Origin of the sequence: Paenibacillus etheri (assembly GCF_001012825.1) — a bacterium.
Classification (GTDB): domain Bacteria; phylum Bacillota; class Bacilli; order Paenibacillales; family Paenibacillaceae; genus Paenibacillus_AQ; species Paenibacillus_AQ etheri.
Genome location: NZ_LCZJ02000065.1, coordinates 1 through 100,363 on the forward strand (window position 1 = coordinate 1; position 100,363 = coordinate 100,363).

Here is a 100,363-nt window from a genome sequence, read left to right on the forward strand (position 1 = left end):
ATTTGAAGAGGCCTATGAATCGCTTGACCAGTACATGGATTTCTACAATAACCGAAAAATGCACGGTAGTTTAAAATCGAAACCTCCTGCCGTATTTTCAGTGTGGGTTAAAACACTAGAGGATTCTTCCGCATTTCATAGAGCGATGTAATTGCTCGAAAGAACGAGCAATTCTACGTCTGCAGTATTTTTGGTGGACAGGACTCCGGATTAAGGGGGCCTAGCCGCTATTGCAGGTTTTCACTATTCCAGCGAGAGGTATACAGAGAAAAGCATGCAGGGAAAAGTATGGATGAATAAGAGGGCTAACTAGACATTAATACTACATCGTATAAGGATTTTGGCAAATCATCTGAATAAGGTTTGACGCAGAGGCGGATAACGGTTCATTTTTTCGCGTACAGATCGCAATGCTGTTCTTCAGATGTATGCCTTCCACATAAACACGACATAATTCTCCACGTTCTACATATTCACGTACAACGAGTGAAGAGACGAAGTTGGCGCCATATCCGGCGATAACGGCTTGAATCGCTTCATGAAGTCCGTTGAATTGCAAGGAGATCGTGGGAGCAGGCGTATTGTATGTGCGGCATAATGATAATAATCTCTCTCTCGTCGAGCTGCCTTCCTCACGCATGACAAAAGGCTCCTTCATCATTTCGGATAAAGAAATCTGCTGGTTCGCATAGGGGTGATGGGGTGCGACCACAAACCATAACTCATCCTGAAATAACTCTTCTGTCCGGATCGTATCTGGATAGGCCTCGGCAATCCCTCCGTAAATCGCCATATCCACGTCTACATTTAACAGCTGCTTCAGGGCATCGCTTGAATTGGTGGTGGTAATCACCATTTCAACTTGCTCATATTGTTGCTTGAACTTTGCGATCCAGGTAGGGATAAGGAAGTGAGCAGGCAAATATGTCGCGGCTAGACGAATACTTCCATTCGTACCGTTAACGTAATCCTGGGCGAATTGTTCGATCTGCTGTTCGACGGCGAACAGTCTTTTGGCGAGTAAGGCAAGCTCTTCACCCGCATCTGTTAAAGCAATTCCTCTACCTTGAGGCTTAAATAGGGCGAAGGATAGTTCCTTTTCGAATTTCTTGATCTGAGCCGTAATCGCAGGCTGACTGATATTTAAAGTTTCTGAGGCACGTGTCACACTTCCTGTTGATGCGATTACATGGAATAAGCGCAAGGCGTGAAGATTCATGGTTAAACCCCTTTTATTCAATTGATACATTAAATATATAGTTTAGATTTAAAGATATATTATATTTATGATTATAACTGATTTACAATACAGGTATAAAGTAAAAGTAAAAGTAAAAGTTGAAGTTGAACTTGAAGTTGAAGTTGAAGTTGAAGTTGAACTTGTATTTTGGACTTAAATCTTTAGTTAGGGAAAGGGAGTAACGAAGAGGAGGTTTGGAACTGTAGGAGCGTAAGCGACCGCCTTTGTCCCCGGATTTCAACCGCGAATAGTGGTTTAATTAAAGAAATCTGGGGACAACAGCGGCCGGAAGTCCAAACACTCCTCGTAGTTACGACCGATCCCTAATTACTGGGGTTTAATATTTAAAACCAAAGGAGAAGTGATAAATATGAATCAAACGACTACATGGGATAAAGTTGATCAGTACATTACAGAGCGTCTAATTCCGCAGGACTCCGTGCTGGAGGAAGTGTTGTTCGCCAATCAACAGGCAGGGCTGCCGCCTTTTGATGTTTCACCTAGTCAGGGTAAGTTCCTTAGCCTATTGGTTCAAATGAAAGGTGCACGCCGAATTCTGGAGATTGGTACATTGGGTGGGTACAGTACGATTTGGATGGCAAGAGCGCTCCCGTCTGACGGACATATCGTTACCTTGGAGCTGGATCCATCGCATGCTCAGGTGGCTGGGGCTAATTTCTCGCTTGCTCAAGTAGATGATCTGATAGAACTTCGTATAGGCGATGCTTTGGGGCAGTTGTCTCAGATGGAACAAGAGGGTGTGGAACCCTTTGACTTTATATTCATTGACGCGGATAAACCGAATAACCCTAACTATTTACAATGGGCACTTAAATTCTCCCGGGCTGGTACAGTGATTATAGGCGATAATGTGATTCGTGAAGGTGAGGTTATTAACAAGAATAGCAAAGATCCTCGTGTAGTAGGCGTACGGGAATTTTATGATCTGTTGGCTGAAGAGCCTAGGATTTCGGCTACGGCCATTCAGACGGTGGGAAGTAAAGGGTATGATGGATTCGTATTGGGGATTGTGAATAGCTGATTTATGTATTGCAATATCCAACAATTGTAATATAATCTATTGAAAATCCAATAGTGAGAGGTACTTTCAATGCAACCTACATTTGAAACCCAAAGGCTAATTCTAAGACCGTTTCAATCCACAGATGCAAGTAACGTTCAAGCGCTTGCTGGGGATATAGAAGTAGCTAGAACAACGCTGTCTATACCTCATCCCTATCCTGATGGAGCGGCTGAATCTTGGATTGGTGCTTGTAGGAAGAGGGCAGACGATGGTGAAGGATTCCCTTTTGCTTTAATTAGTAAAGAGAGCAATACCTTAATAGGTTGTATGAGTCTAAATATAGACAAATCGCATGTAAGAGGTGAACTTGCTTATTGGGTAGGCAGGCCTTTTTGGGGAAATGGTTATGCGACGGAAGCGGCAAAGCAATTGATCGATTTCGGATTCGAAGACCTGCTATTAAATAAAATATGGGCAGCGGCAATGACTAGAAATCCTGCTTCCTCCAATGTTATGAAAAAAGCTGGAATGAGATTTGAAGGGGAATTTAAACGGCATATTTTAAAATGGGATAAGTTCGAGGATCTAGTCTTTTACGGATTAACTAGAATTGAATATGAAGATAGGTGCTCCTAAGCCATAATGGCTTTTGGAACACCCTCTTTGTTTTAGAGCGACTCTTTAATTACCTTTTTATAATAGAAGACGGACAGCACTGCAAAGACAGAATACAAAGCCGTGTATAAGAGCATTACCAGAATCATTGGTGTCATAAGCTCTGTACCGAAGAAGAACCAGCCCGATTTAACGGCAAAGTAGCTATGAAGCAGACCTATGACTAATGGAATCCCGAAATTGAACAATTGCTTCATCTGAATCCCTCTTAGCAGATCACCTTGCGTGAAACCAAGCTTTCTTAGGATCGTGTAGCTGGGTTTTTCGTTCTCGCTCTCATCCATTTGTTTAAAGTAAAGAATACATCCAGAAGTAATCAGGAACGTTAACCCCAGAAAGGCAACGATAAACATGATGAGGCCCATATTTTGCTTTTGATTATTTTTCGTTTCCAGTTGAGAGTCGGTTATGCTGCCCTTTTTAAAGTTCATATTCTGAAAAAGATCATTAGCCTGTTCAACGCTTGCCCGTTCCTTCATATCGATTCCGATATTAAGAGAGGATTTTTTTTGAAGGGCTGGATCTAGATTGTTCTGTAAGCGTTCGAAGACCGTTTCGTCTACGATAGCTACGGGTAAGCCGCCACCAGTGAAATACCCTAAAATAGGTGCGTCCTTATTTATAGTTGTATATGTCTGCGGAATAACCTCATGCGTTCCCTTAAACTCAATGGGGCCTTCGTCTTTCAACGAAATCAGATTATCGAGTGCACTGCTTGTCTTTGTAAAATAGGTCTCATCCGGTGATACATCGATGCCTTCAAGTTCATTTTCGCTAATGACTGGAAGGGGCATAATCTTAGAGACTATACCGGAGCTCTTTGGAGTCTCACCGAGGACCTTCTCCATATTTACATCTACCAGAATGACTTCTGTCTTTTTTTCTGTAAACACTAAATTGTCCGCAACTAACGCCTCTTTAAATCGTTCGGCATCATCGATATCCGTAAGAACAAAATCTGATGGAACATAGAGCTTCGCATTTTTCTCAGCAGAGTAGAATGAGATGTAGCTCAAGGATAATAGACCTAGCGCGAGTGCCGATACCGTTGTAATGACGGTCAGTAATATGGCGTTTGATTTCATTCGGAACATAATGGAGGAGAGAGACAACACCTCTTTAATATTCAGATACCCGTTTTTCTTTTTACGAATGAGATGAAAGATAAAGCTTACCGAACCTTTATAAAAAAGATAAGTCCCAATGATAACTGAAGCCAGAATAGTGATCATGGCTATAGATAGTTGAGTCATTGATGTTAAGTCTCCGCTAAATAATCGAGATGAAATCGAATAGCCGAGCAGAATCAATCCAATCCCAGCGATCCCTATAATCATTTCAAAGATGGACAGCTTTTTCACGTTGCCTTCTGTGGTCGAGGTCACCCGGAATAAGGATAGAATGCTTTGTCTTTTAATAAAGCCATAATTCATCAGCATGATTAAGAGATAGATTACAAAGAATACGATCAGCGTTTGAACTAGGGCTGGGGTAGAAAAACGAAGGGATGCTATCGCATCGATCCCCATTATTTTAAAAAGAATCATTAGAATTAATCTTGAAACAGAAAAGCCTACGGCTATCCCAAGAATTAAAGAACCGAAATATAGGATAAAGTTCTCCGCCGAAAGAATCCGAAATATTTTATTTTTGGTCATCCCAATTAACTGGAACAAGCCAATTTCTTTCCCCCGACGTTTGATGAAGATGGTGTTAGCATATAACAGGAAAATGGATACAATCGCGACCAGTAAGACCGAGGCAGCCTTGATTGCTGCGCCACCTTTGATCGAGCCTTCTACCGCATCCATCGAGGGATCGTATTGCAATGTAACAAAGGCGAAATATAAGGCCACGCTAAAGACGAGAGCAAACACATACAGGTAGTAATTTCTGATGTTTTTTCGCAGATTTCGAAGCATCAGTACATTAATGCTCATTCTGCACACCACCTAATACACCTTGTGTTTTTATGATGTCGTTGAAGAAGACTTGTCTGGATTCTTCCCCTTTATTCAATTGCGTATAGATCGTACCATCCTTTATAAAAATAACTCTACTGCAATAGCTAGCTGCCACTGGATCATGTGTGACCATAACGATCGTTGCTGTTCGTCTTTGATTTAGTTCACTTAGCTTGTTTAACAAATCAGAAGCAGATTTAGAATCCAAGGCTCCAGTAGGCTCGTCAGCAAAAATAATGCTTGGATCATGAATGAAGGCCCGAGCTGCAGAGGTACGTTGTTTTTGGCCCCCAGAGATTTCATTCGGGTACTTATTCTTTAACTCTAAAATCCCCAGTTCCCTCGCGACGTGTTCAAATTTCTCATTGGCGATTTTCTTTGGGGTGTTGGTAATGGACAGTGGTAACAGGATGTTCTCCTTCACCGTCAGCGTGTCCAAGAGATTGTATTCTTGAAAAATAAATCCTAAATGATTCTTCCGAAATTCAGCTAGTTGCTTTTCTTTCATATTAGAAATTTCAGTACCCTCGATGGTAATTGATCCGTTGCTGATCTGGTCAATGGACGAGAGAACGTTAAGCAGTGTGGTCTTTCCTGAACCGGAAGAGCCCATGATCCCAACAAATTCGCCTTCTTCTATAGAAATATCCAATCCACTCAACACGGATTGTTTGTTTAATTTATTTCCGTAGCTTTTATGAATTTTAGTGGCTTCAAGAATTGCCATAATGATTCACTCCCTTTTTATACTCGTTCTTTTTGTATAGCTTTATTATAAAAGGCTTTGCCGTTCTTATCCTTCGATTGCCCGAACAAAATAAAAAAGCATGTGACATTGTTGTCACACGCTTGAGAGCTTCACGAATTCATTTTTGAGTGGAAAGGTTAAAGTGAACGTTGTCCCTGACCCGAGTCTCGACTCAACTCCGATGACGATTAACAAGGATTGCGCCGCTTTTTTAGCTAAATATAATCCCATGCCTGTGGCGGTATTGTCGCGATGTACCGTTGTGGAAGTAAATCCTCTTTCAAATATGCGAGTAAGATCCTTGGGATCTATTCCGCGTCCACCATCCTTCACCTCAAGAACGATATACTCAGCTTGCTGATAGCTATTCACTGTAATATCTGAAGCTTCACTATATTTTACGGCGTTGGTTAGGAGTTGTCGGAGGATAAAAGCCAGCCATTTGGCATCACTAAGCACTTCAGCTACTTCCAAGTTCAGTTCAAAGCCAATTCCCTTCTGAATACACCAGGATTGCAACGTCTTAATCTCCCCGAAAATAAGCGTCTCTAAATCGATTTGTTCTATATACAAATCATTCTCGATAAAGGGAATTCGCCTCTGATGGAGCTGTTGATCCAGTAGAAGATGAATTCGCAGCCATTCATAGGTCAGATTTTTCTTCATTACATCATCTTCTATACGCTCAATCATTAGATGCATCGCTGTCAAAGGGGTCTTCACCTCATGAATCCATGATAATAGCTCATCCTTCTCCTGTTCTAACGTCATTAGATTGTGCGAGGCAGCCTGTTTTAAACATTTAGCTTGATTGATAATGCTCTCTTCAATAATTTGCTCAAACGGGCTTTCGGGGGTGGCGATACTCGTTACATCCAGATCATCATCTCGCTCAGCCAAGCTTTTATAGAACCTGGTTTCTCTGGGATAGCGAAGGATTAAGAACATCACGGAAAAAAGCATCGACAAGGAGACCAGATAGAGAACTGAAGAGAATGGGATTGATGAATCCATGTAGGTGACAAAGAGTATAAATAGATTGGTAAAGAGAACTAGGCTGATCCAGCTACTTCTTTCCAAAAGATACTTTTTAATCATAGTGCTTCCTCTTCGGTGGCCATATACCCTTGTCCCACTTTCGTTTCTATGAAAACCCCTAATTCAAGCTCATCCAGCTTCTTTCGAAGCCGATTTACGTTGACGGTAAGGGTGTTGTCACTTATAAATCGTTTATCATCCCACAAGCTATTGATTAATTCCTCGCGGGTTACGATTTTATTTTTTTTCTCAATAAGCAATTTCAATATAAAAATCTCGTTTTTCGTAAGTTCAATCGACCCCATGTCATTGGTCAATAGATTTCTCTCATAATCCACGGTTGCTCCACACCATGTCTTGAGCTCGATGTTATCCGTGTTGTAATTGTAGACGCGTCGAAGAATCGCTTGTACTTTGGCAATGAGTACATCGAAATGGAAGGGCTTTTGGATATAATCATCGGCTCCAAGCTGCATCGACATCACCATATCCGTAGGATGATCACGGGACGATAAGAAGATGATCGGAAGGTTGGAGTGGGAGCGAATCATTCGGCACCAATGAAATCCATCGAATTTAGGTAATTGGATGTCGATGATGACTAAATCCGGTTTGATTTCTATAAATTCCTGCGTGACATTGCTGAAATTTTGAATGCCATACACATCATAAGACCACTGCGTTAGTCGCTCTTTGATCTCGTTAAACAGCGTCGTGTCATCTTCGATTAATAATAGCTTGAACAAATGCTTCACCACACTTTTAGTTAGTTAGTGTTTATAGCATTTTAGATAATACATCCTGATAATGCTTAAACTCTTTGGCTTCATTTAGATTAGGGCATGTCTTTAAGGATAGCAGAGCGCTTTCGATTAAGAAATGTCTCGGTTCCTTGTTGTTCATGATTTCTTCCTGGATAAAGTACAACAGCTTTAGATAGTTGGTGAGGTTCGCATCACCTGGTGCAAAGGATCTCTCTATAACTTTCTTCAAGCTTATGGTCGCAAAGGATAAATCATTATTGAAAAAATCAGTGTATTCCGATGCGGGCAATAACTTGTCCACGTGATCTGGTGAGATGAGTTGAATGCCCATTTCACTTACTTCTTCAACAATGGTTTGGATAAGAGTAGTGCAATAATCAATGATTTGCTTAGAGGTGATGACTTCATTCATCGCACTGTTGATTTGTAGCATATTTTGCAGAATCCCGTTAAAAATGATGGCTCCATCCAGTAAATAGGGTTTCTTATCCGCAGGGAAAATATGAAGGAAACGTTCATATACCCAGGTTAGCAGGCTGAACTTCGTTTTTTTGATAAATGTAATTAAGTCTGGATCATTCGAGACCAGTGCATCTTCAACGAGCTGTAACAATTTATTTTTCTTATTAATTTTCATGACCAGCTGAATCTGTTCAGCAAATATCTTAATGTCAGAGGGATCTTGACCAATGAGCAGCGAATTTCGTCCTTCTTCAAGTCGATCGTGAATAGACGTAAATACAGCCTTAAAGAGATCCCCTTTAGAAGGGAAATAGTTATAAAAAGATCCTTTGGAGATCCGACTATGATTCAGAATATCCTGAATGGATGTGGCATGGTAGCCTTTTTCAATAAATAATTCATGTGCTTTATGAACCACTTGCTCTTTTCGTTTATTTATCATCTGAGGTGCCCCTTTAAGCTGGACTCTTTGTTCCAATATAGACTAGCTTATATATCCACTTATTACAATTTCAATTTTAAATAAATTTTGTCTTGCCAAGCGGGAAATAAGGGAGTATTATATTTTACACTGGATTGTAACCAGAGTTCAATTTTGAACCGTTAGTATGATTATAGAATGGAGGATTCCAAAAATGAAAGCAAAAGAAAGTAAAGCGTCCTACGGGATATTGGCAATCCTCATGATTGGTGCATTTGTTGCTTTACTGAGTAATACCCTACTCAATATAGCTTTACCATCGATTATGAAGGATTTTGATGTCAGTGCCTCAACGGTACAGTGGCTATCAACGGGTTATATGCTGGTGAACGGGATCATGATTCCTTCAACAGCTTTTTTGATTCAAAAGTATACCGCGAGACGGTTGTTCTTAATCGCCATTGGATTATTTGCGATAGGAACCTTTATCGGCGGATTCGCACCAAGCTTCTCTGTGTTGTTGATCGCCAGAATGGTTCAGGCTTCAGGGGCTGCGATCATGATGCCATTATTAATGAACGTATTGTTCACTACCTTTCCACCTGAGAAACGTGGTTCAGCTATGGGGATGTTCGGGTTGGTTATGATTTTTGCACCGGCTATCGGACCTACATTATCTGGCTGGATTATTCAGCACTATGAATGGCCTGTTCTATTCTTTATGATTGCCCCAATCGCCGTATTGGTGTTCATTCTGGCCTTCTTCAAATTGCATGATCCTAAAAAAGATGTGGCTATTAAGATCGATTTCTTATCTGTAGTTCTATCAGCAATTGGTTTCGGGGGTCTGCTATACGGCTTCAGTTCCGCTGGGAATAAAGGATGGGATGATCCAATGGTCTACTCCGCTCTTATTATCGGGGCGATTGGATTAGTAATATTCATTATGCGCCAAATGAAAATGAAGGAGCCTATGCTTAACTTCAGAGTGTACAAATATCCGATGTTCGCTTTATCCTCAGCGATTTCGATTACACTGAATATGGCAATGTTCTCAGCGATGATGCTTATGCCGATTTACCTGCAAAACATTAGAGGGATCTCACCACTGGATTCTGGACTTCTAATGCTGCCTGGTGCGTTAATTATGGGCGTTATGTCACCAATCACAGGTAAATTGTTCGATAAATTCGGCGGTAAAGTATTAGCACTAATCGGTCTAGCGATCGTAGTGATTAGTACGTATTTCTTTAGTGATTTGACTGAAACGACTAAATATTCGACACTTATGATCCTATATTCTGTGAGAATGTTCGGGATCTCTATGGTGATGATGCCAGTTATGACCAATGGTTTGAACTCGATTCCAGCCAAATATACGCCGCACGGTACAGCCATGAACAGTACGATTCAGCAGGTTTCAGGGGCGATTGGTGGGGCATTGCTCGTAACCATTATGTCCAACAGTACTACTTCGCACGTGAAGGATATGGTCGCTGATGCTGTAAGTAAATTAACGACTAAGCCCTCGGCAGACCAATTGCTTGGAATACAAAATCAAGTCATTGCGAAAGCTACCATTGAAGGGATTAACGATGCATTCTTAGTATCCGTAGGTGTAGCGATTATTGCATTTATTCTAGCCTTCTTTATTAAAAGAGGCGTACAGCCTAAGGAAACGGCAGAAGAGAAAGTGACTGCAAAGAAACTAGCAGCTAAGCAAGTTACAACGCATTAGTTCTACGAGATTTGTTATATAGGAAGGCGCCCACCTAATGGTGGGCGTCATTTTTAAATATAAGATCTGATACATCCTGAATGACTGTGATGGAATCATTTCCTCCAACATAAACTCTATTGGTGACTGGGTTTAGCACAGTACTGCCTGACACTAAGGGGAATCTTACGAGCCTTTTAAACGTGGTGGCGTTATAAACGGACATGTGGTTCTTATCGAAATTACCAACAAACAAATGATTTGTATTCGGATTAATGGTTATGTTGGAGGAGGTAGGCAGAACCTTTGTAGTGATGATTTTGTTGTTACTTCCATTGATGACGAATAGCTTTCCTTTACCTTCAACTTGTGCACTTGAGACATAGATACGGTTTGTCAGCGGATTGATAACGACCTCACTTTGCAGACGCCCTAGCTGTACATTTTGCAGCAATTTATTGTTGCGGCCGTTGATTACCGAGAGAAACCGACTTAAGTTATTAGCGACATAAATGCGGCCTGTGATTACATTAAGTGCGGGTGGTATCACAGGGTTATTACCGACTTTTATGGTGGCAATGATAGCCTGTGTATTTCCATTAATGACGGAGACGGAATTTTTTATTGTATTGGTCACATATATACGATTTGTAAGCTCATTAATAACGATTCTGGAAGGGCGACCGCCGACTTCAATCTTCGTTTTGATCTGGTTTGTTTTCCCATCGATGACGAATATAATTCCTGCTATGCTAGTTACATAAATCAAATTTTTTCGAACATTTACTCCGATATTATCAGGCATGCGGCCCACTTTCACAGTCTTTATCACCTGGTTTGTCCGCCCGTTAATAACAGAAACCGTATCGTCACGAAAATTTGTTACATAGATTCGGTTAGTTTGGGGGTTAATTCCAAGCTGTGTTGGCAGTCTTCCAACATTGATGCGTGCGATAATTCGATTCGTTATGCCATCGAGTACCCCGATAGTTCCAGCCTCAGTGTCTGGGTTAACAAAGTATACCCTATTTGTGCTGACATTTACTTCGATATTTCCGATCGGTCCGGCAGAGCGGACTGTAGCAATCACTTTTGGCTGCGCCATGCTTATACCCCTTTTCAAGTAAATAGATACTTCATTATATTTAGGCTTAGGCAAAAGGGTACTACATATATCGTTGCAAGATGTATCTTCGGAGTGTAGAATGATATTCCCAAATCCACATTTTGGATTAAATGTAAGCGCTATGTTTTTAAGGGAATTGAGATCGATTGGAGGCTGGAGGATAAGATGATGAAATCAGTGTTGTCGGATATTTTACTAACACCGGATAAGTTGCTACTTCATCGCGAATTACTAGAGGAGATTGGAAAGTACATTACGCAAGAGATCCTAAATCATCCGTTATTGCAAGAAGATAGTCAGAGGATAAGCATTATCCTTGATGGATCGACCGCACTCGGGGTGGTAGATGGGCAGTCGGATGTGGATGTAATCATTATTTGTGAGGATGAATCTTATAACAGTATTAATCATCGGTTCGAGGAAGCGGGGCTGATTCCGGAGCACAGTAGTTTCTTTATGGATTTAAGGCTTCCGAGTGGGAAAACAGGGCATTATACACTCCAAAAAAGTTCTGAAATCAAAGAAGCTTTAATGAGCGGGGATATGGAGTGGCTGTGGAATGCATCAGTGTCCTATATTTACTACGATCAGCTGGATCTGAAGTCACTTTTTCATGCCTATGTTCCACTCCAACCTGAAGTGCTAATGAAATTTCGTAAGCATTCATACATACAGCTAAGAAGCTATGCGAGAAGTCTAGATAATCCTGTAGTTCGTGGCGACGCCTTTCCTATCTTGTTCTTAGCGGTTTCCCTTTATAAAGAAGCTTTACGCTGTGCAATCACTATTGAAGGTTATCCGTATCCCTATGACAAATGGCTTGTTCCCGTAGCGCAGCAAACGGTCGTAGGTCGAAAGATTTTGGAGTGTGCAGGCAATTTTTGGAGTTATCTTAGAGATGATGAGTCCTTTGCTCCCATGTACCAGGAGGACAATAATTTTGTCAAAATGGAAAAACAATTTCGAAAGATACTTTTGGAGGAATTCCGCCTGCGGGGGATCGATGAACCTTGGTTAATAGAGTGGTGGAAGTTTATGGAGGAGTGAACGGGGTAATGATGCGACTATCCTTATGGATTAAGGTAAGGTATACTGGAGTGAACTTTTTAGTAAGAGGTGATTAAATGGCTGGGACAGTCTCAATATTAGGCGTTCCTTTTTCAAAACTAACACTTGATGAGACGACGCTTCATCTAACAGAACATATTCAATCTGGGGAATCCAAGCTATTTCATTTGATTACGGCCAACCCGGAAATTACGATAACAAGTCAATCGGACGAGCTGCTTCGAACCATACTCCATGAAGCCGATTTGATCACTCCGGACGGGATTGGCATTGTAATGGCATCGAGAAGAAAAGGCGACCCTATAGCTGAACGAGTAACGGGGTATGAACTACTTCTTGAGCTGCTCGCGCAAGGAAATAAGCTGGGCTGGAGTTTTTATTTCTTGGGCACGGATGAGCATACCAGCTGTAAAGCGGTCGAAAAGATTACAGAGCTATATCCGAAGGTGAAAATTGCCGGAAGACATAATGGTTTTCTTACTAAAGAAGAGGAACCGGCCATTGTGGCAGAGATTCAACACGCACAGCCAGATTTCCTGATCGTTGCGATGGGGGCTCCGTACTCTGATAAATGGGTTTATAAGCATAAACAGGCGCTTTCTCAGGTTAAGGTTGTTTTTGGCGTGGGGGGTAGCTTGGATGTTATAGCGGGAAAAGTGACTCCAGCCCCTGCGATATGGAAGAAACTCAATTTGGAGTGGCTGCATCGACTCATATTCGCACCTGTGGCCAAAGGACAAAAGTCGCGCTGGCGCAGACAAGCAGTTCTTCCTAAATTCGTGTATCGAGCTATGATTAGGAAATAAGGTACACCAGTAAATATAGTCTTTTGCTATTTCTGCAATGTGTAGAAATAGTGAAAGACTTTTTTGTGTGATTGCTTACTCTTACAGATCATCTGTCTAAGTATGTAAGTGAGAATAGTGGCTGGAACAATTCCAATATATTACTGATTGCTTTTTTAAGAATGTTGTAATAAAATCTTATCAAGATAATAAATTATTATCATAAAATTCAAACGTAAGACGAAAGGAGTGAAATGCTCACATGATAGAAGATCGCAGCTGCCTAGAGTCCTATTTTCCAATCGCTTCTTTTATTGCTTCAATTATAGGTTCAAAATGTGAGGTTGTTATTCATGATATAAGCAATCCAGAGCGTTCAATTATATTTATTGAGAACGGATACATTAGTGGGCGTAAAGTGGGCGATAGCTCAACAGATCTCGTGCTTAAGCTGTTGAAAGATGAGTCCTACCGTGAGCAACCGTTTATTGCTAACTATAAAGCGCGTGGTTCGCAAGGTCAGGTATTTCGCTCCGCTACTTATTATATTAAAAACAGCAGCAGTGAATTGGTCGGTATGATGTGTATTAACATTGATGTCACTCATATGGAGGTTGCAGCTGAGTGGATACAAAACGTTTTGCAAGGAGGATCAACACTTCCACCAGTACCGTTAATGCCACAACAAGAGGTTGTAGAGAAGCAGACGGAAGAGTATTTACAAGGAAACGTAGATGACCTGCTCCAGCATATGATTGATTCGGTACTCGGTAAAATTAATGTTCCGGCAGAGCGTTTGTCCTCGCAAGAGAAAATTGAGCTTGTGAAAGTACTTAACGAGCAAGGTGTGTTTCTACTTAAAGGTGGAGTTTCTCAAGTAGCGAAGTCCTTGATGATATCTGAGCCAACAGTTTATCGTTATTTGCAAAAAATTAAGTAAGAATAAACAGAACTCTCAAGAGAGGAAGTGGGCTAGATGACAATAGACTTTGATAAGGTTGTTAGCCGATATGGGACCAATTGCGCGAAATGGGATGGTATGGCGCAAGTTTTGGGCAGAGAAATGATAGCGCTTTCCGTTGCGGATATGGATCTTCAAGCCCCTCCACAGGTGATAGATCGAGTAACGGAGATGGCGAAGCATGGCATATATGGATATACAGATCCTTTTCCACCTTATTATGAGGCAGTTCAGGGATGGATTAAAAAAGCTTACGCTTGGGAGGTTCCGCAAGAATGGATCGTGTTTTGCCCTCGTATTGTGCAAGCGGTTTCTCTAATCATTCAGAACTTCACTCAACCAGGTGATCAAGTGTTAATCCATACTCCAGCCTATCAGCCGGTTGCCAAATCGGTAGAGCTAAATAACCGCGTATTAGTGGAAAGTCCACTTTGTGAAGTGAACGGGCATTATGAGATTGATTTTGCTGATATGGAGCTGCGTATGCAAGCCGGGGTTAAAATTGTACTGCTCATCTCACCGCATAATCCGGTTGGACGGGTATGGACACGAGCTGAACTGGAACGAATCGTTAGCTTGTGTACCAAGTATGATGCTTATATTGTATCGGATGATATTCATGCCGATTTTATCCATGAAGGCCATGAGCATACGATAATCGGGAAGATATCGACCGAGGCTGAGCAGCGATCTTTTATCTGCACCTCCCCAGGGAAGACCTTTAATCTTGCAAGCCTTGAAATTGCTAACATCGTAATTCCGAATGATAAGCTCCGGGAGAAATTCAGACATTGCTTGCAGCAAGCAGGCTGTCATAACCCAACCTTTTTTGCAGTACCTGCATTAGAAGTGGCTTATACGGAATGCGATGAATGGCTGGAAGAATTACGAGAGTATATCACAGCCAATATCGCTTGGGTGATAGCTTATATAGCTGAATATATGCCTGAGCTACGCATAATCGAGTCAGAAGGAACCTATCTATTATGGGTGGATTGTAGGGCAATTAGCACCAACGAAGCAGAGTTAAAGCAGTGGATTGAGTCGGATGCGAAGGTTAGCGTGAGCTTTGGAACAGGTTTTGGGGCATCAGGAGAAGGCTTTATTCGCTTAAATATTGCAACGCCACTGCCCATGTTACAAGAAGCCTTTCACCGGCTGTACCGTACCTATCCATTAAAAAATTTATAATAAAAAACTCTTTATCAATGACCTTGAAAGACCTCGTTAGTAGCCTTTCTCAGATCCGTATCAAGGGGGAAAATAATCATGTCCAAATCAGAAACACCAAGAGTCAAGAAACAGCCGACGATGTTCTTAGCGCTATTGCCGATTATTACGATGATTGTGCTACTTAGTTTAGGGTATGTGTTGTTTGAATTACCACCAGAACCACTTATTATTACCTCAGCGGTTGTTGCTGGTATTATCGCGATTATTCTTGGTTATAGCTATAACGACATATTAGAATCTATCGCTGGTAAGATCGCGAAAACGATGCCTGCCATTCTTATTCTGATCATGGTTGGTTTTATGATTGGGGCATGGATGGTTGGTGGAACGATCCCGATGATGATTTACTATGGATTGAAAATTATTAGTCCACAATTTCTGCTTATTACCGCATTTATTGCGACAGCTGTCGTTTCGCTTTGTACGGGCACATCTTGGGGGTCAGCGGGAACGATCGGGGTTGCTTTTATGGGCGTTGGTGCGGGTATGGATGCAAACCTAGCAGCAGTGGCTGGTGCTGTAGTTGCAGGTGCTTATTTTGGTGATAAATTGTCACCGCTTTCAGACACAACCAATATTGCGGCGTTAGCAACAGGTGTCAATCTATATGAGCATATTGGACATTTATTGTATACCACGATTCCTTCCTTTATTGTCGCAAGCGTTGTTTTTATTATCACAGGTCTAAACACAGATGCTGCAGGTGCTATTGTTCCGGAGAAGGTTGGAACAATCATGGGATCGTTGAATACAATTTATGACTTTAATCTGTTGCTTATCGTACCTGTATTAATCATCTTGTATGGTTCAATTACGAAGAAGCCGACAATACCGGTCATGCTTATCTCTTCTATGTTCGCTATGGCCAACGCACTTGTATTCCAGGGATTTACTTTGAATGATGTCGTATCTTCTGTTGTTAATGGATTTAATATTTCTATGGTTCAAGTAGCTGGGTTTGATTCTGCCAACGTTATTGAAGATGTACCTCGTCTCCTAAATCGTGGCGGAATGAACTCCATGATGGGTACACTTCTCATTTGCTTCTGTGCAATCACATTCGCTGGAACCATATCTCTGACGAAGTCCTTGGAATTGATTGTTAATAAGCTTTTGAAGTTCGTCCATTCCACAGGTTCAATGATCGTAGCAACCATTGTTACAGGTCTTACGATGATCGGAGTTACAAGTAATGGTCAGGTATCCATCTTAATGCCAGGTGAAATGCTGCGTGAAGCATACATCCGTCGGGGCTTGCATCCGAAGAACTTGGGACGTACCATCGAGGATTCAGCGGCGATTACCGAGCCTATTCTGCCTTGGACAGCAGCAGGTGCTTACATGGCGGGTACGCTGGGTGTTGCAACGTTAGATTATTTACCTTGGGCTGTTCTCTGTTGGACAGGAATAATCTTTGCGACGATATGGGGCTTCACGGGATTCGGTATCGCGAAGTTAACGCCAGAGCAACAGGCAGAAATGCTAAAGGAATATGACGGTAACACTAATGAACAAGCTGGATAAAGGAGTCTTTTAAAATGACAAATATGCATAAAGAAACTGTAATAACAACGGATGCACCAGGTGCAATTGGACCTTATTCTCAAGCTGTAAAGCTTGGAGACGTCCTATATACTTCAGGACAACTCGGACTAGACCCGGTTAATGGAACTTTTCCTGCTACGGTTGAGGGACAGACGGAACGGTCGTTGCTGAATGTCAAAGCCATACTGGAAGCGGCGGGTACAAGTATGGACCAGGTAATAAAGACGACCGTTTTCCTAAAGGATATGAATGATTTTCTTAAGGTGAATGAGATTTATGGAAGGTTTTTTGCTCAGCCATTCCCTGCTCGCAGCGCTGTTGAAGTAGCACGTCTGCCTAAGGATGGGCTCGTAGAAATTGAAGTTATAGCTTATATACCATAAGTAAGGCGCAGACAGTCCGTACTACCCAAATTGGTGTTTCAAACGTTGATTAGAAAATAAGGTAGGAGGCCGCCCTGGATAGGGCGGTTTTATTTGAGTAGTAAGCTGAGGAGCCATTGAAATTGAAAGTTTTAATGAAAATATTCATGAAAATGTAACAGTAATCATAACTAATTACAGGAAACACTTCACAAAATACCAACTTTGCGTTATTATAAATGTGAAAACATTCACAAGGGGGCGTTATAAAGATGAAGAAGACAACAAGTACTGCTCTCATTCTCATTCTCTCTGTCATGCTCGTGATCGCAGGATGCGGTAACAGTAATAGCAACAGCAACAGCGCAGGTAATGGTAATGGCAACAAGAGCAAGGTAAATGAGACGGCTAAAAATGATAAAACTGAAGCCGTATCAGGCGCATCAGAGGTTAGCTACACACCACTGGATCAATTAAAAGATAGTTACGATATCATCATTGTTGGTGCGGGTGGTGCGGGAATGTCCGCTGCATTGGAAGCCAAGGCTAAAGGCTTGAACCCAGTTATTTTTGAAAAAATGCCAGTTGCAGGCGGGAATACAAGTAAATCCTCGTCAGGGATGAACGCTTCCCAAACTAAATTTCAAAAAGAACAAAGCATTGAAGATAGCAATGATAAGTTTTATGAAGAGACACTAAAGGGCGGCCATGACACGAACGATAAAGAGATGCTCCGTTTCTTCGTCGACAATTCCGCAAGTGCTATCGATTGGTTGGATTCGATTGGAATCAAACTGAACAATATTACGATTACAGGCGGCATGAGCGAAAAACGTACTCATCGTCCAGAAGACGGCTCTGCGGTAGGCCAATACCTTGTCAAAGGATTGGTTAGAAATTTACAAGAAAAAGAAATTCCATTGTTTGTGAATGCAGATGTGAAGGAAATTACCCAAAAAGACGGTAAGGTTGACGGAGTGAAGGTACTCTTAAACCAAGCCGATGAAAAAACCATCACAGCGAAGGCAGTTATTGTAACAACTGGTGGTTTTGGATCCAACATGGATATGATATCTAAAGTTAGACCTGATTTGGAAGGCTACGTTACAACTAACCAGATCGGCAGTACTGGCGATGGCATCAAGATGATTGAGGCACTTGGCGGAACAACCGTTGATATGGATCAAATTCAGGTTCACCCAACAGTTCAACAAGAAAAATCTTATCTGATTGGGGAAGCTGTTCGCGGCGAAGGATCTATACTCGTGAACAGTGAAGGCACACGGTTCGTAAACGAATTGACTACACGTGATAAAGTTACCGAAGCGATCAATGCACTTCCTGAAAAAGCGGCAACGCTTGTCTTTGATTCCGGCGTCAAATCACGCGTTAAAGCGATTGAACAATATGACAAAATGGGCTTCGTGATCCAGGCGGATACTATTGAGGCATTGGCGAAAGAAATCGGCGTTCCAGCAGATAAGCTGAAAGCGACACTCGATACTTGGAACAGCGCAGTAAAGAACAAGAACGATGCTGAATTTGGCAGAACGACAGGGATGGACAACGACTTGTCCACCGGTCCGTATTACGCTATTAAGATCGCCCCAGGGATTCATTACACCATGGGCGGCGTGAAGATTAATACGAACACAGAAGTATTAAATAAAGACGGTGCTGCTATTACTGGACTGTTTGCAGCAGGTGAAGTTACAGGCGGATTGCACGGGCAAAACCGGATCGGCGGTAACTCTGTAGCGGAAATCATTATTTTCGGACGTCAAGCAGGGATTAAATCTGCAGAGTTCGTACAAGCACAATAAGATATAAACAGCATACTTTGGTTACAACAAAAGAACCGCTTGGGCTAATAGAAGCCCGAGCGGTTCTTTGTTTGATCTCTATTTAGAAGGCTGTTTTCCGTTCTTAGCTTGTTCCTCCCGCATCCATTGTGACAGCTGGCGTTTGAGTTTAAGAAATTCCGGGGAATCTGTAATCTCATCACGGCGCGGTCGTGGAAACGGCACATCTACAGTATGCAGGATGGAGCCGGGTCGGCCCGAGAACACATAAATACGATTCGAGAGCAGCAACGCTTCTTCGATGTTGTGGGTGATGAACAGCACGGAGCGGCGATTCTCCTCCCACAGTTCGAGCAGCCAGCGCTGCATTTCACTGCGAGTTAGAGCATCCAGTGCGCTGAAAGGTTCATCGAGCAGCATCAACTCCTGCGGAGCAAGCAATGCTCTGAGAAAAGCAGCACGCTGCTGCATCCCACCAGACAGCATATGCGGATAAGCATGCTCGAATCCACTCAAGCCAACCTTGGCGAGCCAATGTCTCGCTTCCTCCCGAGCGCCATCCCGTAATGTGCCTTTGATTTCACCCGCGAGCAGTACATTGTCTTCAATCGTCCGCCAAGGAAAAAGGGCAGGCTGCTGAGGCATATAACTGATCTCACCGCGTTGTCCCGTAACGATCTTGCCATTCATGAGGATCGTTCCCGCATCTGGCTTCACAAGGCCGCCGATCATATGGAATAAGGTGCTTTTTCCACAGCCGGAAGGACCAACGATGGATACGAACTCTTGCTGCTCTACCTTAAGTGAGACGTTGTTCAGCACGTTCGTTTCACGGCGACGATGGGTGAAGGACTTGGAAATGCCGCTTACTTCAAGAGCAGGTGGTGCAGTGTGAGCTTCAGGAGAGCTTATGACTTCTGTTGTTCTTTGCTCTATTTGCGTCGCTTGAGACATACAGGCATCTTCCTTTCTATGAGTTACGGCGCGGTTTCCAGCGGACTAACCATTTTTCCAACAATGCGATAATAGCAAAAAGCACAAGACTTAAAAGTACAATGATAACAATAGCGACAAACATCCGATCCGTACGGTAAGCAGATTTCTGAAGGAGCATATAATAGCCAATCCCTTTATCCGCGCCAATCCATTCTGCAACCACGGCTCCCATAACCGCATAAGTAGCAGATATTTTCACACCGGAGAATAGTGCAGGGATAGAAGAGGGCAGCTCCAGCTTGGTGAAGATTTGCCACTTGCTTGCGCCCGCCATTTTCATATAATTCATCATGACCTGATCACTTTGGGCTAGACCGCCCATTGCAGCGACAGCTACCGGGAAGAAGCACACCAGCGTAATCAGCACGATTTTAGGTAAAAGACCGAAGCCGAACCAGATAATAAGCAGCGGTCCGAGCGCGATGGAGGGAACATTTTGACTCAGAATTATGAGTGGATAAAAAGCCCGTTTAGCCCAAGGTAAAAGATGCAAAAGTAAAGCAACAATTAGACCTACACCTGTACCAATGGGAAAACCGATTAACGTGAGTCGAAGCGTAGCCATCGTATGAGCCCAGAGACCTGAGGCATTACTGGTGGATTCGCGAGCAATGTCAGCAGGACTCGGTAGAATCCAGGATTCGATATGGAATAGGGAAACGGATAGCTGCCATACGGTTAAAAAGAAGACGACCGCCACAAGGGGCGGCCATATTAGCTTCCAGGTCGATCTCACGGCCGATATTTCTCCGTCAGTTTGTCCATGCTGATTCCGTTAGGGTTATGAGCGATTTTGATCTGGGAGATCACGCTTGGACTGCCTGCTTCGATCAGCGCCTCCTGCATTTGACGCACAACCTCCAGCAGCTCGCTAAGCTCACCTTCCATAGTGGTTTCCAGCGGATTCACCTGATGTTTAACGCCGGATTTTTGAATAACCTCAATCGCTTTATCTACGTATGGGATGGAATCCTCATTGTTTGGAGTCTTTGGAATTACTTGAATGCTGAGCAGTGTGTTTGCCACAATAATCAATCCTCTCATTTTATAAGGTAAGTTCAAATAGCCGACTTTGATAACGAAGGGTTTCAGGAAGTAGACTCGGCATCGAATCTTGAACGAACTTGGGAAGTGCGGTACTCACGTAGCACATCACTACGCTCCGTTCCTCCTTCCTCAAGTAGCGTTCAACCTTCTCGGTTCTGAAAGCTGACTTTTTGAACTCTCATTGTAATAGGTAAGTTCAAAAAGCCAACTTTGATAACGAAGGGTTTTCAGGAAGCAGACTCGGCATCGAATCTTGAACGAACTTGGGAAGTGCGGTACTCACGTAGCACATCACTACGCTCCGTTCCTCCTTCCTCAAGTAGCGTTCAACCTTCTCGGTTCTGAAAGCTGACTTTTTGAACTCTCATTGTAATAGGTAAGTTCAAAAAGCCAACTTTGATAACGAAGTGTTTCATGAAAGTAGACTCGGCATCGAATCTTGAACGGACTTGGGAAGTGCGGTCTACTCCGCCGGTAAAAAGTCATTCGTGAATGCACTAGCTGCATCCAGCGGTTTGTCCAGCAACTTCAGACCATGCATCCAGTCGCCGTAATTCTGCCAGACCTCGGTTTTTTGCTCGCCCCAGCGGGGGGCGTCGTCCTTGTATTTCGGGCTAAGCCATTTCTGGCTAGCTAGGACAAGCTCGGCGTCTAGGTCAGGCACAGCCTTGGATAATGTAGCAGCAGCCTCTTCCGGATGATCAATCGCATACTGATAACCTTTCGATGTAGCTTTCAGGAAAGCCTTCACCAAATCCGGATGATCCGTAATTTGCTTCTCACTAGTTGTCAGCACAGGCGTGTAATAATCAAGCTGGGGCGCATAATCCTTCAAGTAGAGCATATTTAGAGGCTCACCACGCAGCTCGGCTTCAATACCAGTCCATGCGTAGAAGATCCAAGCGAAATCAATGTCGCGTTTTACGGCTGTGAAATAATCTGCTTCCCCAATGCTGACGAACTTAACCTTCTTCACATCGCCACCTTCTGGGTCCATGATCGCTTTCATGGCTGCTTCTTCAGCGGGAGAGCCCCAACCGCCGTAGGTTTTTCCCTCAAAATCTTTTGGCGATTTAATATTGCGGTCCACTGGAGCGGCGAATCCCGAGGTATTATGCTGAATAATGGCTGCAATCGAGACAAGGGGGACGCCTTGTAGACGAGCTAGAGTCAATCCTTCCTGAGCACTGATCCCAAAGGCAGCTTCGCCAGAGGTAACCATGGTGTCAGAACCGGCGGCGCCTGGTTGGACGATTTCTACATCTAGGCCTTCCTCAGCGTAATAACCAAGATCTTTGGCTACGTATAGACCGGTATGATTCGTATTCGGTGTCCAGTCGAGTGCAACCTTAACTTTGGTAAGCTCTTTCGGAGCATCCGTTCCAGCCGCTGTATTGGATTCCGCAGCAGTCCCTTTGTTTCCGGCTGTATTCCCATTGTTGCCGCCGCATCCGGCAATCGCAAGAATGAGCATACAGGTGAAGCTCAGCATAAGTGCTTTTTTGACTTGCATGTCTTCTTCTCTCCTTTAAGGTTGCCAGATCCCGTCATCCAACATGAACCATAAAGTGTAGTATGTACATTTCTTCTACATCTTTTGTGATCTACACAAAAAAAAGCGCCCCGAGTGATCGGGACGCTGGCTTGGCGCAAGGTTAGTAAAGGTCACAGGGACCAAAACCAATTGGCGATTCCTACGCTGGCATTATCCAGATCAGGTATAAGGGTCAGTATCTTGTGGGATACAATCTCAGCCGGCCAATTCCAGCACCCCTGGTTCTATGAAGTTAACGGGTATTTCCACGTTCAATATAAGTAAGTATAAGTGTTGTACCTATACTTTATATCTTATATTTCTCGCATATGGTGTATTATAGACGGCTGTTCTCGGAATGTCTAGTAGTATGCTCCTGAATTTTTCAAATCTATCTATCCGATTTTATTAATCCAGATCTTTATGTTTCTTGCGATGACGTCGCTTAAGCTCAGTAACCAGAGCACCTAACGTAAGGACAACACTAATCGTTATCCCGCTCATAATCACGAAGAGAGCAAGAAACTCAAAGGGGGAATAGCTGACCATTTTACTCCATTGAATCTTTCCATCCAGATCGTCAATGACTTGATTCATGCCATAAATCCCACTTACCACCGTAAATACAGTAAGGATCATCAGCAGATTATCCCGGCGCTTCGACTGGAACTTATCTTGATACTGAAACAGGTCAGTCAAGGTTTCCTTCACTTCCTCGAACAGAGCGTCATTCCCGTATACTTTACGCAGCTGAAGAAAAATCTCCCGTCCTTGCGACTGTGAAATCAGCTCCAAGAAATAGAATTTTGCCGAGAATTTATTAATCGAGTAGATTAAATTATCGATCTCATCATAATCGTGGTTTATGCGTAGTCGGGAATGCATATTTGCCAGCTTTAGGAGAACGATTTTGTGGAAAATATTGAGGAGAAATCCGTAATAATATTGTCCGTACATCTGGTTGGCCAGGCTAACGGCGATTTTCGGTTCATCTCTAGTCAGGCAGCAAAAGGTCTGCTCATTCATCATATAATACGTGTTTGGACCCCATCGATTATAGGAATGCTCATGACAATAGTTCGCAATATACGCTGGATCGCTGGCACTGGCATAGGGCTTCCCGTTCAGATCAATTCCATCAAGCTGAGAGGCGCGATAGCGTATATTTACACTAATCTCGTCAGAATCTTCTTCATTCTGAAAGCCGTAAAAGGCTTGCACCTGCATTCTTTCATCTACGAAAAAGGGGAGGGTCTCGAAATAAGCCCCATTGATATCCGAGTGATCCAGAAAAGGCTCCAATCCATCCACCAGATTTCGGAAGACAAAATCCTCTACCATTTCATAGGTCTGTTCCCCGCAATGGATATAGGTGTAGTCATCCTGTACGAAGGTGTTCTCAAGTGTTCGGAAGCGGTCCGCGAATTCCAGTGCAATACTAAAGGGGATCGCGTCCCCCTCAAGCTGGACACGTATCGTCACAAATCCAAGCTGAAAAGGACATATGAATATATCCGTTGAGAGAATTTTAAAAAAGATAGACTGCTGCGGAATCTCCAGAATACAGTCCAGATTATTTACTCTGGAAAAGCGTCGGAAAGAGTCTATATCCTTCTTGCGTGGAAAAAGGATGTGAGCAGCAAACGGTAAATAGGTGCGCTCCATCCGTTCATGAGAAACACAGAAGCCTTCTCCGTAATAGGCATCTTCCAGCTCTTTATTATCCAGGAAAAAACGTGTGAAGCCATCATCCTGCAATTGTTGGATAAGCTTCTTAGAATCGCCCTTTTTTATTGAAAAGGGAAAAATAAACTGCATAAGCGCAGTATGTAATAATGGCTCAGTCGAAAGCTTATTCATTCATCTTCCATCCTTGTGCTCAGAATATGCTTACAGATCACATTACCCTAAAAGGATTAGGTTGATACCCTTCTAACATTCTAAATACTGGAACTCTTTCCTTGCACCGCTTGCCTGGATTGAAATCTCCATGCGGCAATGCTGAGCAGGAATAAGAAGGCGGCAAAGGCGGCGAGTAACCCGGCAGTCTGTGCCACTTTTAAATGGTCCATAGACCAGCCCATAAATAGGGGCAGTAAGGCACCGCCAACCCCACCGGAAGCGATCATTATGCTAGGTGTGGATTCTTCCGTTCCAGGCAGCATCTTGCTGGAGAAGACTAAAGCAATGGAGAAAATACCAGACATAAATAGTCCAAGCAGCAGAATTACGATGAATGCTGCCATTCTATTCTCAGTGAAAGGAAAGAGCGTCAACAGTAGTAAAGTCAGTAAACAGCTGCTGAGAATGTACACACGATAAGAGATTTTTTCCGCAATTACTCCCGCAAACAATCTCCCCGTAGACATCGCCAGCCAAAAGAAAGTGACTGTCAATGCCGCAGCAGACTCTGTCATCCCTAGCTTGGCAATAAAGATAGCTGGCATAAAGTTGACCAAACTCATCTCAGTGCCTACATAAAGAAAGAAAAAAATGATAAAGATACAGAGTAGAATCCATTGCTTCCCCTTATATGGCAATCGTGTGTTAGAGAGCAAGGTCTGTGAAGATTCTAAGACTTTTCGAGGGGTTCGCTCGTCCAGTATGCGTTGCAGATTTCCAAAATGACCTCTTCCCCAGAGAATGAGGGATATTAATGAGAAGACAGCGACAATTAGAAATGCCAATCTCCACGCTCCGGTAGCGATGAGCGGACTAGCGATAAGAGGCATCACGAGGGCACCTATTCCAAAAAGAACCTCAAGTCGGCTCATGGCTATAGCAGTTCCTTTGGTTACGGCTCCGATAATGATGGTACCTATGACGGCTTCGATCATACCAAAACCAAAGCCTGCCGCAACAGCGATAACATACATCCAGCCCCAAGGGGGGAGAAATGAATAAGCAATTTCTGCAGTAAATAGTAGTCCTGTTGCGATGAGGATGCCTCCTCGTTTACCGAAACGGCGATTTAGCAGTGGAGAGACAAGCACACCAGCCAGGAACCCGGCGAATTGGCTAAAGATTAGTTCACCACCTGCACTATAATTTTGGTCATAATGCTTTAGCAGAACGGGCAGAATAGATCCCAGCACTACATGTGCCAGTCCAATGACAAAGTAGGAAAGACAACCGAACCCAATCAGTTTTTTCATGGAGTAAGCTCCTTATCTAAGAAGTATCTATGGAAAGCGTTCGGATTCAATCTGAACCGGAAGGGTACATTATAATAAGCACCATTGCTATGATAAATCCAAACGGTGAGCTTGGATATATAAACTTTTGTTTACATGCTTGAAGGGAGAGATTTGCGTAATGGATAACAAACAACTAGAGCAATTGATTATTAAGGCTTTGGACGATAACAAGTTCGGTTCCTTTGGAACGATCGAAGAAGGTAACAAGCCGAAAGTTCGTTATATGGCGATATTTCATGAGGGATTGAAGATCTATTTAGCTACGAATCGCAAGACGCATAAGGTGGAAGAGTTATCTGATAATCCGAATGCATTTTTGTTACTTGGATATGAGTCAGGCGGAAGCAAAGATGTGCTGGAGATTGAAGCCACCGTTGCCGTTTCTAAGGATGAAGGGCTGCGCAAAAAGGTATGGAATAAAGAGCTGGAGCCATGGTTTACAGGACCTGATGACCCTAATTATGTGATTCTTGAGCTTAGTCCAACGCGTATTGAGTATGTTGGCAGCAATAAAGAGCATGGAGTTTGGAATCCATAAGTTTAAGCAAGATCAGCTAACCAAATAAAGTCAGGTCATAATATTTAATGAGTCTGACAGCCATCCTATCTCTCGCGAGCGTAGGATGGCTTTTTGTCGTCCATAAGTTCCTGAGTGAACTTCAGAAAACATGTTATAATGACTTCAACTTTTTACGTAATTTCTCAGGGGAGGACTTGAAATACATGACCGTTACTCTGTTATATATTGAAGATGATCATGAAATCGGCAGCGTTGTGTCTGCGGATTTAAGTGAGCGTGGTTATAGTGTACGCTGGCTGCGGAGCGGGGAGGGAGCGACGGAAGAAGCTGCGCCTTGTCAATTGGCTATTCTGGATGTAATGCTTCCGGGGCTGGATGGCTTTACTGTTGGACAACGATTGAAGCGGGCGTACCCTAAGCTTCCGATCTTGATGCTCTCCGCGCGAACCTCCATTGATGATAAGCTGCAGGGACTTGAGTTTGCGGATGATTATTTGACAAAGCCTTTTCATCCAGATGAATTGGCAGCTCGAATTGAAGTGCTGCTCAGGCGGAATGGGGCATCTGTTCAAGATTCGCTCGCGCTTAAGCACCTAGTTGTATATGAAGGGGATAACCGAGTAATAAATGCTCAGACTCAGGAAGAAGTCATGCTTACGGGGAAGCAATTTCAGATTTTTTCTTATTTGCTGCGTCATCTCGGCCAGATTATGACGAAAGAGCAGATTTATGAAGCCGTCTGGGGAGAAACTTATCTCGAAGGGGATAAAACTTTGATGGTACATATACGATATTTGCGCGAAAAGTTAGAACTTGATCCGGGCCATCCGGAAATTATAGAAACTGTCCGGGGGATCGGATATCGGGTAAGAGCATGAGGATGTTAGGACGCATTCGCAAGCAGCGTAGCTCCTCTTTGCTATCGGGATATTTGCTTATTATCGTTTCGGCATTGCTTTTTATCCCTGTGATTCTTCCGTTATCTTTTGTTCTCTACAATATGGTTAATGAAGTGACTAAAGGGGCTCCACCTGTAGACACCTCTCTGTATTCGGGCGTTGCAGCGCTGGAGACCATGTGGCATAAAGAGGCGCTTCAATTGGAAGATGGTTCTTCGGAAGCCATAAATGAGCGGCTATATGAACTGAGCCGGAAATACACTGAGGCTACTATGTTTTGGGTAGATGGGCAGGGAAAGACCCAGTTGATTCTTACACCTGATGATGGCAATCCGAATCATGGCAGCGAAGTTCCGGAGCAGTGGACTGCGGCTGAGGCTATTTCGTTTATGAAAGAAAGTACGAAGCTTGATCCTTTAGCCATCGTCGCCTTCATGGGAGACAAAGTGGAAGCAAACAAAGGGTTTATGGTGATGCAAATTCCAAATAAGCTGCTAAACAAAGGGGCTTATGGGGGAGTGGGAGCTTGGGCTTTATATTACTTTGTGCTCTTTGCTCTTTTTGGAGGATTCGCTCTGGTTTCTTTGCTATTTTTCAGAAAAATACGCAAACGGCTACTACAGCTACAAACTGCGATGACGATTACGGGACCGGATCGAATGCCTAAATCTATTATGACGGGCAAGCTGGATGAGATCGGCCGTCTGGAGGAAGCCTTCAATACGATGGTTGCCAAGCTGGATGAAAGCCGACGTAGGGAAATAGAAGAGGAGGAACTGCGCAAACGCCTAGTATCGAACCTATCTCATGATTTGCGTACACCGCTAACAGTTATCCGGAGTCACATTCATGTAATGACTAAGGAGAGCTTAACCCCACAAGGACAACAGTCCTTACAACTAATGGATAAGCGTATAGCGGATCTTAGCGTCTTGATCGAAAATCTTTTATCCTACAATCTTCTCAACAGCGGAAGAATCACCCTGAAGCGGGAGCGTAAAGATGTCTTGCGCTTGTTGCGGGAAAGCGCCGCAGCTTGGTACCCCGTATGGGAAAAAGAGAACTTCGAGATCGATATTGATTTGGAGGCTGAGCCTTTATTCTGGATGTTGGACGAGGTGTGGTTCCGCCGTATTCTTGATAATCTATTTCAGAATATTGTACGTCATGCCAGCAGTGGTCTTTATGTAGGTATTTCTACCGAGTTCCATAATGGGCAACGTGTCATTAGGATTACGGATCACGGTAGAGGCATCCAGAGTCCATCCGATTACAAAGGGGCAGGATTAGGGCTGTCCATCGTGGATCTGTTGATGAAGCATATGGAGCTAGAGTGGGATATGGAGAGTACAGGAGATGGCACCTCCATTATAATCTTCAATCCACAGGATGAAATTTAAACAAAACTTAAACTTCATACCGCCTTGTTCTTAACCTTGGGACGTTATGCTAATTACCGAGGTGAGGAACATGAAAGAAACAGTGATTGAAACGAAGGATTTATTAAAAAAATACCGTGAACGGGCTGCGGTGGAAAATTTAAATTTGAACATCCGCAAGGGAGAAATCTATGGCTTTCTAGGTCCAAACGGGGCAGGGAAAACAACAACAATTCGTATGCTGCTTGGACTGATCACTCCCACATCAGGAAGGATTGAAGTATTCGGCCAGGATCTTCGCAAGCATAAGCTGCAAATTTTACGGAAGGTAGGGTCGCTTGTCGAATCCCCGTCCTATTACGGGCACTTAAGCGCTGTGGATAATCTTGAAGCCATCCGGCGTATCCTGGGTGCTCCGAAGTCACGAATTGCTGAGGTGCTTGATATTGTTTCCTTAACTGGGGAAGAGAAACGTCCGGTTAAAGGATTCTCCCTCGGGATGAAGCAGAGACTAGGTATTGCTGCTGCTTTGCTTGGGGAACCGGAGCTGCTTATTTTGGATGAGCCGACGAACGGGCTTGACCCGTCAGGGATCCAAGAAATTCGCGGGCTGATTAAACGATTGCCGCAGGAGCAAGGGATTACTGTCGTAGTATCCAGTCACCTGCTTAGTGAAATTGAGCAAATGGCGGATACTGTAGGCATCATTCGCCAAGGGCGAATGGTGTACCAAGACAGCATAACGAATCTGCAGCGTCAGGCCGGTGGAGAAATGCGCCTAGCAGTCTCGGACCCGGAGGCCGCGCTGCGTCTTGCTGAAGAACGGGGATACGCAGGGGTACTTCAAGACCAAAAGCTGGTCTTTTCCCGAATGATTGATGCAAGAGTAGCCTTGCTAGTCAAAGCCTTGGTAGAGAATGGGCATGCCATCTATCGTGTAGAGGAGCGAAGACAATCACTTGAGGACTTCTTCCTGCAGGTTGTAGGAGGAGAGGAATCATGATGTGGCGGGCACTGTCGGCGGATTGGCTCAAAATCCGTGGCAAGGGACTCTGGTTTCTAGTTTTTCTTGGGCCGATTGGACTTGTAGCCATGCAGGGCCTGAACTTCGGCCTTCGATATGATTATCTTCGCGAGCAGTATAGTGCGGATTTATGGGGCGGACTTCTGGACAATGTGGCCTCATTTGTGCCTATTGCTCTTTTTCTCGGAGGGACCTTAGTATGCTCGTTGATAGCGAATGTTGAACATCAGATGAGCTCCTGGAAGCAGCTCTTGGCATTGCCTATCTCTCGTACTTCAGTGTTTATGGCTAAGCTGGTGCTCTGTCTGCTGCTTGTCGCGGTTTCTTGCTTGCTACTCTCGGTAGGTACAGTTACTTTAGGGCTTGTTTTGGGCTTCAAGGTCGAACTGATTCCGTATTTGGATGTGTTACGAATTGGTTTTATGTCTTATATTGCGGCGTTGCCGGTCATCGCTTTGCAGCTATGGCTTTCCTTGGCTAATCGTAATCAAACATTGCCGGTCGCTCTGGGGATTACCTTATCTCTGGTATCTATCTTCTCCATGGTACTTTCAGAATGGGTTCCTTTAACATGGCCATATATGGCTTGGGAATCTTCGCATCGTCTCTTATTTAGCGGCGCAGGGTTGCTGCTGGGGCTGCTGATTCTTTTGCCGGGTGCACTGCACTTCGCACGAAAGGATGTGGATTAAGATGAATTCATTTTGGAGAGTGCTATCCGCAGAACGATTAAAAATGTCTAAATCATATGTCTGGCTTTTAGTTATAGGCAGTCCGATTTTAGCATTACTTCCCGGGGCATTGGCAGATAATCAAGGGGAGAAAATGACTTGGGAACTGCTGTTGAATGTGATGTCGATGATGCATGCCCTGCTGTTTCTTCCTGTGCTCTCGGGTATTTTTGCCGCACTGATCTGTCGCTATGAGCATCATGACGGGGGCTGGAAGATGTTGCTGTCTTTGCCCGTGACCCGGTTATCGGTGTATCTCTCAAAATATGTGATGATTATCGGATTGCTGGCTGCGGTTCAAGTAACGTTCCTGGTGATGGTACTAGGGATGGGCTTATTCCGAGATGTTCCAGGATCAATTCCTTGGTCGCTGCTACTAAGTTCGGTATTTGGCGGCTTTGTTGCCTGTTTGCCACTCGCTGCATTGCAGTTAGCGATCTCTCAAGGCTGGAGCAGTTTTGGTGCCCCACTGGCGCTTAATGTGAGTCTGACGATTCCCAATATGCTGATCGCCAATTCTTCAACCTACGGTCCCTATTATCCTTGGGTACAACCGATGTTGGCCATGATGCCGTATGGTGATGACACATTTGGAGCTTTTAATTTACCGTTTGAAACGCTGATGATAGTTGTGGGTGGTAGCTTTATTGTGTTTTTTACGGCAGGACTATTCTCCTTTTATCGTAAAGCGGTCTGATATGCAGTGAAGCTTATAAACGCCTTCTCAATGGACATCCAGAGCTGGGTTTCATATAATTGAAGAAAACAATCAGCGAAGCTGACTAGCTGGTGGAGGAGGCGATAGCATGGAGCCAACGGCATTAGAGGATTGCGATAACACATGCAAGGGTTCGGAGCTTGAACCGGAATCCATTGCATTGATTCTGCCTGACCGAGAAATAACGGATAAAATGGCAGAGATGTTCAAAGCGTTGGGTGATCCAACACGAGTGCGGCTCATTTACGCTTTGTCCCAGAAAGAATTATGTGTACACGATTTGTCTGTGATCCTTGATATGGGCCAATCTGCGATATCCCATCAGCTCCGTTATTTACGGAATTTACGAATTGTGAAGCGTCGTAAAGAAGGGAAGACGGTATTCTATTCGCTCAACGATGCGCATGTAGAGCAGATCTTTCTGCAGACACATGAGCATGTCCGTCACGAATAGCTGGGTATTAAGTGGTTTTTTTACGTAAAAAAGAGGGAATTCCAACAGCCGTTTCAGGCGTTTGGGATTCCCTTTTCTTATTAACTTATTAACTTATTAACTAGATTGATTTAGGTTGCCCGATAGGGTTGGTTTTCTAAAAGATAAAGCCAGCCAGACACATTGAACAGCGAGCACCAGGAGAATGAGTAGATCAATTCCTACATATTCGCTTGTATTATCGTTACCAACAAACTGAATCAGATTATGTACAAAATGAAACAATATCAGCGGAACAATATTATTATTTTTCAGCATCAATAAGGCTAACACAAAACCGATCAGAAGAGCATATACGAGCTGTAGAAGGATTTGTGTTATGTCAGTACCAGATAAGGCATTAAGTAGGTGGGTAATAGAGAAGAGAATGCTTGAAGTAATTACAGCTGTTTTAGCACCCTTAGTGAGCAAGACCTTGAAAATCAATCCGCGGTAGATACTTTCTTCCACAAAGGCAACAAGCAGGGTGAAGAAGATAAAGAACATTACCTCAGACGCACTGATCTCACGAAAACCCTTAAAGGAAATGGTGATCAGGATGACCACTAGAGGTGCATAATAGATCCAATTCCCGGAGGATATGGTGTTCAGAGGACGGAAGCCAAGATCACTCCATTTGCTCTTAAGCGTAAAGTAGATGATCAGTACAAGCGCGATTGGAATAAAGGAGAGCAGTACAGGTGCGGTATACGAAAGCTCTTTAATCGTAGCGTATGTCCCGGCGGCAGATACAGCTAAAAGTAACAACACCTCAATAATAACAACGGTCCAAACAGGGTGTTTCTGTGAAAAAGAAGACGTCTTGGCTAGCTTTGACATGGTCTATATTCACCCTTCCCTTTTTTGTAATTCAATTGCCAATCCATCTCGCGGACGATCATACATGATTTACCATATTTTCACGAAAAGGTCAATTGATTTAACTTTTAAGGGATCGGAGAAAAATGGTGTACATCGCGTATTGACCTTCAAAAATAAAGGGAATATAATAGCAATAAGAAAACATATGAACAAGTGCTCATATATGGTTTTTATTTGAGGAGATGTGCCGTATGGATACGATGCAAGGGAAAGTAAAACGTCAATGGGAATTAGAAGGTTTGGATTGCGCCAATTGCGCCAGGAAAATTGAAGATAAAGTGCAGAAGATCGAGGGCGTATCGTCTTGCTCCGTTAATTTTGTTACGAAGACAATGACGATGGAAACCGCCGCTGGTTATGAAGAATCGGCGATTGTAGAAGCAAAGAAAACGGTGAAGGCACTTGAACCCCATGTAAATGTGAAGGAAAAAACTCAGGGCAGTCGCAAGCTGTACAATAACAGTGGTCACGAGCATGAGCACAAACATGGCGATGAACACGATCATCAGGCTGCAGACGGACATAAGCATGATGATGCTGATGGTCACAGCCATGGTCACAGTCACGAGCATGGGGAGGGAGATACCCGTAAGATTCTACTGCGGCTAGGTGGCGGTGGGATACTTGCGCTTGCCGGAATATTTTTACCGGTAGAGGGAGTAGTAGAGCTGTTGATTTTCTTAGCTGCTTATCTCATCGTGGGAAGTGAGGTCGTCTGGCAGGCGGTTAAGAACATTATCCGGGGCCAGGTGTTCGATGAGAATTTCTTGATGGCTCTTGCAACCATCGGCGCTTTTGCGATTGGTGAGTATCCAGAGGGTGTAGCGGTTATGCTTTTTTACCAAATTGGAGAGTTGTTCCAAGGTCTGGCAGTAAACCGCTCACGCCGATCTATCACGGCACTTATGGATATCCGTCCCGAATTTGCTTATCTTAAGCTTGGAAATGATCTGAAACGAGTCTCCCCTGAGGAAGTAGCTATCGGTGATTTGATTGTTGTGAAACCGGGTGAGAAGGTACCTTTGGACGGAACGATCCTCGAGGGTAGCGCCATGATGGATACATCAGCACTTACCGGGGAATCTGTACCGCGTTCGGCTGGACCGGGAAGCACCGTATTAAGTGGGTTTATTAATCGGAACGGTGTTATTACGATGCAAGTCACTCAGACCTTTGGAGAATCAGCTGTATCCAAAATTCTGGAACTAGTGCAGAATGCTTCGAGCAACAAGGCAAAAACGGAGAACTTTATTACTAAATTTGCACGGGCTTACACACCTATAGTAGTGATCACAGCAGTACTGCTGGCAGTCGTTCCTCCGCTAGTGATTAGCGGGGCAACCTTTTCAGATTGGATTTACCGGGCGCTTGTCTTTCTAGTTATCTCCTGCCCATGTGCGCTTGTAGTCTCGATTCCACTCGGTTTCTTCGGAGGGATTGGTGCAGCTTCACGCAGTGGGATTCTAATTAAAGGAAGTAACTATCTTGAAGCATTAAATGATGTGAAAGTAGTTGTATTTGATAAGACCGGAACGTTGACCAAGGGGCAATTTAAGGTTACTGGAATTTATCCGTCGGGTGGCAAGTCTAAGGATGAGTTGCTGAGGATAGCCGCTTATGCGGAGAGCCATTCGAATCATCCGATTGCCGAATCGATTCGAACGGCTTATGGAGAGCAGATTTCTAAGGAAGCGATCTCCAATTACAACGAAATCTCTGGTCATGGGATTGAGGTTTCGATTGAAGGTAAGACCGTACTTGCAGGTAACGCGCGTCTGATGGAGCGAGAGGGTATAGCTTATGAGGTACCAGAGCAGAGCGGTACAGTAGTTCACATCGCTGTGGATCATCAGTATGGAGGTCATCTGGTGATTGCTGATGAAGTGAAGGAGGACTCACTGCAGGCCATTCAGACGCTCAAAAAACTTGGCATCCGCAAGACGGTGATGCTCACTGGCGATGCTTCTTCCGTAGCTGAAGCTGTTGGGAAGCAGTTAGGTGTTGATGAGGTTCACGCTGAGCTTTTGCCACAGCATAAGGTGGAGGCCATCGAGAAGCTGGATCGTGAAAAGTCTCATCGCGAGAAAATTATTTTTGTCGGAGACGGAATTAATGATACCCCAGTGCTAGCTAGAGCAGATGTTGGAATCGCAATGGGTGGACTGGGCTCGGATGCTGCAATTGAAGCGGCAGATATCGTAATTATGACCGATGAACCCTCGAAGATTGCTGTAGCGATTGGCATTTCGAAGCGTACACGAATGATTGTATGGCAAAATATTATCTTTGCTCTAGGCGTTAAAGCTATATTTCTTATCCTCGGCGCATTTGGGATTGCCACGATGTGGGAAGCTGTATTCTCAGACGTTGGGGTAACCGTGTTGGCTGTGCTGAACAGTATTCGAGCATTAAAGGTTAAAGATCAAGGATAAAAAAAATCGCTCTTTGGGGTATTGGTGTTACTTACCGATCCCAAAGGGCGATTTGTTTCGTTTGCAGGAGATTAAATGTTGTCTTCCAAGTGTAGGCTCTCAATGCCTAAGCGTACAATGCTGCAGGAGGCGTTGAATTTCTCCGCTTCTTCGGTGTTTAAATTAAGCTCCAGCAGTTCTTGAATGCCAGTGTTGCCAATAATGGCGGGCACGCCAGTACATACAGCACTCTGCCCGTACTCTCCGTCCAGAATTGCGGATACAGCAATGATCTTGTGCTCATCATTCAGGATGGATCGAGTAATGTAGGCCAGAGCACTACCAATACCGAAATGTGTAGAGCCTTTTTTGGTGAATATCTCCCAGCCTGCATCTTTGGTCTTGCGGGAAATATCCTCCAGATCCAGATGTTGGAACCGCTCGCGATGCTGCTCCATAATTTGCAGGATAGGCTTGCCGCCAATGGTCACATGCGACCAAGCTACAAATTGGGATTCACCATGCTCTCCGAGCGCGTAGCCGTTAACACTGCGTGGATCTATGGAGAAAACATCGGACAGCAGTGTCTTTAAACGTGAGGAGTCAATGGAGGTTCCCGTACCAATAATTCTGTGGCGGGGCAGCCCTGATATTTTCCATACCATATAAGTGACAATATCGACCGGATTAGCGGCGACTACGAATATTCCATCGAATCCGCCAGCCATAATGTTGGTGATAATTTCTCTAGTAATGACCGCAGAGGCTTCCAGGACGTCAAGTCTTGTCTGCCCTGCCGTTGGATTAGCGCCTGCTGTCAAGATAACTACATCCATTCCTGCGCAGTCGCTATGGGTTCCGGCATACACCTTGGTGCGTGTGCTTGTGAAATCCATGCAGTGCGAGAGATCAAGTGCTTGTGCCAAAGCTCTGTCATAGGTGCGGTCGATCATCATGATCTCGTCGCAAATTGCTTGATTGACCATGGAGTAGGCGCAGCTGGAACCGACCATCCCGGCACCGACGATGGCGACTTTTCTCGATTTACTTTTCAATTGCCTTGACCTCACTCTCTATCGTTAGGTATGCATATATTTTAACGTATCCCTCCGCAAGTTACCTAACATCGGACACAGAAAAATGATTTTTTTACTTCAAGGTATCTAATAAGTAAGAAGCCATCTCAATCGTATGGATTGAGATGGCTTCTTAGCAAACAATGTATACTTATGACTGTATGAATTGTGCCTCCGAGGAAGTCATTGCCTTATAACGTTTGTACATAAAGAATCTCCAATGAAGAATCATACCAAAGGCCAAGATGAAGAATAGACCACCGGACTGTGGGATTGTAACATAGCTATTAATAAATTCATGGAGTAAGGTTCGAACAAGGAGAAGCCCCAGCAGAATGAAAGCAAAGCTCTTAGAGCGCTGAGCATAGATTTGTCCATCTCGTTGTTCGAAGTTGGTACTACGTATTAGAGGATACGCGAAGATGAACCAGCCGACTAGAAAGGCGAGGGCCGCCCACCATAAAGGGAACCTAACATCAGGTACAACGAACATGGCAAAGCCGGTCGACATCCCGAGAGGTGGAATCCATATTTTTCGAATGGTAACTGGACGTGCACTAGCTTTTAGACGAATAAAAATAACCATCAGCGCCATGAACAAAGCCCCTAAAGTGGAGCCAATATGTAGAAGTGAGGGGTTTATGCTACCCATGATTCACGACCTCTCTATGATTAAAGTCTCTGGAGTCTTCATTATAACAGAAAAATGATGGCAGAACATTGAAGTATAGGCGCTGTATTGAGGCAGTACCCTCTGTGAAAATCAGTACACACTAGTTTAAGTAGAAAGGACCCAAAAACACCAAATAGCAGGTCAAGGCTAAGCCGCCTTGACCTGCTATTTCTTACTTATTAATAAGTAGCCCAATGATTAGTAGTTCAACTTTAGCTTATGAACGGCTGCGTCCGCTTGTTGAGCGAAGAATAAGGCTGACGATAAAGATCAGAACAACGGCCCCGATCAAAGAAGGGAAGAAATAGAAATCACTTACTTTAGGTCCCCAACTTCCCAGAAGCACGCCACCGAGCCATGAACCGATAATACCTGCGATAATGTTACCAATAACCCCGCCTGGAATATCTCTGCCCATAATCAGACCTGCTAACCAACCAATGATCCCACCAACAATTAACATCCATAAAAAACTCATGTTACTTCAACTCCTTCGTTTTGTTGTTTTCGATGTCTACTATTAACCTTGCCAATCATGTTTAAACCACTTGTAAAAACTTACATCTACAAGGTAAGTTCAAAAAGCCAACTTTGATAACGAAGTAGTTGAGGAAGCGGACTCGGCATCGAATCTTGAACGAACTTGGGAAGTCCGGTACTCACGTAGCACAACACTACGCTCCGTTCCTCCTTCCTCAAGTAACGTCCAACCTTCTTGGTTCTGAAAGCCGACTTTTTGAACTCTTATTGTAATTCGGATAGTTAGGAAATGACCTTGAAATTGAACTGGATAATGTATTACAACTATAAACATGCTATAGTGAAAAAATATTATGAAATACTGAGTAGGTTGCTATCAGTAAAGGGTAATTAAGAAGTAAATACAATTTATACAAACAAAGGAGTCGCTACTATGGAACGGCCTAATGAGGTATTGTTTTATGTGGGAACGTATAACCCTGAGGGTGAGGAAGCTATTCTATTATGCTCGCTTAGTCCTTCATCAGGGGAAATGAAGATTCTTGAGGGTACTAAGGGAATTGAGAATCCATCGTTTTTAGCAGTAAACAGCACAGGCAGCGTACTCTATGCGGTTAGTGAGAAGGATGAGGGCGAGGTCTATGCTTTTGCGATTAATCCTGTTACTAAAGCGCTGAGTCCACTTGGAAGTCGTTCTACGGAAGGCGGCGCTCCTTGTTATGTTTCGATCAGTCCTAAGCAAGATTACATATTCGTCTCTAATTATTCCGGCGGCAATGCCAATGTATTTCCTGTAAATGAGGATGGTTCGCTTCAAGTCATGTCTGACCAAGTGAAGCATGTAGGTTCAGGGGTTCGTGAAGATCGTCAGGAAGCTCCGCATCCGCACTCCGTCATTCCGGACGGTAGCGGCAAGCATATACTGGTTTGTGATTTGGGACTGGATCATGTTCTGATCTATCGCCATGAAGAAGGTAAGCTGTCTAAGCATCGGGAGATTAATCTTCCACCTGGTTCAGGCCCCCGCCATCTGGCGGTACACCCTTCAGGACAATGGATTTACCTGGCGAATGAACTAAACTGTACAGTAACGGTATTTGCTAATGATGAGCAGAATGGAAACCTCAGCATTTTACAGCATGTTAGCACGCTTCCAGAGCAATATAATGCGGGTAGTGACGATACAGCTTCTGATATTCATGTATCACCTTGTGGTAAATTCTTGTATGTCTCGAACCGGGGACAAGACAGTATCGCCTTGTTCCATATTGAGGGTTCAACAGGTCATCTTGAAGCGGTAGATTGGCAGGTTACAGGCGGACGTACTCCACGTAATTTCGCCATTATTGGTGGCAAGCTGCTCGCTGCGAATCAAAATAGCGACATTATTACTTCGTTCTCCATCGACAGTGACAGTGGCAGATTAATTCCTACAGGAAATGAGCTGAAGATAAAGACACCAGTCTGTATTCAAGCCTTGTAGGCTGGAATAGGTTATTGTATGTTTCAATATTAGGGGCTATTCCCCGTAATCCAACCCAATAAAAGGCCTTCCAATCAGCTGTACATTGCTGAGGGGAAGGCCTTAAATGTTATAATGGCAAGTTACCTTAAAACGTATTTCGGATTCCTAGATCGTAGAAGCCGATGTCATCTAGCATGATTTTATCTTCCTCGGCTTCAAGGTAGAAGGTGATTTCCGTCAGGTTCTCAGGCTCTAGCTCGGGTTCTTCCTCTTGAAACTGTTCGAAAGGCATCTCATAGGTTTGAAAAACAGCCTCGGATAGATCACCGTACTTCCCATCATTAATCCGTTCCTCAAGCCACGGAAATAACGTGAACTGAGTTTGCGGTAGTGGAAGAATATCCATTACCTCACTTAGCGGTAAGCGTGCTGAGGTATCATTTTTGTCAGTTAACTCAACCTCTACATTGGGAGGTAGCGGAATACTTAGTTCATCTTTGATGTCGCCATTGAGGTTTGCTAAGGAGAACGTTAGACCATCTGCGTCTGAAAGGGCCATTTCAGTAACAACACTGTCTTTAAGCTTAATGTTGTAATAGGCTTTCTCGTCCTTTTTGGCTGTGCGTTCAAGAACGACACCATAAGTGGCTTTGCTCTTCGATTCACGATCCTTCGCAAGCTCTTCCGACCAGGATAATCCGGATGCTTCTGCTGTTCCGAGATTAACGGTATTCTTGTTGCGGTCCTCGTCAAATGTGGCTACTGGCCGATATCCACCATCCTGGAATCGATTGTAGTAAGTGGTCTCCGGTAGCCATTTCAGTCCGCTGCGGTAATCACGGAACAAGCTCTGGTATTCGTCTTTCCCATGTAAAGTGGTCTCCAGAAAAGCTGACACATACACTTTAGCAATTTGCCGCTGCTTATCTGCTTCCATAATTTGCGCTCGATTTAAAAAGAGGCCAGCAGGTAAAGTCTGATCATACGCACCCCAATCGCTGTTGAATTGACTGTGATTGGCATCCGCAATATAAAGCGAGCTTTTGAAAGCAGAGGAGCCCTGGGAATAGGATGTACGTATATACTGCCGATCACCATAGAAATCATGTACGTCTCCATCGCGAGCCCCTTGCAGAGTTAAATAGTTAACATCCTTAAGACGGGCTTGCTGATCGTCTATCGTTTTGTCCGTAGGGGCAAGGGCTACCACAGAGGCAATATTAAAACGATCTACTGCCTTCATAACGGAATCATTTTTGAACCAACGATCGGCATCCGCAGCCATAGCAACAGCTTGTCCTCCGCGGCTATGGCCGAGCAGGGCGGTATTTGTGAAATCTATTTTTTGATAAAAAGGATTGCCCGGTTCATCCGAGAAATCTGCAAGCTGTTCCAGATGTTTCAGTATGATCCAGGTTCGTACTTTGAAATCATTGTCCGGAATACCGGACCAAGCAGAATAGTTGAGGAAATTCTCATCCAAGGAAACCGCGATAAACCCTCGGCTAGCCAAGAGTTCACCGAGATAAGAATACCCTCCGTCAGAGTAATCTTCCATCATATGATTTCCGTGCACCATCAGCACTACCGGATAGGGACCATCGCCCTCCGGCACCCATACTCGGCCGTTAAGTGGAAGTGCACTATAATCGAATCCCCAGAATAAAGTGCGCAGTTTTGACCAATTCTTAATATAACCAGTAGCATCTACTGTAGAAGAGATCACATTTGTATCCTTACCGTATTCCGTACGATGCAGATCCTTACCGCTGGCATAGGTGAAGGTCTGGTAAGCTTGATTGCCAGGTTGTGCTGGATTTGCGGCAGCCAGTGCAATCACATCTGAATCACTGATATCAATGGGTTCCAAAGTAGGTAGTTCCTGCACTCCGTTAGCTAGAGCAAGTTGTGAAAAGGTTACCGTAAGGGTAAGCAGAAGTCCCAGTGTTACTCTTTTGCTGCGCAGCAGACCTATGGCTAATCCACCTAAAGCACCTAGTAGTGACAGAAGGACAGCAATGAGAGCCGCAGCTTCAATCTCAAAATCTGCGTAATATAAGATTAGTAGAATAGCTCCGAAATCGCTCAATACACAGCCTGCGAATAGTCGTGGGATGCGTAATCCGGTCAATGCAATTAGTACGGCGATGATATTGCTGACAATGGCCAGCAGAATGGTACTCGTGCCGGCAGCAAGTGCAATATCTGTTGGCACCCCTAATCCAGTGGGTATACCTAATACGGCAGTGGTGAAAGCCAAAAAGCAAACGATCCAAAGACCAGCAATCGCTGTCCTCCAGACCGTCGTATCATAATGGTAAGTTCCCCTAATCCTTCGCCTAATTTCTTGAGTCATTCTCCTATGAAGCCGTGGTCTTACCGGCGCAGGAACGTACTCTAAGTCCATACCCATGATTCTCACTCCCGACATTAAGCGGTAATTTCTCTAGACCATAAGCTGTAGCAATAATATTACTTTATAGCATCAATAACAAGTGGATCTTCCAGGAACCCACACCATTGCCTGTATAGCGTGGGACTTGAAAGATTCCTTTGTCATTGGTTGGAAAAAAAGGTTTGACACGGTTAAAGGGTTTCAGTATTATATCCATATAAACCAACTAAGTAGATAGGAATAATTGAATAAAGTTCTTACCGTACAGACGGAGGAACGCCTGCATTAGGCTCGCAGACACGTGTCATAGGACCGGTTTGACCTGCCATACGTGGGCTTTCCTCCGTCTTTTTGTTACCGCCAGGCTTAAACGCCTCGGCGTCCTAATAAGGACGGTAAGACTTTCTTATATTTTAAGAAAGACAATGATGGCAAGAAAAAACATGGGGGAGTGGAAATGATGAAGAGAACAATGAATAAAGGACTTCTTGTAGGATTTACCTTGTTACTGACAGCAGGACTTACTGCTGCTTGCGGCGGCAATAACAATAGCGGCAATAGTGCTAGTTCGGCAACGGACACACCAGCAACAACCAACACAGCGGAGGCCACGGATGCTGCTGAAGCTACAAAAGCGCCATCTAAAGATCCGGTAGAACTACTCAATGTGTCCTACGATCCTACTCGTGAGCTATATGAGAATTATAATAAGGCTTTTGCAGCTTACTGGGAGAAAGAAACGGGACAAAAGGTCACGATTAAGCAATCTCACGGTGGATCAGGTAAACAAAGCCGTGCTGTGCTTGATGGTCTGGAAGCGGATGTAGTTACGCTGGCCCTTGGTTATGATATTGATGCCTTGCAGGAAAAGGGTCTTATTAATGAAGGCTGGCAAAGTAAATTTGATCATAACAGTTCACCTTATACCTCGACAATCGTGTTCTTAGTACGCAAAGGGAATCCAAAAGGAATTAAAGATTGGCCGGATCTGCTCAAAGAGGGCGTAGAAGTGATTACACCGAATCCGAAAACATCAGGTGGCGCACGTTGGAACTACTTGGCGGCGTGGGGTTACGCGCTAGACCACAATAATAACGACGAAGTTAAGGCTGAAGAATTTGTAAAAGAGCTGTTTAAACATGTTCCGGTGCTGGATACGGGTGCACGCGGTTCAACGACCACTTTTGTAGAGCGTGGAATTGGTGATGTGCTGATTGCTTGGGAGAATGAAGCTTATCTTTCTGTAGAAGAGCTCGGTCCGGACAAATTCGATATCGTAAATCCATCCGAGAGCATTCTGGCTGAACCGCCGGTAGCGATAGTAGATAAGGTTGTGGATAAAAGAAATACGCGTGAGGTATCCGAGGCTTACTTGAAGTATCTCTATACGGAGGAAGGACAAAAAATCGCGGCTGAGAACTACTACCGTCCAACGCTCGATAGCGTGAAAGAACAATATAAAGATAAGTTCCCGGATATTAAATTATTTACATTGGCTGACAAATTCGGAAGCTGGAAAGAAACGCAAGAGAAGCATTTCAACGATGGTGGGATCTTCGACAAGATCTATGTGCCGGGTGCTAAATAACAGATTAATAAAACTGGATTTATACTTTGCTTTAAGAGATTTGTCCCTAGTAAGGGGCTGACCGGCTAACCTGCCGAAGGCGAGAAAGGATGAATAGGGGATGAATGTCACCGCAACTACTACAGCTGCATCGGCGACAACACGGCGAAAGATACTACCCGGTTTTGGGATAACGATGGGGTATAGCGTATTATACCTGAGTCTCGTGGTACTCTTGCCACTTTCAGCGCTATTGTTCAATTCAACGGGGCTGAGCTGGGCGAAATTCTGGGATGTAGCTACCGATCCGCGTGTATTGGCTTCGTATCGTGTCAGTCTATCTACGGCAGCGGCTGCTGCTTTTGTGGATGCTATTCTAGGTCTCTTGCTGGCGTGGGTACTAGTGCGTTACGAATTTCCGGGCAAAAGAATATTTGATGCGCTGATCGATCTTCCCTTTGCCTTACCGACAGCTGTAGCTGGTGTTTCCTTGACGGCTCTTTATGCCACAAATGGCTGGGTCGGGTCGTGGCTTGAGCCGCTTGGATTAAAGGTGGCATTTACTCCGCTTGGCATTACCCTTGCCTTAATGTTCATTGGTATCCCGTTCGTCGTTCGAACGATACAACCGGTGCTGGAGGATTTGGACCGAGATATGGAGGAAGCCTCGGCAACCCTCGGCGCAGGCCGCTGGAGAACCTTTCGTTCAGTAGTACTGCCTGAGCTGTTCCCTTCGCTGTTAACAGGCTTTGCTTTGGCATTTGCCCGTGGTATTGGCGAATTCGGCTCCGTCGTGTTCATCTCTGGTAATATGCCGATGAGAACGGAGATTGCTCCTTTACTTATAATGTCCAAATTGGAACAGTATGATTACGCTGGTGCTACTGCCGTCGCGTTACTTCTGCTCCTGATTTCTTTCTTAATGCTGTTAGTCATTAATACGCTTCAGCGTTGGGTGCGTAAGACTTCTCGGTAGGTCTTTAGGTTTTGACTCTCTGTATTGCAAGTATTTAATTTGGAAGTTTTGTTTTACTGAGCGATTCTTAGCGATGCTATACCCTAACAGGTAAATGACGACTTTATTTTACGAAGCATACTTGCTTCCGTAAAATGCGGAATCCTCAGGGAAATTGAGGAGTCGCAGAGTAAATTTGCTTTGCAGATAGAGGAGCGATAGCGATCTTAGATTTTGAAACCAGATGGCTGGTAAGAAAGGAGCGGAGAGGAATTTTGGAACTGTAGAAGCGCTAGCGTTCGCCTTTATCCTCGGATTTCTACCGCGAGGAGCGGTTCAAATCAGGAAATCTGAGGATAACAGCGATCGGAAGTCCAATATTCCTTGGAGTGACTCATTACCAGTAATCGTGTTTAAGAATTCAAGAGATAGCAGAAGCTTGGAAAACTGCGGAATTCAATCGAAGACACATCATATCTACGGAATTTCTGTATTTGAAAAAAGCTAATCATGTCTTCGTAAAGCCCTTTAAAGGAGGAATAACTTTTGGCAGGCACAGTCCCACTCCAAGCCCCCCGGCTACAGAAGAATACGTCCTCGCCAGCAACAACGGAAACCAAGGTTGTAAAATGGGCGTTGATTGCAGCAGCTGGACTAGTCCTTTTTTGGCTAATTGCTCTGCCTTTGATTGTCGTGCTGACAGAGGCGCTGAAAAAAGGCTGGGACGTATATATAGCTGCTCTGACCGATCCGGATGCCCGTTCCGCACTGCGGCTGACACTGCTTGTAGCAGCGATCACTGTGCCGCTGAACACCTTCTTTGGTGTAGCGGCTGCGTGGGCAGTAACGAAGTTTCGTTTCCGCGGCAAAGGGTTTCTCATTACCTTGATTGATCTACCCTTTGCAGTTTCGCCTGTTATCGGAGGTCTGATCTTTGTGCTCGTCTTCGGCGCCAATGGCTGGTTTGGTCCTTGGCTGAGCGCCCATGATATCAAGATCGTATTTGCGCTTCCAGGCATCGTACTTGCGACACTGTTTGTTACGTTTCCCTTTGTGGCGCGTGAGTTGATTCCACTGATGGAGGATCAAGGGACACAGGAGGAAGAGGCGGCGATTACCCTCGGAGCACACGGGTGGCAAATTTTTTTCAGAGTCACGCTTCCTAATATTAAATGGGGTTTATTATACGGTATTATCTTGTGTAATGCGCGGGCTATGGGCGAGTTCGGTGCAGTCTCAGTGGTGTCCGGGCATGTACGTGGGGAGACAAATACACTGCCGCTGCACGTTGAGATTTTGTACAATGAATATCAATTTTCAGCGTCTTTTGCAGTAGCTTCACTTCTCCTGTTGTTGGCTTTGGTGACGATGATTATTAAAAGCTGGTTATCACGAAAAAATGCCCATTGACAGTACTTTTGGTTCCGTGCTAAGTTAATTCATAGTATACTGGTTGGTAATTACGGAATTATGGAAATAAGGCGGATATAATCCTTTGGATGGGGAAAGGGAGGCTAGAGAATGGCTAAACCGCTGAAAGTGGATGATTTATGGCTTACGCGGATTGCAGGACTTCTGGATGATATAGAATTTGGCTCCTTGCACATTGTAGTGCATGAAGGTCAGATCGTTCAGATGGAGCGTACGGAACGCAAACGTTTTGAGAATAGCAGTGGCAACGTAAGTGGGCGTTACATTGGTGAAGGCGGAAACCGGCGAGCCGATTCCCAATCGGCAGGACGTTGATACAATCTCGGGCAATCATAAAGGTATATATCATATTTGAGGATAACGCTAATACCCCACTCCTGGACAGGGGTGGGGTATTTTTTCTGACGTTTCACTTGCTCCTATTAATAACGAGGTGCCTGACGAGAAGAGGAAATTCCTTCAAACAGCAGTACGAGCGCGGTGACGCCATGCATGACCCAACCTACGATAGGGATAAACGCTAAAATCGAGGTGATAATGCCTAGAACGTTTCCAACAATGGGTTTCCGCTCTCTTTGCAGGATTACAATAGCTACAGCGTGGAGCAAAAAGGCAATGGCAAGAGGGACCCAGCCATTCGCTATAATAAAGAGACCGCCAATGACAGGCAGAGCCAGAAAAGCTTCATAAGCGAACGTTCCCCATTTAAACAGCTTTGCTACAGGAGACATTTTGTTTCACCAACCTTTTTAGAATATGGTTATAAATACTATTCCACACAGTGAGTAATAGAATTCAAGAATATAATACTTTCCACTACGGTGGATGTGTGTGCTTTAAACCATATGAATAGCATAGTGAATATTGGTAATAGACGGCTTTTTCATATTCATATATAGTGTGAGTTAGATAATTCCAAAAGAGTGTAAGAATATACGATCACCCAATGAGGATAAAAAAACGTTCCTATTAGGTGATTTTTAGTTCATAAGGAATCGCCAAGGGGAGATCACAATGCTTAGGAAGTCCTTTTTCACAAAACTGCTTATCGCTTATCTCATTATTGTATTCGCTTACACGATGATTGCGGTCTGCCTTTCTTTTTTTAAAGACGGTCAAAGAGTGCGATCGGAATTGAGTCAAAACCAGCAGAATTTTCTCATGCAATCGCGCGACAAAATTGATACGAAACTCGGCGTTTCTTTCAATTTAATTGCGCAATTGAGACGTAATGATCATGTTGTTAAATTCGCGGAAAAAAAACGTGATTACTATGAGATCACACAAACCTCTTATGCACTGCAAAATTATATAGACGCATTCTCTGAATTCGGATATAGCATCGATTTAATGAAGACTAACGACGATCTGGTCATTACGCCGCAAATTTCGTCGGATAGAAGACGCTATATGGAAGATATGGGAATGACTGGTGAAGATTTAGCGCAATTAGGCACAGACAGCACGAGTCCAACCATAACGTTATCGAGCAGTCGGAATATAACTTCGACGAATGGTGAAAGCGCATCCATAATAATCGTTAATCCGGAACGGGTAGGAATAGGGAATTCATTATTTTTTGTGGTCTCCTTCTTTGAACAATTGCTGCTACCGCCCCTATCACCTGAGTCGCAAGAAGCTTTTGCCATTATCGAGAATGGTCGATACGTTACGCTCAAATCAAGCTTTGACGATAAACGGGGCAAGCAGTTACTTGCCTATCCACTGGCACAACTTGATGAACAGGCAACCGGGGATTATGCGAAGCTATCCAATGATGAATTTGATTTCCATTTGATCCGCTCGAAAACAATGCCGCAATGGTCGTATCTGTATGTTACACAGAACTACTCGTGGGTAGACTCCTTTTCACCTAATTTAAAAGGGGCTGTACTTTTATTAGTCATTCTTATCTTTGTGGGACTTGCGTTCTCTTATACAGTTTCCAGGCGTATGTACCGGCCTGTTGGTCATCTCGTCGGATTGTTCAAAAGCTACGGTGAGCCTGCGGGAGCAGACGAGTTCGCTTTCTTGAACGAGACAGCGACAAGTATAAGTAAAGCTAATGAACAGATGAAATCCGCGCTCAATGAACACAGGCTTTCGATGAGAGACAAGTTTCTGCGGGATTTGCTACATGGACTTGTTCCACCTGACAAGGTGGATAACCTGCTAAATACACATCAACTGCAAAGCCTCTCTACCAACTTAAGCGTTTGCGTGATTTCATTCTCGAACGCTAAGGAATTGGAGGAGCAATATTCTAAAGATGTGATTCTTACGATAAAATCAAAGACTTCCTTGATTATTCATGAACAGTTGAAAGTCCATTTCCCTTGCGAGCTGCTTGATCACGATTTCACCAAATTCGTCTTCATAATCTGTGAATCCGATACGGAATCGATTCAGAAAAAGCTCATGAAAGCGATGGCTCAAATCGAGGACGCACATGCATACGGATTGACTGCAGCTGTAGGCCGGCCCGTAGCCTCTGCTGGCGAAATTGACCGTTCCTTTATTCAGGCGCTTGATATCCTAAAGCGGAGATCGGCAGTGGATAAGACTTCAGTCATTACTTATAAACAACTCAGTCAAGTTCAGATGGTTAGCTATTATTATCCTATCGATACGGAACGAGAGCTTATAAGTTATGTGATCCGCGGCAAGAGGGAAAATGCATTAAATACGCTAAACCGTCTTCTATCGGAAAATCTGGAGCAAAGGCAGTTAACACGGCAGCAGCTCGACCAGTTCAGCTTGCTTGTTTTGGCTACACTGAGTCGAATTATCCAGCAGTTGAATATGTCTTTCGAAGAGTTCGTTCAGGCTCACAAGGAATCTCTGGACATCGTGCAGCATGGCGAATCGAAGGAGCTGATGGTTTCGGCCATCACGACCTTGTTTAGCGTCATGATCGATACGATAGATCAGCAGAATGAAATGATGGATAATAGCACGGTCAAACGTATGATCGAATATATTCATGACAACTACAACAGGGATTTATCGCTTAGCATGATAGCGGAGGAGTTTAACTTCTCTCCCGGTTATGTCAGCATCGCGTTCAAAAATCATTCCGGAGAAAACTTTAAAGATTACTTGAATTTTTATCGTGTGCAGCAAGCTAAAGAAATTATGCGCCAGCAGAAAGACATCAAGATTGGCGATTTGGCGCTGATGGTCGGCTGCAACAATGCGAATACGTTTATTCGCATGTTCCGCAAGTATGAAGGATTAGCTCCTGGCCAGTATGCGAAGAAGCTTAACGAGAAGCAATAGGGCTTCAAGGCTTCATATAATGAAAATTGTTGATTCAACAATAGCCGCCTAGCCTAAGTGCTAGGCGGCTATTGTATGTTCGATGGCCGTTTCTCTATAACGAGAAATTGTTGATACATGAAAAAATGCACATTATAGACCATGACATAAAGAGTTGATGCTAGATGAAATAATGGCGATAGACAGCGCTTACATTCGTTCCTATAGTTTAAATTGCAACGCTGACCTTTCAAATGGGAGCGCTCCTGAAGGGCTCAGCTAAACATCGTTGCGAGAGGAGAAGAGGGTGCTGCTTAACTTTAAAGAAATAAAAACCAACCTGGTCAGGGACCGTTATCTTTATCTGCTCCTGATACCGTTTCTGGCTTGGTATATCATCTTTGCGTATAAGCCGATGTATGGTCTGCAAATCGCCTTTAAGGATTTCAGTGTATATAAAGGAATTGAAGCGAGTCCCTGGGTGGGGTTTGAACACTTCGAGAGCTTTTTTAAAAGTCCATATTTCTGGCGGCTATTAAAAAACACTGTATTGCTCAGTTTGTATCAATTGCTGTTCGCGTTTCCTGTGCCGATTATCCTCGCTTTGTTATTTAACGAATTGAAGAACGGGGTTTTCAAATCAACGGTGCAGACCTTTACGTATTTGCCCCATTTTATTTCAGTCGTTGTCGTAGCTGGGATTGTTACCAACTTTTTGGCTCCTAGTAACGGTATTATCAATATCCTGATTGAGATGATGGGTGGCGAAAAGCAGTACTTTCTGACCAATCCCGATTATTTCCGAACGATTTTTATCGGGTCCATGGATATTTGGAAGGAAGCGGGGTTTGGTACCATCATCTATATAGCCGCTTTGTCCGGCGTCAATCCGGCCTTGTACGAAGCGGCGGTTATCGATGGAGCTAACAAATGGAAGCAAATGTGGCATATTACACTTCCCGCCATCATTCCAACGATCGCAATTATGCTTGTCATGAAGGTGGGTTCCATGCTGGAAGTTGGCTATGAGGCAATCATCCTTCTGTATCAGCCAGCCACCTATGAGGCAGCCGACGTTATTAACACCTACGTGTACCGGTCCGGTCTGCAGGATGCACGTTACGACCTGGCGACAGCGGTGGGGCTGTTCAATGCCGTCGTTGGATTTATTCTCGTCGTATTTGCCAATAAGATGAGCAAGAAGTTAACGGATACTGGATTATGGTAGGTGATGGAAGATGAAAAAAACCAGAGGCGAAAAGCTGTTTTATATCTTTAACTGTGTATTTCTTGGAAGTATTGCTTTGCTTGCATTGTACCCTTTTGTGTATGTCTTATCCGCATCCATCAGCTCCTCCGACGCGGTCGTTACTGGCAAAGTGATCTTGTTGCCGAAAGATATTAACTTTGACTCCTATGCAAAGGTATTATCGGAAAAGGGGATTTGGATTGCCTACTTAAACACGTTCTATTACACCATATTCGGCGTAATGGCCAACTTGATTCTCACCATTTGCGGTGCGTATGCCTTGTCTAAGAAACGGATTGTGGGGCGAACGGCCATCAGCTTCTTTATCGCGCTGACGATGTGGTTCCAACCGGGTATGATTCCGATGTATCTTAATTTCCGAGATTTGAACATGCTCGATAGCAGGTTCACAATTGTTATCGGATTCGCGATTACGACCTTCTATGTGTTCCTCATGAGAACGTTCTTCCAGGGCATTCCGGAGGAACTCGAGGAAGCGGCGAAGGTTGACGGAGCAAATGATCTGACGATCTTATGGAAGGTGTATCTGCCGCTGTCCAAAGCCGCCCTTGTGACGATCGGATTATTCTATGCGGTGCACCGCTGGAATGGATACTTCTGGACGATGATCCTACTGAGCGACGAGAGCAAGGTGCCGCTACAAGTCCTGCTAAAGAAGCTGATCGTTGAGATGAATGTGAATGATGAGATGGGCAATATGGCGTTATATTCAAAGGAAACGATCATCTATGCGACTATCATCATTTCCATTATTCCGATTGTTGCAGCCTATCCCTTCATTCAGAAATATTTCGTCAAAGGGACCATGATCGGCTCCGTCAAAGGCTAGTGGCTGTTTCCAACTTTTTATTATGAAAGCAAGAAACCAATATTGGGAGGTCATGAATGTGGGTAACAAAAAATGGATGAAATCATCTGCAATAATCATGATGACAGTCGGTATGCTGCTGGCAGGCTGTAGTAATAATAACGCTCCGCAAAATAGTGGAAGCCCGGCTAATGATTCAAAAGGGTCGGATACACAACCGCTATCCGGGCACCAGATCGTTAAAGATCCGCTTGAACTGAAGATCCACATGCACTACACAGATACGTTTATATACGATGATAACTGGCCTATCTTCAAAGAGGCGGAAGCGATGACCAATATTAAGCTGAAGGGAACCGCATCTAAGGCCTCGACGAATAGTAAAGAACTGTTCAATACAATGATGGCTTCAGGGAAAATTCCGGATCTGGTTCATCATCAAATTAAAGAGCAGTACGACAGCCTTGGGATTGAAGGGGCCTTTCTCGAGCTAGATGGATTGATCGAAGAACATGCACCGAACATTAAAAAGTTCTTGTCCGAACATCCAGATGCAGCCAAATTTATGAAAGCTTATAACGGCAAGACGTATTTCCTAAACTTTACGCCAGATGGACCGGCTGCCAAGGGCTGGTTTGTACGCCAGGATTGGCTGGATAAGTTGGGACTTGAGCAGCCGAAAACGGTAGATGAGCTGCATGCACTATTAAAAGCATTCAAAGAAAAAGATCCGAACGGTAACGGAGTAAACGATGAAATTCCATACTTTAGCCGAACGAAGCTGGATGGAATTTACGATTTGTTGATCCAGTGGGGCGTGCGGGGCGGGGCCGATGCGGCTAAACGCGGATTTTACGCGGACAACGGTGTCGTCAAGTACGGCATGTATGAGCCGGGCTATAAGACGGCAATCGAGAATATTGCGAAGTGGTACAAGGAAGGCCTAATCGATAAAGAAATCTTCACCCGCGGAGCGAAAGCGCGTGACATTTTGCTCGGAGACAATATAGGTGGCATAACGCACGACTGGTTCGCCAGCACGGCTAACTTCAATGACATTCTTGCGACTAAGATTCCTGGCTTCTCCTTTGGTCCGATGACGCCTCCAGCGAATACTGAGGGCAAAGTCGTCGAAGAGAGCTCCCGTAAGCAGACGCATGCGAGCGGGTGGGGAATCTCGGCGGCAACTAAGCATCCCGTCGAAGCGATCAAATATATGGATTTCTGGTTCTCAGAGGAGGGCCGGAGACTGATGAACTTTGGCATCGAAGGAAAACACTACGATCTCGTGGACGGCAAGCCGAAGTTTAAAAAATCCATATTGGAAAATAAAGAAAAGACAGTGATTCAACAGCTTCAGGAAGAGGGAGGACAAATTGAGCTCGCCTTCCATCAAGACTATGCTTACGAAGAACAATGGACAAACGCGACTGCATTGAAAGGCATCAAGGAATACATTGACAATGGCTTTATTATGGAGGCTTATCCGCCGATTTCGTATACGGATGAGGAACGGACCAAATTTGAAGAGTTAAATGCTGGCGTACTGACTTATGTTGAGGAAAAGCTGCAGAGATGGGTGCTAGGTGTGGAACCGGTCAACGATGAGACATTCAGTAAGTATATCAAGGAATTGGAAGATTTAGGTATTAAGGATTTGCTTGCGTTAGAGCAAGTCGCATACGACCGTTACATGAAATAGTTGGAATCGCTCCTTCCGGAGTCTAGATGATTTCGGAGGGAGCATTCATAATCGAAAATAACCTAACGGAGATGGATAAATGAATCTGCAATCATTGCTGAAAGAGCAGATGACTACGACGGAGCTATTAGCTAACTTGCGTTCGCGGCTTGAGCCGATGGATGAGAAGGCCGCCTATATCGCAGCCCATATGCCTGATCATGTGCGCGAGACGATCGCGAATGCTGAATTCGCTTATCAAGGAATGATCATGCTTCCTGGTACAGGGGGAGTCAGGGAGTTTGTCGGGAATCCGCCCAGCTGGATGGAACGCAGACATAATGACAATGAATATTTATGGCAGCTGAATCGCATGAATCATTGGCAGGATTTGCTGGAAGCCTACTCGCTCACCAAGGACGCGAAGTACGGGCTCAAGGTCATCGACGAAATGCTGGACTGGATCGAGACGGTCACTATTCCTGAGGATTTGCTCGATAAGCCGATTGACTATTTTACGGAATGCCATCCACTGAGGGTCTTGGAGATTGGTATCCGGGGCTACAAAATTTGGCCGCTTGTATTGGAGCATCTAGGCCGCTCGGAGCTGTTTACGGAGGCAGTATTAGAGCAGTATTTAACGGTCATTTACAAGCAAGTAAAAGCTTTGCGCAACGTGTCGCCTCAGCTGTGGCCTAAAGCGGATCATAACCATTATTTAATGGAATGTCTGGGCCTTTTGACGACCGCCCTTTACTTTCCCGAGCTGAAAGAAGCTGAGGAATGGAAGGCTTTTGCGATCAATGGCATCGAAAAGTGTAGCATGGTGCAACTGACGGAGGATGGCGGTCAAATCGAGGGCTGCCCATCGTATCATAATGGCTGCATGTTCTGGTTCGGGCTGGCTGTGGTTCTGGCTAACCGGTTCCATTTTCAGTTCTCTCCAGCGTACATGGAACGGCTCAGAAAAAATTTGGATTACTCGATCTATTCGTTAAGACCAACCGGGAAATGTGTACCTGTCGGTGATTCCTATGCGAATCCGCTTGCGGTAATGTCCGGTGTCTATGGGTATTTTGCGTTGGATGATGTTTCCTGGCTAGGGCTTGCGACGAATTTGATCGATGTGTCTGAGGTGGTACGGGAAGCAAGCAAGCATGTATGGAGGGCACTCGATGTCCGCCAATTCGTGGAAGAGCTGCATTCTCTGCAGGACAGACAGTTTGTATTGGATAAGCCGTTGACATTCTGGAATCGTACCTTGCATCAAGCGATTATCCGCAGCGGGTGGGATTCAAAGGCTCTTAGTTTCTTGTTTACATGTAAAAGTCCGATTCAGAATGCCCATGCTCATATCGATTTAATGAGCTTTGATTTTACGGCGCTCGGAAAAGACATGATTTGCGATCCTGGTTTTTTTTGTTACCGGGATGATGAAGACCGTAGGCAGTTTAAGAGCTCAAATTATCACTCTACGCTGCTGATCGATGAGCGAAACCATTTCGAGTATATAAACGCCTTTAAATTCGGGCCGCAAAAGCCAGGTGGAATCTACAATGTGGAGGATAGGGGCTTCTATCGGCTCGCCAGCGCCTGCCATACCAACTACGATCCGGTTGTCCATCACCGGCATATTTCGCTAGTTGATAACCGGTTCGTGCTTATTGCAGATCGGGTAGAAGGGTTGAATGACCATAGCGTTCAGCGCTATTTCCATCTGGATTTTGTCGAGGTGAAGGAGAACCCGGGTGGTGTGATAGCCTCTAGCGATATTGCGAATTTGGCGATAGCGACAAGCCATCCGGGGGAATTGGATCTCCTGCAAGGAAGGCTGTCCGATGAGACAGATCTCTCAAGACCTTCAACAAGGGTACGCTTTCAGGGTAGGTACAGCGGCACTATTACTTTCTTGACGGTGCTAATTCCTTTCCAAGGGGGGCAGCAGCCTGCCGTTGAGATTATTGAAGATGAGGAAGGTGTATTTGGTCTCGAGCTTGGAGAGCAGTACTTGGTTTCGATAAGTGAAAGAGATATGCACATAAGCAAACGGGCTTGAAAAGGGGGGGACCCTTAGAAAGTTGAAAATAGGAGTGAACAGATTGTTGAACCTGCAGAATGACGATCGAATTTGGGTAGATGATGTCATTGCCAAACTAACGGCCAAAATGGGCGTAGTATGTGAAAGATCAAGAAACAAAATTCCATATACGACAAGAAATGGAACGCACGACAATCAGATCGAAAAAGATATCAACTGGTGGACGAATGGATTCTGGGGCGGTATGATGTGGCTCATGTACCATGAAACCGGTGCTCAGAAGTACAAGGAAATCGCCAATTATACGGAAGATGCTTTAGATGCCTGTCTCCATCAATTCTACGGTCTGCATCATGATGTCGGATTTATGTGGTTGCCTACGAGCGTGGCTAATTATAAAGTTACCGGAAATCCGGAATCACGTAAGAGGGCGATGCATGCTGCCAACTTGCTTGCCGGACGATTCAATCTGGCAGGCGGATTTATCCGCGCTTGGAACGATGATACGACCAGCGAAGATACGAGAGGGTGGGCGATCGTGGACTGCATGATGAATCTCCCGCTTCTCTATTGGGCAAGCGAAGAGACCAAAGATCCGCGATATGCGCAAATCGCAATGAAGCATGCGGACACCGCACTTGATGCTTTTATCAGGCCGGATGGTTCTGTGAACCATATCGTGGAGTTCGATCCGTTCCATGGAGACGTGGTCCGAACTTACGGCGGCCAAGGCTACGAGGATGGCTCGTCCTGGACACGTGGGCAGACCTGGGCTTTGTACGGCTTTATGATCAGTTATACACATACGGGGAAGCCGGAGTATTTGCAAGCTGCCAAACGGGTAGCACATTATTTTATGGCTAATATTCCGGATAACGGGATTATCCCGATCGATTTCCGGCAGCCGAAGGAGCCCGCTTACGAAGACTCTACGGCAGCGGCGATCGCGGCTTGCGGACTGATCGAGATCGCCCAAGCTGTTGGTGAGTACGAAAAGGATGTCTACCTGAACGCCGCGCTGAAGCTACTGAAAACGGTAGACGCTTCTCGTTGCGACTGGACGACCGGTTCCGATCATCTGTTGATGGGCGGTTCAGCAGCGTATCATCATCAAGACATTCATGTTTCAATCATTTATGGCGACTATTATTTCATGGAAGCTGTTTTTAAGTTAAAAGGGAACGACTTGTTCTTGTGGTAATTGAGAAGGAATAAGACTTCATAATCATGAGAATCGTTGATTATCAAAATCCGCCTAGCCTATGTGCTAGGCGGATTTTTTAATATCGACAGACGTTCCTCTATTCCGAGAAACTGTTGTATGTTCACAATAGAAAGAGTGGTATGCATTTCCTGAACTACGGTGAGTCTTGCCTGTGCACCATAGAGTCGTATATAGTTGGAACAGCAATGTTGAACGGTGCTAAGCTTAGTTTATGGTAAGAAGCTAGGAGGAGAGCAGTATGGGGACGACAGGGAAGCTGGATATACGTCAGGAATGTCCTTCAGTGGAACAGTATTTAGCATTGAGAAAAGAAGCTGGACTGAGTGAAATGAGCGTGGAAGGGGCTGAGATAGGGCTACCCCGTTCTGTTTTCGCGGTAACCTTGTATGAGGAGAATACCTTAATCGGGATGGGAAGGGTGATTGGCGATGGGGGATGCTTTTTTCAGGTCACGGATATCGCGGTTAGGCCTTCACATCAAGGACGCGGTTTAGGAAAATTGATCATGCGTGAAATCAGGGAGTTCCTTCATACTGTACCGGACAAGGCTTATGTAAGTCTGATTGCAGATGGGGAAGCCTCGAAATTATATGCACAATATGGCTTTGAATTGGTCATGCCACGTTCTCAGGGAATGTTTTTGCGCCCTTAATGCGAGTACATGCTACTTAGTAGAGAGTGCCCCTTGTATTGGTTAAGGGGTTTTTCGTTTGGAAGTTAACTTATGGGGAACTGATTTCAAATGGACCTCATGGGATAAATAATGTTTAAAGGTTGTAAGGGAAAAGCTATTGAGACGAGTATTAAAAATATAAATAAGCAGGAAGGTCGTACGCTGGCCTTGCCTGGACAAAGTGAGGAGAATACAGATGGATGTTGTAGTATTGGGTGCTTCAGGAACGATTGGAAAGGCGATTGTACAGGAGGCTTTAAAAAGAAAACATGAGGTAACAGCTGCGGTGCGTAACCCAGAAACGTTCACCCTTGAACATGAACGACTGCACATTACGACAGTAGATGTTCTAAATTCTGCGTCAGTTGCAGCTGCGGTCCGAGGACATGAAGAGGTAATCAGTGCATACGGTCCTGCACTCGGTCAAGCGAAGGATTTGGTAACCGCAGCTAAGGCGATTGTTGAGGGGATGCAAGAAGCTGGGCTCAATCGACTGCTGGTTGTTGGTGGTGCAGGCAGTTTGAAGACTGAAACTGGAGAGCTGTTGATGGATACGGGAAATTTCCCTGCTGAGATTAAGCCACTGGCAGAGGCCCATGCGCAGGCTTATGAAATCTACAAAAACACAGAACTGGACTATACGTATGCCAGTCCTGCTGCAGTAGTTCAATCAGGTAGACGTACAGGTCAATTCCGCATTGGACTCGATCGTCTCATTTTTGATGAGGATGGCGAAAGCATGATTAGTGTGGAGGATTTGGCTGTAGCTATGGTGGATGAGCTGGAAGAAGGGAATTTTAGCCGGACCAGATTTACTGTCGCTTATTGATATTTGGCTAGTTGTGGATGGTGAACATAGCGGAAGGGGGCTGAATCATGTATCTTGTAACTGCTGAGCAAATGCGGTGGCTGGACGGAGAAACGATCCAGCGGCTGGGGATTCCAGCTATTGCGCTGATGGAGAATGCGGGAAGAGTGATCGCAGAGGAGATCGTTGCGCTGTGCCGGCGGAGAGGTGAAGAGGGCGGCAGGAATGCAGCCGATGGGGAAGACGCCGGGCTGAAGGATGCCGCGCTGGCTGGCGCGGCATTTCAGGTCAGCGCAGATCATGCGCTGACCCTCGACAATGCCGCCGCCGAGCGATGGCTCATCCTCGTCGGCAAAGGCAACAACGGCGGCGATGGCCTCGCCGCCGCACGGTATCTTCGCGAGACTGGCATCGCCGTCACGCTCGTCTATGCGGTGCCGCCGGAGTCGCTCTCCGGCGAGGCCGCCCTGCAGCGCGATGCGGCTGCAGCTATGGGCCTTCCTGCCGTGGTATACGGCAGGGACCGGCTGGACCTTGCCGAGTGCAGCGGCATCTTGGATGCGCTGCTCGGCACCGGCGCCGCGGGAGCCCCGCGCGGCGCCTATGCGGAGCTGATTGCCGCAGCGAATAGCAGCGGCAAAGTGATTGTGTCCGCGGACATCCCGAGTGGTCTGAACGCGGACACGGGGGAGACGCATGAGCCTTGCATTCATGCGTCGGTGACGGTTTGCCTCGCGTTTCTCAAGCGGGGCCTTCTGCAATACCCCGGCTCAAGTGCTGCGGGGCATGTGAAGGTCCGAGCCATTGGCATTCCGACTTCGCTGGCTCCTGAAAGCGGTGTGCAGGTATACCTGCTGACACCGGAAGTGCTGCATGCCCATCTGGGCGTAGATCTGGCCCGCCGGCGTTCGCCTGAAGGGCATAAGGGTACTTATGGGCATGTCCTTCTTGCCGCCGGCACCTTAAGAATGAGCGGTGCCGGACTGCTCTCTGCCCGTGCTGCGCTCCGGGCAGGCTGCGGATTAGTGACATGGGCGCTTCCTCAGAAGCTGCTGCCCGCTATCATCGGTTCTGCCCCTGAACTAATGCTGGCCGATGTTGGCGGCAATGAAGATGGAACCTGGCACGCAGGGAGCGTTTCAGAGCTACTGAAGCTAAGTAAAGAACGGGATGTTCTTGCCGTTGGTCCGGGTCTGGGTCGATTCGAGTCCGATACAGAATGGCTTCGCCATCTCTGGGAAGGAGTGGATTGTCCTCTGGTAATCGATGCGGATGCTTTGAACATATTAGCTGAGACTGATTACAAAGACTGGGCAAGTAGACGCCATCCTGTGATTCTTACGCCTCATCCAGGTGAGATGGCTCGGCTTGCCGGTGTAACAACAGCTGAGGTTAAACGGGACCGCATCGGTCTGGCTATGGGCTATGCGAAAGACCATGGGATCACAATCGTATTAAAAGGAGCACATACGGTTATAGCAACGCCTGAAGGGCAAGCTTATGTAAACACCACAGGCCATCCCGGCATGGGCACTGGTGGAGCCGGTGATGTGCTAACGGGCATGATTTCCAGCCTGCTGGCTCAGGGAATGAATGAGACGCAGGCAGCAGCTTTTGGTGTTTATCTACACGGATTAGCAGGGGAGAGAGCCGCCCGTCAGCGGAATAATCCAGCGGCTATCATTGCCGGTGATATCATAGAAGCACTCTGAGTGCAGCTTATAACAGTAGTAAGCAGAGCAGCGGTAGAAATAGTGCAAACACAGGCAGTAACAGAGGGGAACGCTCCACACCCAGTTGCGTTATTCGTAGCAGTAACAGTCCCAAAATTCCTGCCAGACCCCATAGCAGTAGCTCTGCACCTTGTTCTGCTGCTAGCCATAGACCTGCACCGAAACCTGCGGCTACGTATACAACAAGGGAAACGATGTGGGATGTGGAACGCAGGAGGCGCAGCAGAACATCGGCTACTAGTGCGGCTGGCAGTCCATAAGCGTAAATCGCATAAGGGATCGAAAGAGGCCAACCCTCAGGTACGCCGTTATGTTGTGGAAACCCAAGCATAAGTAAGGAAATAAGGACGTACGTTAGCCCTGCGCAGGCTAATTTTGTTAAGGCATACAAGCCACTTGTTAAACGGACAGAAGGAATATCATAATCAGGCATCTTATTCATAGGTATACATTCCTCTCATGGTGTATTGTGTATCAGCTGGTGACCATATCTCCACCGTTGACATGAATACATGTCCCGGTAACATATGAAGAATCAGGGCCCGCTAAAAAGAGATATGCTCCTGCTAGCTCATAAGGCTGTGCGGCTCGTTTAAAGGGCGTATCTGTACCAAAGATACTAACTTCCTCTGCAGAGTAGCTTGAGGGAATCAGTGGAGTCCACACTGGACCGGGAGCTACACTGTTGACGCGGACGCCAGCGTCTACGAGCGCTAAGGATAAAGAGCGGGTAAAGGAGACCACCGCCCCTTTGGTGGAGGAATAATCTATGAGCTCTTTATTTCCTTGATAGGCAGTAATGGAAGCGGTATTAATGATAGATGCACCTTTTTTAAGATGTGGGAGTGCGGCCTGAGTGAGATAAAAGAATGGGAAGATATTCGTCTGGAACGTCTGGTACAATTGCTCTTCTGTGATATCCAAAATACTTTTTTGTGGATATTGGACTCCGTGATTGTTGACCAGAATGTCAAGCTTACCGAAGGTGCGGATCGTATGCTCCACAGCCTTGAAGCAGTTCTCCTTATAGCGTAAATCAACTTCAATCCTTAAACAGCGTTGCCCTAATTCTTCGATCCGCTTTTGAGTGACTTCCGCATCTGAAGCTTCGTATAAATAAGCTATAGCAATATCTGCACCTTCTTTTGCAAAAGCAATGGCTGCCGCTTTACCAATTCCGCTGTCGCCTCCGGTGATGAGGGCAACCTTTCCCTTCAGCTTTCCACTGCCGGTAATTTCCGGATTTTCACTGATCGGACGAGGATTCATCAGACTCTCCAGACCTGGCTGGCGATCTTGATGCTGTGGTGGAAAAGCAATAGGCTGCTCTTTACATACTGTTTGTTTCCCGTAATCAGGGTAGATGGGATTCATTTTTTTGAAATTAACCTCCTTGCTTTCTATCTTCCGTATATTTCTATGCATGCGCCCAGAAAAGCGTGCGCTGTCTTCGAGACATACCTATACGCAAAACCACTCAGAGGGAGGATCTGAAAATGAATGATTGGCGAAATGTCGATTATTTGCGTCATGGAGCCGTGGTTCAGAAAGAGGTCTATAACCTTCTTACAGAGCTGGATATTATGAATTTGCTAACGGACTATAATCCTTTGTTGGTTGGGACAATACCGCTTGGAATTCAAGTTGAGGGCAGTGATTTGGATATCATTTGTGAGGTTCATGATCCTGTAAAGTTTAAGGCGCTAGTTGTTCGATATTTTGGAGCCATGGAGGGGTTTGTTAGCGAATCGCGGGTGATTCAAGGCATCCCTCGAACGAAAGTTAACTTTATGGCAAAGGGCTGGCTTATAGAACTGTTTGGACAGCCGAGGCAAACGGAGCTCCAGAATGGTTATTTGCATATGATCGTTGAAGCTGAAATTTTAGCTCAAATGGATGATGGTTTTCGCGAACGGATCATTCTTTTAAAAATAAATGGATGGAAGACAGAGCCTGCCTTTGCAAAAGCTCTGGGATTAGAGGGTGATCCTTACGAAGCGATGCTGGAGCTGGAAAAGCTTCCTTGGAGCGCTCTTCATGCTTTATGCCATTCTGTACAAGCGAGGGAACAAGTATGATCTATAAGGGCATGGTTGTGGATGGTTCTGGGAAGGGATGGGTTGGCAGTATAGAGGTGGAATTATGCTGTACTCCCAGGATATCTTGTGATATTCAGGACATGAAATAGAAATACTAGCCTTTGAATACGCAATGTTAGACATTTGTATATCACAGCAAATGTCACGGTGAACTCCGACTGCTAGTGCAGTATACTATATAGGAGTATGATAATTGCCTATTCTTGCAGGCAGGAGGTCTTTTATGCGGTTTAAGGATGTATTTTCAATTATTGGTCCGGCAATGGTCGGTCCATCAAGCTCACATACCGCTGGGGCGGCCCGGATCGGGAGGGCCGCAAGGCAGGTGTTAGGCGAAGTACCACGTGTAGCCGAGGTAACGTTTTTCGGTTCTTTTGCAGCAACTTATCAGGGACATGGTACAGATCGAGCGATTGTTGGAGGGTTACTCGATTTCACTACCGACGATCATCGGCTTCCAGATTCCCTGGAACTGGCGGTTGAAGCTGGGATGGAGGTTTCTTTTAAGCAGGGAACAGGCCTGTTTCCGCATCCGAACACAGTTAAACTGCACCTTATCGGACAAGAAACAGGAAGCGAACTGACACTAACAGGTACATCTATTGGAGGCGGGAATATCGAGATTGTCGATATCGACGGTTTTGGGGTGAAGCTTACTGGGATCTATCCGACGGTTCTGATTAACCATATGGATTATTTGGGTGTTCTGGCGAGTGTTACGGATGTGATGCGTAATGGACAGTTTAATATAGGACATATGTCTTTGGATCGTAAAAATCGCAGTGGTGCGGCCTTAACGGTGCTGGAGCTGGATGAAGCCGCTACGCCGGAGCTTATTAGAGCGCTTAAAGTGCTCACTGCTGTGAAATCCGTGAAGTTGGTTAATTTAAACGAAGGTAAGCAAGATGAGAAGGGGAAGGAAAGCTTAACATGAATTTTCAAACACTTAGCGAGCTGGCTGTATTGTGTGAGGAACGTGGTCTCACGATTGGAGCACTTATGCTCGAAGAGCAAAGCGCGGAATCTGGACGTTCCAGTGATCATGAATTTTCGACGATGCGTGAATATTATGGCGTGATGAAAGAGGCTGTTCATCGCGGGATGAATGAAGATACAACTTCGCGCAGCGGCCTTACAGGCATGGATGCCCAGCGTGTAGGAGCATATAACGCGGCTGATGAGCCGTGCCTAGGTGGACCCGCAGGTCAAGCTATGGCTTACGCGCTGGCCGTATCCGAAGTGAATGCTTCTATGGGGCGGATCATCGCAACCCCTACTGCTGGTTCATGCGGGATTATTCCGGGTGTATTTCTCAGCTGTCAGGAAAGGTTTGGCTGGGATGATGACTACATGGTATCCGGATTGTTTGCGGCCGGGGCCATCGGTTATGTCATCGCCAATAATTCGTTTGTATCTGGCGCGGAAGGTGGCTGCCAAGCAGAGGTAGGTTCTGCTATTGGGATGGCAGCAGGCGCTTTAACCGAGCTACGCGGCGGGACGCCTGCACAAGCAGTGCATGCTGTCGGGTTAGCACTTAAGAACACCTTAGGTCTGATTTGTGATCCGGTTGGAGGACTTGTAGAGATTCCTTGTATTGTTAGAAACGGATTCGGTGCAGTTACAGCACTTGCCGCCGCAGATATGGCATTGGCTGGTGTTCGTAGTGTGATTCCTTCTGATGAAGTCATCAAGGTCATGCTTGAGGTGGGCTCAGCTATGCCAGAGAAACACCGTGAGACTGCAGGAGGCGGATTAGCACAGACACCTACCGGTCGTAAAATCATGCAGGATTTACGCAAAAAGAAGTAATCTATACGCCTTGAATCACAATTTGAATATTAGAGCATTTTGAAACGTTCCAGCTGATCCCATTGACCTTCTTGCCTAAGGATTTCTGCCTGCCTAGGTCCAATGAGGTCGAAGTGGGGAAACGATGAACGATTATGAATATATTGGGCAGGCAATCCATTCTTCTCGCACCAATGTTTCAGAGTGGTAAGATCACTACAGCCCACCTTGGTGACGGTAGTGATGCTAGGAAAACGAGGATCCAGCCAATAATGAGTCAAGAAGGCGATCTCTCCTGCGGAGACCGCTTTTTTCCAACGGGTTAATTCTTCTCTGTTGATGCCGAAGGCCATAACGTCTCATCCTTATCTATTGTTGTTGACAACATTATAACCCATGAAAGGGGATTACATGATGAATGGACAAGTAAGAGCGGATATTCGCCCTGGGCTTGAAGTAGATATTGTGCTTAAGCAGGATCAGCCTACAGGTAAGCTAACACACGGTACGGTGAAAGATATTCTCACGAATTCGCCTAGGCATCCGCATGGTATTAAGGTTCGTTTGACTAGCGGACAGGTAGGTCGAGTTAAGAATATTACAGGGAACTAAATAGACTTTAATTCTCCATATTAAAAAGCGACCCTAATCTCAAGGCAGCTGTTCACGGGAACAGTACAACCTGACGAGATTAGGGTGTTTTGGTTTGGGTGCTACATTCGGCCCATAAAATCCTCAACAGATCGATCGGCTTTGGTCTGATTACATAACGTGCAAGCGCAGACGCAATTATCTGGAGTGGTATGGCCACCTTTTGCACGAGGTAGTAAATGATCAATAGTGTCCCCAAAAGCGCCGCAGAAGTAACAGATATAGTTGTCTCTGGCTAGTATATAAGCGCGAAAATCCTTATTGCTATACAATCGCTTTATGGTTCGGCGGTTCACAACGATAGCCGCGTGTTCCCTGACTAGGGTAATCGCAAGTGGTAGATCGATCTCCTGATGCCAACGATGTCCCTTATCGCTATGGCCGCGCATTAGAATCATCCCTTTGGCGGAAGGATTCAGTTGGGTTGGATCTTCAGGATTTAGCTTTGTTCCTTGGGAGTGTGGATGTTTTTTTCGCTGCTCCAAACCTCGTACGCGGCGATTCGGATTGGATTGTTCTTTCGCTGTGGGCTTTATATTTAGTGTTTCTCGTTGTTTTCGACATTCACGGCAGGCACCACGGCGTGACTGCCCCTTGGAACGTTTGCCTGTACGTTTGCGAAATTCAGAGAGCGGCTTCTGCTTGTGGCAATAAGCACACTGTTTGGTAGATGGCAGGTCGGTATCGTTCATAGGTATGTTAGGTGCAGCGCTTGTGTACGCATGTCCTGTCTCCTTGTTTTTTAAATATAAGAAACTAGAAGTTTCACACCTAGTATAACGTAAAGTGCAGTCGTTCACATCGTACCTGAAAAAAGTGAAAATACAGGTATGTTTGTGATATGCATCTCGGTGATTAATCGGAAAAACTTGTAAAATGTTAAATAAATAGGGTTGCTCTAATTCTTATATGGAAATGGGGTAGTGGAATGGAATTAAAGAAGGGAAGGCCGGGTACAGTAATATGGCTTTATATTCTTCATATTTTTTTGGGGGTTGGAGCGTTAGCAGGAGGCGGGGCAATGGTCATAGATCCTAGTGGTGACCTGATACACATACCAACATCTATGCTGGAAAGATCGCCATTCTCAGATTTTTTAATTCCGGGTATTTTGCTGCTGATCGTATTCGGTATCCTGCCCCTGATTGTTGTTTATGGTCTGATCAAGAGACCTCAGTGGCACTTGGTAGAACTATTAAATCCTTTTAAGAAATTACATAGCTTCTGGGCTTTGTCTCTTTATATTGGGTTTGGGCAAATCATTTGGATAACGGTGCAGACGTACATGCTAAATAGTGTTGCAACTATACATCTGATCTATATGAGCCTAGGATTGTTGATTCAGGCCGTTACACTGCTCCCCTCTGTACAAAGTTACTTTTCGCTGGACGGCGGTACGGAAAGACGTTAAAATTGCAGTGAACAAAAGGCATTTCATTTGTCAGGGCAAGGAGCGAGCCGAATTGACAACGATATACGATATTGCCAAAAGAACCGGTTACTCTCCAACAACGGTATCTAAGGCGTTTAATAATTATTCCGATGTGCGGGAGAAGACTCGCCAGGAAATATTCCGGGTTGCCCAAGAAATGGGATATTTGCCGAATTCACATGCACGTACACTGACCACTAAGAAATCGTGGACCATTGGTGTGTTGTTCGTAGAGAATACGGGATTTGGTATTCGCCATCCTTTTTTTAGCGCTGTGATCGAGAGCTTTAAGAAGGTTGCTGTGGAAAAGGGTTATGCCCTCATGTTTATCTCTAAAGATGTCGGTGGTAAGCAAAGTGGATATTTAGAGAATTGCAGGATTCGTGGCGTAGACGGCGTTGTTGTCTTCTTGTCCGATTATGAGGATCCGTATTTCCGTGAACTGCTCGAGAGTGATATTCCTACGGTTATTGTGGATTTTGAGACTTCTGAGACACATACGGTATGCTCGGATAATACAGCTGGAGCACAGCTGGCGGTGGAGTATCTAGCCTCTTTGGGGCATCGCAAGATTGCCCATATATCCGGAGGAATGAACACATTTCCAGGTAAAATGCGTGAGCTGGGTTACAAGACCGCTATGAAGCAGCGAGGGTTTAAAGTGCCCAAATCCTATGTTGTAAACGGAGCCTTTTATTCTCGAGAAAGCGGTTATAAGGCGATGCTGGAGCTTCTTAAGCTCCCTGAACGTCCAACCGCTGTCTTTGCTTCGGGTGACTTACTAGCCTTAGGAGCTATTATGGCTGTTAAAGATAGTGGACTTTCCGTACCAATGGATATTTCAGTTATGGGCTACGATGACATCGATCTAGCTGAGTATGTTTCACCTGCATTGACAACGGTACGTCAGGATACGGAACTTCTTGGAAGCCGGGCTGCGGACATTCTTTTAGCGTCAATTGAAGGTAAAGCGTTAGATAAGGAAGCAATTTTAGTTCCCGTGGAAGTGGTTGAACGGGAGTCCTGTGCATCTCCGGTTAGTGCAAATTAGTCGGTAGTAAGATTAGGATAAATCTTGACGAACTAAAAAGAGTCCTGCTAAAGTAAAAGACAATATAGCTTTTAATTGTTCCTAATGAGATAGTGGTAGTTGACACATCTTGTTTAGATGGAGCTATAATGGACTGATTGTTAAAAATGTTCTTTCAATTGATTTCGAAAGATCATTTTTTTTCGAAACAATCGAAACCGGTTTCGATTGTTTCTGTGGCTCATTGCTCCGAGTCTACAACATCGGAAGATGATCCAGTAAAGACTAGTACTTTGGTAAGAAAACAATTCAGAGGAGATGGATGAAATGGCAAAAGTTCAAACTGTGGTAACTGCAAAAGATACAGGGGAACGCTTAACTCCGAAAGATGCAATTGTTTTTAGCGCAAGAGTAGGATCTGGATCTGCCGATGTGGAGCTTAAGCCAGAACAGGAGTATCAAAAGATGATTGGATTTGGCGGCGCTTTCACCGAAGCTGCTGCTTATACGTTATCACGTCTGAGCTCCGAGAAACGGGCAGAGGTTATTCATCGCTATTTCCATCCTGTAGAGGGATTAGGCTATAGCATGGGGCGTGTGCATATTCACAGCTGTGATTTTGCCCTTGGAAATTATACGTATGTTGCTGATCATGATACAGAGTTAGCTACTTTTGATATCTCACATGATCATAAGTGGGTACTTCCGCTGATAAAAGACGCCATGGAAGTAAGAGGCAGTGCATTCACGATGCTGGCTTCTCCTTGGAGCCCTCCGGCATGGATGAAAACAAATGGAGAAATGAATAACGGTGGATCACTGAAGCCGGAATATGCAGAAGTTTGGGCACGCTACTATACGAAATTCATTGAAGCTTATGGGAAAGAGGGAGTGCCGATTTGGGCGGTTTCCGTGCAGAATGAGCCGGCTGCCGTTCAGGTCTGGGATTCATGTATTTATAGTGCGGAAGAGGAACGGGATTTTGTTAAAAACCATCTTGGGCCGGTGATGCATCAGACCGGCCATTCAGATGTGAACATTGTAATCTGGGATCATAACCGCGATATTATGGTCGAGCGTGCTTCGGCAGTATTATCTGATCCTGACGCAGCAAAGTATGTGTGGGGTACGGGTATTCACTGGTACGGAGGCGAGGAGTTCGAGAAGGTAGAAAAGGTACATGATTTATTTCCAGACAAGCATCTTTTATTTACAGAGGGCTGCCAAGAGGGTGGCGTTAAGCTGGGGGAATGGTTTACTGGTGAAAGGTATGGCAGAAATATGATTGGAGATCTCAATGCGTGGACTGAAGGATACCTGGACTGGAACCTGGTACTGGATGAGACAGGAGGCCCCAACCATGTAGGCAATCTCTGCGATGCGCCGATTATTGCAGATACGACAACGGATGAAGTGCACTATAACAGCTCCTATTATTACATTGGGCATTTCAGTAAATACATTGCACCAGGTGCGGTACGGATCGGATTTACATCTGAAGCGGAAGGTATCCTAACCACAGCATTCCGTAATCCTGATGGCAGCATTGCTGTTGTGCTGATGAATGAAAGTGAAGAAGTGCACAGTGTAACGCTAGGTCTAGGAGAAGAGATTGCGAGCTGCGAGCTAGCGCCTCATTCCATCGTGACGCATTTGATTTCATAAATAATCTACAACTTAGGAGGACAAAAGTATGAGCAATTATTATTTCGAATCAGATACATTTGTAATGGAGCAATTTGATGAAGGAAAGACTTTTTCCAGTTTCTTACCAGGTCTTGCCGGACTAAAGGGAATTCCGATGTGGACTTTTTATGTGAATCGGGGTCAGGCCATTTGCAGCTTCGGGGTACGCGATAAGAACTCGCCGATCATGGAATTCTCTCCGGCAAATATCTCTTATAAGAACGTAGGGACGACCGGTTTCAGAACCTTTATCAAAATTAAAGGCGAGCAAGAGATTTATGAACCGTTTCAATCTGCACGTCCAGATGCTGCTGCTAAGCGGATCATGACCATTTTGCCTAATGGGCTTACCATTGAAGAAAGCCATGCCGGGCATGGTCTGAAGACGACCGTACACTATTTTAATTTGCCTAATGACGATTATGCAGCATTGGTACGTCGGGTAGAGATTGAGAATATCGGCGGTAAAGAGATCGAGCTGGAGCTGATGGATGGTCTGCCTGAAATCTTGCCTTACGGCGTAGAAAACAGCGGCTACAAGGAAATAGGTAACCTGCTGCGCAGCTGGATGGATGTATACAACTTGGAGAATGGTATTCCATTTTATAAACTGCGTTCCAGTACCAATGATAGTGCGCAGGTTAGTGAAATTACGAATGGACATTTCTATCTGTCGTTCACTGGAGATGGAGAAAAAGTCTCGCCAATTGTCGATTTCGAGCTAGTCTTTGGTGGTAATACCTCTCTTACTTATCCAGACCGCTTTGCGGGATTAACCCTTGCAGAACTGGGTGAGCTTCCGCAATATCCGGTCAATAAGGTTCCGTGCGGTTTTAGCGGAGTGGCAAAACGTTTGGCGCCAGGTAGCCGTCTGATTCTGAACACTCTGGTTGGACATGTAAATGACATCGACAAAATCAATAAGAAGGCTGAACATTTGTGCAGCGATGAATATATCCTGTCTAAATCCCAAGAGGCCGCAGGTCTGACTGAAGAGTTGACAGAAGGCATTGCTACTCACACTTCATCGGCTGTGTTTGATGCGTATTGCCGTCAATCCTATCTCGATAACTTTCTGCGTGGAGGCTATCCTTTTGTCTTTGACAATGGCGGTGATGGCTTTGTAGTTCACTTATACTCGCGTAAGCATGGTGACTTGGAGCGTGACTACAATTTCTTCTCACTCGCCCCAGAATATTATTCACAGGGGAACGGAAACTTTCGCGATATGAATCAGAATCGTCGGAACGATGTATTTTTTAATCCGAAGGTGGGTAGCTTCAACATCAAAATGTTCTATAGCTTGATTCAGGCGGATGGTTACAACCCATTGAGCGTACAAGGAACAACCTTTGAAGTGAAAGCGGACAGTAAGGCGCAAGCTGCGGAATGGATCGGAGAAGCTGTGGCAGATCATCAAGCTGAGCTTGTAAGGCTGTGTAGCACTCGGTTCACACCAGGTAGCTTAGTAAACTATATTGCGGATCATAACGTTACCTTGAAGGTAAGCGAGCAAGAATTTCTGTCAGGCCTACTAGCCTTGTCACAACAAAACATTGAGGCTTCTTTTGGCGAAGGCTTCTGGTCAGATCACTGGACGTATAATATGGATCTGGTAGTAGGTTATTTGGATATCTTCCCTGACAAAAAGCAGGAGCTTTTATTTGGGGATAACACTTACGCGTTCTATGACAGCCCAGCATATGTGTTGCCACGAAGTGAGAAATATGTAATCAGTGAGGGAAAGGCTCGGCAATATGGTGCTCTCCTTGAAGATGAGGAGAAGCTGCATAAGCTGAAATGGAAAGCTGGAGATACCCATTGGCTGCGTACCGAAGGCGGCCACGGTGCCATTTACCACACTAATCTATTCGTGAAGATGTTGTCTCTTGCCTTGAATAAATTTGCTACACTTGACCCTTACGGTATGGGTGTAGAGATGGAAGGCAATAAGCCGGGCTGGAACGATGCTATGAATGGACTGCCAGGATTGTTCGGCTCTGGAATGAGTGAGACTTTTGAGCTGAAACGTACCGTAGTCTTTTTGTTAGATGCTCTGAACGGCAAAGAGAACATTCAAGGCGCTGTAGATCTGCCAGAAGAAATTGCACAGCTGCTTGAAAAGGTATATCACGCGGTAACGGCTGTTCTTTCGGGAGATTTGGAACAATTCAATTATTGGGACATTGTAGCTTCGGCGCGTGAGGCGTATAGAGCACGTATCCGTTTCGGTATTACTGGGGCTGAGTCTGAAGTAACCTTGGAATACATTCGTGAGGCCCTCTCCAAGTTCTTGGTCAAAATCGATGAGGGGATCAACAAGGCGGTAGAACTCGGTAACGGACTTACCCCAACCTACTTCCGCTTTGAGGCGAAGAAATTCCAGCAGGTAACCGATGCTGAAGGTCAACCGGTACTTAGCGGATACGGCCTGCCAAAAGCTGTGGTAGAGGAGTTTGAGGTATATGCATTGCCATACTTCCTTGAGGGACCTACTCGCTGGTTGAAGACGCTGAAAGATCCGGTGCAAGCCAAGGAAATCTACAATTTGATTAAGCAAACAGAGCTATATGATCCGACTACGTCTATGTATCAAACCTCGGTTAGTCTAGAGGGAGAGTCGCATGAGATCGGACGAATGAGAGCCTTTACGCCAGGCTGGCTAGAGCGTGAGTCCAACTTCCTGCATATGTCCTACAAATATCTGCTAGAGCTGTTGAAAGGCGGACTTCATGAGGAGTTCTACGGAGAACTGAAGACCTCGCTAGTTCCGTTCCTGGATCCGGCTGTCTATGGACGCAGTACGCTTGAGAATTCATCCTTTATCGCTACTGGAGGCAATCCTGATCCGGGCAATCACGGTAGAGGGTTCGTTGCAAGACTAAGTGGGTCGACAGCTGAATTCCTCAGTATGTGGAGAACGATGATGGCCGGAAGTCATATTTTCAGAGTAGAAGATGGACAGCTTACGTTATCTTTAAATCCGGTTCTACCAGGCTGGTTATTTGATGAACAAGGCAATCTTTCTTTCACATTCTTAGGTGGCACGGAAGTAACTTATTCGAACCCCCAACGCGAGAATACGTTTGGTGAGAAGAAGGCTGTTATTCAGAGCATGACGCTCGTCTATCGCGATGGAACGGTTACCGAAATTTCTGGAGCGCTCGTTCGAGGTAAAGAGGCAGAGGCTCTACGGCGTGGAGAGATCAAGCAAATTCGAGCAATAATGGCATAGAAAATAAGGGAGGGCCTAGGCCCTCCCTTATTTTTTTCTCCAAATATAAGAAAGCCCTTAAACGACGCCGAAGGCATTTTAGCTTGAACCCGAAAAATGGAACCTATAACCCGAAATTCAAAGCCTTACGGAGACAGGCAAAAGCAAATACAATGAATACATAGATATTGTAAGCGCTTCAGAAAAAGAAAAAGATATATAGCCTGGAGGTCCAAAGGATGGAGAACAAAAAAAGCGTGGAAGTAAGTCCAGCGATGAATCCGTTAATTCCTGGAAATTTCGAAACCGGTAAAGTAAATCGTACTCCGCTTTGGAAGAGGTTCGTTACCCAGCGACATTTGCAGACTATGGCACTGCTTGGTGTCATCTGGATGATTATTTTTAACTACATTCCGATGTATAGCATTATTATCGCCTTCAAGGAGTACAACATCGTCAAGCCAATCTCGGAAGCTCCTTGGGTCGGTCTCGCGAATTTCAAAGAGTTCCTGGCGGACGATAATTTTGTGTATGTTATGAAGAATACGTTAGGCATCAGCTTAATTAAACTGTTGATCTTTCCGCTGCCGATCATATTCGCCCTCTTTCTGAACGAAGTCCGATCCGTTCGCTTTAAGAAGAGTATTCAGACGATATCGTATTTGCCCCACTTCCTGTCTTGGGTCGTTCTTGGCGGGATTCTCGCCACTTGGCTGGCAGATGTGGGCATCATCAACAATATTTTGATGGCGCTGCATGTGATCGACCAGCCGATTTCGTTCCTGGCTGAACCGAAATATTTCTGGACCATTATTATTACCTCGGATTTATGGAAGGAGCTGGGTTGGTCAGCGATCATCTATCTGGCTGCCATTACCAGCATATCTCCCGAAATGTATGAAGCGGCCACCATCGACGGTGCCGGAAGATTCCAGAAAATGTGGTATGTAACCGTACCGACTATCAAAGGAACGATCAGCATCTTGTTTATTCTGGCGGTGAGCGGTGTACTGAACTCCAATTTTGACCAGATCATGGTACTTCGCAATTCGCTAAATGACAGCGCGAGTAATGTGATTGACTACTATGTTTACTATACCGGTCTGCTCTCGGCCCGCTTCTCGTATTCAGCCGCTATCGGAGTGTTCAAATCGGTTATCTCGCTCATTCTGCTGCTGATTGCCAACCAAGTATCTAAAAAACTCAACGACACCTCGTTGTTTTAGGCCAAGGGGGACCTGTACATGATTACACTGAATCGCAGAACAAAGGGAGAAGTCGTCTTTGATATAGTAAACAATATTGGAATGCTTTGTATTTGCTTCGTTACGCTGTATCCGATCTGGTACGTGCTAATTAATGCTTTTAATGACGGAAAAGATGCTATGCTAGGCGGGATTTACTGGATTCCGCGCAAGTTTTCATTGGAGAACTTTAGTGCCGTGTTCGATAGCCCGGGTATTATGAGGGCGATGTGGATTACGGTAGCCAAAACAATTCTCGGCGTAGGTCTACATGTATTCTTTACGGCGATGGTTGCTTATGCGGTTTCCCGGAGAGAACTGATTGGGGGCAGATTCTACATTCTGTTAGGTACGATAACCATGATCTTCGGAGCCGGACTTATTCCGACGTACCTACTCATCAAAGATCTTCATCTGCTGGAAAATTTCCTAGTCTATATTATTCCGGTCATGTTCAGCTTCTTCGATCTAATCATCTTCATGACGTTCTTCCGGGATATTCCTGATGGCCTGGAGGAAGCGGCGCGTATTGACGGAGCCAACGACTGGTCCATCTTCCTGCGGATTGTCCTGCCGGTCTCTTTACCCGTACTGGCTACTATTGCGCTGTTCCATGGCGTTTACCAATGGAATGATTATTTTACCGGAATGATTTATATGAACAATGAAAGCATGCAACCGATTCAAACATTCCTGTACCGGGTTGTCGCCCAATCCAGCTCCAATCTAATGATGACTGCCGTACAGGGAAGCGCCGTGACCAGGACGGTGACCTCGCAGTCCATCAAGCTGGCTACGATGGTTGTTACAACACTTCCGATCGTCTTTGCCTACCCGTTCCTGCAACGTTATTTCGTCAAAGGGATGATGATTGGTTCCATCAAGGGCTAAGTGCTGGTCGCACTTCACCCGAAATAATGGTGTCTCCTCCGGACCGCACCCGCAGTCTTGGAGTTATAAATTATAATTATTAATCAATCTCAGAAAAGGGGTAAACAAGCATGGACATGAAAAGAAAGCCAAAGAAAATGATGATGCTGCTTATGGCAACAATCATGGTTCTGTCCGTAGCGGGCTGTTCCGGTAACAATGGTAACGCCGCAAACAAAGGTAATGCTGCAAACAAGACTGAAGGTAACACAGCAGAGGCAACATCTACAACAGCGCCAGAAGCTACAGCACTATCCGCTGATGAGCCGGGTTGGAAATCCGACACATCACCAATTACATTTGACTGGTACCTGAACTTCGCCTGGTTCCCTAATAAATGGGGTGTGGATCCAACTTCCCAATATATCACTAAGAAAACCGGTGTGGACATTAACTTTATCGTTCCAGCCGGTAATGAAAATGAAAAGATGAACACGCTGATTGCTTCCGGTAAACTGCCGGACTTTATCACGCTGGGCTGGTATGAAGATGCTGTTAAGAAAATGATTGAAGGCAATCTCGTGCTTCCTCTGAACAAACTCGCCGAAGAATATGATCCTTACTTCTTCAAAGTATCCGACCCTGACAAACTGGGATGGTACACACAAGCTGACGGCAATGTATACGGTTACCCGAATGCTTCTTCCTCCCCTAAAGATTACGAGAAATATGGCGACACTTATGTATCCAACCAAACCTTCGTAGTCCGCAAAGATATTTATGAAGCGATTGGCAGTCCTGATATGCGCACACCGGAAGGATTCGTGGCAGCGCTGAAGGCCGCTAAAGAGAAATTCCCTGAAATCGATGGTCAACCGATGATTCCGCTCGGTCTACACGAATTTATCGCAACGGGTAACGATTCTTTGGAACAATACATTCAGAACTTCTTAGCTATTCCAAGAGAAAAAGACGGCAAGTTGTATAATCGTGAGACTGACCCTGAATATATCCGCTGGATGAAAACTTTGCGTCAAGCGAACCAAGACGGCTTGCTTTCTAAAGATATCTTTATTGACAAACGTCCTCAAATGGAAGAAAAAATCGCTCAAGGCCGTTACTTCGCGATGCTGTACCAACGTACTGACTTTGGAGCCCAACTGGGAACTCTGTACCAGAAAGACCCGAACAAAATTTATATCGCAGTTGACGGTCCGGCTAATACCAACCTGGATGCGCCTACTCTGAACGGCCCTGCTATTTCTGGCTGGACAGTAACGCTGATCTCCAAAGATGTTAAAGACAAAGCACGCGCCATTAAATTCCTAAGTTACCTGAACAGTGAAGAAGGCAATAAAGACCTCTATCTTGGCGAAAAAGGCGTCAGCTATGATACCATTGACGGCAAAGACCAATTTAAACCAGAAGTCTTTGATCTGATGAATAAAGACCGTGCGGCATTCGACAAGCAATATGGTTCTTCCTTTACGTTCTGGATGCTGATGAATACCAATATTACAACTCAATGGACACCTAAAGCTGTAGAGCCTTTCAAACAGCTGGAAGACTGGACTCGCGGAAAAACAATAAGTATCTCCGAGTTTGATCAAATCGATCCGTTGGCAAGCTCCCCTGAGGGCGTCATCTTATCTAAAATCAAAGATTTGCGCAGCAAAACGCTTCCGAAGCTTTTGATGGCTCCATCCGATGCTGAATTTGATTCCATCTGGACAGGTTACATCAAGAAGCAAGAGGATCTGGGTCTGGCTAAAGTGCAAGCCTTCCAGCAAACAAAATATGAAGAGAATAAGCTGAAACTCGCAAAAAAATAAAATAAACATGACCCAATCGCCCGCAAATGTGGGCGATTGGGTTATTTTCAATCTATAATATGGTTTAGATATTAAATAGGTTAAGCATTCACTATTCAGCGAGGTGGACAGAACAGAAGTGTATAGAGTGAACAGGCGTGAGCGAGCTAGAGCGTTATGGCATTCTTTTAGTTATTGGTGGGGAAGAAGATCTCTCCAGAGTCGTTTAATTGCAGCCTATGTTTTTATAATCTTAGGCCCGTGCTTGCTGGTATCGGTCTACTTCTATGAGTCTATTAATAATACCTATCTCAGAGATGCCGTCGAGAAAAACGATTATTTGCTGCAAATGGAAAAATTACATATCTATAATCAAATTGAGGCGATGGAACGTGCGGCACAGATGGCTTATTCTGATACCGATGTAGAAGAATTCCTTGCGAATGAATCTGAACCACAGCTAGTAGATTTGATTAATTTCAATACAAATGCCTATGTGAATATGACTCGTATTCAATTTAACAATCCGAATATTGCGCATTTACGGTTGTATTCGAGAAGCAATAAAGTGCATGAAATTTGGCCGATTATTTTTCGTGAAGAGCGAGTTTCTTCCAAGCCATGGTTTCAGAAAGCGCTTCAAATGAAGGGGCAGGAATACTGGTCTTTTCAGAAAAGTGATCCCGATCTGATGCAGAGATACTTGGGATCGCCGGAGGAGAGTCTGCCCAAGGTTTCGTTGTTGCGTGAGAAAAGTCGTCCAGCAGACAATTATATCGGCATGGTGCAGGTGGATATGATGCTGAGTCGTTTTACACCCAAGACGTATACAGATGTCCGGGATAATCAGACCCAAATGTTCCTTGTGGATAGTGAGCTGCAGCTTTTCACCAGACCGGACCATTCTTTTTTGCAGAATAATCTGAAGATGGCTGATATGATTGCAGAACGGTATAAGCATTTTAGGGAAACTGGGGAATGGGATAGTGAGTACTCGGAGAATGGTAAATCGTTTTTGTTGATTAACACTCCGTTAGAACGTATTGATGCTTATTTGTTAAATGTAGTGTCCATGGATGGAGTCATGAAGGATATCTCCCGAACACGCAACTTAATCATTGGCGCCAATATCGGGTTTATTACCTTGCTGACGCTGATTGCTTATGTGACAAATGCCTTTATTCTAAAAAATCTACGTAGATTGACCGAAACAATGAAAAGAGTGCGTAGAGGTGAAGCGTACACTGGAATTATGATTCGGGGTGGAGGGGAAGTTGGTGAGCTTGCCCATCATTTCTCCAAATTGATGAATACGATCAATACATTGGTGGCTCAAGCAGTGAGCAAGCAGGCATTGTCAAAAGAGGCTGAGCTACGTACGCTGCATAACCAGATTGACGCACATTTTTTGTATAATACGCTGGAAAATATTAAAATGCTGGCTGAAATTGAAAACCAACGAACGATCTCAGATGCATTAACCTCACTAGGGGGGATGATGCGTTATAATTTCAAATGGTCCGGAGAGTATGTGAAGCTGCGAGACGAAATTCGCCATATTGAGAATTACATTGAAGTGATGAATATTCGTTTTGAGTATCCGGTTAAGTTGGTGCTTCATATTGAACCCCGATATTTGGAGCTGGAGGTGCTTAAAATGTCACTGCAGCCTATTGTGGAGAATAGTGTTAAGCATGCTTGGTGTGATGAGAAGGAGAATCTACAGGACCCGAGCGTTCATATTCATATTTCAGAAGCTGAAGGTGATATTTTCATAGAGCTTCGTGATAATGGCATGGGGCTAACACCAGAGCGACTACATGCTTTAAACGAGGCTATTTATGCGAAAGATGAACGCTGTGAGAGCACTGCTGAACAGAAGGGGACTGACCGCCGAACAGGTGGCATTGGTCTGAGAAATGTACATCAGCGTTTGCAAATCTTTTATGGCGATGAATATGGGCTTGTAGTACAGAGCGAAGCAGGAAGTTGGACGATGGTACGTTTAACCTTGCCGAAAGTTCTTTTGACGGGAGAAAAACAACTATGAAGAAGCTACTGATCATTGATGATGAGAAGAATATTCGTTACGGCCTCAAGACAATGATAGAAAGAGAATTTCCGTCCATTTATACCATCACGATGGCGAGTAATGGCGCAGAGGGGTTTGATATCTATGAGACCGACGGTGCAGATATTATTATTACAGATATACGTATGCCAGTAATGGATGGAATTACGCTGTTGGAGCGGTTGTCTTCGGCGACAAGGGGCGAGAAAAGCCCGGCAGTGCTAATTTTAAGCGGGTATGACGATTTCGAATATGCCAAAAGCGCAATCCGTTATCGCGTGAAGGATTACTTACTTAAACCGATTCGTAGAGATGAATTATTCGAAATCTTAAAGTGTATAGATAAGGAGCAGGAGGAGCAGAATCTCAGTGCAAGACAGCAGGAGCAGGAAGCAGAACATTTTCGCCGAGAGCTGCGTTCTAGCCGTTTACGTGGGCTGCTTATGCAGCAGGAAGTTCAGTTGGAGCGAGAGCAGCAGGAGAGCCTAGATGACTTGGGAGTTCCTTTTACAGTAGGTGTTTTGAATTACTATTGTAATGACGGAACAAGAATGAAGCCGGGGGATGTTCAGGGGCTGGTAGAACGATTGATGGGACCACTTGAAAAATGTTTTTCGGAAATCACAACGGACTGGGACGGTAAATTAGTATTGCTCGGAACCAGAAAACAGGACTTTATAGAACTGTCCAGACAAGCTGAAGCCAAAGAAATAATGGGATTGTCGATTGGAATAAGTAGCGAAGGAACAAGTCTTGCAGACCTTCGTTCCTGTTATAAGGAAGCGTGCCGGGCATTACAGTATACTTTTGTATATCCGCAAGTGAACTTGTTGAATTACGCGGATGTGAGTCAAGAACGGTCTAATTCCCCCTTGCCGAAGGAGGAAATTCGCAAGCTGCTCAATATGCTTGGAACAGAACGCGAGAAGGAGATGAAGCATCTTCTGGCTGAGATTTTTCAGACCGAGCATTTGAAGGCGCTTGACCTGTCATATTTGGAGTCGGTGGGACAGAATATCAATGAATTGGTGCTGGATGAAGTATTTCGGGTGCATGGCGAAGCCTCGGTAGAGGTGCTGAAGCTATATCGCACAGTGGGCAATATGTACAATTATCGTCATTTCCATGATTATTATCGTGCGCTTGAGAATTTGCTCCTGAGTGTGAGTGATTATATTGTAGGGGTGCGCTCTGCTCATACGGAGCATGCTGACATGGAGGAAGCGCTGAATTATATTGAAACGAACTATGCTCGTCCACTAAATATGGCTATGGTTAGTAACCATGTTTCTTTGAATTATTCTTATTTTAGCGAAGCTTTCAAGGCATATACTGGTGAGAATTTTGTCATTTATTTAAAAAAGGTACGCATCCGCCATGCTAAAGAACTGCTAGCACAAGGCTGCAGCAAGCTTGCCGGAGTTTCGGAAAAAGTAGGTTTTGAGAACAGTAAGCAATTTGCCCGTGTATTCAAAGAGTTGGAAGGGATCTCTCCGGGGGATTATAGAGCCAAAATAGTGTCCAGAGATTTGTCGTAAACAGCAGGGTAAGTAGCTGCGGTATGAGTATCATTGCTGTACATGTAGCCTTGATGACCCTTAAGGGTGTTGTTAGAAGTGATCCTCCTATATAATGGCAGTAAGAAGCTTTGCTAGGATTAGCAGTAAGAGAGTATGGAGGAATGAAGGGTGGAAGAAATTCAAGGGGATTTGATTACGGTTCAGACGTTGGCAGAGGACTTTCGGCGACTGGGTGTACATGCGGGGATGACGATTCTACTGCATTCATCCTTCAAATCACTGGGCCAATGGGTGGCAGGCGGGCCGGTTGCCGTTATTTTGGCGCTTGAGGAGGTCCTTGGAGAAACAGGCACGCTTGTGATGCCGACTCATTCCAGTGATCTGACGGACCCTGCTGGCTGGAGTAACCCACCGGTGCCCGAATCTTGGTGGCAGAGTATCCGTGAGCAGATGCCGGCTTATGATCCAGACTTGACTCCACTGAGAGGGATGGGGATTATTCCAGATTGCTTCCGTAGACAAAAAGGGGTAAAGCGCAGCGATCACCCCATTCATTCATTTGCGGCTTGGGGCAAGCATAGGGATGAGATTATATATGGACACTCCCTCGAATACGGTTTGGGGGATGACTCTCCATTAGCTCGTATTTATGACCTGGGGGGGAGTATGCTGCTGCTAGGCGTAGGAAATCTAAATAATACTTCATTACATCTTGCTGAATGCCGGGCCTTCTATGAAGGAAAACAGGAGGTCATTGGCGGGGCACCTATGATGGTGGATGGTCATAGACAGTGGGTGGAATTCAAGGAGCTAGATTGGAACTCTGACGATTTTGTTGAACTTGCTGAGCAATTTGGGCAAGAGACAGGGCTCATTACGTATGCTCAGATCGCCTCAGCTACAGCCCAATTGATTCCACAGCGTGAAATCGTTGACTATGCGGTGAACTGGATGGAGCGAAACAGGAAGTAGGTATCTCTGGATTTGGGATTAGGAGGAGAAGCAACGGATGAGTACCACAACGATATATTTAACGCGTCATGGGCAGACAGAATGGAATGTGCAGAATCGTATGCAAGGTCATATGGATTCTGCGCTGACGACGCTTGGCGTGCAACAGGCGGAATGGTTGAGCCAGGGAATGAAGGCTATAAATCTTGATGTCATTTATGCAAGCTCCAGCCTAAGGGCGCTGCGTACAGCTGAGATTATACGCGGAGAGCGGGATGTTCCGCTGAAAGTTTCCGATGCATTCAAAGAAATTGGCATGGGCGTATGGGAAGGTAGAGATTCTGATGAGCTGGCAGCTCAGTATTCGGACCAGCATCGTTATTTCTGGAAGGACCCCGACCAGTTTAAAGTGGAGGGCAGCGAGACCTTCGAAGAGGTACAGACAAGAGCGCTAGAGAAGCTTCAGGAGATTCTCACTGCCCATCAGGGTGAGACAATTCTTATCGTAACGCATACGGTAGTGATCAAGCTCTTGATGGCTTCTTTCGAGAGCAGAGAGTTGCCTAAGCTATGGGATCTGCCTTACATTTATCCAACCTGCTTATCCAGAATTGATTTTACGGATGGCGTGCCGGAGATCCTGTTGCACGGGGATACAAGTCATTATGAAGAAAGTGAAGCTGGGATGGAATCGTAGAGTGTAATATAAAAAAGAGGCGGTTCCTCGAGTGCATTATGCACTTCTAGGAACCGCCTTTTTGTTTTCAGAGCTGGGGGCAGCCTGTATTAGTTGATGAACTGGAGGAATTTCAATGTCTTCTCCAGCATCGTAACGGCTTCAGCACGAGTTGCCAGCTTTTGTGGAGCAAAGGAACCGTCTGTCGCTCCCTGGATGATGCCCGCAGCAGCGATTTCTGCTACTGCTGCTTGGGACCAAGCAGGGATGCTTGCTGCATCAATGAATTTAGCTAGTGCTGTAGGATCGGCATTTAAGGTTTTGCCGGTGTACTTGATGGCTTTAGCTAATACAGAAGCCATTTCCTGACGAGTGATTGGGCTACCTGGCTTAAAGCTGCCATCGGTATAACCAGAAATCAATTCGGCTTCTGCGGCGGTACGAATAGCATCAGCATACCATGCATTTGGATTTACATCCTTAAATGTTGTCTCACCACTTACAGTCGCAAGTCCCAGAGAACGCGTAATTAATGCAGCGAACTCAGCCCGTGTGATCGACTGTGAAGGAGAGAACGTATTGTTGTTTGTTCCACTGACGATCAGTTTGGAAGCTAACAGATTAATGGACGACTTAGCCCAGTGTCCGTTAATATCTCCGAACGTTTTGGAATATTTAACAACGGTGTAATAGCTGTTGCTGTTCCGTTTAATCGTAACATCCGTTGTTCCATCAGCCTTAGGAGCAAATAGCGCAGGGACGAAGGAAATCTTCCCTGTAGCAGGATCGAAGACCACTGCCGTTGCGTTATTTGAATTTAAGGAAGCAGGTACATTGATCGTCCGGTTAACGTAAGTACTGCCAAAGTTGTTCAGCGGTACACGCTTAGTTCCGGCTTGCGCCGAAACACTGAATTCGATTACTGGAGCAGCTAAAGTAGCATTATTAAGTTGTGAAGCGATAGCTTTGTTTGTGCTACTTACTGTTCCCGAATCCGCTAGTAGAATGGATACCGTAATTGTAAAGTCGTTGGTACCTAATTGAGCAGCAAGTGCTGCACTGTTTATAATGCTGAGCGGTAAGGAATAAGAAGCAGCAGCAGTTGTAAAGGTAAGGATAGTATTAGGCTGTGCTGCTGCTTGTTTTACAAGCACACTGCCTGGAAGCACTACTTGAGCGCCGCCTGTAGTAGCTTTAACCGGAATGACCAGCTCGTGGCTACCAATTGCTAGCTCACTGAGTTGCTTGGTCAGATCAGCAGCATTAATCGTTGTTACTTGCGGTTTGGCAATTGGTGCAACAGTTGGTGCTGGTGTTGCAGTTGGAACTGTTGGTGATGTTGGTGATGTTGGTACTGGCGTCGGAGTTGTCTCCGGCAGTGGTTCGCCTTTCAGATCCACAATACGGCCCTCAACAGCGGAAGTTTTCGCAGTGACGGTTTTAACCTCATTAAGATACTTCGTAAATACATCAAAGTCCGGCAGATACAGCAGATTCACGCGACCTTCTTTATAGGCCTTCTCAAGGGAAGTATAGAAATCTCCACCTTTAGCTGTGAAAGCATTAGTAGCTACTACATAGGATGCATTCATATCTAGAGGAATGTATTTGTCCCCGTTCTTCACTTCAATGCGCAATACGCGTTCGTTCACAGGCTTCTTAGAGTCATAATAGAATTTCAACCCTGCAACATGTGGGAAACGTCCGTCTGCTGTTGGAGTTTTGGAAACCCCATTCTCCATCGCATCCTTAATTTCTTGTCCGGTTAAAGTGATCGTAACCAGATCGTTGTTGAATGGAAGTACTCCGAGTACTTCGCCTTGTGTAATTGGTCCTTCATTGATAGATTCGCGAATACCGCCACCGTTTTGCAGGGCGATTACCGCATTAGTGCCAGCTTTCTTGGCTGCATAAAGCATACCGTCGGCAATCAGGTTACCAAGGTTGGTTTCCTTTGTACGAACATCGTTGCGAACGCCATTCAGGATAACCTCTGAGTTACCCACTACCTCATTGGACAGCTCTTTGATGCCTGGCTTAAACTTGGTATCCAGAAGCTTTTTGGCTTCAGTATCCTCTGCGATAGCGTAGTTAGCGCCGTTCTTTGCATCGATGGAGACTAATTGATCTTTCCAATCTGTCAGTACACCATCTTTGTTAAATTTAACTTCAAGTTGACCAAGGAAGAGTCCTTTTTCACCGGTTTGTACAATTAGCTTCGGTGCATTTGGATCGCTCTTATCTACAACGGCTTGATCCAGTTGCGTGTGGCTGTGCCCACCGACAATAATATCAATGCCGTTAACAGCTTTGGCTAGTTTAAGATCTTCTTCATAGCCAAGGTGTGAGAGAACGATAATCTTGTTAACCTTCTCATTTTGCAGCATAGCGACCGTAGCTTCTGCCTTAGCAAAGGCATTCTCAAAAGTCACTTTACCTGGTGAAGCAATGTTGGCAGTATCTTCTGTCGTCAGACCGATGATACCAATCTGTTCGCCGTCTACTTCTTTGATCAGTGCAGGGTAGATGGTTGCTGCATTACCCGACCGACCAATTTCGTTGGTAAACATTTTGCTTAAGATGTCATCCGCAGAGAAATTGACATTGGATGAGACAAATGGAAACTCAGCTTTGCCGATGAATTTGGAAAGAGTTTCAGAATCTTTATCAAATTCATGGTTCCCGAAAGTCATAGCATCATATTTGACCATATTCATAAAGGCCATATCTGCTAGACCCAGATACTTGTTGAAGTAAAGCGTTCCAGAGAACACATCACCCGCATCGAGAAGAATAGGGTTTTCTGTAGTCGCCTTAGCTTCTTTGATTGCCGTTACACGGCGCAAGATGTTATTTGGCGAGCTTACAGTATCTAGTCCTGCATGTGTATCGTTGGTGTGTAGAACGGTTAATGGGAATTCTTCAACAGCATTAAAATCAAGCTGTGCCAAAACCGCATCATGATCGGATACCCGACCTTTCGATGGTGAGAAGTCGGCATTTAGGTGGACGACATCTACTTTGGAGGAAGCCCTTAGATTTTTACTGACAAGAATATGATCCAGTACTTGAGAGTTTCCGTCATAGGTGTACGTATACCGCTCATTTAAAGGCAGCTTATCGATCAAATTGGCTAGCTCTGTGCCTTTTAAGAGGGTTGCAGTTTTAGTGAACTGGAAATCATTCAAATCGCCAAGAGCTACGACGTTGGCTTCAGGATTTGCAGTCAGAACCTCTTTGACAAATCCGTTTACGATTGCCGCGATTTCATGACGTTTTGTTTCACTGGACAATACAGGTGGCTGAATGTTCCCGAAAGGACCATTATCGCCACTTTTTGAATTGAAATGGTTTGCGATTACAATTACGGTTTCTCCACCAAATACAAACTGTGCAGCAAGGGACTTCCGTGAACTTGAAAAAGCAAGATTTGTTGGATCAATTCGTCCAGGGTTATAGGTTAATTGTTTTGCCTCTGCATCGTAGCCGACAGATTGTGTAGCAGTACCCTTTTGCTTATTTACACTGTCTGCAAGCTGTACCCTTGCAGGGTTGTACAGGAATCCTACGCGAATGTTTCCGCCTGGTGCTCCGCCATCCTTATTATTCTCTGGAGCGATGTCTGTGTATTTGTATACAGGACCGCCAGCGGTTTCAATCGCTTTAATTAGTTCGTTTGCACTTGCTTCAGTGATTCCGTTATCGGTTTCACCATTGCTGTCCTGCATTTCGACAACGCCTATAATGTCAGGCTTTTTCATATTGTTGGCGATGGAGTCGGCTAGTTTCTGGATTTTTGTTGCTCCGACACCTGGATAGAAATTCTCAATGTTATACGATGCGATCAACAGCTTGCTCTCATTGACTTCAAGAGTAGTTGTTTCTTGCTTAAAGGTACTTGGAGTAATGGCCGGTAGCTTACCGTTCTCCGGAATGACTTTGAAGTTACCATTGTTGTATCCAATGACCCCTGTAACATCTCCAGCGAACTTATCTCCGGTGATGACTTCTTGACCCGGATTTCCATAAGCAATGATGAGACGCTGAGGATTAAATTGGCTGTACTCTTTGAGAACTAGTCCACCAGCTGGAGTGATGACATCAGCTGTATCGTTCTCTACTCTTGTAGGGATGTTATAGAGCATGGAACTTCCGCTACCACTTGTCCAATAAGGGCTAATAATCGTAGGGGTAGGAAGCTTAACAAGCATACCTTCTAACGATTCATAAAAATCAATGGCATCTTCATTTGGCTCAAAATTAGCCATGTCGTCATTGTCAATTATGGAAGACGGAATGACTCTCCCGCCTTTACCAAGCACGACAGGTGCCGGCACAGTATAACTAGATGAGGAGTCTGCTTTTAGTGAAGTCATAGTAATTTGAGTGGAGGTTAGATTGCTCGCATTTCCTTCGTTATACTCGGAAACGCCTCCACTAACATGCACTAAATTTCCAACTTCAGGTTTAAGGGATGCATCTGTGCTGTAAACGAAAATACCTTCCGATGTGTTCACATTATTGTCCGGCTGAGGGTCCTGCATGAAGAAACCTCTATAAGCGCCAGTTGCGAAAGTGTATCCATATTGGGTAACGATACCTTCTACATTAGTAACTTTCTGACCTGCATACTCAGAAGAATGAGATTCTCCTTGAATATCATGAATACGAGGGAGATCAGAAGCTTTATATGCAAAGGTATATACCTTACTTGTCTTGCCATCTGCTACGACAATTGCTTTGATGGTAAGATCTTTACTAACTGTAATTGGATCTGAATAAAGCTTGCTTGCTGCTGCTGTTGGTTCAGTTCCATCGGTCGTGTAGTAAATCTGTGCTCCAAGGGTAGGACTGGATAGAGTCACAGAGCTTCCTTTAATAATACGACCTGCACCAGGACTGGCCATAACGGAAAAGGTTTCTTCCACCAAAGCGTTTTCGTTAAGTGGAATGAATTGATAAGTCGTATTAAATTGCTCGATAACCCCAGTGATGCTGTCAAAGGTTTTGTCTTTTACCAATTTAGGAAGGGTAGAGAAGATGGTGAATTGCTTGTCACCTTGACTTGCTGTCACCGTGTTTCCATTTAGGCTGACTATGGTGACCTTGTTTAAAGTTACCAGCTGGGCTTCGTAGCTTTCGCCGTTCGCTGCAGACAAGTCGGTTGCTGTAATCAATTTTGGTGCAGGTACTCCAGTATCTGGAGCAACTACAGCGTATTGAAGTTCGTTTTGGAATTTTATTTCTTGCAGGTTGCTGTGGATATCCATCGTGCCACTAACTTCAACGCGATCTCCAACGTTTGCGAACTCTGGGAATCCGTAAAGTACGATCCCACCGGATTGATCCTGAATATACATTTTTGCTGCATTAATGTGCGTTACGATACCTTCTGTTGAAACATTCTGGCCTTTACTAGCAAGGCGTGCTGTTGCGACATCTGTTTTGGCCAGAATCTTGTAATCAAAAGTCGTTACAGGGCTGTCTGGCATATTATGTTCTGAAGCGTACGCTTTAATCGTAGTATTCTCAGTTAAGGTAATTGGCCCTGTGTAAGTCTGGAAATTAGTTGAACCCCCTGATCCATAAACAGCTGCATAGACGGATGCTCCAACCGTTGGAGAACTCAAAGATATCTTTGTGCCCACTGGCCAGGCGTTAACGGCTGGTGAAGCAACTACGGAGCTAGCTGTCTCCGGTGCTTTACCATAGCTGCTGTTGCGTGGACTTGGAGGCCCGGCAACGAAGTCTACGGAATTGTTGTCCGTATCTTGTCCGCGGCTGTCTACGGGAGCCCCGGGTGCAGCCTTGCGGATGGCGGAGGTTGTGCTTGACAAAGCTGGGGCTGCCTTTGTCTCGGCACCGGGGGCCGATCCATAGGCCACGGTATCTATTACTTGACTCGAATTGTCAAGCAGATCAACTTTACCTTCCTTACCTCCCAATCCCAAAGTGCCTATGCTATCTGGAGAAGGCAAGTCTTTGGTTCCGCCAGTACCTGCGGCCTGCTGAATCAGATAATAACCTTTTGCCCGGATGGTCCCATCGATGTAAGCGCTTGCGGAACTGTATTGCACCTTCCAGCCTGTCAGGTCCACATCTGCTTCTGTCGGATTGTACAGCTCAACGAAGTCATTCTTATACTCCGCTCCGTTGTTGCCTCCGCCGCCGTAAACCTGTGAGATCACGATCTTGCTGTTGTCCGGTGCTGCTACAGTAGTGTGAGCCGCCGGTATTACGCTACCGGAAACTACCAACAGTGCAAGCCCTGCCGTCAACCATTTTCGTATCCTGCGAGAGTTAACCATTTCTCTAAATCTACCCCTCTCAAAACAAATGTACAACCTCTTTTGATAGTATCATATGTAATGTTAGATGAAAGGTTGTCTTCCGCAAATATACACTATATTTGTGTAAAATTAAATCAACCTTAGGTAAATTATTTTTAATCTCACATAATAAATGGCGCAATTTTACTTAGATTCATATAATTAAGCAAATAAGATACTGTTTAAGGTAAAATGTCCGTATTATTGTAATTTGTATGTTAATTATATGTTAAGTCTAGTTGTCATATATGTGTCAGTTTTTTTTCTGAAAATTACAATGAAACTATCATTTTGAGACTGTTTATTTTCAAAGCGATAATTTGTGCAAAAAAAAGACAGCGGACTTCGCTGTCTTTAGTCAAAAAGAATGTACACTTTCATCCAATCTATACTTATAATTCTGGTAGAAACGGACGCCGTCCACCTACGGACGGCGCAGCCGGTTCTTGTTATAACTGTTGCTTCGGCAGCTCCAGTCTTTCCCAGCCATCCATATATTTGCGTAGCGCCTGAGGGATGTAGATAGAACCATCCTCTTGCTGGTGATTCTCCAGCAGCGGGATCAGAATTCTTGGCGTCGCCACTGCGGTGTTATTTAAGGTATGGCAGTATTGTAAGCGACCATCCGCATCTCGATAACGGATACCCGAACGACGAGCTTGGAAATCGAGTAGATTAGAAGCCGAATGAGTTTCTCCGAATGCGTCTCTGCTTGGCATCCATGTCTCGATGTCATACTGCTTATGCGTCTTCAGGGACATATCCCCTGTGCAGACGGCCATGACCCGATAGGGGAGCTCTAAGAGCTGGAGAATGTGCTCGGCATTTGCGAGGATCTCGTGTAGTATATGGTCTGACACACCTTCATCATTTCGGCATAAGACGACTTGTTCGATCTTCGAGAACTGATGAACGCGGTACAGACCTCGAACATCTCGTCCGGCGGATCCAACTTCACGGCGGAAGCAGGTCGACATTCCGGCCAGCCGCATGGGTGTGTCTAGCTCCACAATCTCGTCGCTGTAGAGCGAAACTAGCGACACTTCCGATGTGCCTACCAGCCAGCGATTGTCTCCGCTTAGCTCATACGTCTGATCCATCCCACCGGGAAAGAATCCCGTTCGCTCCAACGCTTCAGGGCGGACAATCACAGGAACATCCATGATGGTGAATCCTCGTGCAGTGAGTACATCTAGAGCCAGTCTCTGTACAGCGAGATGTAGCATCAGTCCAGCTCCCTTAAGCACATAGCTGCGGGGACCACCTGCTTTGACGCCACGGGGAATATCTATGATATCATGAAGCTCACCTAGCTCCACATGATCACGAGGTGTAAAACCGAATTCCGGTACCGCTCCGTTTAGCCGCAGTTCTACGTTGTCGTTATCATCGTGGCCGATGGGTGTATCCTGCGACACCGGGTTCGGTGCGAGTAGCATGAGCTCTCTACAGCGGCGTTCAGCCTCGTTCAGATCTGCTTCCAGCAGGTTCAGCTGATTATTGAGTTCCCGTACCTGTGCTTTGACGATCTCACCAGCAGGGCGGTCACCCTTACGTAGTAATTGTTCAACCTCTTTGGTTAGCCCATTACGCTCGGCTCTCATTTGTTCGGTTTCTTGTCGCAGGCTTCGGCGCTTCTCATCCCATTCCAGCAATTCATCCAGTGGGAAGTCGATTCTTTTCCATGTGGCAGTGTTTCTTACAAGTTCCTGATTATCCTTGACCCAGTTCATTTCCAGCATATCGCTCGCTCCTTTTTGTTTAAAAGATAAGAAAGTGTAAGTTTCACACTTCACTTTATCCTTCTATTTCTCGCACAACACTTACCGTCCTTATAAGGACGCCGAAGGTGTTTATGCTTGAAAAAACGCAAAAAACGCCCTCATCCATGGGACGAGGAGCGTCAGCTCGCGGTGCCACCCAGGTTGATCGAATCTCCTTAACAACGGGAAAGATTTCGACCCTCTTTGGTCTTCGCGGTAACGGGCGAAACCCGGTGAACTTAGGGAGTCATTATAGGCTCCGGTCGCAGACGCCTCACGGTTGGATGCCGATCATTGGCCTGATTCTTGGATTTAATATTGTTGCTTAGTATATCGCAAGAGTGGAATGAGTGCAAGCGTTTATGGTTTGACAATAATATCTAATCTGCGATAGGATTAGTATTAATTTAAAGTATTCCTGTCGGGATAAATATTTGCAGTGTGAGCTGCTTAAATGGGATGAAAGAGGTGGAGAAGTGGCTAAAATTGTTGTGATTAACGGAACGCCTTCCTTGGTATCGCGCATCAATGCAGTTATAGAGTATGCGGAGGCAAGCTTAACCAATCAGGGGTTTGAGGTTGAGCGTATTAACGTAGCAGAGCTACCAGCGGAGGATTTGATTCATACCAAGTTTGAGAGCGATTCTATCGTCAAAGCGAATGGCCTTGTAGCCGAGGCGGATGCGGTAATCGTGGTTAGCCCGGTTTATAAAGCCTCTTATACAGGCGTGCTGAAGACCTTCTTGGATCTAGTTCCACAAAAGGGGTTGGCCGGAAAAATCGTACTCCCGCTCTTCATGGGTGGCAGTCTTGCACATCTTCTCACGATTGATTATGCTTTGAAACCTGTGTTGTCTGTACTCGGTGCACGTTACATTCTTGGTGGAGTGTATGCCGTGGATTCTCAGGTGGTTCGTAATGATCACGGAGTGGTTGAGCTTGCTAAGGAGCTGAAGCTGCGTCTGAATGATGCATTAGCTGAGCTGGCAGAAGAAACTACACATCGAGTAGAGCGTAAGTCTTAAGACTAAGCAGCAGGCATTCGTTTCGGATGGATTCATACCAAATATATAAGCGTCTCTTTCATACCTGATACAGGGGGGAGGGACGCTTTTTGCTATAGCAAAGAGGCCACCTCACTGTAAAAGTAGAGAATGGCCTCTTTTTTTTAAAAAATGTTCCAGTCTTACAAATCGTCGAATCCGTTATCGTCGCCAACCTTACCGTAGTTACGGGACTTAGCTTCGAAGAAGTCGGTTTTGGTGGCATTCAGCGCATCATCGGAGAAAGGCTTGATCCAAGGCATGCAGTTAACGTCAACACCTTGGTAAGCTTTTTCCATACCCATCAAAGTCAGACGTTTGTTCGCTGTATATTTGATGTAGTCACTAAGCTCGTTAAGATCAATACCGCGGACGTTAGTAAGTGTGTAGTAAGCCCAGTTGGTTTCAAGTTCTACCGCGCGGTCGATCGTACGGTATACGTAGTCTATGTTCTCTTTAGTGTTCAACTCAGGGAAATCTACGAGCAACTGCTTAAATACTTCTGCGAAGAAATAGCAGTGCTGATTCTCGTCACGTTGGATATAGGAGATCATCTGGCTGGTTGCCATCATCTTCTGGTCACGGGCCAGATTGTAGAAGAAGGCAAAGGTGCTGTAGAAGAAAATCCCTTCCAAGATGAGATCCGCTACCAACGCGTGGAAAAAGGTTTGTTTCGATGGATTATCACGGAACTCTTGATAAATATCGGAGATAAACTGGTTGCGCTCCAGCAGAACCGGATCCTTCTTCCAATATTCAAAAATCTCTTTCTGTTCACTATCCGACACGATAGAGGACAGAACATAGGAGTAGGATTGGTTATGAACTACTTCTTGTTGCCCGATAATGGCAGAAATTGCTTCTAGTGAGGAGTCAGTAAAGTAACGCTTCACGTCGCCGACAAACATCGTCTGCATCGAATCTAGCACGGCGAGCAGGGAGATATTGATCTTAAATACGCGTTGCTCCTCTGCATCGAGCATAGGGAATTGTTGCGCATCTTTGGACATTGGGATTTCATCCGCGATCCAGTGATTAAGCAGCAGTACCTTGTACAGCTTGTACATATGTGGCATGCGAATATCGTTCCAGTTCAGAATACCTGAGCATTCACCGTCGATAATGCGTGTGGATTGGTTGGGTGCTTCAGTGTTGAAAATCTTTTGTAATTGCATTTATTTTCCCTCCATTTTTTTACGCGGGTAATCTTTCTTTGGTGTCTTGTTCATAGAAAGACGGTGATAAAGTAACGGAGTGGAAGTTTGGAGCTGTAGGAGCGACAGCGACCGCCTTTGTCATCGGATGTCATCCGCTAATAGCGGTAAAGATCAAGACATCTGATGACAACAGCGGCCGGAAGCCCAAACATTCCTCGCAGTTACGAAATTCATCATCGTTTTTCTATTCAGGGCACTAAGATAATTAGCTAGCGCAAGAATCACACTCTTCTATTGTCAAAGCACGACTACGCACATAATAAGTTGATTTCAATCCGCCCTTCCAGGCGTTCAGATGCAGCTCAAGGAACTCGGTAGCCTTGATGTCAGGACGAACATACAGGTTGAAGCTTTGGCCTTGATCGACGTGACGCTGACGAGCAGAAGCCATGCGGATCGACCAGTTTTGGTCAATCGTAAATGCAGTTTTATAGTACCAGATCGTCTTGTCGGACAGATCAGGTGCTGGGTTAGCGATCTTGTAAGTAGTTTTCTCTTCATAGGAAAGCAGTTCATACAAAGGATCAATGCTGGCTGTGGAGCCGGCAATAATCGATGTGGAGCCGTTCGGTGCAATCGCGAACATCCATGCGTTACGAACACCGTCTTTAGCCACTTCTTCTTGAAGCTCACGCCATTGTTCAGTCGTTACATATTTACCTTCTTGTTCACCGCTAACGTAGCCCCGTGAAGTAAAGTATGCACCCGTTTCCCAATCGGAACCGGCAAACTTCGGATAACGACCCTTTTCACGAGCAAGCTCCATGCTTGAACGTACCAACAGGTAGTTGATGTGTTCATACAAATGATTGTTATATTCTACGGCTTCATCGGATTCCCAACGAATGCCCTTAAGTGCCAATAGATGATGCAAGCCGAATGTGCCGAGACCCACTGCGCGGTACTGGCTGTTCGTGTATTGTGCTTGCAGAACTTCAATATTATTAATGTCGATTACGTTGTCCAGCATACGTACTTGGATAGGTACTAGTCTTTCCAGCACGCCAGCTGGAATCGCACGTGCCAAGTGAATTGAATTCAGGTTGCAGACTACGAAATCGCCAGGAATTTTGGAGATCACAATCCGGGTCTTGCCATCTTTGGTTACTAATTCTTCCTGTTCAATAACGGTAGCGGATTGATTCTGCATAATTTCCGTGCACAGGTTGGAAGAGAAGACCATACCTTGGTGACGGTTCGGGTTCGTCCGGTTAACCGTATCACGGTAGAACATATACGGAGTACCTGTTTCGAGCTGTGATTTCATAATCCGTTTCATGATGTCGATCGCAGGAACGGTAATCCGGGACAATTCCAGATTGGCTGTAGCTTCAGCATATTTTTCACGGAAAGTGCCTTTACCAAGCTCTTCATCGTAGAAGTCTTCCAGCCCAAGCGGACGACCATTCTCATCCGTCCAGCCCATAACCTTCTTCACTTCATGAGGGCAGAAGAGGTTCCAGTGGCTGCGTGATTCAACGGCTTCCATGAACAAGTCCGGCAGGGTTACACCATGGAATACGTCATGTGCACGCATACGCTCGTCACCATTATTTAGCTTAAGATCGAGGAAAGCGAGAATATCTTTATGGAATACATCAAGGTAGACAGCGACAGCGCCTTTACGTGTACCAAGCTGATCTACGCTGACTGCTGTATTGTTCAATTGGCGAATCCAAGGGATTACGCCGGAGCTAGTGTTCTTGTGGCCGCGGATATCCGAACCACGTGCCCGTACTTTACCAAGGTAGACGCCGATGCCGCCGCCCATTTTGCTAAGACGTGCTACGTCTGTATTGGAATCAAAGATGCCCTCAAGGGAATCATCTACCGTATCGATGAAGCAGCTGGAGAGCTGTCCAGCGACCTTTTTGCCAGCGTTGGACATTGTAGGTGTAGCGGCTGTCATGTAGATGTTGCTCATCGCCCAGTAAGCTTCTTTTACAAGCTCAAGACGTTTCTCAGCTGGCTCACGGTGCATGAGATACATGGCAATAATCATGTAGCGTTCTTGTGGAAGCTCCATTACACGACCGTCAAAATCATGCGCTAAATAGCGGTCAGATAGCGTGAGCAAACCAATGTAATCGAATAGAAGGTCGCGCGTATAATCGATACATCCGCCTAACTCGATGATTTGTTCTTTAGTGTAGTGAGACAGAAGTTCTTCACGGTAGATTCCTTTTTTTACGAGATCCGTAATTAGTGGGTACAACTCACCGTAAGGCTCTTCTGGATAAGCTTTATAGCGGCGATGAACGGCTGCTTTTTTATAAAGGGTAGTCAGAAGGGCACGGGCAGCTGCAAACTTCCAAGTAGGCTCTTCTTTTGTTACAAGCTCTAGAGCACTCATAGTGAAGGCGTTGCTGATTTCTTCTCCGCTTACGGAGTCACGGCGCAATTTGGAAATTACTCCTCGCAGCAAAGTTTCTTTATTTAGTTGATCAAGACCTTCCAAGATACGGTCGGCGTAGACGGAAAGGCGCTTTTCATCAAAAGCCAGTTGGCGATTGTCTGGTTTTACTACGAATTGTGGCATAGTTATTTCATCCCTTCTCATTTCGGGTTAATTTTGAATATCAAAAATTGATATATTATAGCGCAGTAGGCTGCCACAGAAAGACCTCCGAGCCGTTCATACTGGCCGGAATGTCGATTATGCGTTGGTTAGAGCTCCCTCGGTAAGGAAGTGTAGTATCTTTTAGTTCTTCTATAAATCGTCCATCTATTAACACCTGACACTGCGTAAGTAGATTCCACTCCGGCGAACCGGGAAGGGCGATTAGTTCCTCATACGTATAACCACTGTAAATCCAGATGTTAAAGCCTGGGAGCACGGCGCGAAGCTCATGAAGGAACCCCAGAACCTCTTCAGCCGAGAAAAATGGATCACCACCAGCCAGTGTTAAACCATCAAGCAGTGGATTAGCGGCAATTTCTGCAATGATTTCGTGTTGACGTTCCAGGGTGAAGACTTCACCGTACTTAAAGTTCCACGTCTCGGGATTAAAACATCCTGGGCAACGATGGCGGCAGCCGCTAAGGAAGAGGACGGCCCGCATGCCCTCTCCCTCGTTGATCGACTCCGGATAGTAACCACAAATATTCATAGATGCTTAACGCGATCCCGTACTTCGGCTTGTTTGGCGGCATTGAAGCGGGTCTGATAGTCGCCAGTTAAATAACCTGTAACTCTGCGCAAACGACGGATGTGCACGTCATTCTCATGTGCGTCGCAGGAAGGACAGTTTGTCCCAATTACACCTTCGTATCCGCAGCTGGAACAGCGGTCAATCGGATGGTTAATGCTGAAGTAGCTGACCTGTTGTTCTAGCGCATATTTAATGATTTTGGTAAAAGCGGATGGATTGCTGCGGGCATTGCCGTTTAATTCGACATAAGAAATAGCCCCGGCATTGCAGTGTTCATGGAAAGGAGCTTCCAAGCTGATCTTCTGAGCAGCACCTAGATCGTAGTATACAGGGATGTGGAAAGAGTTCGTATAATACTCACGGTCAGTTACACCCGGAATAGAACCCAGTACCTTGCGATCAATCTTGGTGAATTTGCCGGACAAGCCTTCTGCTGGTGTCGCGAACAAGGTAATGTTGAGATTCAGTTCCTCACTTTTAAGGTCGCAATACTCCCGCATGTGACGCACGATAGCTACAGCCTTGGCATGGACTTCCATATCCTCGCCATGGTGTTTGCCGTACATGGCTTTCATGCATTCCGCCATACCGATGAAGCCAAGCGACAGACTACCATGCTTCAGCAGTTCGCCTACAGAGTCTTCAGAAGCGAGATTTTCGCCGCCTTCCCAGACGCCTTCTCGCATCATGAAATCGGACGCTTTAGCTTTTTGTGCGGCTTGGATGTTGAAACGATGAAGAAGTCCTTCTAGCGCAATATCCATATAATGATTTAGATCTTCATAGAAGCCGGCTTCGTCTGCGACGGTACGTCGGCCGGTTACTGTGCCATGTGCCAGACCGAGCCGAACCAGATTCAGTGTATTAAAGGAAAGGTTGCCCTTCCCGGAGCAATGATTACGCCCAAAACGGTCACCGAGCACACGGGTGCGGCAGCCCATTGTAGCAAATTCCGTATCAGGATCACTTGGATCATAATACTGCAAGTTGAGCGGAGCGTCCAGATTAGCGAAGTTCGGATATAGTCTGCGTGCAGAACATTCCGCCGCTTTTAGGAACAACTCATAGTTAGGATCGCCTTGCTGTTGGTTGATTCCTTGCTTACATTTGAAGATTTGAATCGGGAACACGGGTGTTTCTCCGCTGCCAAGTCCGTTCATAGTTGCTGTTAGCAGGGAACTGATCACAAGCTGACCTTCTGGTGAAGTACAAGTACCATAATTGATGCTGGTAAACGGGATTTGCCCACCGGATCGGCTGGACATGGTATTCAGATTATGTACCATACTTTCCGACGCTTGCAGGGTTTCAATTTGGGTCTCTTTTAGTGCAAAATGGAACGCTTTCGGATATAACTCCGCCAGATCGGTTCGGCTCATCGTAATCTCGCCCAAAGATTCATCAGCTTGTCCTTCTTCAAAATAATCGAGACCCTTGCGGAATAGCTTAGCGAAGGATTTGGTTACATAAGGGGCTAGATCATAGTCGAGCTTATTGGCGGATACACCGCCATATTGCGCATTTTGCTGGGATTGAAAAATGATTGCTACCAGTGACATAGCTGTCATTATGGAGTTCGGAGGACGAACACTGCCGTTGCCGGTGTTGAAGCCTTCGCGGAGAAGTTTATCAAACGGGATAAAAATGCAGTTGGTCGTTCCGATTGCGTATTGATCCAGATCATGCACATAGACGACATTGTCATCAATGGCTTGCACTAGCTGCGGCGGCATCGTAAAGTTGCGGGCGTACCATTTTGAATATTCACTGCCGAACTTGCTCATTTTACCGGAGAAACTCTCCCCGTTCAAATTAGCATTCTCGCGCAGCAAGTCCAAATCCCGGCTGTCGATAATATCGCGTCCTAAATCAATGAGCTCTTCTAAAAGAACTTCTCGTGCATTTGTTGTACCGTTAAATTGTCTCTCCAACAACGTCATTGTATAGCTCTCCTCTCAGTCTATCGTCCTATCATTAAGAAGCCCGACCGCATAAGCGGCCGTATATTCATTGTGATCTCATAAAAAAAGCATCCCCTAGCGAGGATGGCTGAAAATGCCCGATGCGTTATGTAAATATCCACACAGATATTTGCAGTGGTCTCTAAGAAGATGACCGCATGCGGACACCGTTCCTGTTCCTCGCAGGCACTCATAGTTGGTGTCGTCGAAACAGGCAGGTCTCCTGGCTTCCGTAAGACCTCTCAGCACCTTCCCAAGGGGGTCTTACCCCTCAGTGGCTTTTGCCAGGAGATCTGTCCATCTTAAGCTCTAAAAGCTTATGAAGGGCATCCGGTTACAGTGGCGGGACCGCAGCGGATTTTCACCGTACTTCCCTATTAAGCTCTAATTCCGATAAAGGATCAAAGCGCCTGTCTCCACTATATTTTGTTGTCGTTAGATAAAAATAACCCAAGATGTTGTGTTTGTAAACAATTTTTTAGAAAACCCGCGCGGGGAGCGGGTTCTTCAAAAGTACTCCACAAATGATCCACAGGCTGTCCATAAGTAATCCACAATTGATCCACAGGCACATGTAAAATGATTCATAAATTGTCCGAAAAGATGCCACAAAGAGTCCATAAATGTAGTGCAGATGACCCTAGAATTCACGTAAGAAAAAATACCCGTGGCGAAAGTCATATTTCGGAGAACTTGGGGGAAAAGAAGAAGGGGCATAATTAGGCTGGCATCGTTTGTGGGAGAGCGGTAGAGTTTGTTACAATAGAAGGAGACACATACATTGAAATTTCGAGGAGGTATTCTCATGCCTATTGCTGAAGTTACAGTTATTCCAATTGGAACAGGCAGTACCAGTCTTAGCAGCTATGTTGCGGATATGCAGCGAGTGCTGAAGACAGTAGAAGGGATTACTTATGAGCTTACATCCATGGGTACAATCATTGAAGGGCCTCTTCAGCGTATTTTTGCAGCCGTCGAAGCGCTGCATGAGTCTCCTTTTACCGCAGGTGCAGAGCGTGTCTCTACCTCACTTAAAATAGATGACCGCCGCGATAAGCCCTCCACTAGCCGTGGAAAGCTGGAGTCTGTGGAGCGTAAACTACAGGTGGAATAGTAGTTCGGGACAGTGGGAAATAGGGAAAAAATAGGCTTGCGTTTCTGACTGAAAGTTGTATAATGTTTTTTGTTTGACAGAAAAATCAGTCTTAAGCTGGTGTAGCTCAGGGGTAGAGCAACGCACTCGTAATGCGTAGGCCGGGGGTTCAATTCCCTTCACCAGCATCTTAATAATTTAATCACAGCGCGACTTCCGAAGTTTTTTGGAAGTCGCTATTTTTTTGTTTTTTCTGATTTTTCTTCCCATTAGTTGTATATGGTGGTATTTGGTAACGAAGTTGCTAAACACAGGTCTTCGTAGAAACTTCGTTATACAACAACGTAAATTTTACAGTAAGTTAATTTTTCCTGTTTAAGTCTTTCCAAATAGGAGACCATAATTTTTAAAGAATATCGAAATGAAAAGAACCGAGTTAACTATGTTAATAAGTCGGCTGATAAAGAGCGATAATACTAGTTGCTGCCCAAAGTAATATTAGAATAGTACTTTGAAAACAAAGGGTGACACAGCTATCGTCTCACTAGATCAATCACTTAAGATTAGTTACGATTACCTCAATAAGATTGACCGATACAATCTTTTGGCGTAGGCACGCGAAATTTCATGACACTAAAAAAATCAATGGAAAATGGATGATTTATCGTGAATGGTACTTGGACCCTCTTGACGAAAATCCGAATAAAATTGCCGAAACTATTATGGTCGCAGGATATCAAAAAGGTTCCTTTTTTGGGCCTCAGCGCAGGGATATGTAGTTCTATACTTGTCCAATATTTTTTAATAGGGATACCTGGATTGGGTTATATTGGCGCAGCAGCAGGAATTATGTCCATGGAAAAATATCTTCAGCTTGGAACATCAGAGCTCTAGACATAAAAAAGGATGAATTTATCAAGATAATTCCTTTAGTGCTCATGGATATAGTTGCTATATTTAGCACAATGGGTTTAGTACATCAATTTACACGTTCTTTTCAAGGAACCTTGCCAGATATAACGAAGTTTCTAACGGGTGCATGTTTATTTTTTCTGATTTCAGGCGTTTATATATTTTTTCGGTGCACGTCATTTCCTACCGATTTGGAGACGAGATCGCCTGTAAACAATCAAAAGTGAAAATGTTCCGGTTTATTTTATGGAGTACTTTCCTTCAATCTGGACACTCTATATCATAATTGTGCAGAAAACCAACTTATGAATGATTTGACATGGAGTGTGACGATAAAATGACTTCTGCTAACATCAATGGATACTCGATGCACTATATCGACCGTGGAAAAGGAACAGCCATCCTCTTTATTCATCCACCGGTACTTACAAGCTTGAATTTCATATACCAAATCCAAGAGCTGTCGTCTCATTTTCGAACGATTGCTTTTGACATCAGAGGACACGGCAAGAGTCAGCCTTCCAAACTAGCGGTTACTTATCCTTTAATCGTTGAGGATATCAGACAGTTGATAGACCAGTTAAGCATCAAAAAAATATTCTTGTGCGGATATTCTACTGGGGGTTCGGTTGTGCTTGAGTTTCTCTTGACTCATCCCGATCGGGCGTATGGAGGTATCGTCATCGGCGGAATGTCGGAAGTGAACGAGACGCGCCTAAGAAACAAAATATCTTTGGCTGCTGCTTTCGCCAAAATCGGAGCAGTCGGCACGATCGCGTTTTCCAATGCCTGGACGCAAGCTAAAAATGTTTCTTTGTTCCGTAAGTTATTTAATGATGCGAAAAAAGGGAATGCCAGAAATGCCGAACAGTATTACCGGTACAGCTTGAAGTATAATTGTACCTCTCAACTCCGGGAAATTCATCTTCCCGTCCTGCTCGTTTATGGGGAAAAAGACAAGCACTTCCATCCTTACGCCAAAATGTTGCATCAACATTTGCCGATGAGTGAGCTGGTTTTCATTAAAAAAGTTGATCATCGGATTCCAACAAAAGCTCCCGGACCATTGAACGAACGGATCAAGCAGTTCGTAAGCCGCTTTAGCAATTGACCACCTTGTGGGAGCATCCGGATCTAGCCTAAGCGATGAATTGAAGTTTTTTAATGTAATTTTCATGTCAGCATCATCTTATTTTCAGGTTCGAGGTATATATTGAAGACACCAAACACCCCCCAGTGTTTTGTGGTATAAATCTCTCAGGTCTTGCCAACTCCTATGGTAAGGCCTATTTTTTTGTTCACTAATTGAATGGGGGAGGGGCGTAGCTTCTACGCAGCTTTACTTAATCTGATATTGCTCTTCATAGCTCTTAAAGGATGAAATATCCAGCCCGAGATATCTGCGCATATGAATGGCAGCTTGGGAAGCAACGATGTCGTTTAACAGCAGCATTCGTTCATGGTATCCACGACATATAAATCTGGCTTCTATCCCCGTGTTAAGTCTGTTCTGCTCATATACCTTGATTCCCCGTCTTCTCATCTCCGAACGAACATCTCTTAGATCTATTGTGGCAACTGCCGCGGCGGTTCCAAGAACCTCCAGATAGGGGGCGGGCGTTCGTAAATGTGTAGATAGAATAGCGGAGTCCCGTTCGAAAGCTGATAAAATCATCGGAAGCAATAAATAAGATTTCACCAGCATGTTGTCCCTGCTTTCTGCTCTATGCATGAATCTCATCACCTCTAATGGGAACGTATATTCGTATTCTACCCCGATATCCCAAAAATAATCAATGGTATTTCTAAACAGCAAGTCCGATGTGATTAAATTCACAACTAAATCAGAAAGAATAAAATATATTAAAATTGCAATAATAAAAATTAATGCTTCAGACTTATATAAAGGGTGAATTAGGATGAAAGAGGAAGGAAGTCTCTGCCGTGGAATGGTATTTGGTTTGATTCTAAGTATTCCATTATGGATATCGATATTAGGCTATATACAGTTACTTTAAAATTGAAGAAAAACCGTTGTGTGAAGCGCCTTTAGGCGCTTTTTTTTGTGGCTGCTAAACATGTTTAATTATCAAAAGGAATTGATTGACAATTGTGGGGATGGAACGCTAAACTATTATTAGTTCAAAAGTATTAAAAGTCATAGACTATTATTTAATAGGATGCTTTAAATGCTAGTTCTAATCTGCAAGGCAATACATATATTATCATGATAATAGCAAACCGCCCGAAAGGGTGGGACGCAAAGTCAAGGAGTCTAAAGTGTCTTAAAGGCGCTATGACCGTCCGACTGCCATGAGAAGGGATTTCTACTTCTTTTTTGGCGGTCTTTTTTTGTTGGTAGGTTCCTTAGAGTTTCTGGTAATTATTCTGATTAAATATAAATCATAGATTTAGGAGGTGTGCTTTTTGAAAAGAAGAATGAAACCGCTGCTTGCACTAGTATTAGCGGGGATATTGACGGTAGGTAGTGGGCTTTACTCTTTGGGAGCCGGGACTGTTAATGCTAGTTCTACTACACTCGGGATTGCAGGAAACTACAATGTGTTTGTCCTAGGGGATGTTACAACCTTCTCGGATACGGAGGGAAGGTTTGCTGCTGGAGGTAATGTTACTTTAACCAACTACAGCGTTGGTGATAGGCTAAGTGCTGCTGAGGTCTCCTTCACTGACACACTTGTTGTTGGAGGAAATCTTACTTTCAACAATGGCTCTGTTTACGGGAATATCGTGCACGGGGGAAGTTTTGCAGGTAATGTAACGATTAATAGCGGGGGAACAAGAACTTCGGGAAATCCGATTGACTTTGCGGCCGTAGGCCAGTCTTTGAAGGATAAATCAGCTGAACTTGCAGCAATACAAGCCAATGGAACAACAAAGTATGAATATGGCGGTCTTACATTGACAGGTACAGACCCTGTGGTCAATGTTTTTAATGTTTTAGGAGATAACGTCTCTACTAATCACGGATTCACAATTAATGTTCCTTCTGGATCTACTGCAATTATTAATATTGATGGTTCTAGCGTACAAATGAAAAATTTTGCATTCCTGCCTAATGGCGTATTGAACAGCAAGAAAATTTTGTTTAACTTTAGTCAAGCCACATATCTTGATATGGCAGGAATAAACGTAATGGGAAGTGTCCTTGCTCCCTACGCTGATGTTGATTTTATTAATGGTCAGATTAACGGAACATTGGTGGCGGCTTCGCTCACAGGTACTGGTGGTGGCGAATTTCACCACCATCCATACGATGGTGATGATCCAGGAACGACGCCAACACCGACGCCGACCGTGACGCCAACACCGACACCAACCGTGACGCCAACACCGACGACGACCGTGACGCCGACACCAACGCCGACCGTGGCGCCAACACCGACGCCGACCGTGACGCCAACACCGACGCCGACCGTGACGCCAACACCGACGCCGACCGTGACACCAACACCGACGCCGTGCGTGACACCGACACCAACGCCGATCGTGACATCAACACCAACGCCGATCGTGACACCAACACCAACGCCGATCGTGACACCGTCACC

Annotated in this window: 83 protein-coding genes, 1 tRNA gene and 3 riboswitches; of the genes, 54 read left to right on the plus strand and 30 right to left on the minus strand. The window is 45.0% G+C overall.

All coding sequences use genetic code 11. The features are described from left to right. Positions 1-322: 322 nt before the first annotated feature. On the minus strand, positions 323-1,219 hold the full coding sequence (locus UQ64_RS27670) for a LysR family transcriptional regulator (RefSeq protein WP_060626675.1): 897 nt from the start codon (positions 1,217-1,219) through the stop codon (positions 323-325). 391 nt (positions 1,220-1,610) lie between these two features. Between UQ64_RS27670 and UQ64_RS27675 the strand changes: the two genes are divergently transcribed. Both UQ64_RS27675 and UQ64_RS27680 read left to right on the plus strand, forming a co-directional pair. After that, positions 1,611-2,282 (plus strand): O-methyltransferase, encoded by a 672-nt coding sequence (locus tag UQ64_RS27675; protein ID WP_060626676.1) that lies wholly within the window; start codon positions 1,611-1,613, stop codon positions 2,280-2,282. A gap of 69 nt (positions 2,283-2,351) precedes the next feature. Further along, positions 2,352-2,900: a GNAT family N-acetyltransferase gene (locus tag UQ64_RS27680; protein WP_060626677.1), complete on the plus strand. Its 549-nt coding sequence runs from the start codon at positions 2,352-2,354 to the stop codon at positions 2,898-2,900. A gap of 32 nt (positions 2,901-2,932) precedes the next feature. Here the strand turns inward: UQ64_RS27680 and UQ64_RS27685 are convergent, their stop codons facing one another. From UQ64_RS27685 to UQ64_RS27705, 5 genes are all read right to left on the minus strand, one after another. Continuing rightward, complete coding sequence (locus tag UQ64_RS27685) at positions 2,933-4,879, minus strand: FtsX-like permease family protein (protein WP_060626678.1); 1,947 nt, start codon at positions 4,877-4,879, stop codon at positions 2,933-2,935. After that, positions 4,869-5,630, minus strand: a complete 762-nt coding sequence (locus tag UQ64_RS27690; protein ID WP_060626679.1) for an ABC transporter ATP-binding protein — start codon at positions 5,628-5,630, stop codon at positions 4,869-4,871. Before UQ64_RS27690 ends, UQ64_RS27685 begins: the two co-directional genes overlap by 11 nt. Before the next feature lie 114 nt (positions 5,631-5,744). Continuing rightward, entirely contained in the window at positions 5,745-6,749 is a 1,005-nt protein-coding gene (locus UQ64_RS27695; RefSeq protein WP_060626680.1) for a sensor histidine kinase, read from the minus strand. Then, the gene (locus UQ64_RS27700; RefSeq protein ID WP_060626681.1) at positions 6,746-7,435 is read right to left on the minus strand and encodes a response regulator transcription factor; all 690 of its coding nucleotides are present in this window, start codon (positions 7,433-7,435) and stop codon (positions 6,746-6,748) included. The genes UQ64_RS27695 and UQ64_RS27700 overlap by 4 nt, the downstream gene beginning before the upstream one ends. A gap of 31 nt (positions 7,436-7,466) precedes the next feature. Further along, entirely contained in the window at positions 7,467-8,357 is an 891-nt protein-coding gene (locus tag UQ64_RS27705; RefSeq protein ID WP_245238287.1) for a TetR/AcrR family transcriptional regulator, read from the minus strand. Positions 8,358-8,550: 193 nt separating this feature from the next. On the opposite strand from UQ64_RS27705, the gene UQ64_RS27710 reads away from it, so the two are divergent. Then, a complete protein-coding gene (locus tag UQ64_RS27710; protein ID WP_060626682.1) occupies positions 8,551-10,074 on the plus strand; it encodes a DHA2 family efflux MFS transporter permease subunit in 1,524 nt (507 codons plus the stop codon). 34 nt (positions 10,075-10,108) lie between these two features. On the opposite strand, the gene UQ64_RS27715 is transcribed toward UQ64_RS27710, so the two are convergent. Then, entirely contained in the window at positions 10,109-11,158 is a 1,050-nt protein-coding gene (locus UQ64_RS27715) for a YncE family protein (RefSeq protein WP_060626683.1), read from the minus strand. Positions 11,159-11,344: 186 nt separating this feature from the next. Between UQ64_RS27715 and UQ64_RS27720 the strand changes: the two genes are divergently transcribed. The 7 genes from UQ64_RS27720 to UQ64_RS27750 all read left to right on the plus strand — a co-directional run bounded on the left by UQ64_RS27720 (position 11,345) and on the right by UQ64_RS27750 (position 18,956). Beyond that, entirely contained in the window at positions 11,345-12,226 is an 882-nt protein-coding gene (locus UQ64_RS27720; RefSeq protein ID WP_156417702.1) for a nucleotidyltransferase domain-containing protein, read from the plus strand. Positions 12,227-12,303: 77 nt separating this feature from the next. Beyond that, positions 12,304-13,053: a WecB/TagA/CpsF family glycosyltransferase gene (locus UQ64_RS27725; RefSeq protein ID WP_060626685.1), complete on the plus strand. Its 750-nt coding sequence runs from the start codon at positions 12,304-12,306 to the stop codon at positions 13,051-13,053. 241 nt (positions 13,054-13,294) lie between these two features. After that, positions 13,295-13,972, plus strand: coding sequence for a helix-turn-helix transcriptional regulator (locus tag UQ64_RS27730; protein ID WP_060626686.1), 678 nt, complete (start codon positions 13,295-13,297; stop codon positions 13,970-13,972). A gap of 36 nt (positions 13,973-14,008) precedes the next feature. Continuing rightward, a complete protein-coding gene (locus UQ64_RS27735) occupies positions 14,009-15,184 on the plus strand; it encodes a MalY/PatB family protein (RefSeq protein ID WP_060626687.1) in 1,176 nt (391 codons plus the stop codon). Between the two features lie 78 nt (positions 15,185-15,262). Then, positions 15,263-16,750, plus strand: a complete 1,488-nt coding sequence (gene nhaC / locus UQ64_RS27740) for a Na+/H+ antiporter NhaC (protein ID WP_060626688.1) — start codon at positions 15,263-15,265, stop codon at positions 16,748-16,750. Between the two features lie 14 nt (positions 16,751-16,764). Beyond that, a complete protein-coding gene (locus tag UQ64_RS27745) occupies positions 16,765-17,154 on the plus strand; it encodes a RidA family protein (RefSeq protein ID WP_425339629.1) in 390 nt (129 codons plus the stop codon). A gap of 251 nt (positions 17,155-17,405) precedes the next feature. Then, on the plus strand, positions 17,406-18,956 hold the full coding sequence (locus UQ64_RS27750) for a flavocytochrome c (RefSeq protein ID WP_060626689.1): 1,551 nt from the start codon (positions 17,406-17,408) through the stop codon (positions 18,954-18,956). A gap of 78 nt (positions 18,957-19,034) precedes the next feature. On the opposite strand, the gene UQ64_RS27755 is transcribed toward UQ64_RS27750, so the two are convergent. The 6 genes from UQ64_RS27755 to UQ64_RS27780 all read right to left on the minus strand — a co-directional run bounded on the left by UQ64_RS27755 (position 19,035) and on the right by UQ64_RS27780 (position 25,667). Beyond that, on the minus strand, positions 19,035-19,889 hold the full coding sequence (locus UQ64_RS27755; protein ID WP_082651350.1) for an ABC transporter ATP-binding protein: 855 nt from the start codon (positions 19,887-19,889) through the stop codon (positions 19,035-19,037). A gap of 16 nt (positions 19,890-19,905) precedes the next feature. Beyond that, positions 19,906-20,667 carry an ABC transporter permease gene (locus tag UQ64_RS27760; protein WP_060626690.1) on the minus strand — a complete coding sequence of 254 codons (762 nt, stop codon included), beginning with the start codon at positions 20,665-20,667 and terminating at the stop codon, positions 19,906-19,908. Beyond that, on the minus strand, positions 20,664-20,957 hold the full coding sequence (locus UQ64_RS27765) for a thiamine-binding protein (protein WP_036682688.1): 294 nt from the start codon (positions 20,955-20,957) through the stop codon (positions 20,664-20,666). The genes UQ64_RS27760 and UQ64_RS27765 overlap by 4 nt, the downstream gene beginning before the upstream one ends. Positions 20,958-21,441: 484 nt before the next feature. After that, positions 21,442-22,491, minus strand: a complete 1,050-nt coding sequence (locus UQ64_RS27770) for an ABC transporter substrate-binding protein (RefSeq protein ID WP_060626691.1) — start codon at positions 22,489-22,491, stop codon at positions 21,442-21,444. 161 nt (positions 22,492-22,652) lie between these two features. Beyond that, a riboswitch (TPP riboswitch) is annotated at positions 22,653-22,763 on the minus strand. Positions 22,764-22,920: 157 nt separating this feature from the next. Continuing rightward, positions 22,921-24,372 (minus strand): hypothetical protein, encoded by a 1,452-nt coding sequence (locus UQ64_RS27775; protein WP_060626692.1) that lies wholly within the window; start codon positions 24,370-24,372, stop codon positions 22,921-22,923. 80 nt (positions 24,373-24,452) lie between these two features. After that, positions 24,453-25,667, minus strand: a complete 1,215-nt coding sequence (locus UQ64_RS27780) for an MFS transporter (protein WP_060626693.1) — start codon at positions 25,665-25,667, stop codon at positions 24,453-24,455. A gap of 160 nt (positions 25,668-25,827) precedes the next feature. On the opposite strand from UQ64_RS27780, the gene UQ64_RS27785 reads away from it, so the two are divergent. From UQ64_RS27785 to UQ64_RS27815, 7 genes are all read left to right on the plus strand, one after another. Beyond that, positions 25,828-26,247 (plus strand): pyridoxamine 5'-phosphate oxidase family protein, encoded by a 420-nt coding sequence (locus tag UQ64_RS27785; RefSeq protein WP_060626694.1) that lies wholly within the window; start codon positions 25,828-25,830, stop codon positions 26,245-26,247. 185 nt (positions 26,248-26,432) lie between these two features. Then, positions 26,433-27,107 (plus strand): response regulator transcription factor, encoded by a 675-nt coding sequence (locus tag UQ64_RS27790; RefSeq protein ID WP_060626695.1) that lies wholly within the window; start codon positions 26,433-26,435, stop codon positions 27,105-27,107. 2 nt (positions 27,108-27,109) lie between these two features. Further along, positions 27,110-28,528 (plus strand): HAMP domain-containing sensor histidine kinase, encoded by a 1,419-nt coding sequence (locus UQ64_RS27795; RefSeq protein WP_060626696.1) that lies wholly within the window; start codon positions 27,110-27,112, stop codon positions 28,526-28,528. Between the two features lie 70 nt (positions 28,529-28,598). Next, complete coding sequence (locus UQ64_RS27800; RefSeq protein ID WP_060626697.1) at positions 28,599-29,510, plus strand: ABC transporter ATP-binding protein; 912 nt, start codon at positions 28,599-28,601, stop codon at positions 29,508-29,510. Further along, positions 29,507-30,223 (plus strand): ABC transporter permease, encoded by a 717-nt coding sequence (locus UQ64_RS27805; RefSeq protein WP_060626698.1) that lies wholly within the window; start codon positions 29,507-29,509, stop codon positions 30,221-30,223. Before UQ64_RS27800 ends, UQ64_RS27805 begins: the two co-directional genes overlap by 4 nt. A gap of 1 nt (position 30,224) precedes the next feature. Further along, positions 30,225-30,959 carry an ABC transporter permease gene (locus UQ64_RS27810; RefSeq protein ID WP_060626699.1) on the plus strand — a complete coding sequence of 245 codons (735 nt, stop codon included), beginning with the start codon at positions 30,225-30,227 and terminating at the stop codon, positions 30,957-30,959. Positions 30,960-31,068: 109 nt separating this feature from the next. Beyond that, entirely contained in the window at positions 31,069-31,434 is a 366-nt protein-coding gene (locus tag UQ64_RS27815) for an ArsR/SmtB family transcription factor (RefSeq protein WP_042184384.1), read from the plus strand. Positions 31,435-31,530: 96 nt separating this feature from the next. On the opposite strand, the gene UQ64_RS27820 is transcribed toward UQ64_RS27815, so the two are convergent. Further along, positions 31,531-32,292: a CPBP family intramembrane glutamic endopeptidase gene (locus tag UQ64_RS27820; protein ID WP_060626700.1), complete on the minus strand. Its 762-nt coding sequence runs from the start codon at positions 32,290-32,292 to the stop codon at positions 31,531-31,533. A gap of 233 nt (positions 32,293-32,525) precedes the next feature. Between UQ64_RS27820 and UQ64_RS27825 the strand changes: the two genes are divergently transcribed. Beyond that, entirely contained in the window at positions 32,526-34,766 is a 2,241-nt protein-coding gene (locus UQ64_RS27825; RefSeq protein ID WP_082651351.1) for a heavy metal translocating P-type ATPase, read from the plus strand. A 71-nt stretch (positions 34,767-34,837) separates the two neighbouring features. Here UQ64_RS27825 and UQ64_RS27830 read toward each other — a convergent pair whose 3' ends face one another. The 3 genes from UQ64_RS27830 to UQ64_RS27840 all read right to left on the minus strand — a co-directional run bounded on the left by UQ64_RS27830 (position 34,838) and on the right by UQ64_RS27840 (position 36,972). Next, the gene (locus UQ64_RS27830) at positions 34,838-35,800 is read right to left on the minus strand and encodes an L-lactate dehydrogenase (RefSeq protein ID WP_060626701.1); all 963 of its coding nucleotides are present in this window, start codon (positions 35,798-35,800) and stop codon (positions 34,838-34,840) included. A 172-nt stretch (positions 35,801-35,972) separates the two neighbouring features. Further along, positions 35,973-36,473 (minus strand): CcdC family protein, encoded by a 501-nt coding sequence (locus UQ64_RS27835; RefSeq protein WP_060626702.1) that lies wholly within the window; start codon positions 36,471-36,473, stop codon positions 35,973-35,975. A 238-nt stretch (positions 36,474-36,711) separates the two neighbouring features. Next, positions 36,712-36,972, minus strand: coding sequence for a GlsB/YeaQ/YmgE family stress response membrane protein (locus UQ64_RS27840; protein WP_042123669.1), 261 nt, complete (start codon positions 36,970-36,972; stop codon positions 36,712-36,714). 435 nt (positions 36,973-37,407) lie between these two features. Here UQ64_RS27840 and UQ64_RS27845 point away from each other — a divergent pair, with 435 nt between their 5' ends. Then, a complete protein-coding gene (locus UQ64_RS27845; protein WP_060626703.1) occupies positions 37,408-38,457 on the plus strand; it encodes a lactonase family protein in 1,050 nt (349 codons plus the stop codon). 127 nt (positions 38,458-38,584) lie between these two features. Here UQ64_RS27845 and UQ64_RS27850 read toward each other — a convergent pair whose 3' ends face one another. Continuing rightward, positions 38,585-40,852 carry an alpha/beta hydrolase family protein gene (locus tag UQ64_RS27850; protein ID WP_167348533.1) on the minus strand — a complete coding sequence of 756 codons (2,268 nt, stop codon included), beginning with the start codon at positions 40,850-40,852 and terminating at the stop codon, positions 38,585-38,587. Between the two features lie 442 nt (positions 40,853-41,294). Here UQ64_RS27850 and UQ64_RS27855 point away from each other — a divergent pair, with 442 nt between their 5' ends. From UQ64_RS27855 to UQ64_RS27875, 5 genes are all read left to right on the plus strand, one after another. After that, the gene (locus UQ64_RS27855; protein ID WP_060626782.1) at positions 41,295-42,422 is read left to right on the plus strand and encodes a sulfate ABC transporter substrate-binding protein; all 1,128 of its coding nucleotides are present in this window, start codon (positions 41,295-41,297) and stop codon (positions 42,420-42,422) included. A 100-nt stretch (positions 42,423-42,522) separates the two neighbouring features. Further along, a complete protein-coding gene (gene cysT / locus UQ64_RS27860) occupies positions 42,523-43,377 on the plus strand; it encodes a sulfate ABC transporter permease subunit CysT (protein ID WP_060626705.1) in 855 nt (284 codons plus the stop codon). Between the two features lie 223 nt (positions 43,378-43,600). Then, positions 43,601-43,864, plus strand: coding sequence for a hypothetical protein (locus UQ64_RS31825; RefSeq protein WP_060626706.1), 264 nt, complete (start codon positions 43,601-43,603; stop codon positions 43,862-43,864). A gap of 38 nt (positions 43,865-43,902) precedes the next feature. Further along, the gene (cysW, locus tag UQ64_RS27870; RefSeq protein ID WP_060626707.1) at positions 43,903-44,766 is read left to right on the plus strand and encodes a sulfate ABC transporter permease subunit CysW; all 864 of its coding nucleotides are present in this window, start codon (positions 43,903-43,905) and stop codon (positions 44,764-44,766) included. Positions 44,767-44,877: 111 nt separating this feature from the next. Continuing rightward, positions 44,878-45,102 carry a YezD family protein gene (locus UQ64_RS27875; protein WP_060626708.1) on the plus strand — a complete coding sequence of 75 codons (225 nt, stop codon included), beginning with the start codon at positions 44,878-44,880 and terminating at the stop codon, positions 45,100-45,102. Positions 45,103-45,209: 107 nt separating this feature from the next. Here UQ64_RS27875 and UQ64_RS27880 read toward each other — a convergent pair whose 3' ends face one another. Continuing rightward, positions 45,210-45,518 carry a hypothetical protein gene (locus UQ64_RS27880; protein WP_060626709.1) on the minus strand — a complete coding sequence of 103 codons (309 nt, stop codon included), beginning with the start codon at positions 45,516-45,518 and terminating at the stop codon, positions 45,210-45,212. Between the two features lie 283 nt (positions 45,519-45,801). Here UQ64_RS27880 and UQ64_RS27885 point away from each other — a divergent pair, with 283 nt between their 5' ends. The 9 genes from UQ64_RS27885 to UQ64_RS27925 all read left to right on the plus strand — a co-directional run bounded on the left by UQ64_RS27885 (position 45,802) and on the right by UQ64_RS27925 (position 58,260). Next, positions 45,802-48,066 carry a helix-turn-helix domain-containing protein gene (locus UQ64_RS27885; RefSeq protein WP_060626710.1) on the plus strand — a complete coding sequence of 755 codons (2,265 nt, stop codon included), beginning with the start codon at positions 45,802-45,804 and terminating at the stop codon, positions 48,064-48,066. A 268-nt stretch (positions 48,067-48,334) separates the two neighbouring features. Beyond that, positions 48,335-49,273 carry an ABC transporter permease gene (locus UQ64_RS27890; protein WP_060626711.1) on the plus strand — a complete coding sequence of 313 codons (939 nt, stop codon included), beginning with the start codon at positions 48,335-48,337 and terminating at the stop codon, positions 49,271-49,273. 10 nt (positions 49,274-49,283) lie between these two features. After that, positions 49,284-50,144, plus strand: coding sequence for a carbohydrate ABC transporter permease (locus tag UQ64_RS27895; protein ID WP_060626712.1), 861 nt, complete (start codon positions 49,284-49,286; stop codon positions 50,142-50,144). A 58-nt stretch (positions 50,145-50,202) separates the two neighbouring features. Next, on the plus strand, positions 50,203-51,825 hold the full coding sequence (locus UQ64_RS27900) for an extracellular solute-binding protein (RefSeq protein ID WP_060626713.1): 1,623 nt from the start codon (positions 50,203-50,205) through the stop codon (positions 51,823-51,825). A gap of 79 nt (positions 51,826-51,904) precedes the next feature. Continuing rightward, positions 51,905-53,860: an alginate lyase family protein gene (locus UQ64_RS27905; protein WP_060626714.1), complete on the plus strand. Its 1,956-nt coding sequence runs from the start codon at positions 51,905-51,907 to the stop codon at positions 53,858-53,860. A gap of 43 nt (positions 53,861-53,903) precedes the next feature. Then, the gene (locus tag UQ64_RS27910; RefSeq protein ID WP_060626715.1) at positions 53,904-55,043 is read left to right on the plus strand and encodes a glycoside hydrolase family 88 protein; all 1,140 of its coding nucleotides are present in this window, start codon (positions 53,904-53,906) and stop codon (positions 55,041-55,043) included. Between the two features lie 262 nt (positions 55,044-55,305). Continuing rightward, positions 55,306-55,719, plus strand: a complete 414-nt coding sequence (locus UQ64_RS27915) for a GNAT family N-acetyltransferase (protein WP_060626716.1) — start codon at positions 55,306-55,308, stop codon at positions 55,717-55,719. A 217-nt stretch (positions 55,720-55,936) separates the two neighbouring features. Further along, complete coding sequence (locus tag UQ64_RS27920; protein WP_060626717.1) at positions 55,937-56,569, plus strand: NAD(P)-dependent oxidoreductase; 633 nt, start codon at positions 55,937-55,939, stop codon at positions 56,567-56,569. Between the two features lie 47 nt (positions 56,570-56,616). Next, the gene (locus UQ64_RS27925) at positions 56,617-58,260 is read left to right on the plus strand and encodes a bifunctional ADP-dependent NAD(P)H-hydrate dehydratase/NAD(P)H-hydrate epimerase (RefSeq protein ID WP_060626718.1); all 1,644 of its coding nucleotides are present in this window, start codon (positions 56,617-56,619) and stop codon (positions 58,258-58,260) included. A 7-nt stretch (positions 58,261-58,267) separates the two neighbouring features. On the opposite strand, the gene UQ64_RS27930 is transcribed toward UQ64_RS27925, so the two are convergent. Both UQ64_RS27930 and UQ64_RS27935 read right to left on the minus strand, forming a co-directional pair. Then, on the minus strand, positions 58,268-58,723 hold the full coding sequence (locus UQ64_RS27930) for a hypothetical protein (RefSeq protein WP_060626719.1): 456 nt from the start codon (positions 58,721-58,723) through the stop codon (positions 58,268-58,270). A gap of 32 nt (positions 58,724-58,755) precedes the next feature. After that, positions 58,756-59,655, minus strand: a complete 900-nt coding sequence (locus UQ64_RS27935) for an SDR family oxidoreductase (protein ID WP_060626720.1) — start codon at positions 59,653-59,655, stop codon at positions 58,756-58,758. A gap of 122 nt (positions 59,656-59,777) precedes the next feature. Here UQ64_RS27935 and UQ64_RS27940 point away from each other — a divergent pair, with 122 nt between their 5' ends. From UQ64_RS27940 to sdaAA, 3 genes are all read left to right on the plus strand, one after another. Beyond that, positions 59,778-60,359, plus strand: coding sequence for a DUF4269 domain-containing protein (locus UQ64_RS27940; protein WP_060626721.1), 582 nt, complete (start codon positions 59,778-59,780; stop codon positions 60,357-60,359). A 244-nt stretch (positions 60,360-60,603) separates the two neighbouring features. Further along, positions 60,604-61,314 carry an L-serine ammonia-lyase, iron-sulfur-dependent subunit beta gene (gene sdaAB, locus UQ64_RS27945; protein ID WP_060626722.1) on the plus strand — a complete coding sequence of 237 codons (711 nt, stop codon included), beginning with the start codon at positions 60,604-60,606 and terminating at the stop codon, positions 61,312-61,314. Continuing rightward, positions 61,311-62,189: an L-serine ammonia-lyase, iron-sulfur-dependent, subunit alpha gene (sdaAA, locus tag UQ64_RS27950; protein WP_060626723.1), complete on the plus strand. Its 879-nt coding sequence runs from the start codon at positions 61,311-61,313 to the stop codon at positions 62,187-62,189. Before sdaAB ends, sdaAA begins: the two co-directional genes overlap by 4 nt. 29 nt (positions 62,190-62,218) lie before the next feature. Here sdaAA and UQ64_RS27955 read toward each other — a convergent pair whose 3' ends face one another. Continuing rightward, positions 62,219-62,521 (minus strand): hypothetical protein, encoded by a 303-nt coding sequence (locus UQ64_RS27955; RefSeq protein ID WP_060626724.1) that lies wholly within the window; start codon positions 62,519-62,521, stop codon positions 62,219-62,221. Positions 62,522-62,582: 61 nt separating this feature from the next. Between UQ64_RS27955 and UQ64_RS27960 the strand changes: the two genes are divergently transcribed. Then, a complete protein-coding gene (locus tag UQ64_RS27960; RefSeq protein WP_042184438.1) occupies positions 62,583-62,780 on the plus strand; it encodes a YwbE family protein in 198 nt (65 codons plus the stop codon). Between the two features lie 101 nt (positions 62,781-62,881). Here UQ64_RS27960 and UQ64_RS30500 read toward each other — a convergent pair whose 3' ends face one another. Beyond that, positions 62,882-63,619, minus strand: a complete 738-nt coding sequence (locus UQ64_RS30500) for an HNH endonuclease (RefSeq protein ID WP_082651354.1) — start codon at positions 63,617-63,619, stop codon at positions 62,882-62,884. A 128-nt stretch (positions 63,620-63,747) separates the two neighbouring features. Between UQ64_RS30500 and UQ64_RS27970 the strand changes: the two genes are divergently transcribed. From UQ64_RS27970 to UQ64_RS28020, 11 genes are all read left to right on the plus strand, one after another. Next, entirely contained in the window at positions 63,748-64,230 is a 483-nt protein-coding gene (locus UQ64_RS27970) for a hypothetical protein (protein ID WP_060626725.1), read from the plus strand. A gap of 52 nt (positions 64,231-64,282) precedes the next feature. After that, entirely contained in the window at positions 64,283-65,302 is a 1,020-nt protein-coding gene (locus UQ64_RS27975; protein WP_060626726.1) for a LacI family DNA-binding transcriptional regulator, read from the plus strand. Positions 65,303-65,608: 306 nt separating this feature from the next. Then, a complete protein-coding gene (locus UQ64_RS27980; RefSeq protein WP_060626727.1) occupies positions 65,609-66,946 on the plus strand; it encodes a glycoside hydrolase family 30 protein in 1,338 nt (445 codons plus the stop codon). A gap of 28 nt (positions 66,947-66,974) precedes the next feature. Further along, positions 66,975-70,202, plus strand: a complete 3,228-nt coding sequence (locus UQ64_RS27985; protein WP_060626728.1) for a hypothetical protein — start codon at positions 66,975-66,977, stop codon at positions 70,200-70,202. Positions 70,203-70,420: 218 nt separating this feature from the next. Next, on the plus strand, positions 70,421-71,407 hold the full coding sequence (locus tag UQ64_RS27990; RefSeq protein WP_082651355.1) for an ABC transporter permease: 987 nt from the start codon (positions 70,421-70,423) through the stop codon (positions 71,405-71,407). An 18-nt stretch (positions 71,408-71,425) separates the two neighbouring features. Beyond that, a complete protein-coding gene (locus tag UQ64_RS27995) occupies positions 71,426-72,316 on the plus strand; it encodes a carbohydrate ABC transporter permease (protein ID WP_060626729.1) in 891 nt (296 codons plus the stop codon). A 110-nt stretch (positions 72,317-72,426) separates the two neighbouring features. Continuing rightward, positions 72,427-74,127 carry a type 2 periplasmic-binding domain-containing protein gene (locus tag UQ64_RS28000; RefSeq protein ID WP_060626730.1) on the plus strand — a complete coding sequence of 567 codons (1,701 nt, stop codon included), beginning with the start codon at positions 72,427-72,429 and terminating at the stop codon, positions 74,125-74,127. Positions 74,128-74,230: 103 nt separating this feature from the next. Further along, on the plus strand, positions 74,231-76,156 hold the full coding sequence (locus tag UQ64_RS28005; RefSeq protein WP_245238289.1) for a cache domain-containing sensor histidine kinase: 1,926 nt from the start codon (positions 74,231-74,233) through the stop codon (positions 76,154-76,156). Then, positions 76,153-77,715, plus strand: a complete 1,563-nt coding sequence (locus tag UQ64_RS28010; RefSeq protein ID WP_060626732.1) for a response regulator — start codon at positions 76,153-76,155, stop codon at positions 77,713-77,715. Before UQ64_RS28005 ends, UQ64_RS28010 begins: the two co-directional genes overlap by 4 nt. 150 nt (positions 77,716-77,865) lie before the next feature. Beyond that, positions 77,866-78,669, plus strand: coding sequence for an AAC(3) family N-acetyltransferase (locus tag UQ64_RS28015; protein WP_060626733.1), 804 nt, complete (start codon positions 77,866-77,868; stop codon positions 78,667-78,669). Positions 78,670-78,706: 37 nt separating this feature from the next. Next, positions 78,707-79,345, plus strand: coding sequence for a histidine phosphatase family protein (locus UQ64_RS28020; RefSeq protein ID WP_060626734.1), 639 nt, complete (start codon positions 78,707-78,709; stop codon positions 79,343-79,345). Positions 79,346-79,434: 89 nt separating this feature from the next. On the opposite strand, the gene UQ64_RS28025 is transcribed toward UQ64_RS28020, so the two are convergent. Together UQ64_RS28025 and serS are read right to left on the minus strand one after the other, a co-directional pair. Continuing rightward, complete coding sequence (locus UQ64_RS28025) at positions 79,435-85,632, minus strand: 5'-nucleotidase C-terminal domain-containing protein (protein WP_060626735.1); 6,198 nt, start codon at positions 85,630-85,632, stop codon at positions 79,435-79,437. A 470-nt stretch (positions 85,633-86,102) separates the two neighbouring features. Then, positions 86,103-87,395, minus strand: a complete 1,293-nt coding sequence (gene serS / locus UQ64_RS28030; RefSeq protein ID WP_060626736.1) for a serine--tRNA ligase — start codon at positions 87,393-87,395, stop codon at positions 86,103-86,105. A 146-nt stretch (positions 87,396-87,541) separates the two neighbouring features. Here serS and UQ64_RS31830 point away from each other — a divergent pair, with 146 nt between their 5' ends. Together UQ64_RS31830 and ssuE are read left to right on the plus strand one after the other, a co-directional pair. Continuing rightward, positions 87,542-87,745, plus strand: a complete 204-nt coding sequence (locus UQ64_RS31830) for a hypothetical protein (RefSeq protein ID WP_209445895.1) — start codon at positions 87,542-87,544, stop codon at positions 87,743-87,745. 147 nt (positions 87,746-87,892) lie between these two features. Continuing rightward, a complete protein-coding gene (gene ssuE / locus UQ64_RS28035; protein WP_060626737.1) occupies positions 87,893-88,441 on the plus strand; it encodes an NADPH-dependent FMN reductase in 549 nt (182 codons plus the stop codon). Positions 88,442-88,602: 161 nt separating this feature from the next. Here ssuE and UQ64_RS28040 read toward each other — a convergent pair whose 3' ends face one another. From UQ64_RS28040 to UQ64_RS28055, 4 genes are all read right to left on the minus strand, one after another. Next, positions 88,603-89,634: a ribonucleotide-diphosphate reductase subunit beta gene (locus UQ64_RS28040; RefSeq protein WP_060626738.1), complete on the minus strand. Its 1,032-nt coding sequence runs from the start codon at positions 89,632-89,634 to the stop codon at positions 88,603-88,605. Between the two features lie 247 nt (positions 89,635-89,881). Beyond that, positions 89,882-92,215 (minus strand): ribonucleoside-diphosphate reductase subunit alpha, encoded by a 2,334-nt coding sequence (locus UQ64_RS28045; protein WP_042184468.1) that lies wholly within the window; start codon positions 92,213-92,215, stop codon positions 89,882-89,884. A 55-nt stretch (positions 92,216-92,270) separates the two neighbouring features. Continuing rightward, positions 92,271-92,786 (minus strand): anaerobic ribonucleoside-triphosphate reductase activating protein, encoded by a 516-nt coding sequence (gene nrdG / locus UQ64_RS28050; protein ID WP_060626739.1) that lies wholly within the window; start codon positions 92,784-92,786, stop codon positions 92,271-92,273. Beyond that, positions 92,783-94,768: an anaerobic ribonucleoside triphosphate reductase gene (locus tag UQ64_RS28055; protein WP_060626740.1), complete on the minus strand. Its 1,986-nt coding sequence runs from the start codon at positions 94,766-94,768 to the stop codon at positions 92,783-92,785. Before UQ64_RS28055 ends, nrdG begins: the two co-directional genes overlap by 4 nt. Positions 94,769-94,985: 217 nt before the next feature. Beyond that, positions 94,986-95,218, minus strand: a riboswitch (cobalamin riboswitch). Between the two features lie 376 nt (positions 95,219-95,594). On the opposite strand from UQ64_RS28055, the gene UQ64_RS28060 reads away from it, so the two are divergent. The 3 genes from UQ64_RS28060 (at position 95,595) to UQ64_RS28075 (ending at position 97,905) form a co-directional block, all read left to right on the plus strand. Next, positions 95,595-95,903 carry an MTH1187 family thiamine-binding protein gene (locus UQ64_RS28060; RefSeq protein ID WP_060626741.1) on the plus strand — a complete coding sequence of 103 codons (309 nt, stop codon included), beginning with the start codon at positions 95,595-95,597 and terminating at the stop codon, positions 95,901-95,903. 95 nt (positions 95,904-95,998) lie between these two features. Beyond that, positions 95,999-96,070: transfer RNA gene (locus UQ64_RS28065), tRNA-Thr, on the plus strand. A gap of 1,061 nt (positions 96,071-97,131) precedes the next feature. Further along, complete coding sequence (locus UQ64_RS28075) at positions 97,132-97,905, plus strand: alpha/beta fold hydrolase (RefSeq protein ID WP_060626743.1); 774 nt, start codon at positions 97,132-97,134, stop codon at positions 97,903-97,905. A 228-nt stretch (positions 97,906-98,133) separates the two neighbouring features. On the opposite strand, the gene UQ64_RS28080 is transcribed toward UQ64_RS28075, so the two are convergent. Beyond that, the gene (locus UQ64_RS28080) at positions 98,134-98,526 is read right to left on the minus strand and encodes a YhjD family protein (RefSeq protein WP_060626744.1); all 393 of its coding nucleotides are present in this window, start codon (positions 98,524-98,526) and stop codon (positions 98,134-98,136) included. Positions 98,527-99,019: 493 nt separating this feature from the next. Further along, positions 99,020-99,110: riboswitch (cyclic di-GMP riboswitch) on the plus strand. A gap of 111 nt (positions 99,111-99,221) precedes the next feature. Between UQ64_RS28080 and UQ64_RS28085 the strand changes: the two genes are divergently transcribed. After that, positions 99,222-100,363 (plus strand): choice-of-anchor A family protein (locus UQ64_RS28085; RefSeq protein WP_209445896.1); only part of this gene is annotated, 1,142 nt, incomplete at its 3' end.

Coding starts and splice junctions, on each gene's coding strand:
- UQ64_RS27755 (WP_082651350.1), bottom strand. CDS start 19,889: ATGTCTCAAGCGACGCAAATAGAGCAAAGAACAACAGAAGTCATAAGC.
- UQ64_RS27680 (WP_060626677.1), top strand. CDS start 2,352: ATGCAACCTACATTTGAAACCCAAAGGCTAATTCTAAGACCGTTTCAA.
- UQ64_RS27925 (WP_060626718.1), top strand. CDS start 56,617: ATGTATCTTGTAACTGCTGAGCAAATGCGGTGGCTGGACGGAGAAACG.
- UQ64_RS28060 (WP_060626741.1), top strand. CDS start 95,595: ATGCCTATTGCTGAAGTTACAGTTATTCCAATTGGAACAGGCAGTACC.
- UQ64_RS27955 (WP_060626724.1), bottom strand. CDS start 62,521: ATGGCCTTCGGCATCAACAGAGAAGAATTAACCCGTTGGAAAAAAGCG.
- UQ64_RS27715 (WP_060626683.1), bottom strand. CDS start 11,158: ATGGCGCAGCCAAAAGTGATTGCTACAGTCCGCTCTGCCGGACCGATC.
- UQ64_RS27930 (WP_060626719.1), bottom strand. CDS start 58,723: ATGAATAAGATGCCTGATTATGATATTCCTTCTGTCCGTTTAACAAGT.
- UQ64_RS27675 (WP_060626676.1), top strand. CDS start 1,611: ATGAATCAAACGACTACATGGGATAAAGTTGATCAGTACATTACAGAG.
- UQ64_RS27685 (WP_060626678.1), bottom strand. CDS start 4,879: ATGAGCATTAATGTACTGATGCTTCGAAATCTGCGAAAAAACATCAGA.
- sdaAA (WP_060626723.1), top strand. CDS start 61,311: ATGAATTTTCAAACACTTAGCGAGCTGGCTGTATTGTGTGAGGAACGT.
- UQ64_RS27730 (WP_060626686.1), top strand. CDS start 13,295: ATGATAGAAGATCGCAGCTGCCTAGAGTCCTATTTTCCAATCGCTTCT.
- UQ64_RS27940 (WP_060626721.1), top strand. CDS start 59,778: ATGAATGATTGGCGAAATGTCGATTATTTGCGTCATGGAGCCGTGGTT.
- UQ64_RS27960 (WP_042184438.1), top strand. CDS start 62,583: ATGAATGGACAAGTAAGAGCGGATATTCGCCCTGGGCTTGAAGTAGAT.
- UQ64_RS27935 (WP_060626720.1), bottom strand. CDS start 59,655: ATGAATCCCATCTACCCTGATTACGGGAAACAAACAGTATGTAAAGAG.
- UQ64_RS27970 (WP_060626725.1), top strand. CDS start 63,748: ATGGAATTAAAGAAGGGAAGGCCGGGTACAGTAATATGGCTTTATATT.
- UQ64_RS27840 (WP_042123669.1), bottom strand. CDS start 36,972: ATGAGTTTTTTATGGATGTTAATTGTTGGTGGGATCATTGGTTGGTTA.
- UQ64_RS28080 (WP_060626744.1), bottom strand. CDS start 98,526: ATGCATAGAGCAGAAAGCAGGGACAACATGCTGGTGAAATCTTATTTA.
- UQ64_RS27825 (WP_082651351.1), top strand. CDS start 32,526: ATGGATACGATGCAAGGGAAAGTAAAACGTCAATGGGAATTAGAAGGT.
- UQ64_RS27855 (WP_060626782.1), top strand. CDS start 41,295: ATGAAGAGAACAATGAATAAAGGACTTCTTGTAGGATTTACCTTGTTA.
- UQ64_RS27690 (WP_060626679.1), bottom strand. CDS start 5,630: ATGGCAATTCTTGAAGCCACTAAAATTCATAAAAGCTACGGAAATAAA.
- UQ64_RS28020 (WP_060626734.1), top strand. CDS start 78,707: ATGAGTACCACAACGATATATTTAACGCGTCATGGGCAGACAGAATGG.
- UQ64_RS27745 (WP_425339629.1), top strand. CDS start 16,765: ATGACAAATATGCATAAAGAAACTGTAATAACAACGGATGCACCAGGT.
- UQ64_RS27850 (WP_167348533.1), bottom strand. CDS start 40,852: ATGGGTATGGACTTAGAGTACGTTCCTGCGCCGGTAAGACCACGGCTT.
- UQ64_RS27670 (WP_060626675.1), bottom strand. CDS start 1,219: ATGAATCTTCACGCCTTGCGCTTATTCCATGTAATCGCATCAACAGGA.
- UQ64_RS28045 (WP_042184468.1), bottom strand. CDS start 92,215: ATGCCACAATTCGTAGTAAAACCAGACAATCGCCAACTGGCTTTTGAT.
- UQ64_RS27980 (WP_060626727.1), top strand. CDS start 65,609: ATGGCAAAAGTTCAAACTGTGGTAACTGCAAAAGATACAGGGGAACGC.
- UQ64_RS27915 (WP_060626716.1), top strand. CDS start 55,306: ATGGGGACGACAGGGAAGCTGGATATACGTCAGGAATGTCCTTCAGTG.
- UQ64_RS27720 (WP_156417702.1), top strand. CDS start 11,345: ATGATGAAATCAGTGTTGTCGGATATTTTACTAACACCGGATAAGTTG.
- UQ64_RS27990 (WP_082651355.1), top strand. CDS start 70,421: ATGGAGAACAAAAAAAGCGTGGAAGTAAGTCCAGCGATGAATCCGTTA.
- UQ64_RS28040 (WP_060626738.1), bottom strand. CDS start 89,634: ATGCAATTACAAAAGATTTTCAACACTGAAGCACCCAACCAATCCACA.
- UQ64_RS27735 (WP_060626687.1), top strand. CDS start 14,009: ATGACAATAGACTTTGATAAGGTTGTTAGCCGATATGGGACCAATTGC.
- UQ64_RS27775 (WP_060626692.1), bottom strand. CDS start 24,372: ATGAATAAGCTTTCGACTGAGCCATTATTACATACTGCGCTTATGCAG.
- serS (WP_060626736.1), bottom strand. CDS start 87,395: ATGCTGGAAATGAACTGGGTCAAGGATAATCAGGAACTTGTAAGAAAC.
- UQ64_RS27905 (WP_060626714.1), top strand. CDS start 51,905: ATGAATCTGCAATCATTGCTGAAAGAGCAGATGACTACGACGGAGCTA.
- UQ64_RS27815 (WP_042184384.1), top strand. CDS start 31,069: ATGGAGCCAACGGCATTAGAGGATTGCGATAACACATGCAAGGGTTCG.
- UQ64_RS27995 (WP_060626729.1), top strand. CDS start 71,426: ATGATTACACTGAATCGCAGAACAAAGGGAGAAGTCGTCTTTGATATA.
- UQ64_RS31830 (WP_209445895.1), top strand. CDS start 87,542: ATGGGACGAGGAGCGTCAGCTCGCGGTGCCACCCAGGTTGATCGAATC.
- UQ64_RS28055 (WP_060626740.1), bottom strand. CDS start 94,768: ATGACGTTGTTGGAGAGACAATTTAACGGTACAACAAATGCACGAGAA.
- UQ64_RS27750 (WP_060626689.1), top strand. CDS start 17,406: ATGAAGAAGACAACAAGTACTGCTCTCATTCTCATTCTCTCTGTCATG.
- UQ64_RS27885 (WP_060626710.1), top strand. CDS start 45,802: ATGCTTAGGAAGTCCTTTTTCACAAAACTGCTTATCGCTTATCTCATT.
- UQ64_RS27770 (WP_060626691.1), bottom strand. CDS start 22,491: ATGCAAGTCAAAAAAGCACTTATGCTGAGCTTCACCTGTATGCTCATT.
- UQ64_RS27845 (WP_060626703.1), top strand. CDS start 37,408: ATGGAACGGCCTAATGAGGTATTGTTTTATGTGGGAACGTATAACCCT.
- UQ64_RS27805 (WP_060626698.1), top strand. CDS start 29,507: ATGATGTGGCGGGCACTGTCGGCGGATTGGCTCAAAATCCGTGGCAAG.
- nhaC (WP_060626688.1), top strand. CDS start 15,263: ATGTCCAAATCAGAAACACCAAGAGTCAAGAAACAGCCGACGATGTTC.
- UQ64_RS27875 (WP_060626708.1), top strand. CDS start 44,878: ATGGCTAAACCGCTGAAAGTGGATGATTTATGGCTTACGCGGATTGCA.
- UQ64_RS27880 (WP_060626709.1), bottom strand. CDS start 45,518: ATGTCTCCTGTAGCAAAGCTGTTTAAATGGGGAACGTTCGCTTATGAA.
- UQ64_RS27710 (WP_060626682.1), top strand. CDS start 8,551: ATGAAAGCAAAAGAAAGTAAAGCGTCCTACGGGATATTGGCAATCCTC.
- UQ64_RS27790 (WP_060626695.1), top strand. CDS start 26,433: ATGACCGTTACTCTGTTATATATTGAAGATGATCATGAAATCGGCAGC.
- UQ64_RS28010 (WP_060626732.1), top strand. CDS start 76,153: ATGAAGAAGCTACTGATCATTGATGATGAGAAGAATATTCGTTACGGC.
- UQ64_RS27835 (WP_060626702.1), bottom strand. CDS start 36,473: ATGGGTAGCATAAACCCCTCACTTCTACATATTGGCTCCACTTTAGGG.
- UQ64_RS27985 (WP_060626728.1), top strand. CDS start 66,975: ATGAGCAATTATTATTTCGAATCAGATACATTTGTAATGGAGCAATTT.
- UQ64_RS27810 (WP_060626699.1), top strand. CDS start 30,225: ATGAATTCATTTTGGAGAGTGCTATCCGCAGAACGATTAAAAATGTCT.
- UQ64_RS27785 (WP_060626694.1), top strand. CDS start 25,828: ATGGATAACAAACAACTAGAGCAATTGATTATTAAGGCTTTGGACGAT.
- UQ64_RS28025 (WP_060626735.1), bottom strand. CDS start 85,632: ATGGTTAACTCTCGCAGGATACGAAAATGGTTGACGGCAGGGCTTGCA.
- UQ64_RS31825 (WP_060626706.1), top strand. CDS start 43,601: ATGGCTGGTAAGAAAGGAGCGGAGAGGAATTTTGGAACTGTAGAAGCG.
- cysT (WP_060626705.1), top strand. CDS start 42,523: ATGAATGTCACCGCAACTACTACAGCTGCATCGGCGACAACACGGCGA.
- UQ64_RS27780 (WP_060626693.1), bottom strand. CDS start 25,667: ATGAAAAAACTGATTGGGTTCGGTTGTCTTTCCTACTTTGTCATTGGA.
- sdaAB (WP_060626722.1), top strand. CDS start 60,604: ATGCGGTTTAAGGATGTATTTTCAATTATTGGTCCGGCAATGGTCGGT.
- UQ64_RS27920 (WP_060626717.1), top strand. CDS start 55,937: ATGGATGTTGTAGTATTGGGTGCTTCAGGAACGATTGGAAAGGCGATT.
- UQ64_RS27725 (WP_060626685.1), top strand. CDS start 12,304: ATGGCTGGGACAGTCTCAATATTAGGCGTTCCTTTTTCAAAACTAACA.
- UQ64_RS27895 (WP_060626712.1), top strand. CDS start 49,284: ATGAAAAAAACCAGAGGCGAAAAGCTGTTTTATATCTTTAACTGTGTA.
- UQ64_RS27795 (WP_060626696.1), top strand. CDS start 27,110: ATGTTAGGACGCATTCGCAAGCAGCGTAGCTCCTCTTTGCTATCGGGA.
- UQ64_RS27800 (WP_060626697.1), top strand. CDS start 28,599: ATGAAAGAAACAGTGATTGAAACGAAGGATTTATTAAAAAAATACCGT.
- UQ64_RS28075 (WP_060626743.1), top strand. CDS start 97,132: ATGACTTCTGCTAACATCAATGGATACTCGATGCACTATATCGACCGT.
- UQ64_RS28000 (WP_060626730.1), top strand. CDS start 72,427: ATGGACATGAAAAGAAAGCCAAAGAAAATGATGATGCTGCTTATGGCA.
- UQ64_RS27820 (WP_060626700.1), bottom strand. CDS start 32,292: ATGTCAAAGCTAGCCAAGACGTCTTCTTTTTCACAGAAACACCCTGTT.
- UQ64_RS27705 (WP_245238287.1), bottom strand. CDS start 8,357: ATGATAAATAAACGAAAAGAGCAAGTGGTTCATAAAGCACATGAATTA.
- UQ64_RS27695 (WP_060626680.1), bottom strand. CDS start 6,749: ATGATTAAAAAGTATCTTTTGGAAAGAAGTAGCTGGATCAGCCTAGTT.
- nrdG (WP_060626739.1), bottom strand. CDS start 92,786: ATGAATATTTGTGGTTACTATCCGGAGTCGATCAACGAGGGAGAGGGC.